General features: G+C 55.5%; 97 protein-coding genes, 1 tRNA gene and 1 pseudogene (1 of these 99 running past the window's edge). 38 read left to right on the forward strand and 61 right to left on the reverse strand.

Annotation, left to right across the window (positions count from 1 at the left end; all coding sequences use genetic code 11):
* Nucleotides 1-206: 206 nt before the first annotated feature.
* The 10 genes from cirA to yieE all read right to left on the reverse strand — a co-directional run bounded on the left by cirA (nt 207) and on the right by yieE (nt 11,020).
* Nucleotides 207-2,177 (reverse strand): catecholate siderophore receptor CirA, encoded by a 1,971-nt coding sequence (gene cirA, locus ACE38U_RS02865; RefSeq protein WP_375529138.1) that lies wholly within the window; start codon nt 2,175-2,177, stop codon nt 207-209.
* Between the two features lie 126 nt (nt 2,178-2,303).
* On the reverse strand, nt 2,304-3,092 hold the full coding sequence (locus ACE38U_RS02870; protein WP_375529139.1) for an ABC transporter ATP-binding protein: 789 nt from the start codon (nt 3,090-3,092) through the stop codon (nt 2,304-2,306).
* Complete coding sequence (locus ACE38U_RS02875) at nt 3,089-4,165, reverse strand: FecCD family ABC transporter permease (RefSeq protein ID WP_038481087.1); 1,077 nt, start codon at nt 4,163-4,165, stop codon at nt 3,089-3,091. The genes ACE38U_RS02870 and ACE38U_RS02875 overlap by 4 nt, the downstream gene beginning before the upstream one ends.
* A gap of 15 nt (nt 4,166-4,180) precedes the next feature.
* A complete protein-coding gene (locus ACE38U_RS02880) occupies nt 4,181-5,296 on the reverse strand; it encodes an ABC transporter substrate-binding protein (protein WP_052049080.1) in 1,116 nt (371 codons plus the stop codon).
* A 179-nt stretch (nt 5,297-5,475) separates the two neighbouring features.
* Nucleotides 5,476-6,945 carry an amino acid permease gene (locus ACE38U_RS02885; RefSeq protein ID WP_038481082.1) on the reverse strand — a complete coding sequence of 490 codons (1,470 nt, stop codon included), beginning with the start codon at nt 6,943-6,945 and terminating at the stop codon, nt 5,476-5,478.
* Between the two features lie 188 nt (nt 6,946-7,133).
* Nucleotides 7,134-7,871 carry an amino acid ABC transporter ATP-binding protein gene (locus ACE38U_RS02890; RefSeq protein ID WP_038481080.1) on the reverse strand — a complete coding sequence of 246 codons (738 nt, stop codon included), beginning with the start codon at nt 7,869-7,871 and terminating at the stop codon, nt 7,134-7,136.
* The gene (locus ACE38U_RS02895; RefSeq protein WP_154188058.1) at nt 7,852-8,508 is read right to left on the reverse strand and encodes an amino acid ABC transporter permease; all 657 of its coding nucleotides are present in this window, start codon (nt 8,506-8,508) and stop codon (nt 7,852-7,854) included. The genes ACE38U_RS02890 and ACE38U_RS02895 overlap by 20 nt, the downstream gene beginning before the upstream one ends.
* Nucleotides 8,505-9,173: an amino acid ABC transporter permease gene (locus ACE38U_RS02900; RefSeq protein WP_038481075.1), complete on the reverse strand. Its 669-nt coding sequence runs from the start codon at nt 9,171-9,173 to the stop codon at nt 8,505-8,507. Before ACE38U_RS02900 ends, ACE38U_RS02895 begins: the two co-directional genes overlap by 4 nt.
* A 10-nt stretch (nt 9,174-9,183) precedes the next feature.
* A complete protein-coding gene (locus tag ACE38U_RS02905; protein ID WP_176981087.1) occupies nt 9,184-9,969 on the reverse strand; it encodes a transporter substrate-binding domain-containing protein in 786 nt (261 codons plus the stop codon).
* A gap of 184 nt (nt 9,970-10,153) precedes the next feature.
* Nucleotides 10,154-11,020, reverse strand: a complete 867-nt coding sequence (gene yieE, locus ACE38U_RS02910) for a DNA-binding transcriptional regulator YeiE (protein ID WP_375529140.1) — start codon at nt 11,018-11,020, stop codon at nt 10,154-10,156.
* Between the two features lie 125 nt (nt 11,021-11,145).
* Between yieE and ACE38U_RS02915 the strand changes: the two genes are divergently transcribed.
* Both ACE38U_RS02915 and nfo read left to right on the forward strand, forming a co-directional pair.
* Nucleotides 11,146-12,195 carry a YeiH family putative sulfate export transporter gene (locus ACE38U_RS02915; RefSeq protein ID WP_375529141.1) on the forward strand — a complete coding sequence of 350 codons (1,050 nt, stop codon included), beginning with the start codon at nt 11,146-11,148 and terminating at the stop codon, nt 12,193-12,195.
* Nucleotides 12,196-12,281: 86 nt separating this feature from the next.
* Complete coding sequence (gene nfo / locus ACE38U_RS02920; protein ID WP_375529142.1) at nt 12,282-13,139, forward strand: deoxyribonuclease IV; 858 nt, start codon at nt 12,282-12,284, stop codon at nt 13,137-13,139.
* Nucleotides 13,140-13,181: 42 nt separating this feature from the next.
* Here the strand turns inward: nfo and nadS are convergent, their stop codons facing one another.
* The 5 genes from nadS to fruB form a co-directional block, all read right to left on the reverse strand.
* A complete protein-coding gene (nadS, locus tag ACE38U_RS02925) occupies nt 13,182-13,466 on the reverse strand; it encodes a NadS family protein (protein ID WP_038481063.1) in 285 nt (94 codons plus the stop codon).
* Nucleotides 13,453-13,800 (reverse strand): type II toxin-antitoxin system RelE/ParE family toxin, encoded by a 348-nt coding sequence (locus ACE38U_RS02930; protein WP_038481060.1) that lies wholly within the window; start codon nt 13,798-13,800, stop codon nt 13,453-13,455. Before ACE38U_RS02930 ends, nadS begins: the two co-directional genes overlap by 14 nt.
* A 277-nt stretch (nt 13,801-14,077) precedes the next feature.
* Nucleotides 14,078-15,766 (reverse strand): PTS fructose transporter subunit IIBC, encoded by a 1,689-nt coding sequence (gene fruA / locus ACE38U_RS02935; RefSeq protein WP_375529143.1) that lies wholly within the window; start codon nt 15,764-15,766, stop codon nt 14,078-14,080.
* Nucleotides 15,767-15,782: 16 nt separating this feature from the next.
* Complete coding sequence (gene fruK, locus ACE38U_RS02940) at nt 15,783-16,721, reverse strand: 1-phosphofructokinase (RefSeq protein ID WP_038481053.1); 939 nt, start codon at nt 16,719-16,721, stop codon at nt 15,783-15,785.
* Nucleotides 16,721-17,851, reverse strand: coding sequence for a fused PTS fructose transporter subunit IIA/HPr protein (gene fruB / locus ACE38U_RS02945; protein WP_375529144.1), 1,131 nt, complete (start codon nt 17,849-17,851; stop codon nt 16,721-16,723). The genes fruK and fruB overlap by 1 nt, the downstream gene beginning before the upstream one ends.
* 387 nt (nt 17,852-18,238) lie before the next feature.
* On the opposite strand from fruB, the gene setB reads away from it, so the two are divergent.
* Nucleotides 18,239-19,423, forward strand: a complete 1,185-nt coding sequence (gene setB / locus ACE38U_RS02950; protein ID WP_038481046.1) for a sugar efflux transporter SetB — start codon at nt 18,239-18,241, stop codon at nt 19,421-19,423.
* Here the strand turns inward: setB and ACE38U_RS02955 are convergent.
* The gene (locus ACE38U_RS02955; RefSeq protein ID WP_038481043.1) at nt 19,420-19,674 is read right to left on the reverse strand and encodes a YkgJ family cysteine cluster protein; all 255 of its coding nucleotides are present in this window, start codon (nt 19,672-19,674) and stop codon (nt 19,420-19,422) included. The two genes, setB and ACE38U_RS02955, sit on opposite strands and share 4 nt — an antisense overlap.
* Nucleotides 19,675-19,807: 133 nt before the next feature.
* On the opposite strand from ACE38U_RS02955, the gene ACE38U_RS02960 reads away from it, so the two are divergent.
* From ACE38U_RS02960 to yejF, 13 genes are all read left to right on the forward strand, one after another.
* Nucleotides 19,808-20,248: a DUF2946 domain-containing protein gene (locus tag ACE38U_RS02960; protein ID WP_038481040.1), complete on the forward strand. Its 441-nt coding sequence runs from the start codon at nt 19,808-19,810 to the stop codon at nt 20,246-20,248.
* Between the two features lie 107 nt (nt 20,249-20,355).
* On the forward strand, nt 20,356-22,425 hold the full coding sequence (locus ACE38U_RS02965; protein ID WP_375529145.1) for a TonB-dependent receptor domain-containing protein: 2,070 nt from the start codon (nt 20,356-20,358) through the stop codon (nt 22,423-22,425).
* Nucleotides 22,426-22,486: 61 nt separating this feature from the next.
* On the forward strand, nt 22,487-22,747 hold the full coding sequence (locus ACE38U_RS02970; protein WP_038481034.1) for a DUF2534 family protein: 261 nt from the start codon (nt 22,487-22,489) through the stop codon (nt 22,745-22,747).
* A gap of 163 nt (nt 22,748-22,910) precedes the next feature.
* Nucleotides 22,911-23,483, forward strand: coding sequence for an elongation factor P-like protein YeiP (yeiP, locus tag ACE38U_RS02975; RefSeq protein WP_008459912.1), 573 nt, complete (start codon nt 22,911-22,913; stop codon nt 23,481-23,483).
* Nucleotides 23,484-23,674: 191 nt separating this feature from the next.
* Nucleotides 23,675-25,141, forward strand: a complete 1,467-nt coding sequence (locus tag ACE38U_RS02980; protein ID WP_375529146.1) for a mannitol dehydrogenase family protein — start codon at nt 23,675-23,677, stop codon at nt 25,139-25,141.
* Nucleotides 25,142-25,290: 149 nt separating this feature from the next.
* Nucleotides 25,291-26,268: a CobW family GTP-binding protein gene (locus tag ACE38U_RS02985; protein ID WP_375529147.1), complete on the forward strand. Its 978-nt coding sequence runs from the start codon at nt 25,291-25,293 to the stop codon at nt 26,266-26,268.
* A 45-nt stretch (nt 26,269-26,313) separates the two neighbouring features.
* The gene (locus ACE38U_RS02990) at nt 26,314-27,018 is read left to right on the forward strand and encodes a phosphatase PAP2 family protein (protein WP_375529148.1); all 705 of its coding nucleotides are present in this window, start codon (nt 26,314-26,316) and stop codon (nt 27,016-27,018) included.
* A 420-nt stretch (nt 27,019-27,438) separates the two neighbouring features.
* Entirely contained in the window at nt 27,439-28,005 is a 567-nt protein-coding gene (mepS, locus tag ACE38U_RS02995; protein ID WP_038481023.1) for a bifunctional murein DD-endopeptidase/murein LD-carboxypeptidase, read from the forward strand.
* Between the two features lie 249 nt (nt 28,006-28,254).
* Nucleotides 28,255-29,835: a cyclic di-3',5'-guanosine monophosphate phosphodiesterase PdeN gene (gene pdeN / locus ACE38U_RS03000; protein ID WP_176981076.1), complete on the forward strand. Its 1,581-nt coding sequence runs from the start codon at nt 28,255-28,257 to the stop codon at nt 29,833-29,835.
* Nucleotides 29,836-29,967: 132 nt separating this feature from the next.
* Nucleotides 29,968-31,767: an extracellular solute-binding protein gene (locus tag ACE38U_RS03005; protein ID WP_144244106.1), complete on the forward strand. Its 1,800-nt coding sequence runs from the start codon at nt 29,968-29,970 to the stop codon at nt 31,765-31,767.
* A 1-nt stretch (nt 31,768) separates the two neighbouring features.
* A complete protein-coding gene (locus tag ACE38U_RS03010; RefSeq protein WP_038481016.1) occupies nt 31,769-32,866 on the forward strand; it encodes a microcin C ABC transporter permease YejB in 1,098 nt (365 codons plus the stop codon).
* Entirely contained in the window at nt 32,863-33,888 is a 1,026-nt protein-coding gene (locus ACE38U_RS03015) for a microcin C ABC transporter permease (protein WP_038481013.1), read from the forward strand. The genes ACE38U_RS03010 and ACE38U_RS03015 overlap by 4 nt, the downstream gene beginning before the upstream one ends.
* A gap of 2 nt (nt 33,889-33,890) precedes the next feature.
* Complete coding sequence (gene yejF / locus ACE38U_RS03020) at nt 33,891-35,480, forward strand: microcin C ABC transporter ATP-binding protein YejF (protein ID WP_038481010.1); 1,590 nt, start codon at nt 33,891-33,893, stop codon at nt 35,478-35,480.
* Nucleotides 35,481-35,482: 2 nt separating this feature from the next.
* Here yejF and ACE38U_RS03025 read toward each other — a convergent pair whose 3' ends face one another.
* The 3 genes from ACE38U_RS03025 to rsuA form a co-directional block, all read right to left on the reverse strand.
* Nucleotides 35,483-35,827: a YejG family protein gene (locus ACE38U_RS03025; RefSeq protein WP_038483335.1), complete on the reverse strand. Its 345-nt coding sequence runs from the start codon at nt 35,825-35,827 to the stop codon at nt 35,483-35,485.
* A 337-nt stretch (nt 35,828-36,164) separates the two neighbouring features.
* Nucleotides 36,165-37,361, reverse strand: coding sequence for a Bcr/CflA family multidrug efflux MFS transporter (locus tag ACE38U_RS03030; protein WP_038481007.1), 1,197 nt, complete (start codon nt 37,359-37,361; stop codon nt 36,165-36,167).
* Nucleotides 37,362-37,376: 15 nt separating this feature from the next.
* Entirely contained in the window at nt 37,377-38,078 is a 702-nt protein-coding gene (rsuA, locus tag ACE38U_RS03035) for a 16S rRNA pseudouridine(516) synthase RsuA (protein ID WP_038481004.1), read from the reverse strand.
* A gap of 198 nt (nt 38,079-38,276) precedes the next feature.
* Between rsuA and radD the strand changes: the two genes are divergently transcribed.
* The 3 genes from radD to ACE38U_RS03050 all read left to right on the forward strand — a co-directional run bounded on the left by radD (nt 38,277) and on the right by ACE38U_RS03050 (nt 40,999).
* Nucleotides 38,277-40,037, forward strand: coding sequence for a DNA repair helicase RadD (gene radD, locus ACE38U_RS03040; RefSeq protein ID WP_038481001.1), 1,761 nt, complete (start codon nt 38,277-38,279; stop codon nt 40,035-40,037).
* A 127-nt stretch (nt 40,038-40,164) separates the two neighbouring features.
* On the forward strand, nt 40,165-40,449 hold the full coding sequence (gene rplY / locus ACE38U_RS03045) for a 50S ribosomal protein L25 (protein WP_038480998.1): 285 nt from the start codon (nt 40,165-40,167) through the stop codon (nt 40,447-40,449).
* Between the two features lie 94 nt (nt 40,450-40,543).
* On the forward strand, nt 40,544-40,999 hold the full coding sequence (locus ACE38U_RS03050; RefSeq protein WP_052049027.1) for a DOPA 4,5-dioxygenase family protein: 456 nt from the start codon (nt 40,544-40,546) through the stop codon (nt 40,997-40,999).
* Nucleotides 41,000-41,057: 58 nt separating this feature from the next.
* Here the strand turns inward: ACE38U_RS03050 and yejK are convergent, their stop codons facing one another.
* Nucleotides 41,058-42,065, reverse strand: coding sequence for a nucleoid-associated protein YejK (gene yejK, locus ACE38U_RS03055; protein ID WP_038480995.1), 1,008 nt, complete (start codon nt 42,063-42,065; stop codon nt 41,058-41,060).
* Between the two features lie 136 nt (nt 42,066-42,201).
* Here yejK and ACE38U_RS03060 point away from each other — a divergent pair, with 136 nt between their 5' ends.
* The 4 genes from ACE38U_RS03060 (at nt 42,202) to ACE38U_RS03075 (ending at nt 45,524) form a co-directional block, all read left to right on the forward strand.
* Complete coding sequence (locus ACE38U_RS03060; RefSeq protein ID WP_016537389.1) at nt 42,202-42,429, forward strand: YejL family protein; 228 nt, start codon at nt 42,202-42,204, stop codon at nt 42,427-42,429.
* A 19-nt stretch (nt 42,430-42,448) separates the two neighbouring features.
* On the forward strand, nt 42,449-44,212 hold the full coding sequence (gene yejM / locus ACE38U_RS03065) for an LPS biosynthesis-modulating metalloenzyme YejM (protein WP_038480992.1): 1,764 nt from the start codon (nt 42,449-42,451) through the stop codon (nt 44,210-44,212).
* A 76-nt stretch (nt 44,213-44,288) separates the two neighbouring features.
* Nucleotides 44,289-44,365 (forward strand) — tRNA-Pro (locus tag ACE38U_RS03070).
* A gap of 157 nt (nt 44,366-44,522) precedes the next feature.
* Complete coding sequence (locus ACE38U_RS03075) at nt 44,523-45,524, forward strand: glycosyltransferase family 8 protein (RefSeq protein ID WP_052049026.1); 1,002 nt, start codon at nt 44,523-44,525, stop codon at nt 45,522-45,524.
* A 42-nt stretch (nt 45,525-45,566) separates the two neighbouring features.
* Here ACE38U_RS03075 and mgtE read toward each other — a convergent pair whose 3' ends face one another.
* The 6 genes from mgtE to ACE38U_RS03105 all read right to left on the reverse strand — a co-directional run bounded on the left by mgtE (nt 45,567) and on the right by ACE38U_RS03105 (nt 52,897).
* A complete protein-coding gene (gene mgtE, locus ACE38U_RS03080) occupies nt 45,567-46,994 on the reverse strand; it encodes a magnesium transporter (protein WP_038480989.1) in 1,428 nt (475 codons plus the stop codon).
* Nucleotides 46,995-47,107: 113 nt separating this feature from the next.
* Nucleotides 47,108-48,754 carry a multidrug ABC transporter permease/ATP-binding protein gene (locus tag ACE38U_RS03085; protein WP_038480986.1) on the reverse strand — a complete coding sequence of 549 codons (1,647 nt, stop codon included), beginning with the start codon at nt 48,752-48,754 and terminating at the stop codon, nt 47,108-47,110.
* A gap of 83 nt (nt 48,755-48,837) precedes the next feature.
* Nucleotides 48,838-49,479, reverse strand: coding sequence for a DNA oxidative demethylase AlkB (gene alkB / locus ACE38U_RS03090; protein WP_038480981.1), 642 nt, complete (start codon nt 49,477-49,479; stop codon nt 48,838-48,840).
* Nucleotides 49,479-50,552: a bifunctional DNA-binding transcriptional regulator/O6-methylguanine-DNA methyltransferase Ada gene (gene ada, locus ACE38U_RS03095; protein WP_375529149.1), complete on the reverse strand. Its 1,074-nt coding sequence runs from the start codon at nt 50,550-50,552 to the stop codon at nt 49,479-49,481. The genes alkB and ada overlap by 1 nt, the downstream gene beginning before the upstream one ends.
* A 73-nt stretch (nt 50,553-50,625) precedes the next feature.
* Entirely contained in the window at nt 50,626-51,672 is a 1,047-nt protein-coding gene (gene apbE / locus ACE38U_RS03100; RefSeq protein ID WP_375529150.1) for an FAD:protein FMN transferase ApbE, read from the reverse strand.
* Between the two features lie 130 nt (nt 51,673-51,802).
* Nucleotides 51,803-52,897, reverse strand: coding sequence for a porin OmpC (locus ACE38U_RS03105; RefSeq protein WP_038480972.1), 1,095 nt, complete (start codon nt 52,895-52,897; stop codon nt 51,803-51,805).
* 837 nt (nt 52,898-53,734) lie between these two features.
* Between ACE38U_RS03105 and rcsD the strand changes: the two genes are divergently transcribed.
* On the forward strand, nt 53,735-56,395 hold the full coding sequence (gene rcsD, locus ACE38U_RS03110; protein ID WP_038480969.1) for a phosphotransferase RcsD: 2,661 nt from the start codon (nt 53,735-53,737) through the stop codon (nt 56,393-56,395).
* Nucleotides 56,396-56,411: 16 nt separating this feature from the next.
* Nucleotides 56,412-57,062, forward strand: coding sequence for a response regulator transcription factor RcsB (gene rcsB, locus ACE38U_RS03115; RefSeq protein WP_038480967.1), 651 nt, complete (start codon nt 56,412-56,414; stop codon nt 57,060-57,062).
* 66 nt (nt 57,063-57,128) lie between these two features.
* Here the strand turns inward: rcsB and rcsC are convergent, their stop codons facing one another.
* Both rcsC and gyrA read right to left on the reverse strand, forming a co-directional pair.
* Nucleotides 57,129-59,981 carry a two-component system sensor histidine kinase RcsC gene (gene rcsC / locus ACE38U_RS03120; protein ID WP_176981064.1) on the reverse strand — a complete coding sequence of 951 codons (2,853 nt, stop codon included), beginning with the start codon at nt 59,979-59,981 and terminating at the stop codon, nt 57,129-57,131.
* Nucleotides 59,982-60,269: 288 nt separating this feature from the next.
* Nucleotides 60,270-62,906 carry a DNA topoisomerase (ATP-hydrolyzing) subunit A gene (gyrA, locus tag ACE38U_RS03125; protein WP_038480959.1) on the reverse strand — a complete coding sequence of 879 codons (2,637 nt, stop codon included), beginning with the start codon at nt 62,904-62,906 and terminating at the stop codon, nt 60,270-60,272.
* 160 nt (nt 62,907-63,066) lie between these two features.
* Here gyrA and ubiG point away from each other — a divergent pair, with 160 nt between their 5' ends.
* From ubiG to yfaE, 4 genes are all read left to right on the forward strand, one after another.
* Nucleotides 63,067-63,786: a bifunctional 2-polyprenyl-6-hydroxyphenol methylase/3-demethylubiquinol 3-O-methyltransferase UbiG gene (gene ubiG, locus ACE38U_RS03130; protein ID WP_375529151.1), complete on the forward strand. Its 720-nt coding sequence runs from the start codon at nt 63,067-63,069 to the stop codon at nt 63,784-63,786.
* Nucleotides 63,787-64,141: 355 nt separating this feature from the next.
* Nucleotides 64,142-66,427, forward strand: coding sequence for a class 1a ribonucleoside-diphosphate reductase subunit alpha (nrdA, locus tag ACE38U_RS03135; RefSeq protein WP_038480953.1), 2,286 nt, complete (start codon nt 64,142-64,144; stop codon nt 66,425-66,427).
* 103 nt (nt 66,428-66,530) lie between these two features.
* The gene (nrdB, locus tag ACE38U_RS03140; RefSeq protein ID WP_038480950.1) at nt 66,531-67,661 is read left to right on the forward strand and encodes a class Ia ribonucleoside-diphosphate reductase subunit beta; all 1,131 of its coding nucleotides are present in this window, start codon (nt 66,531-66,533) and stop codon (nt 67,659-67,661) included.
* A gap of 3 nt (nt 67,662-67,664) precedes the next feature.
* A complete protein-coding gene (gene yfaE, locus ACE38U_RS03145) occupies nt 67,665-67,919 on the forward strand; it encodes a class I ribonucleotide reductase maintenance protein YfaE (RefSeq protein WP_038480947.1) in 255 nt (84 codons plus the stop codon).
* Nucleotides 67,920-67,959: 40 nt separating this feature from the next.
* Here yfaE and glpQ read toward each other — a convergent pair whose 3' ends face one another.
* Together glpQ and glpT are read right to left on the reverse strand one after the other, a co-directional pair.
* Nucleotides 67,960-69,024 (reverse strand): glycerophosphodiester phosphodiesterase, encoded by a 1,065-nt coding sequence (glpQ, locus tag ACE38U_RS03150; protein WP_375529152.1) that lies wholly within the window; start codon nt 69,022-69,024, stop codon nt 67,960-67,962.
* A gap of 10 nt (nt 69,025-69,034) precedes the next feature.
* Complete coding sequence (gene glpT / locus ACE38U_RS03155; protein WP_038480941.1) at nt 69,035-70,387, reverse strand: glycerol-3-phosphate transporter; 1,353 nt, start codon at nt 70,385-70,387, stop codon at nt 69,035-69,037.
* A 262-nt stretch (nt 70,388-70,649) separates the two neighbouring features.
* On the opposite strand from glpT, the pseudogene glpA reads away from it, so the two are divergent.
* From glpA to glpC, 3 genes and pseudogenes are all read left to right on the forward strand, one after another.
* Nucleotides 70,650-72,264 (forward strand): annotated as a pseudogene (gene glpA / locus ACE38U_RS03160) (anaerobic glycerol-3-phosphate dehydrogenase subunit A); the annotation flags it as partial.
* Nucleotides 72,257-73,522 (forward strand): glycerol-3-phosphate dehydrogenase subunit GlpB, encoded by a 1,266-nt coding sequence (gene glpB / locus ACE38U_RS03165; protein WP_375529153.1) that lies wholly within the window; start codon nt 72,257-72,259, stop codon nt 73,520-73,522. The pseudogene glpA and the gene glpB, both read left to right, overlap by 8 nt.
* Nucleotides 73,509-74,711: an anaerobic glycerol-3-phosphate dehydrogenase subunit GlpC gene (glpC, locus tag ACE38U_RS03170; RefSeq protein ID WP_375529154.1), complete on the forward strand. Its 1,203-nt coding sequence runs from the start codon at nt 73,509-73,511 to the stop codon at nt 74,709-74,711. Before glpB ends, glpC begins: the two co-directional genes overlap by 14 nt.
* Before the next feature lie 3 nt (nt 74,712-74,714).
* Here glpC and ACE38U_RS03175 read toward each other — a convergent pair whose 3' ends face one another.
* A complete protein-coding gene (locus tag ACE38U_RS03175) occupies nt 74,715-75,911 on the reverse strand; it encodes a nicotinamide mononucleotide deamidase-related protein YfaY (RefSeq protein WP_375529155.1) in 1,197 nt (398 codons plus the stop codon).
* A 92-nt stretch (nt 75,912-76,003) separates the two neighbouring features.
* Nucleotides 76,004-76,546: a YfaZ family outer membrane protein gene (locus ACE38U_RS03180; RefSeq protein WP_176981059.1), complete on the reverse strand. Its 543-nt coding sequence runs from the start codon at nt 76,544-76,546 to the stop codon at nt 76,004-76,006.
* A gap of 264 nt (nt 76,547-76,810) precedes the next feature.
* Between ACE38U_RS03180 and katA the strand changes: the two genes are divergently transcribed.
* The gene (katA, locus tag ACE38U_RS03185) at nt 76,811-78,259 is read left to right on the forward strand and encodes a catalase KatA (RefSeq protein WP_375529156.1); all 1,449 of its coding nucleotides are present in this window, start codon (nt 76,811-76,813) and stop codon (nt 78,257-78,259) included.
* A gap of 13 nt (nt 78,260-78,272) precedes the next feature.
* On the opposite strand, the gene menE is transcribed toward katA, so the two are convergent.
* The 9 genes from menE to ACE38U_RS03230 all read right to left on the reverse strand — a co-directional run bounded on the left by menE (nt 78,273) and on the right by ACE38U_RS03230 (nt 87,102).
* Entirely contained in the window at nt 78,273-79,628 is a 1,356-nt protein-coding gene (gene menE, locus ACE38U_RS03190) for an o-succinylbenzoate--CoA ligase (protein ID WP_375529157.1), read from the reverse strand.
* Entirely contained in the window at nt 79,625-80,590 is a 966-nt protein-coding gene (menC, locus tag ACE38U_RS03195; protein WP_375529158.1) for an o-succinylbenzoate synthase, read from the reverse strand. Before menC ends, menE begins: the two co-directional genes overlap by 4 nt.
* Complete coding sequence (gene menB / locus ACE38U_RS03200) at nt 80,590-81,447, reverse strand: 1,4-dihydroxy-2-naphthoyl-CoA synthase (protein WP_038480914.1); 858 nt, start codon at nt 81,445-81,447, stop codon at nt 80,590-80,592. The genes menC and menB overlap by 1 nt, the downstream gene beginning before the upstream one ends.
* Nucleotides 81,448-81,456: 9 nt before the next feature.
* Nucleotides 81,457-82,230: a 2-succinyl-6-hydroxy-2,4-cyclohexadiene-1-carboxylate synthase gene (menH, locus tag ACE38U_RS03205; RefSeq protein ID WP_375529159.1), complete on the reverse strand. Its 774-nt coding sequence runs from the start codon at nt 82,228-82,230 to the stop codon at nt 81,457-81,459.
* Entirely contained in the window at nt 82,227-83,897 is a 1,671-nt protein-coding gene (gene menD / locus ACE38U_RS03210) for a 2-succinyl-5-enolpyruvyl-6-hydroxy-3-cyclohexene-1-carboxylic-acid synthase (protein ID WP_375529160.1), read from the reverse strand. Before menD ends, menH begins: the two co-directional genes overlap by 4 nt.
* 82 nt (nt 83,898-83,979) lie before the next feature.
* Complete coding sequence (gene menF / locus ACE38U_RS03215; protein ID WP_375529161.1) at nt 83,980-85,281, reverse strand: isochorismate synthase MenF; 1,302 nt, start codon at nt 85,279-85,281, stop codon at nt 83,980-83,982.
* A gap of 111 nt (nt 85,282-85,392) precedes the next feature.
* Nucleotides 85,393-85,689 carry a stress response protein ElaB gene (elaB, locus tag ACE38U_RS03220; protein WP_038480901.1) on the reverse strand — a complete coding sequence of 99 codons (297 nt, stop codon included), beginning with the start codon at nt 85,687-85,689 and terminating at the stop codon, nt 85,393-85,395.
* A 68-nt stretch (nt 85,690-85,757) separates the two neighbouring features.
* Complete coding sequence (locus ACE38U_RS03225; RefSeq protein ID WP_038480898.1) at nt 85,758-86,207, reverse strand: GNAT family N-acetyltransferase; 450 nt, start codon at nt 86,205-86,207, stop codon at nt 85,758-85,760.
* A 37-nt stretch (nt 86,208-86,244) separates the two neighbouring features.
* Nucleotides 86,245-87,102: an NmrA family NAD(P)-binding protein gene (locus tag ACE38U_RS03230; protein ID WP_375529162.1), complete on the reverse strand. Its 858-nt coding sequence runs from the start codon at nt 87,100-87,102 to the stop codon at nt 86,245-86,247.
* Between the two features lie 113 nt (nt 87,103-87,215).
* Here ACE38U_RS03230 and ACE38U_RS03235 point away from each other — a divergent pair, with 113 nt between their 5' ends.
* Nucleotides 87,216-88,118, forward strand: a complete 903-nt coding sequence (locus ACE38U_RS03235) for a LysR family transcriptional regulator (protein WP_038480892.1) — start codon at nt 87,216-87,218, stop codon at nt 88,116-88,118.
* A 55-nt stretch (nt 88,119-88,173) separates the two neighbouring features.
* Here the strand turns inward: ACE38U_RS03235 and nuoN are convergent, their stop codons facing one another.
* The 14 genes from nuoN to lrhA all read right to left on the reverse strand — a co-directional run bounded on the left by nuoN (nt 88,174) and on the right by lrhA (nt 104,823).
* Entirely contained in the window at nt 88,174-89,631 is a 1,458-nt protein-coding gene (nuoN, locus tag ACE38U_RS03240) for an NADH-quinone oxidoreductase subunit NuoN (protein ID WP_038480890.1), read from the reverse strand.
* Nucleotides 89,632-89,637: 6 nt separating this feature from the next.
* Nucleotides 89,638-91,167 (reverse strand): NADH-quinone oxidoreductase subunit M, encoded by a 1,530-nt coding sequence (nuoM, locus tag ACE38U_RS03245; RefSeq protein ID WP_038480887.1) that lies wholly within the window; start codon nt 91,165-91,167, stop codon nt 89,638-89,640.
* Nucleotides 91,168-91,287: 120 nt separating this feature from the next.
* Nucleotides 91,288-93,129, reverse strand: coding sequence for an NADH-quinone oxidoreductase subunit L (gene nuoL / locus ACE38U_RS03250; protein WP_375529163.1), 1,842 nt, complete (start codon nt 93,127-93,129; stop codon nt 91,288-91,290).
* Entirely contained in the window at nt 93,126-93,428 is a 303-nt protein-coding gene (nuoK, locus tag ACE38U_RS03255) for an NADH-quinone oxidoreductase subunit NuoK (RefSeq protein ID WP_008459783.1), read from the reverse strand. Before nuoK ends, nuoL begins: the two co-directional genes overlap by 4 nt.
* Entirely contained in the window at nt 93,425-93,982 is a 558-nt protein-coding gene (gene nuoJ, locus ACE38U_RS03260) for an NADH-quinone oxidoreductase subunit J (RefSeq protein WP_176981052.1), read from the reverse strand. The genes nuoK and nuoJ overlap by 4 nt, the downstream gene beginning before the upstream one ends.
* A 10-nt stretch (nt 93,983-93,992) precedes the next feature.
* On the reverse strand, nt 93,993-94,535 hold the full coding sequence (gene nuoI, locus ACE38U_RS03265) for an NADH-quinone oxidoreductase subunit NuoI (RefSeq protein ID WP_016537431.1): 543 nt from the start codon (nt 94,533-94,535) through the stop codon (nt 93,993-93,995).
* A gap of 14 nt (nt 94,536-94,549) precedes the next feature.
* Nucleotides 94,550-95,527 carry an NADH-quinone oxidoreductase subunit NuoH gene (gene nuoH, locus ACE38U_RS03270; protein ID WP_038480872.1) on the reverse strand — a complete coding sequence of 326 codons (978 nt, stop codon included), beginning with the start codon at nt 95,525-95,527 and terminating at the stop codon, nt 94,550-94,552.
* Nucleotides 95,524-98,247, reverse strand: a complete 2,724-nt coding sequence (gene nuoG / locus ACE38U_RS03275) for an NADH-quinone oxidoreductase subunit NuoG (RefSeq protein ID WP_176981051.1) — start codon at nt 98,245-98,247, stop codon at nt 95,524-95,526. The genes nuoH and nuoG overlap by 4 nt, the downstream gene beginning before the upstream one ends.
* 128 nt (nt 98,248-98,375) lie before the next feature.
* Nucleotides 98,376-99,722 (reverse strand): NADH-quinone oxidoreductase subunit NuoF, encoded by a 1,347-nt coding sequence (gene nuoF / locus ACE38U_RS03280; RefSeq protein WP_038480868.1) that lies wholly within the window; start codon nt 99,720-99,722, stop codon nt 98,376-98,378.
* Nucleotides 99,719-100,219, reverse strand: a complete 501-nt coding sequence (nuoE, locus tag ACE38U_RS03285) for an NADH-quinone oxidoreductase subunit NuoE (RefSeq protein WP_008459776.1) — start codon at nt 100,217-100,219, stop codon at nt 99,719-99,721. The genes nuoF and nuoE overlap by 4 nt, the downstream gene beginning before the upstream one ends.
* 2 nt (nt 100,220-100,221) lie before the next feature.
* Nucleotides 100,222-102,033, reverse strand: coding sequence for an NADH-quinone oxidoreductase subunit C/D (gene nuoC, locus ACE38U_RS03290; protein ID WP_144244065.1), 1,812 nt, complete (start codon nt 102,031-102,033; stop codon nt 100,222-100,224).
* A gap of 86 nt (nt 102,034-102,119) precedes the next feature.
* Nucleotides 102,120-102,794, reverse strand: a complete 675-nt coding sequence (gene nuoB / locus ACE38U_RS03295; protein ID WP_008459774.1) for an NADH-quinone oxidoreductase subunit NuoB — start codon at nt 102,792-102,794, stop codon at nt 102,120-102,122.
* Nucleotides 102,795-102,809: 15 nt separating this feature from the next.
* Nucleotides 102,810-103,256 (reverse strand): NADH-quinone oxidoreductase subunit NuoA, encoded by a 447-nt coding sequence (gene nuoA / locus ACE38U_RS03300; protein WP_038480861.1) that lies wholly within the window; start codon nt 103,254-103,256, stop codon nt 102,810-102,812.
* A gap of 631 nt (nt 103,257-103,887) precedes the next feature.
* Entirely contained in the window at nt 103,888-104,823 is a 936-nt protein-coding gene (lrhA, locus tag ACE38U_RS03305) for a transcriptional regulator LrhA (protein WP_375529164.1), read from the reverse strand.
* Between the two features lie 1,001 nt (nt 104,824-105,824).
* Here lrhA and alaA point away from each other — a divergent pair.
* Entirely contained in the window at nt 105,825-107,039 is a 1,215-nt protein-coding gene (gene alaA / locus ACE38U_RS03310) for an alanine transaminase AlaA (RefSeq protein ID WP_375529165.1), read from the forward strand.
* A gap of 76 nt (nt 107,040-107,115) precedes the next feature.
* Entirely contained in the window at nt 107,116-107,715 is a 600-nt protein-coding gene (yfbR, locus tag ACE38U_RS03315) for a 5'-deoxynucleotidase (RefSeq protein ID WP_038480852.1), read from the forward strand.
* Between the two features lie 82 nt (nt 107,716-107,797).
* Here yfbR and ACE38U_RS03320 read toward each other — a convergent pair whose 3' ends face one another.
* From ACE38U_RS03320 to ACE38U_RS03340, 5 genes are all read right to left on the reverse strand, one after another.
* A complete protein-coding gene (locus tag ACE38U_RS03320) occupies nt 107,798-109,630 on the reverse strand; it encodes an SLC13 family permease (protein ID WP_038480849.1) in 1,833 nt (610 codons plus the stop codon).
* A 92-nt stretch (nt 109,631-109,722) separates the two neighbouring features.
* On the reverse strand, nt 109,723-110,418 hold the full coding sequence (locus tag ACE38U_RS03325; RefSeq protein ID WP_281258555.1) for a sugar phosphatase: 696 nt from the start codon (nt 110,416-110,418) through the stop codon (nt 109,723-109,725).
* Nucleotides 110,396-110,890 carry a YfbU family protein gene (locus tag ACE38U_RS03330; protein WP_038480843.1) on the reverse strand — a complete coding sequence of 165 codons (495 nt, stop codon included), beginning with the start codon at nt 110,888-110,890 and terminating at the stop codon, nt 110,396-110,398. Before ACE38U_RS03330 ends, ACE38U_RS03325 begins: the two co-directional genes overlap by 23 nt.
* 95 nt (nt 110,891-110,985) lie before the next feature.
* On the reverse strand, nt 110,986-111,441 hold the full coding sequence (gene yfbV, locus ACE38U_RS03335; protein ID WP_038480841.1) for a terminus macrodomain insulation protein YfbV: 456 nt from the start codon (nt 111,439-111,441) through the stop codon (nt 110,986-110,988).
* 103 nt (nt 111,442-111,544) lie between these two features.
* Nucleotides 111,545-111,700: a hypothetical protein gene (locus ACE38U_RS03340; protein WP_176982329.1), complete on the reverse strand. Its 156-nt coding sequence runs from the start codon at nt 111,698-111,700 to the stop codon at nt 111,545-111,547.
* A gap of 78 nt (nt 111,701-111,778) precedes the next feature.
* Here ACE38U_RS03340 and ackA point away from each other — a divergent pair, with 78 nt between their 5' ends.
* The gene (gene ackA / locus ACE38U_RS03345) at nt 111,779-112,981 is read left to right on the forward strand and encodes an acetate kinase (RefSeq protein ID WP_375529166.1); all 1,203 of its coding nucleotides are present in this window, start codon (nt 111,779-111,781) and stop codon (nt 112,979-112,981) included.
* Between the two features lie 85 nt (nt 112,982-113,066).
* Nucleotides 113,067-115,208 carry a phosphate acetyltransferase gene (gene pta, locus ACE38U_RS03350; RefSeq protein WP_038483321.1) on the forward strand — a complete coding sequence of 714 codons (2,142 nt, stop codon included), beginning with the start codon at nt 113,067-113,069 and terminating at the stop codon, nt 115,206-115,208.
* 57 nt (nt 115,209-115,265) lie between these two features.
* On the opposite strand, the gene ACE38U_RS03355 is transcribed toward pta, so the two are convergent.
* Nucleotides 115,266-115,343: the end of a transketolase family protein gene (locus ACE38U_RS03355; protein ID WP_038480835.1), read on the reverse strand. Its footprint extends 876 nt past the window's final position; 78 of the gene's 954 nt are visible here — the last part of the coding sequence; its start codon lies beyond the right edge, outside the window — the gene reads right to left on this strand; it ends in the stop codon at nt 115,266-115,268.

Raw genomic sequence — 115,343 nt, forward strand, 5'->3', positions numbered from 1 at the left:
GGTGGGTTTACCGCTTCAGCGGCGATGAGCTCGCCGGGCGCCGGGGGTTGTGAGGGGGAATGGCGTAATTCCCCCTCACACGTTCACCGTGCTCTGAACGAGCAGGGAAAACAGATCTATGGGTGAACGGAATAACGACTGAACTAAGGACCTCTCCAGGAAGAATATGTATAAGACACACCTCTTAGAGAGACGGTACCTACCGCTTAGAAACTATAATCCAGCGCCATAAAGTAGCGACGGCCGTCTTCGTTGTAGCTGTAGACGTCACGATTTAGGTCTTTGTCGCCCAGGTTAAGCACCCCTGCACGCACCTTCACGTTCTTCGTCGCCTTCCAGGCTCCACCCGTGTTCCAGACAATGTAGCCGCCCGGCGTTTTGTCGGTGGCTGATACCGCACGCTGCTTGCCGGTGTAGTTCGCCGAAACATAGAACGACCAGTCTTCCAGCGGCGCCCAGTCAACGGTGCCGTTAGCGGTATGGAACGACTGCTGCTGCAGCGGTTTATTGCCGCCGTTGCTCAGGTCACGCCCGTCGTTGTAGGTGTAGTTCAGCGACAGCTTCCACTGGTCGTTAAACGGTATTTTCAGCTCGGTTTCCACACCGCGGATACGCGCTTTGTTCACGTTGTAGTAGCGGAAAATCGGGTTTCCGCTCTTATCAAAGCCAACAAAGTTTGAGTAAGACGGTGCCACGCTGCGGTTCGCGGTACGCTGGATATCAATCATATCCTCAACGTTGTTCTGGAAGGCGGTCACGCTGCCGCTCACGCCGTCCAGAATGCCTTCGTCCCCGGCGTAATACAGGCCCAGCTCAAAGCTTTCGCTCGTTTCCGGCTTCAGGTCAGGGCTGCCGACAATCTGGCAGGCGCCACGGCAGGATTTACTGGTCCAGTCCGGGCTAAGCTGCAGCAGAGAAGGCGCTTTGAAGGCCGTTGCCCAGCCGCCTTTAACGGTGACGGTATCGGTGGCGCTGTACACCAGATAAGCACGCGGGCTCCAGTGGTCGCCGTAGGTTTCATGGTCATCCATACGAATGCCGGTGGTCAGCGCCAGCGGCTCGAAGATGCGCCATTCGTCTTCAATAAACAGAGCGTACTGGCTGGCAGAAGTTTTAGAACTATTACCGCCGGTAATATTTACCGGGTCGCTCAGCTTGTCGTGACGCCACTCGCCGCCGAAGGTCAGGAACTGGTTGATGTCGCTGAGCGGCAGCACCAGCTTGCCGTCGACGCTGTTGTTGCGTGAGGTGATAGCCGCGCTATTGCCCGGGTTGAGGTTATCAATTTTGTCGCCGTAGAAACGCAGTTCGGTATTGCCGAAGTCCCAGCGTCCGTTATGGCCGAGGGAATAATCCTGACGTTCGATGCGGTTCTTATCCAGCGAGTCAGATTCCCTGTCCTGGCGGTCAAAGCCGTAGCCTACGGTGACATCCTGATTGTCGGCAGGCGTCCACGAAAACTCGGTGCTGGCATTGCGCGAAGTGAAGCCTTCAATCTGCGGCGTCAGGCCATTGGCGTTAGTTGTCGAAGCCTGCTGACCGTCTTTCTGGCGCTTGCCCAGGCTGCCGTAGACTTTTACGCCGAGCACATCGTCAATCAGCGGGCCGCTGGTGAAGAAATTGCCGTTGTAGGTATCGCCGCGGTCGCGGTGTTCCTGCACGGTTGAATCCACGGTGAAGGTCCCGTGCCAGGCTTTGCCTCCCTTGCGGGTAATGATGTTCACCACGCCGCCAAGGGCATCTGAGCCATAGAGCGAGGACATCGGCCCGCGCACTACTTCGATACGTTCAATCGCATCAGCCGGGATCCAGTTCAGGTCAAAATCGTTATGGCGGAATACCGCATTGCGGGAGTTGACTCGCTTGCCGTCCACCAGAATCAGGGTGTAGCTGCTGTCCAGGCCACGCAGGCTGACGCCACGGCGGTTATCGCCTTCGTTGGTCAGCTGTACGCCGGGCACGTTCTGCAGCACATCTTTCAGATTATTGACGGGCCTTTTTTGCAGCTCGTCCTGGGTGATAACGCTGATGCTGGCAGGCGCATCTTTGAGGTTTTGTTCGATGGCAGACGCGGTGACTACGAGGGTTTCTTCGCGATCGTCAGCGATGGCGGGAAAAGCCAGACCGAGCACGGATGCGCAGAGCCCTCCCCGGACAATGGGATTCAACCTTAACATTTCTTTCTCTCCATGAGGTGAATTACAAACGAAACAACCGTTTAGCGCTCACATTGCACTATGCGCCAGCGGCTACATTGGCCACCGGCTGCATACTGTGTTCCTTAGTATTCCTGAAATGCGTTGTTATACGGTGGGCGTTTCCACCAGGCCGTCGATAAGCACCTGGGCAACACCCTGTGAGCAGCGTTCAATGCGCCCCTTCACGCCGTAAACCTGGGCCAGGCTGCGCGGAGTAATCACTTCCTCCGGCTCGCCGCTGGCAACCAGTTTGCCGTCGCGCAGCATGAGAACATGCTCGCTATGGCGTAAAGCAATATTGATGTCGTGTACCACGACAACGGTGACGATATTGCGCTCGCGGGTTTCGCGGGCGACCAGGTCCATGACGTGGAACTGGTAATTCAAATCCAGCGCGCTCAGCGGCTCGTCGAGCAACAGCAGAGAGGGACGGCGAATCAAAGACTGCGCCAGGCCTACGAGCTGTTTTTGCCCCCCGGAAAGCTGATCCAGGTAGCTCAAAGCCAGATGCGAGATCCCCAGCTGTTTTAGCAGCAGCATGACCTGCGCTTCGCTTTCAGCGCTGTGGCGGCCACCGGACGCACGCTGCGCCACGATGATGGATTCCAGCACGTGCAGATGCACGCCCTGCGGCAGCGACTGCGGCAGGTAAACCACTTTTTCCGCGCGTTTAGCGAACGGCAAAGCCATCAGGTCTTCACCGTCGAGATACAGCTGCCCTTCCGCGCGGTTCAGGCCCGCTAACGAACGCAGTAAAGTCGATTTACCGCAGCCGTTTGGCCCCAGCAGCACGGTAATTTTGCCGCGTGGCAGCGTCGGCACGCTGAGGTTTTCGATAATTTTACGCTTCGGGTAACCGGCGTTGAATGCATCAATCTGTAAGCCCTGCATCACACGTTCCCCTTATGGCGAAGAATAATACTCAGGAAGAACGGCACGCCCACCAGCGAGGTGACGATCCCCACCGGAATGATGACGCCAGGGATAATGTTTTTAGAGGCAACCGACGCCAGTGACAGCACCAGCGCCCCGACCAGCACGCTGCCCGGCAGGTAAAAACGGTGATCTTCGCCAAACAGCATACGGGCGATGTGCGGCGCAACCAGGCCAATGAAGCCGATTGGGCCCACAAAGGCCACGGACAGCGCGGACAAAATACTGATGCGCAGCAAAGTGCCTAAACGCAGGCGCTTCACGTCGATACCAAAGCTGACGGCGCGATCTTCGCCTAAGCGCAGCGCGGTCAGCTTCCAGGAACTGAGCATAGAAATCGGCATGATGATGGCAAAGGCCAGCAGCAGCACGCCGAGCTTGTCCCAGGAGGCACGCGCCAGGCTGCCCATGGTCCAGAACACCAGCCCCTGCAGCGTGTCTTCGCTGGCGATAAACTGCAGCATCGACACCAGGGCATTAAAGGTGAACACCAGCGCGATACCAAACAGCACCACGCCGGAACTCGCCACGCGGGTCCAGCGGGTAATGGCGTCCAGCATCAGCGCGGCAAACAGCGCAAAGACAAAGGCGTTGGCGGAGATAAACCACTGATCCGGCACCCCTGGGATACCGATGCCGAGAATGATAGCCAGCGCGGCACCGAAGGCCGCCGCGGAGGAAACGCCGAGCGTAAACGGGCTGGCCAGCGGGTTATTGAGGATGGTTTGCATCTCCGCCCCCGCCAGGCCCAGCGCCATGCCGACCAGCAGCGCCATCAGCGCATACGGCAGACGAATGTCCCACACGATCACCCGCGTACCGGCGTTTGCGCTGGCCGGGTCAATCAGGGTCTGCCACAGCGTATCCAGCGGCAGCCCGGACGGGCCAAGGGTAAAGTCCAGCAGCAGCGAGGCTAAGATCGCAATGACCAACGCCCCCATCAGCAAATAGCGGTGACGTAGCACCTGCTGGTAGCGCCCCATAATAGTGGCAGGCTGCGCCTCGTTCGGCATCGGATCGGTGGTGGCACTCATCAAGTCTTACCTTCGTTACTTCTTCAGATCGGTCCAGTACGTTCCCGTTGGCTCTACCGCCAGGAACTGTTTATAAAGTTGTTGCATCGTCTGCTCCGGATTCACCTCGGCAAACTGCTGCGGATGGAACCAGGTCGCCATCGCCTGAATAGCCAGGATGTTATACGGCGAATTGTAGAAATTATGCCATACGCCATAGGCGCGCCCTTCTTTAACCGCCGTTAGCTGGTCAATGCCTTTACGCTCCAGCACGCTCTGCAGGCTGGCCTGGGCTTCAGCTTTGGTCGCCTGAGCGCCGAGCACCACGCCCGGCGAGGTCGCACCAGGGGCTTTGCCGCCGCTGGCAATATAGACCTGCGGGTCAGCGGCAAGCACTTTTTCCAGGTTCACCGTGCCCAACGCACCCGGCAGCAGGTCTTTAGCAATGTTGTTACCGCCCGCCAGGTCGATAAAATCGCCCATGTTGCCTTTCCCGGCGGACCCACAGCACTCTTCCATCGCCGCAGCACGCAGTTCGATAAACACCGAAGGTTTATCTTTTGCCGCCATCTTGCCGGTGACGTCGGTTATTTTTTTCAGATTTGCTTCATAAAAGGCGATGTAATCATCGGCCTGTTTCTCGCGATGCAACACTTTGCCCAGCAGACGCATGCTCGGCAAGGTATTTTTCAGCGGCGAGGTACGAAAATCGACGAAGACTACCGGCACGCCCGCTTTTTCAAGCTGGGAAACCAGCTCGCTGTGGCGGCCAGGGCCGTGACCAGACAGGCCAAAAATCGCCACATCCGGATGCAACGTCAGTACTTTTTCCGGGCTGACGCTGTCGGCCGTGGTGCTGCCAATCAGCGGGATATCGTCAATTTTCGGGAATTTCGCTTTATATTCCGCGTAAGTCTGGGTGTCCAGCTTACGGAAGTCGCCCTGCCAGCCCACGATGCGGTCTATCGGCTTTTGCCCTTCCAGCAGCGCCAGAGCATAAAACAGCCGCCCTTCCCCCAGCAAAATGCGGTCAACCTTCTGCGGGATGGTGACTTCACGCCCTACGATATCGGTCACCGTTGCGGCGACGGCGGAGTGCAAACCGGCGGCGGTTAATGCCAGAGCCAGACAGATATTCTTGAATTTAATCATATGCTTCACGCTAACGCTCCTTCGTTCCTTAAAGAATGGCGTTAACGATAAAGCAAATGATAATGGTTATCAATTTAATTGTTGAATACTATAGCCCGTTGGCATTATTGATTGCCAGCAGAATAGAAAAAGGGCGTGATAATCACGCCCTCTAAAGAGTAACTTATTGTTACTTTGACTTATTTCTCACGGAATTTCGGGAATTCCATTTCGCTGTAGCGCACAAAGCGGCTGCCTTTCGTTATCTTGTAGCCGAACCAGATAGCCAGGAACAGCGGAATACCGATATAGGTTGCCGCGACGCCGCCCCAGTCGATGGTGTCAGACAGGAACGCTTCGTAGTTCTGGCCCAGCGTGATGACAAGGCACAGCACAAAGGCGAAGATCGGCCCAATCGGGAAGAAGCCCGAACGGTACGGCAGGTCGTTAATGTCGTTGCCCTGCAGCACGTAACCGCGACGGAAGCGATAGTGGCTGATGGCAATCCCCAACCAGGCGATAAAGCCGGTCATCCCGGAGGTATTCAGCAGCCACAGGTAAACGGTCTGGTTGCCGAACATAGAGGTCAGGAAGCACAGCCCGGCGATAACGGTGGTAGCGTACAGCGCGTTACGCGGCACGCCGCCTTTAGACAGCTTCGCGAAAATACGCGGCGCCTTGCCGTCGCAGGCCAGGGTGTAAAGCATACGTGTGGAAGCGTACATCCCGGAGTTACCCGCCGACAGCACCGCCGTCAGGATAACGGCGTTCATGACCGCCGCCGCAGAGAGCAGGCCCGCGTGCTGGAACACCAGGGTGAACGGGCTGACGCTGATGTCTTTCACGTCGTTGCGCAGCAGGCTTGGGTCAGTATAAGGAATGATCAGGCTGACAATCAGGATCGCAAACACATAGAACAGCAGGATTCGCCAGAACACCTGACGCACGGCGCGAGGAATGTTTTTCTCCGGGTCCGCGGACTCACCGGCGGCAATCCCGATAAGCTCGGTGCCCTGGAAAGAAAAGCCTACGATCATCGCTACGCCGATCATTGCGGCAAAGCCCCCGGCAAACGGCGCGTCGCCGGTTGTCCAGTTGCTCCAGCCTACCGGCTGTGCCCCTTTGAAAATACCCACGATCATCATCACACCCACAATGATGAAGATGATGACGGTGGTCACTTTTATCAGCGAGAACCAGTATTCCGCTTCGCCAAAGCCTTTCACGGAGATCCAGTTCAGCAGGAACATGATGCCGAGGAACAGCGCACTCCAGATCCAGCCTGGGGTGTCCGGGAACCAGTAATTCATCACCAGCTGCGAGGCGACGAGGTCAACGGCGATGGTCACCGCCCAGTTGTACCAGTAGTTCCAGCCAAGCGCGAAGCCAAAGCCGTCTTCTACATATTTCTGACCGTAGGTTGCGAAGGAACCAGAGACCGGCATAAACGCCGCCAGTTCGCCCAGGCTGGTCATCAGGAAGTAAACCATCAGGCCAATCAGCATATAAGAGAGCAGCGCGCCGCCCGGCCCCGCCTGAGAAATTGTCGCCCCAGAGGCAACGAAAAGCCCCGTGCCGATGGAGCCGCCAATGGCGATCATCGTCAGGTGGCGCGCCTTTAATTCGCGGCGTAAGCCAGGCGCTTCTGTCGTTTTATCTTGTGAAACCATAGGAAATTGTTGCCTGTCCAAAAAATGAGGCAAGATTGTAACAAAACGTCTTTATTCAGATAGCAGAAATCCCGGGTTATAAGAGAGCTTCATGATCGCCCGGCAATTATTAGCAAGTCGCTAATCAGGCCGATAAGTTGAGGGGAATTAAAAACCGCCGGCGCATTCAGCCGACCGGCGGTCAAAGATTAACCGAGCCCGCGTACGGAGGAGATAAACTGCTGCAGTTCCTGAGTACGAGGATGAGCAAAAAACGACTTGCTCTCACCCTGCTCCCACACTTTCCCCTGGTGCATAAACACCACGCGGTCGCCCACCTCCCGGGCAAAGTTCATTTCATGAGTCACCAGAATCAGCGTCATGCCTTCTGCCGCCAGCTGCTCCAGAACTTTAAGCACTTCGCCCACCAGCTCCGGGTCGAGCGCCGAGGTAATTTCATCGCACAGCAGCACTTTGGGGTTCATCGCCAGCGCCCGCGCAATGGCCACGCGCTGCTGCTGGCCGCCGGAAAGGTTGGCCGGATAGTAATCCACGCGTTCGCCCAGGCCGACTTTGTTGAGCATTTCCAGCGCCAGCTCACGGCATTCGGCAGCGCTCTTATTCAGGACCCTGCGCGGCGCCAGCATCACGTTTTCCAGCGCGGTCATGTGCGGGAACAGGTTAAAGCTCTGGAACACCATCCCCACGGAACGGCTGATTTCACGCGCCTGAGATTCACGGTCGGTGATAGTCATCCCACCGAGCTTGATGCTGCCGTCCTGGTAACCTTCAAGCCCGTTCATGCAGCGCAGCAACGTACTTTTACCGGAGCCGCTGCGGCCGATGATCGACACCACTTCACCCATGTCGATATCAAGGCTGACGCCCTTCAGTACGTGGTTGTCGCCGTAATATTTTTGTACGTCATTAATGGTGATGAGCGGCATGGAATTTTTTCTCCAGATAGCGGCTGTAGCGCGACAGCGGATAGCAAAGTAAGAAATAGCCGAGCGCCACCAGGGCAAACACTTTAAACGGCTCAAACGTCACGTTATTCAGCATGGTGCCGGCTTTGGTCAGCTCGACAAAACCAATAATCGAGGCCAGCGCGGTGCCCTTAATCACCTGCACCGAAAACCCGACCGTCGGCGCAACGGCGATGCGCATTGCCTGCGGGGCTATTACCCGGAACAGCGTCTGCCCGAAGCTCAAACCGAGGCAACGACAGGCTTCCCATTGGCCTTTGGGCAACGCACGAATGCTGCCGTACCAGATATCCAGCAAAAATGCGCTGGTAAACAGCGTCAGGGCAAGCGTCGCCGCCGTCCAGGCGCTCACGTCGATCCCGAACAGCGCGATACCGAAGAAAGCGAGGAACAGCTGCATCAGCAGCGGCGTGCCCTGAAACAGCGCAACATAGGCGCTAATGAAGCGCTTTGGCCACGTCCAGCGGCTTATGCGCAGCAGCAACAACGGCAAGGTCACCAGCGTGCCGCAGAAAAAGGCAATCAGCGACAGCAGCACCGTCCAGCGGGCCGCCAGCAGCAGGTTGCGCACGATATCCCAGTCGGTAAACGTCATCATCCGACATCACTCCCCAACCATTTTCGCCCCGCCGCCAGCAGCAGCTGGCGCATAATTAACGACAGCACCAGATACATTAAGGTGGTCACCAGGTAGACCTCAAAGCTCAGGAAGGTGCGTGACTGAATAAGGCTGGCGGCAAACGTCAGATCTTCGCAGGAAACCTGCGACACCACGGAAGACCCCAGCATCACGATAATGCACTGGCTAACCAGCGACGGATAAATGCGCTTCAGCGACGGCGGCAACACCACGCGTAAAAACGTCTGGCTGCGGCTTAACCCCAGCACGCGAGCCGCTTCCCACTGCCCTTTCGGCGTCACCTGAATGCCCGCCCGGATAATTTCGGTGCTGTAAGCCCCAAGATTAATCAGCATCGCGATAAGTGCCGCTTCCCCGGCGTTGAGCTTTAGCCCCAGCGCCGGTAGCCCAAAGACAATAAAGAACAGCTGCACCACAAACGGCGTGTTGCGGATCAGCTCCACATAGCCGCCCCACACGAGGCTTAACAGCCCCGGTTTGCCGCTGCGAATGGCCGCCCCGGTAATGCCGATGGCAACGCCACCCACGGTCGCCATAACGGTGAGCCCCAGCGTCACCCACAGGCCGGCAAGTAGCGCCGGCCAGTAGGGCAGCAGACCGGCAAAATCAAGTTGCGTGGTCATTCCCGGCTCCTCAGGCGCCGAGGTTGGCAGGCAGCGGCGCCTGCATCCATTTCTGCGACAGGGCGTTCAGAGTGTTGTCCTTCAGCGCGTCACCAATCAGCTCATCTACCTTCGCTTTCAGGGCAGGCTCGTTCTTTTTCAGCCCGATGTAGCAAGGCGAGTCTTTGAGCATAAACTGGCTGACCGGGGCTTTGGTTGGGCTCTGGCGGGCAATTGCCGCCACGACCAGGTTGCCGGTGGCGATGTACTGCACCTGGCCGGAAAGGTAAGCAGAAATCGTGGTGTTGTTGTCTTCGTAGCGCTTCACGTCGGCGTCTTTCGGCGCGAGATCGGTTAATACCATGTCTTCTACTGCGCCACGGGTCACGCCGATGGTTTTCCCGCTGAGCGCTTTAGCATCGGCTACCGTGGCATCTTTCGGCCCAAATACGCCCAGGAAGAACGGGGCATAGGCGCGGCTAAAATCGATGACCTTTTCACGTTCGGCGTTTTTGCCGAGGCTGGAAATCACCAGGTCAACCTTGTCCGTTTGCAGGTACGGGACGCGGTTCGCGCTGGTCACCGGCACCAGCTGCAGTTTGACTTTCAGCCCCTTCGCCAGGTAGGCCGCCATATCGATGTCGTAACCCTGCGGCTTCAGGTCAGCATTCACCGAACCAAAAGGCGGGAAATCCTGCGGGACCGCCACGCGCAGCACGCCGCGCTTTTCAATATCCTGCAGCTGGTCGGCCATTACCGCCCCGGCCTGAGCCAGCAGAACCGTCGCGCCAACTAAAGAGAACAACCATTTTTTCATCGTCATGTGCAGCCTCATCGCCTGATTGAAACAAAAGATTCTTTGAATTCAATTCTGCAACTAATGTGCCAATGAAGAGGGATCGCGAAGATTGTGGCGGTATCACGGTGAAAGGAAGGTTAACAAGAGGATAGCTGCCTCGCAGCTACACCCCAATCAGGTGCAGCTGCAAGATTTTGGTGCATTATGCTTCGCAGTAGCGCAGGAAGCGAAGCAGCGCGTTGGAGATGTGCTTCTGGCGGTGGTGGATGCGGTACAGCGTGCGCACCAGGCGAGGGAGCGGGACGACAACCTCCACCAGCGAGCCGCTTTCCAGCTGCTCGGCAATGACGCGGCGGGACAGGCAACTGATGCCCAGGCCGTGGCGTACCGCATGTTTGATCGCCTCGGAATTGCCCAGCTCCATCCCCATCTGGAACTTCGGCAGGTGCGACAGCAATAAATAGTCGACAATCTCACGGGTGCCTGAGCCACGCTCACGCAGGATCCACGGCTGTTTTGCCAGGTTTTCAAGCGTGACCGGCTGATGTACCAGCGGGTTCCCCGGCGAAGCAAAGACCACCAGCTCATCTTCCAGCCAGGGTTCAGTGACCAGCTCCGCCATGTGGCACGGGCCTTCTATCAGGCCGATATCGACACGAAAATCCGCCACCGCGTTAATCACGTCCTGACTGTTGCCGACGCTAAGCTCGAGCGGCAGCTTCGGAAAGTCGCGCCGGTAGCGGGCAATCATCTCCGGCAGAATATAGTTGCCAATGGTGCTGCTGGCATAAACACGAATTGCGCCGTTATCTTCGCGAAACAGCTGTTCTATTTCACCCGCCTGCTCCAGCAGCCCCACCACACGCGGATAGAGCAGCCTGCCGTGCTCGTTGACGACCAGCCGCTTCCCGACCCTGTCGAAAAGCTGAACCCCAAGCTGCCCTTCCAGGTCGGCCAGGGCGGCGCTTACCGCCGACTGGGACAGAGACAGCATCTGGGATGCCTGGGTGGTCGAGCCGCTTTTAAGGACTTCAGCAAACACTTCAAGTTGCCGCAGCGTGATATGCATAAGAGGGCTTTCCTGTGGTGGCAGCGAGTTGCTTACCACTTATAAAGATTAATTATAAATATATAATCAATTTTATTTTTATGCCAGCGAGGCGTAGCCTTTTTGCCATGACAAAGGAGAAGGTTATGACTGCACTCACAGTACAAGCTCACCGCCACACGCTGTGGCACTTTTTACCGGGGCTGGCGCTTTCCGCCGCCATTACCGGACTGGCGTTATGGCTCGGCAATATCCCAGCTGTGGCCGGAGTTGGCCTTAGCGCCCTGACGCTTGCCATCCTTTGCGGCATGATTGTCGGCAACACCGTTTACCCAAAAATCTGGCAGCATTGCGACGGCGGCGTGCTGTTCGCCAAACAGCATCTGCTGCGCCTCGGCATTATTCTTTATGGCTTCCGCCTGACGTTTTCGCAAATTGCCGACGTCGGCGTAAGTGGCCTGCTGATTGACGTGCTGACGCTGTGCAGCACCTTCGCCCTCGCCTGCTGGCTCGGCCAAAAAGTCTTCGGGCTGGATAAACAAACCAGCTGGCTGATTGGCGCGGGCAGCAGCATTTGCGGTGCGGCGGCGGTGCTTGCCACCGAGCCCGTGGTCAAAGCCGAGGCCAGCAAAGTCACCGTGGCGGTGGCAACCGTGGTTATCTTCGGGACCCTGGCTATCTTTATCTACCCGATGATTTACCCGTTCGTCAGCCAGTGGTTTACGCCGGAAACCTTCGGGATCTACACCGGCTCGACGATGCATGAGGTCGCTCAGGTTGTAGCGGCAGGCCATGCGATTAGCCCTGAAACGGAAAACGCGGCGGTGATTGCCAAAATGCTGCGCGTGATGATGCTTGCGCCGTTCCTGATTTTCCTGGCCGCCCGCGTTAAGTCTTTGGCACCGGCTGGCAGCGCGCAGACGAGCAAAATCACTATCCCATGGTTTGCGATACTGTTTATCGTGGTGGCGATTTTCAACTCCTTCCACTTCTTACCGCAGGCCGTGGTTAATCTACTTGTCACGCTGGATACCGTCCTGCTGGCGGTGGCGATGGCCGCACTCGGCCTGACGACCCACGTCAGCGCGCTGAAAAAAGCCGGCGTGCGCCCGCTGCTGATGGCGCTGGTGCTGTTCATCTGGCTGATTGTCGGCGGTGCGGGCATTAACCTGGCGATTCACCACCTGATCGCATAATTCAATACGGAAAAAAGCCTCCTGACCCGCTATCATGACGGATTACAGATAGCGGGTTTTGCCCGTCAAGAAACAGGAGAAGACAGATGAAGTTTATTGGAGCGCACGTTAGCGCCTCGGGCGGCCTGGAAAATGCCGCCATCCGCGCCCACGAACTGGAAGCCACCGCTTTTGCCCTGTTCACCAAGAATCAACGCCAGTGGCGCGCCGCGCCGCTGACCAGCGAAATTATCGACAGCTTTAAAAGCGCCTGCGAAAAATATCACTACGGTCCGGGCCAAATTCTCCCTCACGACAGCTACCTGATTAACCTCGGCCATCCGGTTGAAGAGGCGCTGGAGAAATCCCGCGAGGCGTTTATCGACGAGATGGTTCGCTGCCAGGACCTGGGGCTGACGCTGCTGAATTTTCATCCGGGCAGCCACCTGAAGCAAATTCCGGAAGAGGAATGCCTGAAGCGTATCGCAGAGTCGATCAACATTGCGCTGGAAAAATCCGAGGGCGTGACCGCCGTTATTGAAAACACCGCAGGCCAGGGCAGCAACCTCGGTTTCCGCTTTGAACATCTCGCCGCCATCATTGACGGCGTGGATGATAAATCCCGCGTTGGCGTCTGCATTGATACCTGCCACGCTTTTGCCGCCGGTTACGATCTGCGTACCGAAGAAGACTGTGAAAATACCTTTAGCGAGTTCGAACGCATTGTCGGCTTTAAATACCTTCGCGGCATGCACCTTAACGATGCCAAAAGTGAATTTGGCAGCCGCGTTGACCGCCATAACAGCCTGGGCCTCGGCAACATCGGCCACACGCCGTTCAGCTGGATCATGCGCGATGCACGTTTCGACGGCATCCCGTTAATTCTGGAAACCACTAATCCGGATATCTGGGCGGAAGAAATCGCCTGGCTTAAGGCGCAGCAGCACGAAGAAGCTACGGCTTAGTTGTTGAGCGTATTGCACCTGGATCTTAGCTGGCAGCAACGCTCAGCGTGCTGCCAGCTCATAGTAAAATGCCGGGTTGGCCTGAATCGTCGCCAGCACTTTTGCTGCGAGGCCAGTGGGGTTCCGGCGCTTTAATTCCCAGCTTTTGATGGTGTCAACGCTGGTGCCTAACGCCTTTGCCATTTCACTTTGTGAAACATTCAGCTGCTCTCTGATCGCCCGGACATCCGCCACGTCATAGCGAACCACCATTGCAGGTGCCTTCGCGCCATTTTTAATCTCTACCGCCTCTTCAAGCGAGGATTTAAGGTCATTAAAAAAACTCATGCTCTATTTTACCTTTCAATAATGTCGTCAGTTTTCTGAGTTCAGTTTTTTCCGCGGCCGTCAGGTCTTCTTTTATATTCTTCGGCCAGGCCATAATCAGCCAAATCACCTCCGCCGTTGCCAAAAAATAAACAACCCTGGCACCTCCGCTTTTCCCCCGAACGCCGGTTGCCATCCTGATCTTCCGTAATCCCCCGGTTTTCTGTATCAGGTCACCTTTCTCCGGCGATCCAATTAATTCTTTTTGCAACGCGCTAAGTTCGTCATCCGTCGCGAGCTGTTTAATCTGGCGAGTGAATAACGTCGTCTCAATAAAAGTAATAGCGTGAGTCATCGTGCCCCCATCCTTGAGGGTACTAAGTACACCATCGAGTACATAGTACACCTATATTGTTTGCCTTGCCAAAATATTCGTTTTTAGCCGGCAGGAAACAAGGTTGAAATATCAGGATTGTGCAAAGGGCTTAGTAAAGGGCTGTAACGAGTTGGAGAGTTTTCAGTCATGTGGGAGAGATCCCGAAAGGCATTTAAGGGATTGCAGGGAATGAAAAATAAAGGCAGAAGAGAAACGTCTGCCTTCAACAGAAAGAAGGCAGACGTTGAATTGGAGATTAAGCCGCTTTCGCCGCCAGCTCCGTTTCAGGACGCTTGAGGAAGGCGTAGGACAGGCCAGCCACCAGCGTACCGGCAATAATCGCCAGCAGATAACCCAGCACCGGGGTAATCGCGCCAGGGATTAGCAGCACAAACAGGCCACCGTGCGGTGCCATCAGCTTCGCGCCAACCGCCATGGACAGCGCCCCCGTCAGCGCGCCGCCGATGATACAGCAAGGCAGAACGCGCATCGGGTCACGAGCGGCAAACGGAATCGCCCCTTCGGTAATGAAGCACAGCCCCAGTACCAGCGCCGCCTTGCCCCCTTCCTGCTGCGCCTTATCAAACTTACGGCGAGCAACCAGCGTGGCCAGGCCCAGCGCCAGAGGTGGCACCATACCTGCGGCCATAATCGCCGCCATTGGCGCATAGGTCTGAGTACTGAGCAGGCCAACCCCAAAAGCGTATGCCGCTTTGTTCACCGGGCCGCCCATGTCGGTACACATCATCCCGCCCAGAATAGCACCCAGCAGAACCGCGTTCGCGGTGCCCATGGTTTGCAGCCAGTGGGTCAGGCCCGCCAGGATTTTAGCCACCGGCGTCCCGATCAGGTAGATCATCGCCAGGCCAACAACCAGGCTTGAGAACAGCGGAATGATCAGAATCGGCTTCAGCGCTTCCATGCTTGGCGGCAGCTTCAGCTTAGAGCTAATCAACTTCGCGATATAGCCCGCCAGGAAACCGGCGATGATGCCGCCGATAAAGCCTGAGCCGGTGCTAACTGCCAGCATGCCGCCGATAAGACCCGGCGTCAGGCCCGGACGGTCGGCAATAGAAAAGGCTATGTAACCCGCCAGCACCGGTACCATCAGAGCGAACGCGGAACCGCCGCCAATCTGCATCAGCGCAGCGGCAAGCGTGCCGGGTTCCTTAAAGGCCTGGATCCCGAAGGCGAAGGAGAGTGCGATACAAAGACCGCCCGCCACCACCATCGGCAGCATGTAAGAAACGCCGGTCAGCAGGTGACGATACGCTCCGGCACTTTCTTTTTTGCCAGATTCCTGAGCAGAGCTTGCTTTACCTGCCGCTTCGTAAGGTTTGGCTTCAACCAGAGCTTTATCCAGCTCCTGGGCGGTTTTCTTCAGCGCCAGGCCGGTAGAGGTGCGGTACATCGGCTTGCCGGCAAATTTTGCAAGGTCGACTTCAATATCGGCCGCCACAATCACCAGGTCAGCCTCGGCGACTTCTTCAGGCGTAATCGCGTTACCTGCACCCACGGAGCCACGGGTTTCAACCTTCACCCACCAGCCGCGCTTTTTCGCTTCCGTTTCAATCGCTTCGGCTGCCATAAAGGTGTGCGCCACGCCGGTTGGGCAGGCGGTGACGGCAACAATACGCTTCGGCCCTTTTGCAGCTACAGGTGCGGCTGCTACCGGTGCCGTGTACGTCTGTGCCTTACCTTTTGCTTCACTCAGGAACAGCTCAGGATGCTGAACGGCTCTGTCGATATCGCCGAGGAACACCTTTTTGCCGTTCAGCGAGGTATCAGCCGGAATGGCGGTGCCGACAACAATCGCCAGTTCGGCGTCGTTCGGGTTATCAATGATGTCGAGATGCGCTTTTGGCGCGGCGGCACCGAGCAGCGTCTTCGCGAGATACGCGCGCGCCTGCCCCAGTCCCGGCTCAATAATTAACAGCGTTTTCATTGCCTGTCTCCTGCTGTCAGTGGAAAGGTTTCAGGTCGACACGAGCCATCATAGCGGCCAGCTGTGTACGATCGGTAATGCCTACGTTGCTCTGGCTGACGGCCAGGGCCGCAACGGCGGTAGCAAGGCGCAGCGTGTGTTCACTGGACTCACGCATCAGCAGGCCATAAATCAGGCCGCCGACCATCGAATCCCCTGCGCCAACGGTACTAACAACTTCACAAGTCGGTGGTTTGGCAATCCATTCACCCGAGGCGTTAACCCACAGCGCACCTTCAGCGCCGAGAGAAATCACCACATGCGCAATCCCCTGCTCACGCAAAGCATGCGCCGCCTCAATCACGTCTTTCAGTTCAGGCAGTTTGCGCCCGGCCCAAATCTCCAGCTCGCGGCGGTTAGGCTTCACCAGCCATGGCGCGGCTTTCAGGCCTGCAACTAATGCTTCACGACTGCTGTCGAAAATAATGCAAGGGCACTGGCTGCGCAGGCGGGTCATCCAGTCGGTGAACGCTTCCGGAGTAACGCCCGCAGGCAGGCTGCCGCTGACGCAGACCATGTCGAACTGGCCCAGCCAGCTCAGGGAGTCGGCAACGAAGCGCTCCCAGTCAGCACCGGTCACTTCAAAACCGGAGAAGTTAAGGTCGGTCACTTCGCCGTCTTTTTCGGTCAGCTTGACGTTAATGCGGGTGCGGCCCTGTACGACCTGGAAACGGTTCGCTATGCCCAGTTCGCTGAAGAGCTGCTGGAAACCATCCTGATTATCTTTGCCCAGGAAGCCGCCCACGGTGACGTCGATGCCAAGATCTTTCAGCACTTTGGCCACGTTAATGCCTTTGCCAGCGGCATGCAGGCCGGTAGTCCGAACCAGGTTGACTTCACCGCGCTCGATTTCCGGGCAGAAGCCCACTAAGTCATAGGCAGGGTTGAGGGTGATAGTCGCTACACGTCTGGTCATTACGCGCCCTCCCCAAGGCCTGCAGCGATGGCATCGCCAATCGCCTTCAGCGCCAGTTCAGCATCTTCACCCTGCGCGGTGAAGCGCAGGCGATGGCCTTTTTTCACACCCAGCGCCACAACTTTCATCAGGCTACGTCCATTTGCCGGCTTGCCGGTTCCATCAAGGTTTGTCACGGTAATTTCGCTATTGAATTGTTTTATGGTGTTGACCAGCGCAGTACCCGGCCGGGCGTGCAGGCCATGTTCATTTCGCACGGTGAACTCAGCGCTCAGCGCCTCTTCTGCCGGAGCATCGTCGCTGGTCAGCAGCGTCAGCAATGCCGGTGCATCCGCGCTTAACAGTTTGTCGGCACGGTTGCCAATCAGCATGTCGCTCAGGCGGTTCAGCACCTGCAGCGGCTGCTCGTCTGCAACGGCCACGGTCAGCAGCAAATTCACCGGGTTTCCGTTCGCTTCAAAGCCTGCGGCCGGGCGGCTAACCGCGACGGCGCTGGCCAGATTGCCTGCCGCGCTGTCGTTCAGCCAGATGCCCTGCCCGAGATACAGCGGGTTACCGGCAATAACGTTGCTGACGAAAGCCGCGTCGACCGCGCCCGCCTGCTTGAGGCGACCGGCGTTCAACGCCTGGAGGGTCATCAGGTCGCTGGCGTCGACGTTCAGCGCCAGCAGGCTGTTATCCAGCAGCAGCGCGGTAGTTTGTTTCTCGCCCATCAGCAGCGCGCGAAGTTCTTCCGCGCTGGCTGCGGACTTCAGCTGTTCAGCCACGTCGTCGTCGCTCAGCACGTGGGTCAGCTGACGCAGCAGCCCGAGGTGCTCGTCAGAGCTGGCGGCAATGCCGATCGCCACATAGGCGGTCTGGCCCTCGCCCCACTCCACGCCCTGCGGGAACTGGAAAACCTGAACGCCGGTTTTCAGCACCAGGCCACGCGTGTCGGTGGTGCCGTGCGGGATGGCAATCCCGTTGCCTAAATAGGTTGTCGTCTGCTGCTCACGCGCCAGCATGCCGTTGACATAGCCTTCGCCGACGTTGCCTGCCTGCACAAGGGCAGCGGCAACCTGGCGGATAGCCTCTTCTTTGCTCCCGGCTGACTCGCCCGGGTGAATATCCTGCACAGATAACTGGAACATAGATCTCCTCTCTCGCCGAATTGAAACGATTCAGCTTGGTTGAGAAAAAATGCGCCATCTCGAGCTGCGGGATGCAAAAAGATGACGCTGAAACGTTTCAAGGAGTGTTGCGCTAATGCTGCATTCCACGCAACATTTCTCGCATTTCTGTTTGCGAAATTTAGAGCTTCAGCACATTTTCAGTTTAGCAGACGGTAAGTTCAGCGCCTGGGCAGGCTATTTCCGGCCAGCATCAGCAAACTTCAGCTACTCCAGGCGTGCCCTGGCCGGGGTTCTACCGCTGTGGATGATTTGTGCTGGCGGTCTCGCAGAGCGGGCGGGTAAATCTGTTTATTTCAAGGTAACGGGCGTAAACTCCGCGCATTCTTTTTCCTGTCACCGATTAGCATGCAAAACGCTCCCGTTACCGCAGCCCGCAAGCCCCTGGATTTCACCTCAAGCGCCTTTTTGATTGTGGCATTTTTGACCGGCATCGCCGGCGCACTCCAAACGCCGACGCTAAGCCTGTTTTTGACCGATGAAGTCCACGTTCGCCCCGCGCTGGTCGGTTTTTTCTTCACCGGCAGCGCGGTGATAGGTATTTTGGTGAGCCAGTTTTTAGCCGGGCGCTCTGACCGTAAAGGTGACCGCAAAACGCTGATTTTTGCCTGCTGCCTGCTCGGCGCGCTGGGCTGCATTCTGTTCGCCTGGAATCGTAACTACTTCATTTTGCTGTTCGTCGGGGTGTTTCTCAGCAGCTTCGGCTCCACGGCCAACCCGCAGATGTTTGCGCTAGCCCGCGAGCATGCCGACCATACCGGGCGCGAAGCGGTGATGTTCAGCTCTATCCTGCGGGCGCAGGTTTCTCTTGCCTGGGTCATTGGACCGCCGATTGCCTACGCGCTGGCGATGGGATTTGGCTTCAAAGCGATGTACCTGAGCGCCGCATTTGCCTTTGTCATTTGCGGCGCGATGGTCTGGCTATTTTTGCCGTCGATGCGCAAAGAACCTGCGGTAAAAACGACGGTCACGCTGGAGTCGCCGCGCCGTAATCGCCGCGATGCCCTGCTGCTGTTTGCCGCCTGTACCATGATGTGGGGTTGCAACAGCCTGTACATCATTAATATGCCGCTCTATATCATCAATGAGTTACATCTGCCGGAGAAGCTCGCCGGGATAATGATGGGCACCGCCGCCGGGCTGGAAATTCCGACCATGTTGATAGCGGGCTACTACGCAAAACGCTTCGGTAAACGCTTCCTGATGCGCTTCGCCGTCGCGGCAGGGTTGCTGTTCTATATTGGGATGGTGGCGCTGACTAACGAATATATGCTGCTTGGGCTGCAGCTGTTAAACGCCATCTTTATCGGGATTCTGGCCGGGATCGGCATGATCTATTTTCAGGACCTCATGCCAGGGCAGGCAGGAGCGGCTACCACGCTGTATACCAACACCACCCGCGTGGGCTGGATTATTGCTGGCTCACTTGCCGGGGTTGTGGCGGAGATCTGGAACTACCACAGCGTTTTCTTCATCGCGCTGGGGATGATAGCCATCAGCGTTTATTGCATGGCACGGATCAAAGATATTTAAGGTGCCGTGGCGGCTTCAAGGTGAATCAGATACGCCATTGCCTGCTGGCGAGAGGTGCCGCACATCTCCCTTGCTGGCTGGAGGCCGCCGCAAACTTTAGGCCGTAAAGGCGAACCGAACAGTTTGCAACGCAGGCGCTCGTCCAGCTGAACGCAGGGCGTGTTGGCGGGCTTCCCCTCCGGCATACCGGGGATCGGCGTTGATATTGAAGGCGCGGTACAGCAGGCGCCGCAGTCAGGACGACACTCCATTTATTTTTCCGCCAGCGTCAGAGGGTGCGTGACAATAGCAGACCCGGTGCCTGCGTCAATCTAACAATTCATTTAACATCATTCCTCCTTCCAGGATACACTTGCGCCACAACGACTACGGATCGGTAACGTTTTGTCACGGCGCAATCACTTTCACCGAACAGCCTGCTGGCTGGCGCTGCTTGCCGTTGCCATGCTGTTTATTGCACCGGTTATTTCAAAATCGCTGATGCACCATTCAGCCTGCGAACACAGCAGCATGATGATGACAATGGACATGTCTGACATGGACCATCACATGCCCATGCCCGAGCCGTGCCCTCAAGCTTCAATGCCGCACAATATGCTGATGTCCGGCCCTGGGATGTCGCCCGGGGAAGAGATCGCCTGCGGATACTGCCAGCTGCTGATCCACCTGCCTTTTATTCAGTTCTGCCTCACGGTTTTACTGCTGTTGCTGCTGACTGGCGTGCGCCGAACGCCGGTGCTCGCCCTGTGCTGCGCCACGCTATCTCGCCCCTGGTCACCTCATCCGGCCCGTGCCCCGCCCTCTGCTGCCTTTTGCTTCGCATAACACTCTAATAATTAACTGCGTAACGCTGGCGGCAACGTTGAAGCGTTGTCTCATGCGCGCTCTTTTAATCAAGAGCGGCGACGTTACGCCTGAAGGACAGTAAGGCAATGATGAAAACGCATTTAAAGCCGCTGGTATCGCTGATACTGCTGGCTATCTCCTCTCCTGCGGCCATCGCGGCGGGAGCGCATGAAGCTATGGATATGCAGGACGACTCCGTGATGATAGTCACCTCTCCGGCGTCATCGCCGCTGGAGGTTGTGACGTCTCCAAAAACGCCGCGCCAGCCCGTTCCGGCAAGCGACGGGTCTGACTATCTGAAGACGATTCCAGGTTTCTCGCAAATCCGCAACGGCGGCACCAACGGCGACCCGGTATTTCGCGGTATGTTCGGCTCTCGCCTGCGTATTCTGACCAACAATGGTGAAATGCCGGGCGCCTGTCCGGCCAGAATGGACGCCCCTGGCTCTTATATTTCGCCGGAAAGCTTTGATCTGCTGACGCTGATTAAAGGGCCAGAGAGCGTACTTTGGGGGCCGGGTAACTCGGCGGGAACGGTGCGCTTCGACAGGGAACCGCCACGCTTTGAAAAAGCGGGCATTCAGGGCACGGCCAGCCTGCTTACCGCCTCTAATCAGCGCTGGGACAGCAACGCGGACGTTAGCCTCGGCAATGAGGAAGGTTATCTAAGGCTGATCGGCAATAAATCCCATTCAGGTGATTACGAAGACGGCAACGGTAACCGGGTGGCCTCGAAGTGGGATAAATGGAACACCGACGTGGCCCTGGGCTGGACGCCCGACAAGGACACGCTGCTTGAGCTGACCGCCGGGAAAGGCAACGGCGAAGCCCGCTATGCCGGTCGCAGCATGGACGGCTCGCAGTTCAGGCGAGACAGCCTCGGCGCGCGTTTTGAAGCATCGAACATTGGCGACGTGTTCAATAAGTTCGAAACCAACGTTTATTACAACTATGCCAACCACATCATGGATAACTACTCGCTACGATCGCCGGGGACAATGTCCGGCGGGATGTCTGGCGGGCACATGGCCTCATCGATGGGCATGGATATGGGCGGCGCAATGAACATGGGTTCGTCGATGAGCATGAATATGCCGATGGCGATGCAGCTCGATCGCCGCACGATTGGCGGACGTATGATGGGCACCTGGATCTGGTCAGATTACGAACTGCGTAGCGGCATCGACGGCCAGCAAAGCACCCACCGCAGCAAGCAGGATGCCGGCTGGAAGCAAGATGCTCGTTTCCAGGACGCTGGCGTCTTTAGCGAGCTAACCTGGAATGCTGACGCCAACGGTAAAGTTATCGGCGGCGCGCGCCTCGACCGCACGCGCGTCAATAACGATACGGGCGTGGGCGCCAGCGTGCGCAGCAAAACATTACCGGCAGGTTTTGTCCGCTATGAGCAAACGCTCAGCGACATCCCGGTCATGCTGTATGCCGGCGTTGGCTACACCGAACGCTTCCCGGATTACTGGGAGCTGTTTTCGCCCACCTACGGACCGGACGGATCTAAAAATGTCTTCGATAACCTGAAAACGGAAAAAACCACGCAGTTAGACATTGGCGCGCAGTACAGCGGCGAGCGCTTTAATAGCTGGGTTTCTGCGTATCTTGGCCGGGTGAATGATTTCATCCTGTTCCGCTATGACCCTGATAACGCGCGCGTGAGCCAGGCCGATAACGTTGACGCCACGATTATGGGCGGCGAAATGGGCATGAGCTATGCGCTGACCGAAGCATGGAAGGCGGACGCAAGCCTTGCCTACGCCTGGGGGCAAAACACCAGCGACCATCAGCCGCTGCCGCAAATTGCCCCGTTGGAAACACGCTTTGGCCTGACCTGGGAACAGGGAGACTGGAGCAGTACCGGCCTGCTGCGCGTGGTCAGCGGCCAGCAGCGGGTTGCGCTAAACGAAGGCAACGTGGTCGGGAAAGACTTTGATAAAAGCAGCGGCTTCGCGATTTTCTCCGCCAACGCGGCCTATCGCCTTAGCAAGGCCATCAAGCTCAGCGCCGGGGTCGATAACCTGTTCAACAAAACCTACAGCGAGCACCTGAACCTGGCGGGCAACAGCAGCTTTGGCTATTCGTCCAATACCCCGGTTAATGAACCAGGCCGGACGGTCTGGGGCAAAGTGAACGTCACGTTTTAATCATCCAGGCCCCGAACACCGGGGCCATTACTCTTATTAATTCACCAGCCAGGAGGCTGATATGCTTGCAAAACTTCGTACACCCGAAGGTAAAAAATTCCTTATCGCGGTCGTGATTGTCTTCACCATCGTGGTGTCACTGATTTCAAAGGTCACCTTTGAAGGCGTGGAGGAGCAGTACAACTGGCCGATGGAACAATGGACGCTGGACATGTTTATCATGCAGGGTGCATGGGTCGCCATCTACACGATTATGTTCACCATTCTGTGCTCGCTGCCGTTTGCTTTCTATTTCTTAGCGCCGAAGGATGGCCGCGGCTAAGCCTGCTCTGCCACTGCCGTGCCGACAAAGCAGCATGTTGTCGGCACGCCTGCCTTAAACCCCTTACTTTAATGCTTCTTTATCAAATCCACTTGCCTGAAACGCGCCTCACGAGTACTTTGACGCAATATTTTCGCATCTCAATTTTTGACAGGAAACACCGATGGCAAGAGCTAACGAAATCAAAAAAGGCATGGTTCTCAATTACAACGGCAAGCTGCTGATTGTTAAAGATATTGATATCCAGGCACCTAGCGCCCGCGGCGCAGCAACCCTGTACAAGATGCGTTTCTCCGACGTTCGTACCGGGCAGAAAGTGGAAGAGCGCTTCAAGGGTGACGATATCGTTGACACTATTACCCTGACCCGCCGTTTCGTTGATTTCTCCTATATCGACGGCAACGAATACGTGTTCATGGATAAAGAAGATTACACGCCGTATATCTTCACCAAAGACCAGATTGAAGAAGAGCTGCAGTTCATTCCTGAAGGCGGTATGCCGGATATGCAGGTTCTGACCTGGGACGGCCAGCTGCTGGCGCTGGAGCTGCCGCAAACCGTGGATCTGGAAATCATCGAAACCGCACCGGGCATCAAGGGCGCTTCCGCCAGCTCCCGCACCAAACCTGCCACCCTGTCCACCGGCCTGGTGATTCAGGTGCCGGAATACATGGTTGCCGGCGAGAAAATCCGCATTCATATCGCGGAAAAGCGCTCCATGGGCCGCGCTGACTGATGATTAATGACGCTCCTACGGGAGCGTTTTTTCTCTCTACCCACCAAAGTTATTATACCAATTAAACCTTTCCGCCTTATTATCAGACCTGAATCACACAAAAACGATTAAATTAATAGACCAATTTCATTTCCTGTCATACAGCTTTACACTGCAAAGGTTCCCATCTCCCTCACCCAGGATGCCAATCTATGGACACCATTGCCACCGCTTTACTTCCCGCTACCGTTCAACGGCCAAACTACGATCGTGGCGCTCTCAGGACGCGCATCGTGCATTTTGGTTTTGGCGCTTTCCATCGTGCGCACCAGGCCTTACTTACCGATCGGGTTCTTAACAAGCTGGGCGGCGACTGGGGGATCTGCGAGATCAGCCTGTTTAATGGCGATAGCCTGATGCGCGAGCTTCGTCAGCAGGATCACCTGTTTACGGTGCTGGAAAAAGGCGCGACGGGGAACGAGGCGTTGGTGATTGGCGCAGTAAAAGAGTGCCTGAACGCAAAACTGGACGGCATGGAGGCCATCATAGAGAAATTTTGCGAGCCGCAGGTCGCGATTGTCTCCCTGACCGTCACCGAAAAAGGCTACTGCATCGACCCCGCCAGCGGAAAGCTCGATACTACCAATGAGCGAATCATTCACGATCTTGCCTCGCCGCACGAACCACACTCGGTGCCGGGGATCCTCGTTGAGGCGCTGAGCCGCCGCCGCGAAAGGGGATTAAACCCGTTTACGGTTTTGTCCTGCGACAATATTCCCCATAACGGGCATTTGGTTCGCCAGGCCGTGCTGGGCATGGCCGCCCAACGAAGCGCGATGCTGGAAGAATGGATTGCCAAAGAGGTCACTTTCCCGAGCACTATGGTTGACCGCATTGTTCCGGCTGCTACGGAAGAGTCCCTGCAAGAGATCGAGAGCGTTCTGGGCGTAAAAGATCCCTGCGCCATTGCCGCAGAGCCTTTTATCCAATGGGTAATAGAAGATGACTTTGTTGCTGGCCGCCCCGAATGGGAAGCCGCGGGCGTGGAAATGGTTAAAGACGTCATGCCCTTTGAACAAATGAAGCTGCGTATGCTTAACGGCAGCCATTCGTTTCTGGCTTATCTCGGTTACCTTGCCGGCTACCAGCATATTAATGATTGCATGGCCGACGAATGCTTTGCCCGTGCCGCACGGCGCCTGATGCTGCAGGAGCAGGCCGTGACGCTGAACATTCGCGGCGTCGACCTGAATCAGTACGCCACAGATCTGCTGGTACGCTTTGCTAACCCGGCGCTCAGGCACCGCACCTGGCAAATCGCCATGGACGGTAGCCAGAAGCTGCCCCAGCGCTGGCTGGAAGGCGTACGCTGGCATCTGGAAAACGAGAGCAACTGGTCATGTCTGGCGCTCGGTATTGCCGGCTGGATGCGCTACGTCAGCGGCGTAGACGAGCAGGGTAAGGCTATTGACGTTCGCGATCCGCTGCTGGGGAAGATTCAGATGCTGGTCAGCGACAGCGGCGAGAGTGAGCGCGTAAGCGCCCTGCTCTGCCTGAATGAAATTTTTGGCGATGACCTGCCGAAAAACGCGAAATTTATCGATGAAGTTCAGCACGCCTGGCAACAGCTTACCCACCTGGGCGCGCGCGGCGCGGTCGAAAATCTGCACTTCAGTTAACAATCAATGCGCTTAACGTGGTTTACCTCCGGGTAAAACCGCGTTAAGCCTTCTCTTTTAACCGGGTTGTCGTCAGGATAGTCAGCGTAAATAATTAACAATGACTGAATGATTGACGTGGTTTATGCGCAATAACCCCCGGAGTTCCTGTGACAAAAACAAATTTAATTACCGGCTTCCTCGGCAGCGGTAAAACCACCACCATCCTGCACCTGCTGGCGAATAAGCCGGTTGATGAGAAGTGGGCGGTGCTGGTGAATGAGTTTGGCGAGGTCGGCATTGACGGCGCGCTGCTGGCGGACAGCGGAGCGCTGCTCAAAGAGATCCCCGGCGGCTGTATGTGTTGCGTTAACGGCCTGCCGATGCAGGTCGGTCTGAACACGCTGCTGCGCCAGGGCAAACCCGATCGCCTGCTGATTGAACCCACCGGCCTCGGCCACCCGAAGCAAATCCTGGACATGCTCAAGGCGGAGGTTTATCAGCCGTGGATTGACCTGCGGGCCACGCTTTGCCTGCTGGACGCCCGCCAGCTTCTGGATGAAAAAGCCCTGAATAATGACAACTTCCGCGACCAGCTCGCCGCGGCGGACGTCATTGTGGCCAATAAACAGGATCGCGCCACGCCGGAAAGCAAAGCTGCGTTAGAGCGCTGGTATCAGGCGAATGGGGACAGTCGAGAGCTGGTTCACGCAGAAAATGGCGCTATCAATATTGAACTGCTGGACAGGGCGCGGCTGAATCAGCGCGAGCTGCCGTCCAGCGCCGAGCATCAGCATGCAAAGGCGGTGACTCACGGCCTTGCCGCGCTTAGCCTGCCGGGGCATCAGCGCTGGCGGCGGAGCGTTAACAGCGGGCAGGGATATTACGCCTGTGGCTGGATTTTCGATGAGGAAACCGTCTTCGACACCATCGGCCTGCTCGAGTGGGCTCGTCTCGCTCCGGTTGAACGGGTAAAGGGCGTGCTGCGTATTCCTGAAGGGCTGGTGCGTATCAACCGTCAGGGCAACGACCTGCATATTGAGACACAATCCTCGCCGCCGCCGGACAGCCGCATCGAATTGATACACCCGGATAATCCCGACTGGAACGTTCTTCAATCCGGCCTGTTGAGCTTACGTTTAAGTTAATACGACTACCTTTCCGCCCCCGTAATGAGATTTAGAAGCTGCATCATGATTAATCGCCTCCCTCTTTTACTGTTACTGAACGCGCTGGGCCTTGCCCTGTTCTTTAGCTGGTATCTGCCCGTGAACCATGGATTTTGGTTCAACATTGACGCCACGCTGTTCCATTTCTTTAATAATGAACTTGTCAAAAGCCAGACATTTTTAACGCTGATTGCTATCACCAATAACCGCGCTTTCGACGGCATTTCGCTGCTCGCAATGGGCGCCCTGTTCTCCTGGTTCTGGCTGCGTGAAGACGGCGCTGGCCGCCGCCGCCTGGTGCTGATGGGCATCGTGATGCTGCTGTGCGCCGTGGTGATTAACCAGCTCGGCCACCTTATCCCGGTGGTTCACGCCAGCCCGACGCTGTTCTTCACCGATATCCATCGCGTCAGCGAGCTGCTGCACTTCCCGACGAAAGATGCCTCGAGCGACAGCTTCCCCGGCGATCATGGCCTGATGCTGCTTATCTTTACCGGTTTTATGCTGCGTTATTTCGGCGGGCGTGCATTTTTTATCGCAGCAGCTATCTTCTTTATCTTCTCTTCGCCAAGAATAATGATAGGCGCGCACTGGTTTACCGACGTCTACGTTGGCTCGCTTTCTATCGCCCTGGTGGGCCTGCCGTGGGTGCTTTTAACCCCAATCAGTGACCGGTTAATTTCCATACTGAATCGTACTTTGCCGGGTAAATATAAAGCTTCTCGCTGATGCCGAATAAGCAATGACGATGGCGAATAAGCAGGGTCCCCTACAGGTCCCTGCTTATTTTTTCAGCACCATGACGGCAAGATGAATATTTACTCACGCCAAATCCTCTTCAATTTGAATGACCTGACGATAAAACCAGCAGCATCGTCGATCATTTGTTCGAAATAACCTTTCGCGACGAAACATCACAATTTCTTATAAAAATAAGAATAAAAACGCTCGCATAGCCTGGTCTTATCGGGTAGTCTCGGGAAAGTTTTCGCTACGTCTCAGCTATTTGTGCTGTGAATAAAAGTGTGCGGTGTTCCACATTTTTGTGCATAAATAATTGTCTCGTTGCCTGTAGGTAATTAGTCTCGTCACGTTGGTATTTTTGTATAACGAATTATTCGTTAAGGACATCAAGGGAAAACAAACAACATGGTCAGATCTCAGCCTATTTTGAGATACATCCTGCGGGCTATCCCCGCGGTTGCGGTAGCAGTTATGCTCTCCGCCTGTAGTTCGACTAACACAGCAAATATGCATTCTGAGACGCATGCAGTCGGTGAAAAAGACAGTTTTTTACTGCAAGCTTCTCAGGATGAATTCGAAGAGATGGTTCGTAACGTAGACGTTAAGTCACGTCTTATGGACCAATACGCGAGCTGGAAAGGTGTACGCTACCGTCTTGGCGGCAGCAGCAGAGCGGGTATCGATTGTTCTGCATTCGTGCAGCGCACGTTCCAGGAACAGTTTGGCTTAACGCTGCCTCGTTCAACGTCCGAGCAGCAGGAATCCGGCAAATCCGTTTCGCGTAATAAATTACGTACCGGCGATTTAGTGCTGTTCCGCGCGGGCTCTACCGGGCGTCATGTCGGCATCTACATTGGTAATAACCAGTTTGTACATGCTTCCACCAGCAGCGGGGTTGTTATCTCCAGCATGGATGAACCTTACTGGAAGAAGCGTTACAACGAAGCACGCCGAGTGCTGAGCCGCAGCTAACGCCATAAAAGATATGTTTTGTTGAGGGTTATTCCCTTGGCTACTCAGCAAAACTACCAACGTTAAAAACGCTGCCGATGCAGCGTTTTTTTATGCCTGAAATTCAGCTGGTTACTCTTTCCTCAGCGAGAGAAACAGCAAATAGTCACCCGATGAAACAAATTAAACAATTTCCGGGTTATGGGTTATAGTCAGAAAAAATCATAAAACAAACGATGATTCGCTTGCCCCTGCGGGACTCATACATCCATGTCTTATAAGAACATTTTTTCGCGCTACTTTAGCACCCCAAAGCAGATAGTCACCTTCAGCCTGCTGATGGGACTGTTTGCCGCATTATTTGTGGGGGGGCTAACCAGCCTGGCGCTTCATTCCAAGCGTGAGTCCGCTTATAACCTTCTCGCTCGCGACATCAGCAACTACCTCGATACCTTTTTTAAAGAACTCCACGCTACCGCCGACGGCATTCAACCTTTAACCATGAACGAATGCGAAAGAGTCAGCGGCGAGCTGACTTCCCGCGCGGCTTTTAATCCCAACGTACGGGCCTTTTTGCTGGTGCGTAACAGCATCGCCTACTGCTCTTCCGCCACCGGCGACATGGAACTGTCGATGGATGCCCTGGAGCCCGAGCTGAACATCAATAAACCTATCGACCTGGCTATCATGAACGGCACGCCGATGATGCCGGGCAGGCCGGTGATTGCCGCCTGGTTTTTGAATCCGCTGGCTTCAGGACGCGGTGTCTTCACTACGCTAAACGTCAACCTCACGCCGTACCTGGTCTTCACCTCGAGGCAGCAGGACATCAGTTCGATGGCGCTGGTGGTGGGAAACAAAGCGCTAACATCCTATTCCCCGGACGTTATTAACGTCGATGAACTCCCTCCCTCCCCCACAAGAATTTCTATCCTCAGCGGTTACCCTATTAAACTCTACATTTACGGCACTCCGTGGCCAGTAGAGGATATTCAGCTCGCGATCCTTGCCGGGTTACTGTCCGGCCTGCTTGGCACCGCACTGTGCGGTTATTTCCTTACGGTGAAGGTGCGGGCCGGCAAAGAAATTCTTACCGGCATTAAGCGCGGACAGTTCTTTGTTGTTTACCAGCCCGTTGTCGACTCTGAGGCGCTGCAGATGCGTGGCATAGAAGTGCTGATGCGCTGGGAGCACCCGACGGCGGGCATGATCCCTCCGGATGCGTTCATCGGCTTTGCCGAAGCCCAGCAGCTTATCGTGCCGCTGACTCGCCATCTGTTTGAGCTGATAGCCAAAGATGCGCCAGTACTGCAAAAAGTCTTACCGGCCGGTGCCAAAATTGGCGTTAATCTTGCGCCCAGCCATCTACACTCGCCAACGTTCAAACAGGACATTCAGGCATTTGCCGCTTCCATGCCGCCGCACCATTTCCAGCTGGTTTTCGAGATAACCGAACGCGACATGCTGAAAGAAAAAGAGGCGATGGGGATTTTCGCCTGGCTGCATGAGCAAGGGTTTGAAATTGCGGTTGATGATTTCGGCACCGGCCACAGCGCGCTGATTTACCTGGAACGGTTTACCCTGGATTACCTGAAAATCGACCGCGGCTTCGTCAACTCCATCGGCATGGAGACGGTGACGGCCCCGGTGCTGGACGCCGTGCTGACGCTAGCCCAGCGGCTGAACATGAATACGGTCGCGGAAGGCGTGGAAACGCCGGAGCAGGCAAAATGGCTTATTGAGCGTGGCTGTAACTTCCTGCAGGGCTATTACTTCAGCCGCCCGCTGACCCTAAGCCAGCTCGCCAGCTGGAACCCGTCCCACACGCTTTATGACGAACTGAAAGACTGACAGACATTGCACAATCTTCGCCGGCTAACTTATGATTAACCATCATGGGCTTACCGGGCGCAGGAGCGCGACGCCTGCGGTCTGCCATCCACCAGGCAAGGAATGAAGATGACGAGAGCTGTACGTGCACTGATGCTGCTTTGCCTGAGCACGTTTTCCCTGATGCCGTGCGCCGCAGAGATAAACGAAAGTTATGCCTTTGCCGTGCTGGGCGAACCTAAATACGCCGTCAACTTCACTCAGTTCGATTACGTTAATCCAGCGGCCCCGAAAGGCGGTAATATTACGCTTTCGGCCATTGGTACCTTTGACAACTTCAACCGCTTCGCCATGCGAGGTAACCCCGGCATCCGCACCGATGCGCTGTACGACACGCTGTTTACTACCTCCGATGATGAACCCGGCAGTTATTACCCGCTGATTGCCGAGATGGCCCGCTATCCGTCCAACTTTGCCTGGGCTGAAATCTCAATCAATCCCCGCGCCCGTTACCAGGACGGCAACCCGATTACCGCGCAGGACGTCGCGTTCACCTTCAATAAATTCATGACCGAAGGCGTGCCGCAGTTCCGGCTGATATACAAAGGGGCGACGGTACGAGCGATTGCTCCGCTGACCGTGCGCATCGAGCTTGCCACGCCGAGCAAAGACAGAATGCTGGGCCTGTTCTCACTGCCAGTATTCCCGGAAAAGTTCTGGAAAGATCACAAACTAAGCGACCCACTTTCTTCCCCTCCGCCTTCCAGCGGACCGTACAAAATCACCGACTGGAAGATGGGGCAGTACATCACCTGGTCGCGAGTCCGTGACTATTGGGCGGCAAATTTGCCAGTGAACCGGGGGCGTTGGAACTTTAATACCATCCGCTACGACTATTATCTTGATGATGACGTTGCCTTCGAGGCCTTCAAGGCCGGAGCTTTTGATTTTCGCAGCGAAGTTTCTGCCAAAAACTGGGCCACGCGCTATACAGGTAAAAACTTCAGCAACCACTTCATCGTTAAAGATGAACAGAAAAACGAATCCGCCCAGGACACCCGCTGGCTGGCGTTTAACATCCAGCGTCCCATTTTTAGCGACCGTCGGGTAAGGGAAGCTATCAGCCTGGCGTTTGATTTTGAATGGATGAACAAAGCGCTGTTTTATGGCGCCTATAGTCGGGCCAACAGCTACTTCCAGAATACCGAATACGCCGCACGCGGCTATCCGGACGCCGACGAACTGATGCTGCTGGCGCCGATGAAAAAAGATCTCCCGCCGGAGGTCTTCACCTCAATCTACAACCCGCCTAAATCAGACGGCCGTGGGTTTGACCGGGATAACCTGCTTAAGGCGCTCAGCCTGCTTAAAGAAGCGGGTTGGGAGTTAAAAGACCAGAAGCTGGTGAATGTGAGCACCGGCAAGCCATTTGTTTTTGAACTGCTGGCCGGTACGGCAGGCAATACGCAGTGGATCCTCCCTTTCCAGCGCAACTTGCAGCGCCTGGGCATTACCATGAACATCCGCCAGGTGGATAACTCGCAGCTCTCAAGCCGCCTGCGCAGCCGTGATTACGACATGATGCCTCGGGTTTACAGCGCGATGCCTTACCCGAGCCCGGATTTACAAATCATCTGGGCATCGGAGTACATCAATTCGAGCTATAACGCACCCGGCGTGCAAAGCCCGGTTATCGACAAGCTTATCGAGATGATTATCGCCAGCCAGGGCGATAAGAAAAAACTGCTGCCGCTGGGCCGTGCCCTTGACCGCGTGCTGACCTGGAACAACTACATGCTGCCGATGTGGTATACGTCAGCCGACCGTTTAGCCTGGTGGAATAAATTCTCCCGCCCGGCCATCCGCCCAATGTATAACAACGGCTTTGATAACTGGTGGTATGACGTAAACAAAGCGGCGAAGCTGCCTGCCGACCGGCGCCAGGGGGACTAACGTGGGCGCTTATATTCTCCGACGTCTGCTGCTCATCATTCCCACCCTGTGGGCGATAATCACCATTAACTTTTTCATCGTGCAAATCGCGCCAGGCGGGCCGGTAGATCAGGCTATTGCGGCCATACAGATGGGCCACAGCAGCGGCATGCCGGGCGTGAGTAACGATGCAATGGGCGGCAGCCATGCCCGAACCGGCGTGGGTGATGTCACCAGCAGCCAGTACCGGGGTGGCCGTGGACTCGACCCTGAAGTCATCGCAGAGATTGTGCATCGCTATGGGTTCGACAAGCCGCTGCACGAGCGTTATTTCACTATGCTGGGCGACTATTTACGCTTTGACTTTGGTAATAGCCTGTTCCGTAGCTCTTCGGTGATCAAGCTGATTAAAGACAGCCTGCCCGTATCCATTTCCATCGGGCTGTGGAGCACGCTGATCATCTATCTGGTGTCAATTCCGCTTGGGATCCGCAAGGCGGTGAGCAACGGCAGCAGCTTTGATATCTGGAGCAGCATTTTTATCATCATCGGCTATGCCATCCCGGCGTTTTTGTTTGCCATCCTGCTGATTGTGCTGTTTGCCGGCGGGACTTATCTCGACTGGTTCCCTCTGCGAGGGCTGACGTCGGCCAATTTTGACGCCCTGCCCTGGTACAGCAAAATCACCGATTATCTGTGGCACATCGCGCTACCGGTGCTGGCAACGGTTATCGGCGGCTTCGCCACGCTGACCATGCTGACGAAAAATTCCTTCCTCGATGAGATTCGTAAACAGTACGTGGTGACCGCGCGGGCTAAGGGGCTGGATGAGAAGAAAATTCTGTATCGCCACGTCTTTCGTAACGCGATGCTGCTGGTGATCGCTGGTTTCCCGGCAACGTTTATCAGCATGTTTTTCACCGGATCGCTGCTTATTGAAGTGATGTTCTCTCTTAACGGGCTGGGCCTGCTTGGCTACGAGGCGACGATTTCACGCGACTATCCGGTGATTTTCGGCACGCTGTATATTTTTAGCTTGATTGGCCTGCTGACCAACATCGTCAGCGATGTCACCTATACGCTGGTCGATCCCCGCATTGATTTTGAGGGCCGAGGATGAGCCGACTAAGCCCGGTAAACCAGGCGCGCTGGACGCGTTTTCGCCAGAACCGCCGTGGTTACTGGTCGCTGTGGATCTTTGCCCTTATCTTTATTTTGAGCATGGGTTCAGAGCTGGTCGCCAACGATCGTCCGCTGCTGGTGCATTACGAAGGCAAACTCTGGTTCCCGTCGATAAAAAACTACAGCGAAAGCGATTTTGGCGGCCCGCTTGCCACCCCCGCCGACTACCAGGACCCCTGGTTAACCGCGCGCCTGAGCGACAAAGGCTGGATCCTCTGGGCGCCGATACGCTTTAGCAGCAACACCATTAACTACGCCAGCAACGTGCCGTTCCCTTCGCCACCCAGCGCGCAAAACTGGCTCGGCACCGATGCCAACGGCAGCGACGTGCTGGCGAGAATACTTTACGGAACCCGCATTTCCGTGCTCTTCGGCCTGATGCTGACCTTTTTCTCCAGCATTATTGGCGTTCTGGCAGGCGCGGTGCAGGGCTATTACGGCGGGCGCGTCGACCTGTGGGGGCAACGCTTGATAGAAGTCTGGTCGGGGATGCCGACGCTATTTTTGATAATCATGCTGTCGAGCGTGGTGCAGCCTAACTTTTGGTGGCTGCTGGGCATCACCGTATTATTTGGCTGGATGGGGCTGGTCGGCGTCGTGCGGGCAGAGTTTTTGCGCACCCGCAATTTCGACTATATTCGCGCTGCGCGGGCGATGGGCGTCGGCGACTGGTCAATCATGACCCGCCATATGTTACCTAACGCCATGGTCGCCACCCTGACCTTCCTGCCCTTTATTCTGTGCGCTTCGATAACGACCCTGACCTCACTCGACTTCCTCGGTTTTGGTCTGCCGCTTGGCTCACCTTCGCTTGGCGAACTGGTACTGCAGGGGAAAAACAACCTGCAGGCACCGTGGTTGGGCATTTCCGCCTTTCTATCTCTGGCGATCTTGCTCTCCCTGTTAATTTTTATTGGCGAAGCGGTCCGTGACGCCTTTGATCCTTCTAAGGCGCGCTGACCATGACGACTCCGCTACTCGCCATCAACCATCTTTCTATTGCTTTTCAGCAAGGTAAAACGCTGCATCAGGTGGTGGACTCGGTTTCTCTTCAGGTTGAAGCAGGCGAGACGCTGGCGCTGGTCGGCGAGTCCGGGTCGGGGAAGAGCGTGACGGCGCTCTCCGTGCTGCGGCTGCTGCCGTCACCGCCCGTGGTTTATCCTTCGGGAGAGATTTTGTTTCACGGTACGGACCTGCTAAACGCGCCAGAAAGAGCGCTGCGCGGCGTGCGCGGCAACAAAATTGCGATGATTTTTCAGGAACCGATGGTGTCATTAAACCCGCTGCACACTATCGAAAAACAGCTTTATGAAGTGCTCTCTTTGCACCGGGGAATGCGGCCGGAGGCGGCGCGGGCGGAGATTCTTACCTGTCTCGATCGCGTGGGTATCCGCACCCCTGCGGCCCGGCTGAATGACTACCCTCACCTGCTGTCCGGCGGGGAACGCCAGCGCGTGATGATTGCCATGGCGCTGCTGACGCGACCTGAATTGCTGATTGCCGATGAGCCGACAACCGCGCTGGACGTTTCCGTTCAGGCGCAGATCCTGCAGCTGCTGCAAGAGCTGAAGCAGGAGCTGAACATGGGGCTGCTGTTTATCACGCATAACCTGAGCATTGTGAAAAAGCTGGCTGATAACGTGGCGGTCATGCGTCACGGTCAGTGCGTTGAACAGCAGCCTGCCGCCCGGCTATTTAACAACCCTCAGCATCCCTATACCCGGCAACTGCTGAACGCAGAGCCTTCAGGGGAGCCGGTGCCGCTTCAAACGGGCGTTGCTCCTTTGCTCAAGGTTGAGGATCTGCAGGTCGCTTTCCCCATTCGTCGGGGGCTGTTGAAAAGAACGGTGGGCCACCATTATGGCCTTAAAAAGCTGAGCTTCGAGCTGCGGCCCGGCGAAAGCCTGGGCCTGGTTGGCGAATCAGGTTCGGGTAAAAGCACCACCGGGCTGGCGCTGCTGCGATTAATTCATTCCACCGGCGCTATCTGGTTTGACGGCCAGCCTCTGCATGAGCTTAAGCGCAAACAGCTGCTGCCGCTGCGCCACCGCGTTCAGGTGGTTTTCCAGGACCCTAATTCTTCGCTGAACCCACGCCTCGACGTGTTGCAAATCGTTGAGGAAGGCCTGCGGGTGCATCATCCATCGCTAAACCCCGCCGAACGTGAGGCTAAAGTGATTCAGGCTCTGGAGGAAGTTGGCCTGCAGGCGGATATGCTGCACCGCTACCCGGCTGAGTTTTCCGGCGGCCAGCGTCAGCGCATCGCTATTGCCAGGGCTTTAATTTTGCAGCCGCAGCTTATCGTGCTGGATGAGCCGACGTCCTCGCTGGACCGCTCGGTTCAGGCGCAAATTCTGGCGCTGTTAAAATCACTGCAGGTAAAGCACCGGCTGGCGTATATCTTCATCAGCCATGATTTACATGTGGTCAAAGCGCTTTGCCACCAGATGGTAGTGCTGCATCAGGGGGAAGTTGTCGAACAGGGAGACTGCAGGCAGATCTTTAGCGCCCCGCAAAGCGACTACACGCGTCAGCTTCTGGCACTCGCCTGAGATCAGAAAGGGTTATTGCTGGAAAAAGGTTCGGCAATGGCCACGCCAACGTTTTTCAGGCGGCAGGTTGCTGCCAGCTCATCCTGAAGATTCACAAACAGGCACGGCTCGCCTTCGCACTCGACCACCGAACTGTCGACTTCAATATCGCTTAATGCCTGGCTAAGCGTATCCATGATCGGCCACGCTTTTTCCCCATCCGGGCTCAGCAGCTTGAGGCCAATCAGGCAATCGTCGTCTTGTGGGCCGTTTTGCGGAATCGGTTCAACTTTGGAGCCTGCAAAACCCGTCAACCAGCGATAGCTCTGCGGCAGGCGGTGCACGATGGACAGTTGTATGGTGTTCAATTTCATTTCCCCGGAAGTTCCAATCGGCAATATATCTCAAACAGTTTGCATAAAGGTTAACACAATGTTGATAAATTGCGTTTAAACGAGTACGAAACTGACTTACATCCACTGTAGTAATTTCATTACTAACGCTTTATTTTTGTGCTACAGCACGCGTTTCGGCGCTATATGTATCGCTTTCTGAGATCTAACTCAACCTTTTTAACTACAAAGTTGTGACTTTTTACAGTTGAGCGTTTTACATATGCGAAACATATATCCTGTATCGACGGACGTAATGGCGGAGTTTTAGCGAAGAACACGGGCGTTTCTGAACCGAAACACCCGCGCGTTTTCAGGCCTTTTTGTGGCGGGCTTTGCTGGCGTAAAAGTAGAACACCACCGAGGCTGTCGCACAGATAGCAATGGACCAGATCATCGGCCAGGCGGTGTTAAAGGTTGCCACCGAGAGTAAAGCCCCGGTTAGCGCGCCAATGCCAAAGCGGAAGGTGCCGGCCAACGAAGACGCAGTCCCGGCCATGTGCGGGAACTCGTCCAGAATCACCGCCATGGCGTTGGAGGAGACCAGCGACACGCAGCTGATAAATATCGCCACGCCAAGCACCATCGCCCAGAAGCCGAAGTCCAGCTGGCTGCTCACCACCAGCCATACCGCCATCGCAAACTGGATGCAAAGCCCGGTCCGAAACATGTTGATCGCCCCAACCCTGCGCACAAAGCGGCTGTTGATCATAGTCATGATGAACAGGAACACCACGTTCAGCGCAAAGTAGTAGCCAAAATGCTGGGGCGAAACGTGGTTGAGTTCGATGTAAACGAACGGCCCCGCGCTAAGAAACGAGAACATACCGGCGAAGCTGAAGCCGCTGGCCAGCATATAGCTGAGCACGCGCTTATGGCGGAACAGCGTGGCGAAATTCCCGACCGTAGTGCGCAGATTAAATTTCTGCCGCATCTCAGGGGCCAACGTTTCGTGAATAAAGAAGAAAATCATCGCTGAGGCCAGCAGCGCGGCGGCGGCCAGAATCCAGAAGATAACATGCCAGCTAAACCACACCAGCACCGCTCCCCCGACCATAGGCGCGACTAGCGGCGCAATGGTGGTTATCAGCATCACGAAGGACATCATCCGGGAGAACTCTTCTTTCGGATAGATATCGCGCATCAGGGCATTGATGACCACGCTCGCCGCCGCGGCCGCGAGGCCATGCAGAAAACGCATCCAAATCAGCTGTTCGATGGTCTGTGAAAGCGCGCAGGCGATAGCCGCGAGGGCAAAGATCAGCGTACCACCCAGCACCACTGGCTTACGCCCCAGGCTATCGGCCATCGGCCCATAGAAGATCTGCCCGATTGCAAAGCCCAGAATATAGGTACTGAGGGTCATTTGCGCGCTGCCCGCCGGCACATTAAAGCCCTGGGCAATCATCGGCAACGCCGGCAGATACATATCGATGGACAGCGGCATCAGCATCGCCAGCAGGCCAAGGATTACGATAATACCGACAGAAGAGTTCTGTTTACGGCTCAAAAGTCACTCCGGAGATTAGGGCATGCCGACGCTGGCAATTTCCTGTTCGGTTAACGGGCGGTACTCACCGGGGGCCAGTTCAGGATCCAGTGCGATTTCACCAATACGCTCGCGGTGCAGGCCAACAACGCGGTTGCCGACCGCCGCGAACATGCGTTTGACCTGGTGGTAGCGACCTTCGCTGATGGTCAGGCGCACTTCCGTGGGGGTAATCACTTCCAGCACGGCAGGTTTGGTGAGATCTTTCTCATTATGCAGCTGAACGCCTTTCGCGAAGTGTTCCGCCGTGCCCTCTTCTACCGGCGATTCCAGCGTCACAAGATAGGTTTTTTCGCAATGATGGCGCGGAGAAGTAATGCGGTGCGACCACTGGCCGTCGTCCGTCATCAGCACCAGACCGGTGGTGTCGATATCAAGGCGACCCGCAGCATGCAGCTTGTGCGCCACCGGCACGTCCAGGAAGTAAAGCACCGTCGGATGATCCGGGTCATCGGTCGAGCAAACGTAGCCCTGCGGCTTATTAAGCATGAAATAGCGTGGGCCATTTTGCTGGGTCAGCGGGTTGCCATCAAACGCCACCTGGTGTTCCGGCAGCAGTTTAAAAGAGGCGTCACGCACCACTTCATCGTCAATGGTGACGCGGCTAGCGCGGATTTCGCGGCCAGAGATAGCACGGCTGACGCCGAGCTGCTGAGAGATAAATTTATCGAGTCGCATTAGTGTATTGCCTGTTTCATGAAGGTGCCGACAAGCGAGATTGCGGCCGGGACTGAAGCCCAAATTCAGGTGAAAATTGGTTTGCCTGATAATTAGTTTGCCAGTATAGCGACATCAAAAACTCTCTCAAGGTAAAACCGTGCTTTATGGCATAATCGTTGCAGTCATTTGATAAGAAGGTTGAAAAACCACCCTGCCATGTCTTTTACTCTACGCCCCTATCAGCAAGAAGCGGTGGACGCCACCCTCAGCTACTTCCGTAAACATTCTGAACCCGCCGTTATCGTGCTGCCTACCGGCGCGGGCAAAAGCCTGGTGATAGCGGAGCTGGCAAGAGTGGCGCGTGGGCGCGTGTTGGTGCTTGCTCACGTAAAAGAGCTGGTGGCGCAAAACCACGCGAAATACGTCGCCCTTGGGCTGGAAGCAGACATTTTTGCCGCCGGCCTGCAGCGCAAAGAGAGTCAGGGAAAAGTGGTGTTTGGCAGCGTGCAGTCCGTGGCCCGCAATCTTGAGCATTTTCACGGCGAGTTTTCCCTACTGATTGTCGATGAATGCCACCGTATCGGCGACAGCGACGAAAGTCAGTATCAGCAAATCCTCACGCATCTGCGCGGCAACAACCCCAGGCTACGGCTATTGGGGCTGACCGCGACGCCTTACCGTCTCGGCAAAGGCTGGATTTATCAATTTCACTATCACGGCATGGTTCGCGGCGATGAAAAAGCGCTGTTCCGCGACTGCATTTACGAGCTGCCGCTGCGCTATATGATTAAGCATGGCTACCTGACGCCGCCGGAAAGGCTGGATATGCCGGTGGTGCAATACGACTTTAGCCGCCTGCAGGCGCAGTCCAACGGGCTGTTCAGCGAAGCCGACCTGAACCGTGAGCTTAAGCAGCAAAAACGCATCACCCCCCACATCATCAGCCAGATAGTTGAGTTTGCCGCCGAGCGCCGTGGCGTGATGATTTTCGCCGCCACGGTAGAGCACGCCAAAGAGATTACCGCCCTGTTGCCCACCACCGACGCAGCCTTGATTACCGCCGATACGCCCGGCCCGGCGCGCGATACGCTTATCGAAGCTTTTAAAAATCAGCAGTTCCGCTTTCTGGTGAACGTGGCGGTACTGACCACCGGTTTTGATGCGCCGCACGTGGACCTGATAGCCATCCTGCGTCCTACCGAGTCAGTTAGCCTTTACCAACAAATCGTTGGTCGCGGCCTGCGCCTGTCGCCCGGTAAAAAAGACTGCCTGATCCTCGACTACGCCGGCAACCCGCATGACTTATTTACCCCGGAAGTGGGCCATGCCAAAGGAAAAAGCGACAACGTACCGGTGCAGGTCTTTTGCCCGTCCTGCGGTTTTGCCAATACGTTCTGGGGAAAAACCACCGCAGACGGTACGGTAACTGAACACTTTGGCCGCCGCTGCCAGGGCTGGTTTGAAGACGACGACGGCCTGCGAGAGCAGTGCGACTATCGGTTTCGCTTCAAAAACTGCCCCAACTGCAATGCGGAAAATGATATTGCCGCCCGCCGCTGCCATCAGTGCGATCACGTGCTGGTCGACCCGGACGATATGCTCAAAGCCGCCCTGAAGCTAAAGGATGCGCTGGTGCTACGCTGCAGCGGCATGACGCTACAGCACGGCGGCGACGCTCATGGAGACTGGCTGAAAATCACCTATTACGATGAAGACGGAGCAGACGTTAGCGAGCGCTTCCGTCTCCAGACACCCGCTCAACGTATGGCGTTTGAACAACTGTTTATCCGCCCACACTCACGCGCGCCCGGCGTGCCGTTACGTTGGATAAACGCCGCAGACGTTGTAGCCCAGCAGGCGCTGCTGCGCCATCCTGATTTCGTGGTTGCCCGCATGAAGGGGCAATTCTGGAACGTTCGAGAGAAGGTTTTCGACTACCAGGGACGCTTCCGCCGGGCCAATGAATTGCGCGGTTAAGCGGTACTTTTCATTGCCGACAGGGTCAGATATGGCTATAATGCCGCCCGCTTTTGCATCCGCAAAGCAGAAAACTTTACCTGCTGCTGGGTCGCCTGTAGCAGGCTTATTTAAAGAGAAACATTCAATGTTTACTATCAATGCAGTAGAACGTAAAGAGCAGGGCAAGGGTGCGAGCCGCCGCCTGCGTGCAGCAAACAAATTCCCAGCTATCGTTTATGGTGGCGCGGAAGCTCCTGTATCCATCGAACTGGATCACGACTCCGTAATGAACCAGCAGGCTAAACCTGGTTTCTACGAAGAAGTTCTGACCCTGTCTATCGACGGCAAAGAAGTAAAAGTGAAAGTTCAGGCTGTTCAGCGTCACCCGTTCAAGCCAAAACTGACTCACATCGACTTCGTTCGCGCTTAATCGCGAGTTAAGTTCGAAAAAAACCCCGCTTCGGCGGGGTTTTTTGTTATATAAGCATTCCCGACGCCACGCCTGGCACTGAGAGATAACTTCCATGGTTGAAAAAACCCCCGCAGGTGCATCGCTGACACCCGCCGTAGAAACGGATATCCAGGCTATCAGGACGATACAAAGCTACCACGCCCATATCTATTTCGAGACGCCTCAGCAGAGGGCGACCGCGGAAAGGATTCGGCAAGAAATTGCGCAGCGTTTTTCCGTGCTGCTCGGGCGCTGGCACGACGAGCCCGTTGGCCCTCACGCCCTGCCGATGTACCAGGTCGCTTTTATGCCCGATGAATTTGTGCGCCTGGCGCCGTGGCTGATGCTCAACCGCAGCGGACTAACCGTGCTGCTGCACCCTAATACCGGGCACCCCAAAGCCGACCATACCGCTCACGCAGTCTGGATGGGGGAAAAGCTGGAGATTCGAAATTTGCACCGCCTGCCCGAAAGCGAAGGTCCGGAGCCAGAATACATCCCAAATACTTGCCCTACGGTCGCATCGTAGGCTTAAGCAATGGGTACTTGATACGGCCCGCCGGTAATATGCGGGCCGTTTTGACGGGTTATTTCCCGGAAGTGCGGCGCTGGAGCTGGTCGCGCAGGTTCGGCGGCGTCCCTTTGATAGTCAGGGTATCCGTCGCCGGATCCCAGAAAATACGCTCGCCCAGCAGCATGGCATCGAAGCTAATCGTCAGCCCGCCGCCGCTACCGGCATATTTAGTCAGCTGACGCAGAGTTCCGCGATCGGCCGGGAAGCTCTCTTCCAGTTCGTAGCCCTTGTCGGCGGTAAACTGTTGGAAGTTCTTGTCGTCAACCGCCCACGGCAGCTCATCGGCCAATGAAGAGAGTTCAATCTCTTCTCCCGCCTGAAGCTGTTCGTTGCAGTAGGCATAAACCTGCTGCCGCGCGGCCTGGCGCTCGTTTTTGTCCAACTGGGCTTCATTGGTGAAGTCGTCCAGCGCCTGCAGCAGACCTTTGTTCTGCGCCTTTGCGTTCAGGCCTTCGCTGGCGCCCAGGAAGTCCATAAAGAAATCGGCCACTTTGCGCCCCACTCTGCCCTTCAGGAAGGTCAGATAGCGGGTAGACTCCGGGTTGGTTTCCCATTCAGTCAAATCAATACGCGCGACGATGTCCGCGTGGTTGATGTCCAGGTAGTGGGTCGCGCTAATATCCAGCTCTTCGTTAACGCGCATGCTGCTCAGATTGTTCAGCACCGCCACCAGCAAATATTCCACCGCCAGATAACGATAGTGGCAAAACAGCACAATGCCGCCGTCGGCAAACGGGTATTTTGCCAGTTCATCGCGAAGGCGACCGGTCGCCGCACGGGTAAAGGCAAGAAAATCCTCATCGCCTTTACGCTGTAAACGCAGCGCTTCGGCCAGCTCGCTCTCTTCGCTGAACAGGCCGTAAGCTTTATTTTTGGCGCTGTACACGCGGTGCAGCTCCGCCATCATATCTTCGACGGCACCGTCGGTTGCCAGCAGCGAATCGCGAAGCACGACGTCCAGCGTCTGCTCATCGCGCTTAATCAGTTGATGCAGGGCAATCTGGTTGATATCCAGACTCATGTTAAACTCTCCTTTAAGACCGGGCGGTATTCAACCACCGCCGCTACCGGGACGCAAGTCGTGATAAAAAAGCGGAAAAATCGTCCCTGCTACGGTAAGATAATGCCCTTTCCCGAATACGAATGATTTTTAATTTATGCCACAAACATCCCGCTACAGTGACGAACAAGTTGAAGCGATGCTGACCGAACTGGCCGGCGTGCTGGAAAAACACCACGCGCCTACCGATCTTTCCCTGATGGTTTTGGGAAATATGGTCACCAATCTGATAAACACCAGCGTGGCGTCCGCTCAGCGTCGTCCTTTGGCTCGCTCCTTTGCCGAGGCGCTTCAAGCTTCGGTGAGCGAAGATAAAGCCCACTAAGGAACTATCGTAACAAGTTATGGTGACTAACCGTCAGCGCTACCGCGAAAAAGTTTCCCAGATGGTCAGTTGGGGACACTGGTTCGCCCTGTTTAATATCCTGCTGGCCATGCTGCTGGGTAGCCGCTATCTGTTTATTGCCGACTGGCCAACGACGCTGACGGGGCGAGTTTATTCGTACCTTAGCGTCGTTGGGCACTTTAGTTTTTTGGTGTTTGCTGCCTATTTACTGCTGATTTTTCCGCTGACGTTTATCGTGATGTCGCAGCGCCTGCTGCGCTTTATCAGCGCTGCCTTAGCCACGGCGGGCATGACGCTATTGCTGATAGACAGCGAAGTTTTCACGCGCTTCCACCTTCACCTTAATCCCACCGTCTGGGATCTGGTGATTAACCCTGACCAGGGGGAGATGGCCCGCGACTGGCAGCTGATGTTCATCAGCGCACCGGTGATTTTGCTTATTGAGATGCTATTTGCGACGTGGAGCTGGCAGAAGCTGCGCAGCCTCGGCCGTCGCCGTAAATACGTGCGTCCTTTAGTGATTCTGTTCTTTATCTCTTTCTTTAGCAGCCACCTGATGTACATCTGGGCGGATGCTAACTTTTATCGCCCGATAACCATGCAGCGGGCGAATCTGCCGCTTTCTTACCCGATGACGGCACGCCGCTTCCTTGAAAAACACGGCCTGCTTGATGCGCAAGAGTACCAGCGTCGTCTGGTTGAGCAAGGCAGCCCGGAAGCGCTTTCGGTGCAGTATCCGCTGAGTAACCTGCAGTTCCGCGATATGGGTATCGGCAACAATGTTCTGCTGATTACCGTGGACGGCCTGAACGCAGACAGCGTGAGCAAAGATATGCCAGCGCTGAGCGAATTCGCCGCCGGCAATATCCGCTTTACCCAGCACATGAGCTCCGGGAATAGTACCGACAGCGGTATCTTCGGCCTGTTCTACGGCATTTCACCGGCTTATATGGACGGCGTGCTATCAAAACGTACCCCTGCCGCGCTGATTACCGGCTTAAACCAGCAGGGCTACCAGCTTGGCCTTTTTGCCTCCGACGGCTTTAACTCGGCAATGTACCGCCAGGCCCTGCTCTCCGACTTCTCGCTACGTCCGGCTAAAAACCAGGGCGACAGCCAGACGGCAACACAGTGGATTAACTGGCTCAATCAGTATGCCTCTGACGATAACCGCTGGTTCTCATGGGTGGCCTTTAACGGCACCAGCATTGACGACAACGGCAACCAGCAGGGCTTTGAGCGGCGCTATTCCCGCGCGGCCGGCAACGTAGATGAACAGATTAAACGCGTGCTGGATGCGCTTCAGGCGGCGGGTAAACTGCAAAATACCGTGGTGATCGTTACCGCAGGACACGGTGTCCCGCTTGGCGCACAGCGCGATGCTTTTGCCTGGTCACGGGCTCATATTCAGGTACCGCTGGTGATCCACTGGCCGGGTACGCCAGCACAGACCATCACCAAGCTCACCGATCATCAGGATGTCATGACAACGCTGATGCAGCGTCTGCTGCACGTTAAAACGCCGGCAAATGAATATTCACAGGGTGAAGATCTGTTTACCGCCACCCGTCGCAATAACTGGGTGATTGGGGCCGACAACGAAACCCTGGCCGTGACCACGCCGGAAATGACGCTGGTGCTTAGCAATAACGGCAACTACAGGATGTACGATCTGCAGGGCAAGAGAATCGAAGAGACCAAGCCTCAGCTTGATCTGCTGCTGCAGGTGCTGACCGACGAGAAGCGTTTCATCGCCAACTAATTGTTTATTTATAAGACAGTTAGCCGTAACCGTCCTTGCAATCAACGCGAAAAAATGTAGTATTATTCTTCTGCGTCGGCACGTAGCGCAGCCTGGTAGCGCACCGTCATGGGGTGTCGGGGGTCGGAGGTTCAAATCCTCTCGTGCCGACCAAAATTTTAAAACCAGCCCTCAGTGGCTGGTTTTTTTGTACCTGAAATCTTCCATCTGCCGTGCAAATAAAGTACAGCCACTTCCGTCAGGGGCGGATTTTTGACATATTACGCCATTAGGGAAAAGCCCTACAGGCAAAGAAATAGGCTAATTCGAAATGGAACATGTTGTTAAGTATATTGTGAGTAATGAGTATCTCTCCCTGGCTGAAGGTGAAGAGGCACATGATGTTGTCTATAGCATCGACAAGAATTTTTTATTAGGTGCCGCCGTTTCTGCCGTATCAGTGCTCATTAATAGCAGTAAGAAATTCAACTTCCATTTTTTCACTGATTTTATCAGCAACGATCATCTCGAAAAATTTAACGCGCTGGCGCAAAAATTCCAGACAAATATTTATATTTATCTGATCGACAAAACATCCTTCTCAGATTTCCCCGTACGGGCCAAATGGACCGTCGCGACCTACTATCGCTTTATTGCGTTTAACTCTCTGTCATCGACTAAGAAAACCGTTCTTTATCTTGATGCCGACGTGATGTGCAAAGCTAGTCCTGACGCTCTCCTGGATCTCAAATTAGGGGAAAAGTATGCCGCCGTGGTCCCGGATCTGGGGTTAGTACAGCAGACGTGCGAGGAGCGACTGGGTTTGCCGGGAATAGAAGGTAATTATTTTAATGCCGGGGTGATTTACCTGAATCTCGAACAGTGGAAGCTGAACAATTTTACCGAAAAAGCGCTGGCGATGATTGGGGATAAAACGACGGAATACAGCTTCCTCGATCAGGACGTGCTGAATATTCTTTTCCATAAAAACAGCCTGTTGCTGCCGGGAAAATATAATCAGATTTATGACGCCGCCCATCACTTTGGTCTCAAAACGTCACATCTGCATAGCGAAACTATTACCGATGAGACGGTCTTTATCCACTACACCAGCAGCTCAAAACCCTGGTTACAATGGATGCGTTACCCGTCGTCGGTCTATTTTGATATTGCCTACGAGCAATCGCCCTGGAAAGGCTTGCCGCTGCAGGATGCCCATACAACCACCCTGTTAAAACTGCGTTCTAAGCACGAATACCGCCAGAAGAAATACCTCTCCAGTCTTATTTCACAAATTAGGTATATCGTGAAAAAATCCGGACTGAAGAAATAAAAACCGCTACGCCCTGAACGCCATTCAGGGCGTTATATCGGATTACAGCAGGAACAACGTTGCCAGGCCGAGGAAGATAAAGAATCCGCCGGTGTCGGTTATCGCCGTGATCATTACGCTTGAGCCGACGGCGGGATCTTTGCCCAGTTTGGTCATCGTCATCGGAATCACCACGCCCATCAGCGCCGCAACCAAAAGATTCAGGATCATCGCCAGCGTCATGACGCCGCCCATCGCTGCGTCGTTATACAACAGCCAGGTAATCGTTCCCATCACGCCGCCCCAGACCAGGCCGTTGATCAACGCCACGCCAAGCTCGCGCAACATCAGGAATGAGATATTGCCGGCCTGAATATGCTGTAGCGCTAACGCGCGCACGATCATGGTAATAGTCTGGTTACCGGTGTTGCCGCCGATCCCGGCCACAATCGGCATCAGAGACGCCAGGGCCACCAGTTGAGAAATGGTATGTTCAAAGAGCCCGATCACACGCGAAGCCACAAACGCAGTACAAAGGTTAATGGCAAGCCACGCCCATCGGGTGCGAACGGCTTTGCTCACCGGCGCAAAGACGTCCTCTTCCGTGCTCAGGCCACCCATGCGGCGCAAATCGCTGTCGGTTTCCTCGTACACCACGTCAACAATCTCATCGACCGTTAAGCGGCCCATCAGCTTGCCGGCGCTATCGATAACCGCGGCGCTGATTAAGTCGTCACGCTCAAAGGTACGTGCGGCTTTTTCATCGTGATCTTCCGGAGCAAAACAGGTGGGATTGTCGTCCATCACTTTAAACACCGGCGTTTGCGGCGCATGCAGCAAAATCGCGGTGAGGTCCAGCTCCCCCAACAGCGTTTTGTCCCGGCTGGTGACAAACAGTTTATCGGTGTTCTGCGGGACTTTACCGCGAAGTCGAAGATAGCGCTGCACCACGGCAAGCGTGACGTCAGGACGCACGGTGATCACTTCAAAGTCCATGATCGCACCGACGCTGTGCTTGTCATAATGCAGGATCTGGCGAACCTGGGTGCGCTCATTCTGCGGCATCGTCGCCAGCAGGCGCCCGACCAGATCGCGAGGAAGGTATTGCGCCAGATAGATCTGATCGTCAATATCCAGCGGGCGTAGCGCGTTAAGCAACGCTTTATCGCTCATATCCTCAATCAGATCGTCCCAGACGGTTTCTGCCGCTTCGACCAGTACGCTACCGCGCCGCTCTTCGGTAATCAGGCTCCACAGCGCTAAACGCTCTTCCGTGGGCAATGCTTCCAGGACATCGGCGAGATCCGGCGCGGGCAGCCGCCCTACCAGCGTCACTATCTCGGCGATATCCTGTTCAGCACTTTGCGTTTCAGCGAGCGGCTCTTTGGCCAGAATGCCGCTGGCAACGGCCTTATTCGTCAGCAAGATTTGCAGGATGCGCGCCCGATCCTGGTCGCGCTCTTTGGTGCTGTACTTCTGAATGGCTGTCATAAATAAACTGTTCCCTTGAAACGACGAGTTAGTTTATAGCGCGGGAAGATGAAGAAAACAAAAAACCAGCCTTAATAGACTGGTTTTTTTTACTTTGTTTAGAAAACGCTGACCTAATGGCCCGTTCTTGCTACGGCATCGCGTGACGCCTGCTCCCGCTCATGGCCGGTAAGTTCGCTAAGCTTACCCTGGCGCATTTCCAGCAGGCGGTCGGCATGGATGAAGTAATTATCGTCATGGCTGATGGCAAACACCGTTTTCCCCATTTGCTGCATCAGCGGCAGCAGCACCTGGTAGAACTCCCGGCGGAAATGAGGATCCTGGTCTGCGGCCCATTCGTCCAGCAGAATAATATCGCGTTCCTCCGCCAGCGCCAGCAGCAGCGCCACGCGCTTGCGCTGACCTTTCGACAGCTTGAGGTTAAGAATGGTGCCGTTTTCCAGCTCCAGCTTGCTGCTCATCTTCAGCCGCTCAAGCCAGCTGGCCACCAGCTCAGGGTTAGCCTGCTTACCCTGTGGTCCAAGAAGCCTGTCGAACAGCCAGACGTCGGTAAAGACTGCCGAGAATAGCTTGCGGTAGTCGTCCTGCGTTTCGGCCTCAACTCTTTTTCCATCAAGGTAAATAGCCCCGCTCACCGGCTGATAAAGTCCGGTAAGCAGCATCGCAAGGGTAGATTTTCCGCTGCCGTTGCCGCCAATCAGGAACAGCAGCTCTCCGCGCTTAATGGTGAGATTAAGCGGGCCTACGCCGAAGCTATTGTCACCGTACTGGAATACCACATCGCGCATTTCAAGCTGTTGCCAGTTCCCAGCTTCTTTCGAACGGGGGAACCGGGCATCGTAAGGCGCGAGCTGGAACTTGTTCAGCTTGTTAAAGGCAACCTGGGCGCTTAATAGCGTCGGTAAGGCTCCCACGGCAGAAAGGAGTGGCGTGCGCAGGAATAACAACGTTAAAGAGAAAGTGGCTGCTACGTTGGTATCGGACCAGCCCAGGCTGTTAGCCATATAAAACACCAGGCCAATTGCGCCCAGCATCATAATATTTGACCAGTTTACAGCGCTCAGGTGGTAGGTATCCGCCCGGATAATGTTGTTTCGATAATCGGCAGCATGAGGCGTGTAGGTATCCTGGTAAATCCGTTCCGCTCGCTCGCGGTTCAACGCCAGCTCTTTGCGCCCTTCGATGACGGTTTGGTAGTCGTTATAGAGCTTATCTTCGATCTCCCGAAGCTGGGCCATATGTTTGTATACCCGCGCCACCAGCAAATAGCCACCGACAATGGTTATCACCAGCCACACGGTGGTGACGCCCAGCATTTTCGGCGAGAGCCAGGCCAGATAGGCCGCAGAGCCGATAGCCAGAATAATGCCCTGCACCAGCTCCGGCAGGCGCACAAAAGCGATGGTGATGTTGCGAATATCGCTGGTTAACCCCGCCAACAGCGCCGCGCTGCCAAGCTGTTCGACCCGCTCAACGTCGGTATCCATCAGGCGCTTAATAAACTCGCTACGCAGGCGAAAAACAAAATGGTGACCGAGGGTAGTTAATGCCAGCTGGGAGCCCAGCGTCACGGCCATCAGCAATAAAAGCAGGCCCAAAAATTCCGGCAACACCGCGAGGGTGATATCTGGCGTTTCAATCAGCCGCTGATTAATAAAGGCAATCAGGCCGATGCCCAGCGCGGCGCTTGCCAGGCTTAACGCCATGACCATCATAAAAGGCCAGCGATACTGGCGATAAACCACACGAAGTAGCTCCATTATTCCCTACCTGCAAAATAAAACAGCGAGCAGTTTAAACGGCTCGCCGTCCACAGCAAGAATAATTCTTATTTTTATTTGCCTTACGACGCGCGGCGAAAGGTCAGGTTATAGCGGAACTGGTCGGTAAGGGGATGAAAGCCGGGTTTGAGAGGCAGAATGCCGTGATAGAAAAGCCGTGATGCGCCTCCCCACACCACCACGTCGCCATGCTCAAGCATGACGCGCTGCAGCGGATCGCTACGCTGTAGCCCGCCAAACTGAAAAACGGCAGGTAAACCCAGGGAGACAGAAACAATCGGCTGACGCAGATTCGGTTCGTCTTTATCCTGATGAAGAGAGAGCTTTGTTCCGGGCGCATAGCGGTTGATCAGGCAGGCATCAGGGTCAAAATCCGCGTATCCCGCAGCATGCGAAGCTCGCGCGCAGACGTCCTGAAACAGAGAGGGAAGCTGAGGCCAGAACTGGCCGGTCAGCGAGTCCTTCGGTGAATAGAGATAGCCGTGCTGGTTTGTGCTCCAGCCCAGCTCGCCGCAGTTGGTCATCGCCACCGACATGGTATGTCCACCGGGCGTGACCATATGGCGAAAAGGCGCCTGCTGCGATACCTGATGAACGGCCGCCATCAGCGCGGCGGCATCCTCCCGGGCAAAGCGGCGCAGAATAATTGCGCCTTCTGCGAGCGGTTCTTCCCAGGGAGCCTCATCGGCGAACAAATCCAGCATTATTCCTCCAGGCTTTGCTTCTCGTTTTCCAGAAGCCGACGTTTGCGCTCCACGCCCCAGCGGTAGCCGGACAAACCACCATCGCTGCGGATCACTCGATGGCAGGGAATGGCGACCGCAAGCGTGTTGGCCGCGCATGCACCGGCCACGGCACGAACGGCGGCGGGCTTACCTATACGTGCTGCCAGCTCGCTGTAGCTCACGGTAGCTCCGGGCGGAACGGCTCTTAATGCCTGCCATACCAACTGCTGAAATGCTGTGCCGCGAATGTCGAGAGGTAAGATAAATTCAGTTCCTGGCGACTCAATAAAACTAATCACCTGCGCAACGCGTGACTCAAACGCTTCATCACCCGGCATGAGCTGTGAACGGGGAAACTCGGTTTCGAGTTCACTTATCAGCGCTTCGGCATGTTCACCCAACAAAATCGCACAAATGCCCCGCTCGCTTTCAGCCACCAGAAACTCTCCCAATTGGCAGGTGCCGACCACAAACTGCACGTGCGTACGGGCCCCGCCCTTTCGGTATTGGCTCGCCGTCATGCCCAGCGCGGCATCAGCCTGATGGTAGAATGCGCTGCCGGACTGAAACCCGGCATAAAAAATGGCCTTTGTTACCTCTGTTCCCTGTGCGAGCGCGTCACGCAGCCGACGAGCACGATGCGCTTTTTGCCATTCGTTCGGCGTTAAGCCGGTGACGCTTTTGAACAGTCGATGAAAGTGAAAGCTGCTCATGGCAACCTGTCCTGCCAGCTCATCAAGCGTGAGAGGTGAATCGCTGGCTTCAATAATGCGGCAGGCTTGTTCGATGCGCGCAACTCGCTGCAGCTCAGGGGCAAGCTTGTCCGGCTGGCAGCGTTTGCAGGCTCGGAAACCGGCCTTCAGCGCCGCTTCGGGCGAAGTGTAGAACCCCGTATTTTCACGCAGCGGACGGCGGGCGCTGCAGGATGGCCGGCAGAAGATCCCGGTCGTTTTGACGGCAAAGACAAACTGCCCGTCAGCCCGGGCATCACGCTGCTCAACCGCCTGCCAGCGTTGCTGCTCTGTAATATAACCGTTGTTCTGTTTCATCATCACGACCTCATGCTTATCTTAACGATACCATCATGGCAGCCAGGGCCGGATGAAAAACTCGGGTTCTTGCTTTTTAATTTTTCTCGTCGAGGAGGAAGGTTTTGAACTGCGGCGACATCCAGCTGCGGAAGCCATCTCCTTCTTTGCTGATGAGATAAACCGCCAGCCCTTCTCGCTGCGCGACCTGCTTCGCTTTTTCTTCCCCCAGTACCATCAGGCCGGTATCCCAACCATCAGCCTCCATAGCCGTGGTGGCAATAACGGTCGCGGAAACGAGTTTGTGCTCGATTGGTCGCCCGGTCTGAGGGTTAATAATGTGCGAGATACGTTTGCCATCCAGTTCGTAATAGTTACGGTAGCTGCCTGAAGTACTGATCCCATGGCCGTTAATATCGACCATTGCCTGAACGGCATTTTCCCGATCGGTCGGCTTCTGAATGGCCACGCGCCAGGGCTTGCCGTCCGGATTTGTCCCGCGAGTGGCCACCGCCCCGCCGACGGACACGAGATAGCGGCTAATGCCATTTTGCTCCATCAGGCGTGCAAGATGATCGGCGGCGTAACCTTCCCCGATAGTCGACAGATCGACATACAGCCCCGGCAGATCCTTTTGCAACCACTGCTGCCCGGCCGCATTTACCACCTTAAGATGCTGCAGGCCTGTTAGCGCTTTCGCGGCGTCGATTTGCGCCTGGTTTGGGGTGTGCAGAGGCTGTTTATCCGGTCCAAATCCCCACAAGTTGACCAGAGGCCCAACCGTAATGTCCATCGCCCCGTCGGTTTTGGCGCCAATCCGCAGCGCCATGGTGACGATATCGCTCATCGCCTCGCTTACCGGATACGGTTCAGTACTGGTCGATTGGTTAAAAAGGGAAAGTGCCGAATCCTTTTTCCAGGTCGACATCAATTTGTCATCGCCATCCAGCTGAGCCTGAATTTTTTTCTGCAGCGTCGTCTTCTGCGCGGCGTCCACGTCGGCCAGGCTAACACGCCAGTAAGTCCCCATGGTTTTACCCTCCAGCACCACCGACTTTGCGGCGCTGTTTTGGGCGTTATCGCACCCTGCCAGGGCTATAAGGGCTACGGCAAAGCAGCCGCGACGAATAAGGCGTAAATCCATGGTGTCACTCTCCTGTTTCGGGAGGCTAAGAGTACAGCAAAAGGTGCAAAGAGATGAGGCAAGCGGCGAGCCATTGAGGTTTAAGACAGAAAAAAGGCGCCTTGCGGCGCCTTTGTCATTTTGACTGAGATTAGAACTGGTAAACCAGGCCTACACCCACAACGTCATCGGTACCGATGCCGGCAGCCTGAGTGAAGTCATTTTTGTCCAGCAGGTTGATTTTGTAGTCAACGTAGGTGGACATGTTTTTGTTGAAGTAGTAAGTCGCGCCAACATCAACATATTTCAGCAGATCCTGGTCGCCGTAGCCTTCCAGGTTCTTACCTTTAGACTGCAGGTAAGCCACGGATGGACGCAGACCGAAGTCGAACTGGTACTGAGCAACAACTTCGAAGTTCTGTGCTTTGTTAGCAAAGCCCAGGCTACCAGCGCGAGTTGCGTTGTAGGTCTGGGTGTACTGAGATGCCAGATAGATGTTGTTAGCGTCGTATTTCAGACCGCCGGTGTAGGTAGTGGCGTCATCACCGTGACCCAGTACACCAGCGGCGTTCTGATCGGTAGTACGTTTAGAGCTAGAAATTGCTGAACCCAGGCTGAAACCTTCACCCAGATCGTAGGTCAGGGAGCCGCCGAAGCCGTCACCATTCTGACGCAGGAGGCCACGACCGTTGTTGGTAGAACCTTCACCGCTAGCGCTGCCGTTTTTACCCTGATACTGCAGAGCAAAGTTCAGGCCATCAACCAGACCGAAGAAGTCGGTGTTACGGTAGGTTGCAACGCCGTTTGCACGAGACTGCATGAAGTTATCAGCACCGTAGGTATCGCCACCGAATTCTGGCAGAACGTCAGTCCAGGAAGTAACGTCGTAAACAACGCCGTAGTTACGACCATAGTCAAAAGAACCCGCCTGACCGAACTTCAGACCAGCAAACGCCAGACGAGTCCAGGCCTGATCGCTTGAGTTTTCAGTGTTGTTCGCCTGAACGTTGTATTCCCACTGGCCGTAACCGGTCAGTTGGTCGTTGATCTGAGTTTCGCCTTTGAAGCCGAAGCGAACGTAAGTCTGGTCGCCGTCAGCGCTTTTATCATTGGAGAAATAGTGCAGACCATCAACTTTACCGTACAGGTCTAATTTATTGCCGTCTTTGTTATAAATTTCGGCTGCATTTGCAGCGCCTGCTACCAGCAGAGCCGGTACCAGAAGGGATAGTGCTTTAACTTTCATCTTATTAACCCTCTGTTATATGCCTTATTTTATTTACCACTGCTTACTGATTAACCCTCTAATCAGTCGGCAAATTCATTGTCCAAAACAAAGGCTGAATAATCCAACGAGAATATGATACGAAAACTATATAGATGTTTCATTTATCAATATAGATGTATCCAAATGTAAATCAGAGGGAACTTTTTTTAGCACGAATAGCTAAAAATATAAGCATGAATAATCAAAAAATAATAACAATGCATTAAAAACAATAAGTTAGACCAAAAATAAAAAAGTAGCACTGAATGATAATTTTTTTCTTACTTTCAGCGATAAAATCACTCTCGCTATCATCATTAACTTTATTTATTACCGTCATTCGAATCTGAATGTCCGTTTACCCCTATTAGTGCCGGATGCTCGCATCCGGTTTTTTTTTGCCCTTCTTTACACAACTTTAATATTCTCCTGCTACCGATGCAATTTGTAACGTCTGTTAATTAATCAATCTGCTTTTTTTCTCCATATTTCATGCACAACCCAGATGATTCTTAAAAACAGCCTTTTATTGCCTCTCTGCGTTCGCCACAAATAGCTGTACAAATCTTCCCCAACTGTACAAATCTCTCTCAGTAACTTAACGTAAATTCTTATTTAAGGAATTATCCTAATAATCAGTCACCTGAAAAACGCCTGAGAACCCCCTATACTGCGTCAGATTGCTGACTGTATCGCCATATAAAGGTATTCTTAGCGTCTGCCGGCGCGAAGACGCTAAGGCTAAACGGCCCACGCAATCAGTTGGGCTATCTATCATCCAGGATTGGCGAGGCTTCGCCGGGTTACCTACATACAATGAGCCAGTCTGAAAATACGTCGCTAAATAAGTTCTCACTGTTCCCCGGCAACATTACGCGCTTCTTTTTGCTGCTGACCATCGTACTGCTCGTCTCCATGGGCGTGCTGGTGCAAAGCGCCGTTAATGCCTGGCTGAAGGACAAAAGCTATCAGATTGTCGACATCACGCATGCCCTGCATAAGCGGGTAGAAACCTATCGCTATGCGACGTGGCAAATCTACGACAATATTGCCACCGCGCCTGCGGCCTCTGGGGAAAACCTGCAGGAAACCCGCCTGCGCCAGGACGTGTATTACCTCGACAAGCCACGCAGCAAAACCGAAGCGCTGATCTTTGGCTCCCATGACAGCTCTACGCTGGAAATGACGCAGCGGATATCCGGCTACCTGGACACGCTTTGGGGCGCGGAGAACAGCCCCTGGTCGATGTACTACCTGAACGGCCAGGACAACAGCATGATCCTGGTCTCTACCCTGCCGCTAAAAGATCTCTCCTCCGGCTTTAAAGACTCTGGCGTTGGTACCATCGTGGACTCACGCCGGGCAGAGATGCTGCAGCAGGCCAATGCCCTGGACGAGCGCGAAAGTTTCTCTTCGCTGCGCAAGCTAAACTGGCAAAACGGCCATTACTTCACGCTTCGAACCACCTTTAATCAGCCTGGGCATCTGGCCACCGTGGTCGCATTTGATTTGCCTATTAACGATCTTATTCCACCGACAATGTCGCTGGACAGCTTCCAGCTCGAGCCAGATGAGCGCCAGCGGGCCGCCGCTACGGCAACGGATAAAGACGATCCGGACAGCGTGAGCATTAATTTTAATAGCGCCCGGATTGAAATCACCGCACCGGTGGCCACAACTCAGCTCCAACTGGTGTGGAAGGTACCGTTTGGTACGCTGATGATGGATACGCTGCAAAACATTCTTCTGCCGTTGCTGCTGAACATTGCGCTGCTCGGGTTAGCCGTTTTTGGCTTCGCGACCTTCCGCCAGCAGCCCCAGCGCCAGACCGAAAGCAATCCGGGTAACGGTGAGCTACAAATCCTGCGGGCGCTAAACGAAGAGATCGTGGCCATCCTGCCGCTTGGCCTGCTGGTCCACGACCTCGATGCCAATCGCACGGTAATAAGCAACAAAATTGCCGACCACCTGCTGCCCCATCTGAACTTGCAAAACATCATTTCGATGGCGGATCAGCACCAGGGCGTTATTCAGGCCACGGTAAATAATGAGCTGTATGAGATTCGTCAGTTTCGCAGCCAGATAGCGCCGCGCACGCAGATTTTTGTTATCCGCGATCAGGATCGTGAAATTCTGGTAAACAAGAAGCTCAAGCAGGCCCAGCGCCTGTATGAGAAAAACCAGCAGGGCCGCGCCGCCTTTATGCAGCACATTGGCGAGGCGCTACAGCTGCCGGTTAAGCAGTTGGCCGAACATGCGGCAGAAATTAACGACGATAAACACCTGCAGCTCTCGAACGATGCACAGACTATTGTGCGCCTGGTCGATGAAATTCAGTTGTTGAATATGCTGGAAGCAGACAGCTGGAAAACCCAGGCCAGCGAGTTTTCCATCCAGTCGCTTGTCGATGAAGTGGCGCTGTCGATGCTGCCGATTATCAAGCGTAAAGGGCTACAGCTGCTCATCAACAACAACCTGCCGGCCGATGAAAAACGCCACGGCGACAAAGACGTGCTGCGAAAAATTCTGGAACTCCTGCTGCATTACTCGGTGACGACCACGCAGATTGGCAAAATTACGCTTGAAATCAGCGAAGAGGAAGCCGGGCCGGATCGCCTGCTGTTCCGTGTGCTTGATACCGGCAACGGGATCGGCAACGGAGAAGTGGATAATCTGCATTTCCCGTTCCTTAACGAGACAAGTGAAGACCGCTACGGCCAGGCCAATGGTCTCGCGTTTTATCTCTGCGATCGCCTTGCGCGCAAGCTCGGTGGCCACCTGAACATCAAAACGCGCCCGGACATCGGCACGCGCTATAATTTACACATCAGAATGGCCGCTGAGCCCCAGGCGGAGATGCAGGAAGAAAAACTGCTGGATGATGTCGTGGCAATGCTGGATATCACCTCCAATGAGGTGCGTACCATTGTGACCAGAATGCTGGAAAACTGGGGCGCAAACTGTATTTCCCCGGACGAAAGACTGGCGAGTCAAGACTTTGATATCTTCCTCACTGATAATCCGTCTAATCTTACTGCTTCGGGCTTGCTTTTAAGCGATGATGAAAACGGGATGCGGAAAATCGCCCCAGGCCAGTTCCGGGTCAACTTTAATATCAGCAATGCGATGCAGGATGCCGTTCTGCAGCTGATTGAAAACCAACTGGCGGAGGAAGATACGCCGGACTCGCCTCTGGGCGGCGATGAAAACGCTCAGCTGCACGCCAGCGGTTATTACGCGCTGTTTGTCGACACGGTACCGGAAGATGTTACCAGGCTGTATACTGAATCTGCAGCGGGCGACTTTGCCGCTCTGGCTCAGACAGCGCACCGCCTGAAGGGCGTGTTTGCGATGCTGAATCTGGTGCCCGGCAAACAGTTATGTGAAACGTTGGAGCACCACATTCGTGAAAGTGACGCTCCAGACATACAAAAATATATCAGCGACATTGATGCTTATGTCAAAAGTCTGCTGTAGCAAGGTAGCCTATTAGATGAACAATATGAACGTAATTATTGCTGACGACCATCCGATTGTTCTGTTCGGCATTCGTAAGTCTCTGGAGCAGATCGAATGGGTGAATGTTGTCGGTGAATTCGAAGACTCCACGGCGCTTATTAACAACTTACCAAAGCTTGAAGCCAATGTTTTAATCACCGATCTTTCCATGCCGGGCGACAAATACGGCGACGGCATTACGCTGATTAAATACATCAAGCGTCACTTCCCGGATCTGTCGATCATTGTGCTGACCATGAACAACAACCCGGCTATCCTTAGCGCGGTGTTGGATCTGGACATCGAAGGGATCGTCCTCAAACAAGGCGCCCCAACCGATCTGCCTAAAGCGCTCGCCGCCCTGCAGAAAGGTAAAAAATTCACGCCGGAGAGCGTCTCTCGCCTGCTGGAAAAAATCAGCGCCGGCGGCTATGGCGACAAGCGTCTTTCTCCGAAAGAGAGTGAAGTCCTCCGCCTGTTCGCAGAAGGTTTCCTGGTGACCGAAATTGCCCGCAAGCTGAACCGCAGCATCAAAACAATCAGCAGCCAGAAGAAATCAGCGATGATGAAGCTGGGTGTGGAAAACGATATTGCGCTGCTGAACTACCTTTCTTCCGTGAGCCTGACGCCAGCGGACAAAGAGTAATTAGCGCATCTGCATGAAAAAAAGCCCCGCATTTAACCGCGGGGCTTTTTTTATGGTACCGAATTATCAGGCATTACGGGTACTGCGAACGCGAGCGGTATAAACCGCCAGCGTCTGTTTAATAACGTCGAGCGTCACCGGTTTAGACAGGCAGCTGTCCATGCCGGACTCCAGACACCGCTGTTTCTCTTCCGCCAGCGCATTGGCCGTCACGCCGATGACCGGCAGCGTCAGCCCCAGCTGACGAATGCGCTGGGTCAGGCGATAGCCGTCCATGTTCGGCATGTTGACGTCGCTCAGCACAATATCAATATGGTTTTTGCTGAGCACGTTAAGCGCGTCGATGCCGTCGTTCGCCGTCTTGCACTGGTAACCGAGCGATCCAAGCTGATCCGCCAGCAGGCGACGGTTAATCGGATGATCGTCAACCACCAGAATCATCATATCGTCGTTCTGCTCGCTGATTTCGCTCGCCGCCGTCAGCGCAGGAGAGCTGCCCGGCACGTCTACGGTAATACTGTAAATCCGCCCCAACAGAGGTAGAAGCTCGTGAGGCGCGGCTACGCTGTGGACCCAACGGCCAGGCTCAAATTCAACGGGAATTCCGATATGGCGACGGCAGAAGACAATTGCCGCCCGTCCGCCCCACGGAGCAGAAAGATTGTCATCGGTGATCAGAATATCGTCGCTGCCCGGCGTTTCGCCCGACCAGAAGTGAGCCTGTAGCCCATTTTTCACCAGCAGAGATTCCAGATAGCTGCTGAGATAATCATTGCGAACCGCCAGCCAGCAGCGCTTATCCGCCAACCCTTCGACGTTATTCTTCGGCGCAAACTGCGCCTGATACAGCGGGATGCGAACCGTAAACTGGCTCCCCATTCCCGCTTCGGTATCCACGGAGATATCACCGTCCATCATGCTGATAAGCTTTTCGCAAATCGCCAGTCCCAGCCCGGTTCCCTGGAAATTGCGCTGCACGCCGGTACCGACCTGGAAGAACGGATCGAACAGCCTGGTGACTTCTTTGGTCGGGATCCCCACCCCGGTATCGCGAACCCGGAAGCTCAGGTAGTCTCCGTTAACGGAAACATGCAGGATGATACAGCCAATATCGGTGAACTTAATCGCGTTGCTAAGCAGGTTAGAAATCACCTGCTGCAGCCGCATCGGGTCACCCTGCAGGGTTAGCGGTACGTCGTCGTCGATAAAGCAGTAAAGCCCAAGCTGCTTACGAACCACGAGCGGCAGATAGTTGGCGGTAATGTGGCTCATCACCTCGCGCGGTGAAAACTCGCGAGGCTCAATTTTCAGCTGCTCGGACTCAATTTTTGAGAAGTCGAGAATGTCGCTGATGATTTTAAGCAGCAGGCTGGAGGAGTTATTCATTGCCGTGACCAGCCTGTCGACGCCCTTCGGCAGCTCTTTCGTTTGCAGCAGATCGAGGTTACCGATAATGCCGTACAGCGGCGTACGCAGTTCGTGGCTGACGGTGGCAAGGAACATGGACTTCGACTGGCTGGCCTGCTCGGACGCCTGAGCCATCTCCTGCAGCGATTCTTCCATCTTCACGCGGGCGCTCACGTCAACCAGCACGCAAATCGCCACGTTCTCATTGCGGTAGCGCGAATGCACAAAGCTAATCTGCAGATTGGTATGATTGCTGGTCACCACATCGACAAAATTAACCTGCTGACCGCAGATAATCTGCGTCAGCCGCTGCCTGTCCTCGTGGGTCAGCATATTGAGGTAATTGTGCGCCAGTTCGTTACTCAGAATATTGGTACCGTCCTGCGTTCGCAGGATACAGATACCCACCGGCGCAGACGCGACAATTTTCCGGTTGAACTGCTCGTGCTCCTCCAGCCGCTGGGCATCGCTTTCGGCAGGGATAAAAATCCTGCGTTCATACATGCGTGCCAGGGTAAACAGCACAATCCCGACCAGCACGTTGAGTAACACGGCATTGAGGATCAGCATCCTGATGCTTTCCAGCACCAGGTCAACGGGAACGGAATAGATAACGCTCAGCGACGACGGCGGCAGATTCTTCTTCAATACCAGCGCTTTAAAGCCCGAGGTGTAGCCAAACCAGGAGCGGTCCTGAATCCAGCGGCTTTCAGGTTCAATACGAGATTCCGGGCCGGTCAGAGAAATTAATGGATGACCGTTTTCATCCAGAATGGTCACCCCGATGGGCAGCGTGCCCGGCGTCAGGAAGTTCTCCATGCGTACCGTTTGCTCAATGCCCAGCAGCGCCTGCAGGCGGGTCGCCAGATAAACCGGCGTCAGGGTATAAAAATAACCAATACCGGCGCGCGGCCCCTGCCCAATCCAGTAGATGCTATTGGCTCGTTCATCCTGCGGCGCGGTGCGGTATTTCATAATGCGCTCGTGCAGCGTTTTCAGCGCGCTCTCCCGCTCCAGCGGCATATCACGCAGCCCAAAGTCCGCCATACACAAATTATCGCCGCCAATCAGAAATACCCGGTTGAGATCGTAGGCCGCTGAGAAGTTATCGCGCCAGTAGCGCAGGAACCATGAAAGAGACTGCAGCGAACTTCGCCACGTCGCGCTGACCGCCGAGCAGTCCGAGTCCGGGAACAGCGGCATAAACGTTGGCGCATCGGTTTTATCGGCGCTTTGTTCGAGCGGCGGCAGGACGCCATTTGGCGCGGTAAGGCGGTTCTCAGCAATGTACTTCAGCTCTTTCACCACGTCCGAGGTACGCTGGATATAGCGCTGGGCCTGGTCAAAGCTGATGTTAAATTCCTGACGAATCTCCGACTCTTTATCGTGCAGCGCGTTAACGATGTAAAACACGGAAAACAGCGCGATCAGCAGCCAGAGCAGCAGCGCTAACGCCCTGAACAGGTAACGCGAAATTTTAAGGGTGCTTCGAAAAGAGACGAGATATTTCAAATTAAGCCTGGCGGTACGCGAGAGAGTAAATAGAGATGCGCTTAAGGTAGCCGCAAAACCCCTGGCCCGCAACGGCAAACAAAAAAGGCCGCAAAAGCGGCCTTCCAGATACAGAACTGTGCTTAGACAAGCATCGTTCTTCCAGAGAGCAGTTGCAAATAAACCAGGGAAATCAATTCATTGATTTTCTTCAGATAACCACAGTAAAGGAATAACCACGCTTATTCCTTTACTGTCAGAACGTTAAAAGGCCGCAAATGCGGCCCTTTATTTACAGACTATTCCGGATTATTCGTCCGCGTCGTCCGCGGCATCATCTTCAGTATCCGCTTCCGGAGCGATTTCATCGTCCCCTTCCGCGACGCTGCCGTCGATGCTGTCCAGATCTTCGTCGTCCACAGGCTCAGCTACGCGCTGCAGACCCACAACGTTTTCGTCTTCCGCGGTACGGATGAGGATGACGCCCTGGGTGTTACGCCCAACCACGCTGACTTCAGACACGCGAGTACGCACCAGCGTACCGGCATCGGTGATCATCATGATCTGGTCGGTATCTTCCACCTGCACCGCGCCAACAACGCTGCCGTTGCGCTCGGTTACTTTGATGGAGATAACGCCCTGCGTTGCACGAGACTTGGTTGGGTATTCTGCCGCAGCGGTACGTTTACCGTAGCCGTTTTGAGTCACGGTCAGAATCGCGCCTTCACCGCGTGGAATGATCAAGGAAACGACTTTATCGTCACCGGCAAGCTTGATACCGCGAACGCCCGTTGCGGTACGGCCCATGGTACGAACGGCGTCTTCTTTGAAGCGCACCACTTTACCCGCCGCCGAGAACAGCATGGCTTCATCGCTGCCGTTGGTTAAATCAACGCCAATCAGCTCGTCACCCTCATTGAGGTTAACGGCGATGATGCCCGCAGAACGTGGACGGCTGAAGTCGGTCAGCGCGGTTTTCTTCACGGTGCCGCTTGCGGTCGCCATGAACACGTTGATGCCTTCTGCGTACTCGCGCACCGGCAGGATCGCGGTGATGCGCTCGTCCTGCTCAAGCGGCAGCAGGTTCACAATTGGGCGACCACGTGCGCCACGGCTCGCTTCCGGCAGCTGATAAACCTTCATCCAGTACAGGCGACCACGGCTGGAGAACAGCAGGATCGTGTCATGGGTGTTGGCCACCAGCAGGCGGTCAATAAAGTCTTCTTCTTTAATACGTGCGGCTGACTTGCCTTTGCCACCACGGCGCTGCGCTTCATAATCGGTCAGCGGCTGATACTTCACATAGCCCTGGTGAGACAGGGTGACCACCACGTCTTCCTGGTTGATCAGGTCTTCAATGTTGATATCCGCGGTGTTAGCCGTGATCTCGGTGCGGCGGTTGTCGCCGAACTGATCGCGCATCGCTTCCAGCTCTTCACGGATAACTTCCATCAGGCGCTCTGCGCTGCCCAGGATATGCAGCAGTTCGGCTATCTGCTCCAGCAGCTCTTTATACTCGTCGAGCAGTTTTTCGTGCTCGAGGCCGGTCAGTTTCTGCAGACGCAGATCCAGAATCGCCTGAGCCTGCTGCTCGGTGAGGAAGTACTGGCCGTCGCGGATACCAAACTCGGGCTCCAGCCACTCAGGACGCGCGGCGTCGTCACCGGCACGTTCCAGCATCGCGGCAACGTTACCCAGATCCCACGAACGAGCAATCAGGCCAGCTTTTGCCTCTGCGGCATTTGGCGAGTGACGAATCAGCTCAATGATCGGGTCGATGTTCGCCAGGGCGATCGCCAGACCTTCGAGGATATGGGCACGATCGCGCGCTTTACGCAGTTCGAAAATGGTACGACGGGTAACCACTTCGCGACGGTGACGCACAAAAGCAGAAAGAATATCTTTCAGGTTCATTATCTTCGGCTGACCATGGTGCAGTGCCACCATGTTGATACCGAAGGAAACCTGCAGCTGGGTCTGGGAGTAAAGGTTATTGAGCACCACTTCACCAACGGCGTCGCGCTTAATCTCAATAACAATACGCATACCGTCTTTGTCAGACTCATCGCGCAGGGCGCTAATGCCTTCTACACGTTTGTCTTTCACCAGCTCGGCGATTTTCTCGATCAGGCGAGCTTTGTTCACCTGATAAGGAATTTCATGAACGATGATAGTTTCGCGGCCGGTTTTCGCATCCGCTTCTACTTCGGCGCGGGCACGAATATAAATTTTACCGCGACCGGTACGGTAGGCTTCTTCAATACCGCGGCGGCCGTTAATGATAGCGGCAGTCGGGAAGTCCGGGCCAGGGATGTGCTCCATCAGGCCTTCAACGCTGATGTTCTCGTCTTCGATATACGCGAGGCAGCCGTTGATGACTTCGGTAATGTTGTGTGGCGGAATGTTGGTCGCCATCCCAACTGCGATACCGGATGAACCGTTTACCAGCAGGTTAGGAATTTTGGTTGGCATGACGTCCGGAATTTTTTCGGTGCCGTCGTAGTTATCGACGAAATCAACCGTATCTTTTTCCAGGTCTGCCATCAGTTCGTGGGCGATTTTCGACATACGGATTTCCGTATAACGCATCGCCGCGGCGGAGTCGCCGTCTACGGAACCGAAGTTACCCTGGCCGTCGACCAGCATGTAACGCAGGGAAAATGGCTGTGCCATACGGACGATGGTGTCGTAAACCGCGGTATCACCATGGGGGTGATATTTACCGATTACGTCACCAACAACACGGGCGGATTTTTTGTATGCTTTGTTCCAGTCATTGCCCAATACGTTCATCGCGTATAGTACGCGACGGTGTACCGGCTTAAGTCCATCTCGGACATCTGGCAGTGCGCGGCCGACAATAACCGACATCGCATAATCCAGATACGAGCTCTTAAGCTCTTCCTCAATGTTGACCGGCGTAATTTCTCTGGCAAGGTCGCTCATGTAACCGCTATCCCTCTACTGTTTTCCCGGATTCAAAGGTCGCAAATTATAACACATCCGGCCCTGTGTGGGGAAACCTGAACGCAATTGTCGGCGCTTTATTCACGCCGTTAGCCTGATATACTGCCTGCCTTAACATCTGCAAGGAGTCACCGCTGTAATGAATGCTGAAAACCAACCGGTTACGCAGAACGTCGACCACGAGGAAATCGCCAAATTTGAAGCTGTCGCTTCCCGCTGGTGGGATCTGGAAGGTGAATTTAAGCCGCTGCATCGCATCAACCCGCTGCGTTTAGGCTATATCAACCAGCGCGCCGGTGGGCTGTTCGGCAAAACCGTTCTCGACGTTGGCTGCGGCGGCGGCATTCTTGCGGAGAGCATGGCGCGTGAAGGCGCTAACGTCACCGGCCTGGACATGGGCTTTGAACCGCTGCAGGTTGCCCGCCTGCACGCGCTGGAAAGCGGCGTTAAGGTCAATTACGTCCAGGAGACGGTCGAAGAACACGCGACTAAACACGCCGGGCACTATGACGTTGTGACCTGCATGGAAATGCTGGAGCACGTCCCTGACCCGCAGTCGGTGGTCCACGCCTGTGCTCGCCTGGTTAAACCCGGCGGCCACGTTTTCTTCTCTACCATCAACCGCAACGGCAAAGCCTGGCTGATGGCCGTCGTCGGCGCTGAGTATGTGATGCGCATGGTGCCGAAAGGCACGCACGATGTTAAAAAGTTCATCAAGCCCGCCGAGCTGTTACGCTGGGTGGATGAAACCCCTCTCCGCGAGCGCCACATGACCGGCTTACATTTCAACCCCGTCACCAATGTGTTCAAGCTCGGCCCAGGGGTAGATGTTAATTATATGCTGCATACTGAAGCATAAATCGGCATATCGTATAAGGATTGATTATCGATAATTGCGCCAGAATCGTTGCGCAATTATCGATGAAGTTTAAGAAATCAGCACCCGATCAAAATTTTCATTTTTTTTGCATCCCATTGACAATTCCCTCAAGCCTTACGTGACGTGGACTTACGAAAAAAGCGCCCTGGGGAACCTCATTTTATTGATGAAATCAATACTTGTACTGAACGGATTCCTTACTAGAATACTCACCATCTAGTGACCATTTTGTCACCCACCCCCTATATATAGTATTTATCCACAGAGTTAGTCACAGGCTGGCGAATGTGCATAAATCAGGGGAAAACTCATCTCACGGACAGGTAAAACTCACATGAATCAGAGTCTGCTGGTTACAAAACGCGATGGCAGCAAAGAGCGCATCAATCTGGATAAAATTCATCGAGTACTCGACTGGGCCGCTGAAGGGCTGAACAACGTCTCCGTTTCTCAGGTTGAGCTGCGTTCCCATATCCAGTTTTATGACGGCATTAAGACCTCTGACATTCATGAAACCATCATCAAGGCTGCCGCCGACCTGATTTCCCGTGACGCACCGGATTACCAGTACCTTGCCGCACGCCTGGCAATTTTCCACCTGCGTAAAAAAGCCTATGGCCAGTTTGAGCCACCGAAGCTTTACGATCAGGTTGTGAAAATGGTTGAGCTGGGCAAATACGATCGTCACCTGCTGGAAGACTACACGGAAGAAGAGTTCGAGCAGATGAACGATTTCATCGATCACTGGCGTGATATGAACTTCTCCTACGCGGCCGTTAAACAGCTCGAAGGTAAATACCTCGTGCAGAACCGCGTCTCTGGCGAAATCTACGAGAGCGCGCAGTTCCTGTATATTCTGGTCGCCGCCTGCCTGTTCTCCGGCTACCCGCGTGAAACCCGCCTCAGCTACGTTAAGCGTTTCTATGACGCGGTTTCCACCTTCAAAATTTCTCTGCCTACGCCAATCATGTCCGGCGTGCGCACCCCTACTCGCCAGTTCAGCTCCTGCGTCCTGATCGAGTGCGGCGACAGCCTGGATTCAATCAACGCCACCTCCAGCGCTATCGTGAAGTATGTTTCTCAGCGCGCAGGCATCGGCATCAACGCCGGCCGTATTCGTGCGCTGGGCAGCCCGATTCGCGGCGGGGAAGCGTTCCACACCGGCTGTATCCCGTTCTACAAACACTTCCAGACCGCGGTGAAGTCCTGCTCTCAGGGCGGCGTGCGCGGCGGGGCTGCCACCCTGTTCTACCCAATGTGGCACCTGGAAGTTGAAAGCCTGCTGGTGCTGAAAAACAACCGTGGCGTAGAAGGCAACCGCGTGCGTCACATGGACTACGGCGTACAGATCAACAAGCTGATGTACACCCGCCTGCTGAAGGGCGAAGAGATCACTCTGTTCAGCCCGTCTGACGTGCCGGGGCTGTATGATGCTTTCTTCGCTGACCAGGATGCGTTCGAGCGCCTCTACACCAAGTACGAGAAAGACGACAGCATCCGCAAACAGCGCGTGAAAGCGGTCGAGCTGTTCTCTCTGATGATGCAGGAACGCGCCTCTACCGGCCGTATCTACATCCAGAACGTTGACCACTGCAACACCCACAGCCCGTTCGATCCGGCGATTGCACCGGTGCGCCAGTCCAACCTGTGTCTGGAAATCGCCCTGCCGACCAAACCGCTGGACGACGTGAACGATGAAAACGGCGAAATTGCACTGTGTACGCTGTCCGCGTTCAACCTTGGCGTGATCGAAAGCCTGGCAGACCTGGAAGAGATGGCCGTGCTGGCGGTACGCGCCCTCGACGCCCTGCTCGACTATCAGGATTACCCAATTCTGGCGGCGAAACGCGGCGCAATGGGTCGTCGTACGCTGGGTATCGGGGTGATTAACTTTGCCTACTATCTGGCGAAGCACGGCGTGCGTTACTCTGACGGCAGCGCAAACAACCTGACGCACAAGACCTTCGAAGCGATTCAGTACTACCTGCTGAAAGCCTCAAACGAGCTGGCGAAAGAGCAAGGCGCCTGCCCGTGGTTCAACGAAACCACCTATGCGAAAGGCATTCTGCCGATCGATACCTATAAGAAAGACCTGGATGCTATCAGCAACGAGCCGCTGCATCTGGACTGGGAAGGCCTGCGTGAGTCCATCAAAACTCACGGCCTGCGCAACTCCACGCTTTCTGCCCTGATGCCGTCTGAGACCTCCTCGCAGATCTCTAACGCCACCAACGGCATTGAGCCGCCGCGCGGCCACATCAGCATTAAAGCGTCGAAAGACGGGATCCTGCGCCAGGTCGTGCCGGATTATGAAGCGCTGAAAAACAACTACGAGCTGCTGTGGGAAATGCCGAGCAACGACGGTTATCTGCAGCTGGTTGGCCTGATGCAGAAGTTTATCGACCAGTCGATCTCTGCCAACACCAACTACGATCCAACGCGCTTCCCGTCGGGCAAAGTGCCGATGCAGCAGTTGCTGAAGGATCTGCTCACCGCCTATAAATTCGGCGTGAAAACCCTGTACTATCAAAACACCCGCGACGGCGCGGAAGATACTCAGGATGACCTGGCTCCTTCCATCCAGGACGATGGCTGCGAAAGCGGTGCATGTAAAATCTGATTTTCGTTTTTCCCTCACCTCTGTTTCTCCCGGCACCGGGCCAGTTCCCTCTCCCTTTGGGAGAGGGTCAGGGTGAGGGGAAAAAATTATGGAATACAAATAAATGGCTTACACTACTTTTTCACAGACGAAAAACGATCAGCTCGCCGAGCCTATGTTCTTTGGCCAGTCGGTTAACGTGGCGCGCTACGATCAGCAGAAATACGACATCTTCGAAAAGCTGATTGAAAAGCAGCTCTCCTTCTTCTGGCGTCCGGAAGAAGTGGACGTCTCCCGCGACCGTATCGACTTCCAGGCGCTGCCGGAGCATGAGAAACACATCTTCATCAGCAACCTGAAGTACCAGACGCTGCTGGACTCCATCCAGGGCCGCAGCCCGAACGTTGCGCTGCTGCCGCTGATTTCTATTCCTGAACTGGAAACCTGGGTCGAAACCTGGGCGTTTAGCGAGACCATTCACTCTCGCTCCTACACCCACATCATCCGCAACATCGTGAACGATCCGGCGATTGTCTTCGACGATATCGTGACCAACCAGGAAATCCTCAAGCGCGCCAAAGACATCTCTGGCTACTACGACGACCTGATTGAGATGACCAGCTACTGGCATCTGCTGGGCGAAGGCACGCACAACGTGAACGGCAAAACCGTTACCGTGAACCTGCGCGCGCTGAAACGACAGCTGTACCTCTGCCTGATGAGCGTTAACGCCCTGGAAGCGATTCGCTTCTACGTAAGCTTCGCCTGCTCCTTCGCCTTCGCCGAGCGCGAACTGATGGAGGGTAACGCCAAAATCATCAAGCTGATCGCCCGCGATGAAGCCCTGCACCTGACCGGCACTCAGCATATGCTGAACCTGCTGCGCAGCGGAGAAGACGATCCCGAAATGGCGGAAATCGCCGTTGAATGTCGTCAGGAATGCTACGACCTGTTCGTGCTGGCCGCCCAGCAGGAAAAAGAGTGGGCCGAATACCTGTTCCGCGACGGCTCGATGATTGGGATGAACAAAGACATCCTCTGCCAGTATGTGGAGTACATCACCAACATCCGCATGCAGGCCGTGGGCCTCGACCTGCCGTTCCAGACCCGTTCTAACCCGATTCCGTGGATCAACGCGTGGCTGGTGTCCGATAACGTGCAGGTTGCCCCGCAGGAAGTTGAAGTCAGCTCCTATCTGGTGGGCCAGATTGACTCGGAAGTCGATACCGACGATCTGAGCAACTTCCAGCTGTAAGCAATGAGCCGTATCACGCTCAGCATTACCGGCGCGCAGCTGATGAGCGAAGAGGAACACCCTTCGCTACTGGCGGCGCTGGAGTCACACAAAGTCTGCGTAGAGTATCAGTGCCGGGAAGGCTATTGCGGCTCATGCCGCACCCGGCTGCTGGCGGGTGAAGTGCAGTGGCTGACCGAGCCCCTGGCGTTCATCCAGCCCGGTGAAATTCTCCCCTGCTGCTGCAAGGCCCGGGGCGATATAGAAATCGAGATGTAGTTGTTAAAAAGGCCGCGAATGCGGCCTTTTTCATTAACGATTACGGCTTATTAAGAAACCGCACAGCTTTGTCCGGGAAGTCGGTAAACAGCCCGTCCACGCCGGCTTTGTTGTACAGCACGTCATACAGCTGATTCACGTCGCTGACGTAGTCCGGCAGCGCGTCCGCCCTCACCGTATAAGGATGCACCGTCAGTTTGCTGGCGTGCGCTTCGGTCACCATATCGGTGAGCTTCACTTTGCCTTTGGTTGACGCCTTCTCCACCAGCATGTGGTAGTCCGGGCCGATACCGTCGGCATACTGAGCAATCTGCTTCATCGCGCCAGGCTTAAACATCCAGTCGTAGCTGTAGTTCACCCACTTGCCGTCCGGCTGTTTTTCCTGAGTCTCATTCCAGTCGGTATAGGCGATAAGCTGCACCAGATTAAGGTTCATGCCCATTTTCGGCTCAAGCTCGTTTTTAATGCGCTTAAGCTCTGCGGCGTCAAAGCACTGGAGATAAACCTTATCCTGCTTGCCGGTGTAGCCGTATCGCTTGAGCACCTCAAGGGTTTTCGCCGCGATATCCTTCCCTGCCTGATGGTGGAACCACGGCGCTTTTATCTCAGGATAAATGCCGATGTTCTTGCCAGTGGAATGGTTCAGCCCCTGAACAAACTCGATTTCTTCTTCAAAGGTGTGCACCCGGAAGTCGGATTTGCCCATCGGGAAGCGCCCCGGATAGGTCTGCACCTGCTTGCCGTCAACGATATCAAAACCTTCGGTGAACTTGAGGGACTTGATTTCCGCCAGCGTAAAGTCGATGGCATAGTAGCGGCCATCTTTACGCGCACGGTCCGGGAAGCGCTTCGCGACGTCGGTCACCCTGTCCAGATAGTGGTCATGAAGCACCACCAGCCTGTCGTCTTTGGTCATCACCAGATCTTGCTCAAGGTAGTCCGCGCCCTGAGCGTAGGCCATCGCTTTTGCCGGCAACGTATGCTCAGGCAGATAGCCGCTGGCACCCCGGTGGGCAATCACTATTTTGTCCGTGGTCTGGGCGAATACGCTGCTGGTCGCCACCAGCACCACGCCCGCCAGTAAGGATTTTGCCATCAGTTTCATTCTGCTCCCCTTAGCCGTTCTTCAACAATTTTTCATCGCGATGCTTACGCTCGCCAATCATCACCACAATCAGCAGCAGCACGGCCAAAACGCTGCCGCCAATCATCACGATAAAGCCGCCGTCCCAGCCGAAGAAGTCCACGGTATAGCCAACAATGGCGCTGGCCGCGACCGAGCCGCCCAGGTAACCAAACAGCCCGGTAAAGCCCGCCGCCGTGCCTGCGGCTTTCTTCGGGGCAAGCTCCAGCGCATGCAGGCCAATCAGCATCACAGGGCCATAAATCAGGAAGCCGATAACGATCATACAGGCCATGTCCACGCCCGGATTGCCCGGCGGGTTGAGCCAGTAAACCACGGTGGCAATTGTCACCAGCACCATGAAGAACACGCCGGTTGCGCCACGGTTACCTTTAAATACCTTGTCCGACATCCAGCCGCAAAGCAGCGTGCCGGGAATACCCGCGTACTCATAAAGGAAGTAGGCCCACGAGGATTTATCCAGCGCGAAGTGCTTCACTTCTTTCAGGTAAGTTGGCGACCAGTCCAGAATGCCGTAGCGCAGCAGATAGACAAACACGTTGGCAATGGCGATGTACCACAGCAGGCGGTTCGGGAAGACATACTTCATGAAGATCTGCTTCGCCGTCAGCTCTTCTTCCGCTTTCTCACTGTAATCGTCCGGGTAGTCGTTTTTGTACTCTTCAATCGGCGGCAGGCCACAGGATTGCGGCGTATCACGCATCAAACCGAAAGCAATAATCGCCACAACGATCGCCGCAAAAGCAGGCATATACAACGCCGCATGCCAGTCGTTAAACCACGCCATCCCCAACAGGAACAGCAGTGGAGGAAGACCACCGCCCACGTTATGGGCGCAGTTCCAGACGGAAACAATGCTCCCACGCTCCTTCTGCGACCACCAGTGCACCATGGTGCGCCCACACGGCGGCCACCCCATGCCCTGGAACCAGCCACAGGCGAACAGCAGCACAAACATCACGGCGATGCTGGACGTTGCCCACGGCACAAAGCCCATAAATAGCATGACGGCGGCGGCGAGAATCAACCCGGCAGGCAGGAAAACGCGCGGATTCGAACGGTCAGAGACCGATCCCATGATGAATTTCGAAAATCCGTAGGCAATCGAAATCCCGGAAAGTGCAAAACCGAGATCGCCGCGGGAGAAGCCCTGCTCCACCAGATACGGCATCGCAAGGGTGAAGTTTTTCCTTACCAGATAGTAAGCCGCATAACCGAAGAAGATACCCATGAAAATTTGCCAGCGCAGGCGGCGATAGGTCGGATCTATCTGCTCCTCTGACAAACGCGTCTTATGCGCGGCGGGTTTGAAGATACTTAACATACGAGCCTCCGTGGCGTTGGTGTTCAGCGGGAGCAAGCGGCTCCCGCCAAATGTTCTTTTGCGAGCGCATGTTAGTTATCTATGCGCGTATTTACTGTGAAACATCGCACACAATGTTACATTTTTATTACAAAAAGGCGAAAAGGTGCATTTCATCATGAATAACTTTCGTTTATTGCTCGAATTTGCTCGCAATCAAACATTTCGTACTTTATTTATGGCTGAATAACGGTAAATAAAGAAGGGATAAAAGGAGCGCCATGTGAGCAGAGAAACGGACGTGATTATTATCGGCGGAGGAGCAACCGGCGCCGGGATCGCGCGCGACTGCGCCCGACGCGGGCTGAAAGTGCTGCTGCTCGAGCGGCATGACATCGCTACAGGCGCGACGGGCCGCAATCATGGCCTGCTCCACAGCGGCGCTCGCTATGCGGTCACCGACGGTGAATCCGCAAAAGAGTGTATCGAAGAAAACCGCATTCTGCGGCGCATCGCCCGCCACTGCATCGAACCTACGAACGGCCTGTTTATCACCCTTCCGGAAGACGATCTCGCGTTTCAAAGCGGATTTATCACCGCCTGTCGCCAGGCCGGTATCGATGCACAAGCGCTTGATCCCAAAGAAGCGCTGCGGCTGGAGCCGTCCGCAAACCCAACGTTAATCGGTGCCGTTCGCGTGCCGGACGGGACGGTCGATCCTTTCCGCCTGACCGCAGCCAATATGCTCGATGCGAAGGAACACGGGGCTGAAGTTCTGACAGGCTGCGAAATCACCGGCCTGATTCGCGAAGGCTCCCGGGTTTGCGGCGTGCGCGTATTCAATCATCTCACCAAGCAAGCAGGAGAATTTCGCGCGCCTATGGTGGTTAATGCTGCGGGTATCTGGGGGCAACGCATCGCGGAATACGCCGATCTCAACGTAAAAATGTTCCCGGCTAAAGGCGCGCTGCTGATCCTCGGCCACAGAATCAATAACATGGTCATCAACCGCTGCCGTAAACCGGCAGACGCCGATATCCTTGTCCCCGGCGACACCATCTCGCTTATTGGCACCACCTCCACGCACATTGACTACGACCAGATTGACAATATGTCCGTCACGCCGGATGAGGTAGATATCCTGATCCGCGAAGGTGAAAAACTGGCTCCGGTACTGGGCCGAACCCGCATTCTTCGGGCCTACGCTGGCGTCAGGCCTCTGGTCGCCAGCGACAACGATCCGACGGGGCGCAGCGTCAGCCGTGGGATTGTGCTGTTGGATCACGCAAAACGCGACGGCATGGACGGCTTTATCACCATTACCGGCGGCAAACTCATGACCTACCGCCTGATGGCGGAATGGGCAACGGACCTGGTTTGCGAGCGGCTTGGGAACAATATCCCCTGCTCCACAGCTTCGACGCCGCTGCCGGGCTCCGAACAAACGGCAGAACAAACGCTGGGCAAAGTTATCTCCTTACCGCCTACGATTCGCGGGTCGGCCGTCTGGCGGCACGGCGACCGCGCTACCCGCCTGCTGAATAACAGCCGGCTTAGCAACAGCCTGGTTTGCGAATGCGAAGCCGTCACCTCCGGTGAGGTTCGCTATGCCATCGACGCCCTCGGCGTAAAAAGCCTGGGTGATTTACGCCGCAGAACGCGTGTGGGCATGGGCACCTGCCAGGGCGAACTTTGCGCCTGCCGTGCCGCGGGCCTGCTGCAGCGCTTCCAGCTCACCACACCGGCACAATCCCTGGAACAGCTTTCCCACTTCCTCAACGAACGCTGGAAAGGCGTCCGCCCGATAGCCTGGGGAAATGCGTTGCGCGAAAGCGAATTTACCACCTGGGTTTACCAGGGATTGTGCGGCCTGGATAACGGAGAACAGGGATGAAATTCGACACTATCATCATCGGCAGCGGCCTGGCCGGACTGACCGCAGGCATAAAGCTGGCGGAAAACGGGCAACGCTGCGCTATCGTCAGCCGCGGCCAAAGCGCCCTGCACTTCTCTTCCGGCTCGCTGGATTTGCTCTCGGCGCTGCCGGACGGCAGCCCGGTTCAGGAGCCTGAGGCCGCGCTGGAAAGCCTGGCTGAACAGGCACCCCAACATCCCTACAGCCTGATGGGTAAAGAAAGTGTGTTGGCTTTTGCCGCAGAAAGCGAACAACTGCTGGCAAGGGCTGGCATCCCCATGACGGGCCATTATCGCCAAAACCACCTGAGAATCACCCCGCTGGGTAAGCAGAGGGCGAGCTGGCTAAGCCCGCCGGAGGTGCCTCAGGCTCCACTGCCCTGGCAAAAAGTCACGGTGATCAATATCGCAGGCTTTCTGGACTTTCAGGCAGAGCTGGTGGCCGGTTCGCTTTCGTCCTCGGGCTGTGCCGCACACGTCGCCGAACTCACCTTACCCGTGCTTGACGTATTACGTAATAACCCAAGCGAGTTTCGCGCCGTAAACATCGCCCGGGTGCTGGATCTGCCGGAAAATCACCGGGCATTGGTGGATGAACTCAGGCTGCTATTGGGCAGCGGTGAAGCGATGATCCTGCCCGCCTGTCTCGGTCTGGACGAGAGTACGGTTTCAGCCCTGCAGCAGGCGCTAAACGTGCCGGTAAAACTGCTCCCAACCCTGCCGCCCTCTGTACCTGGAATGAGGCTCCACGATGCGCTTCGCCGCCGCTTTCAATCCCTCGGCGGGCTTATCATGCCGGGAGACACCGTCATCGGCGCTCAGTTAGAACGAGGCTGCATCAACGCCCTGTTCACCAAAAATCACCGTGAAGTTCCGCTACGTACCCGTCATGTCATTCTGGCCAGCGGAAGCTTTTTCAGCGGCGGGCTGGAAGCTGACAGGCAGCGAGTTTTTGAGCCTATCTTCGGGCTGGACGTGGAGGTGCCGGGGGATCGCGCCTCCTGGAGTGAGACCGATTTCTTTACGCCTCAGCCCTGGCTGCAGTTTGGGCTAAAAGTGAATACCCGGCTTCAGCCGAGCCATGACGGTGAACACACGCGAAATCTTTATGCCATTGGCTCTGTGCTGGGCGGTTTTAACCCCATCCAGCAAGGATGCGGGGCCGGTGTTTCTATGCTCACGGCGCTCTGTGTTGCCGAACAAATCCTTGCTGCCGCGGAGGCTTGCCATGAACCTGCTTGATGAAACCAGCTTTGAAAGCTGTATTAAATGCACGGTCTGCACCACAGCCTGCCCGGTTAGCCGCGTACGCCCGGAATATCCGGGGCCAAAACAGGCCGGGCCCGACGGCGAAAGGCTGAGACTAAAAGATCCCTCGCTGTATGACGACGCGCTGAAGTACTGCACCAACTGCAAACGCTGCGAAGTCTCCTGCCCGTCCGAGGTCAAAATTGGCGACATCATCCAGCGGGCGCGTGCCAGATACGGTGAGCATAAACCTTCCCTGCGCGACGCGATTCTCAGCCATACCGATTTAATGGGCACGCTCTCCACGCCTTTTGCCCCGCTGGTCAATGCCACCACAGGCATGAAGCCCGTACGTAAGCTGCTGGATAAAGCGCTCAACATTGATTCCCACCGCGAACTGCCCAAATACTCCTTCGGCACCTTCCGCCAGTGGTATCGACGCCAGGCGGCGCGCCAGGCCACCTTCCCGCAGCAGGTCGCTTTCTTCCACGGCTGCTTCGTGAACTACAACCATCCCCAGCTCGGCAAAGATATGGTTAAAGTGCTTAACGCCCTGGGCATCGGCGTTCAGTTACTGAAAAGAGAGAAGTGCTGCGGCGTACCGCTCATCGCCAACGGCTTTATTGAAAAGGCAAAAAAACAGGCGGCGGTAAATGCCAGTTCGCTTGAAGAAGCGGTTATTCAGCGCGGGCTACCGGTCGTGGCGACTTCTTCGACCTGCACCTTCACCCTGCGCGATGAATACCCGCACATTCTCGGCGTGGATACCACGCCGATCCGCGATCACATTGAGCTGGCAACGCGCTATATCTGGAAACTTCTGGAAGAGGATGGCAGAACATTGGCGCTAAAAAATACGCCGCTTCGCATCGCTTACCATACGCCGTGTCATATGGAAAAAATGGGCTGGACGCTCTACTCCGTTGAGCTGCTGCGCCGAATTCCCGGCGTGGAGCTGGTGATGCTGGACTCCCAATGCTGCGGCATCGCCGGCACCTATGGGTTTAAAAAAGAAAACTATCCGACCTCCCAGCGTATCGGCGCGCCGCTGTTCCAGCAGATAGAAGAGAGCGGCGTTGACCTGGTAGTCACCGACTGTGAAACCTGTAAATGGCAGATAGAGATGTCCACCAGCAAACGCTGCGAGCACCCGATTACGCTGCTGGCACGGGCGCTCGCCTGATGCTTAGAGGCTGGCTGATTCCACAACCTTAATCCAGCCGTGCTCGGTTTCCAGCGGCTGGCCGTTGAGCCAGCGACGCAGCACGTTAAGCGCCATCATGGCGCACACTTCCTGACGAATGGCCAGCGCATGGCGGCTGGTACCAAACTTCACGCCAAGGCCAAAGGTGCCGTCCGGCGTGGAGAGCGCAAAATTGATCTGCCTCTCTTCCTCACCGGCAATAACCAGAGCCACGCCGCTTTGCTGGCTCTGGCGCAGATCTGCGCTGGCCTTCAGCGCTTCCGCCAGCGTGCCAGCCTCCTGCGGTAAAACACGGCTAGCTTTCAGCGCAGCCTGTGCCCGTATCAGCTGCAGCGCCAGCAGGCCGCCGGTAAACTGTTCGCTCACGGCGATAGTCAGTGAACGCTCGGCGAGGCGGCGGGCTATTTGCGCCGGAAGCCCTTCGGTTCCTTCAAAAATCAGGCTGTCGCCGGCGACACGGCGCACCTCTGGCCATACCGCTTCCATCGCCTCACGCTGGCTGGCCGGGCCGGTGAGCTTAAGCTCGATAATCGGCATAGACGAGCGATACCCCATCACCACATTCTCCGGCAACGTCAGCGGATCAAGACATTGCGCCAGCTCGCTTTCGGAGCGCCCAAAGGTGGTTAAACGCAGGCATATTGGAGGTTCAGGGAGCGTAAAACGCGTGCGCAGCCGGGGCATAATTTCTTTATCTACCATCGCCTTAAATTCTGACGGCACGCCGGGCGTGAAGAACATCAGGCAGCGGTTTAAGGTCATTGCAAAACCGCAGGCAGTGCCCACGGGGTTGTCGATCATTTCGCTGTTGGCCGGAATTTGTGCCTGCTTGCGGTTGCTCGGGGCCATCACTCGCCCACGATCGGCGAAAAACTGCTCCATCCAGGCTAGCCATTCGGCATGCTCAACCAGCTCAACGCCCGCAGCGGTAGCCGCCGCCAGCGCGCTTAAATCATCGCTTGTGGGCCCCAGACCGCCGTTAACAATCAGTACGTCGGCCTGGTGGCTGCGCTCTTGCAGTATGGCAATCAGGTCAGGAAGGCTGTCGCCCACCGTATTACGGCGCGACATCGGTAAACCCTGGTGAAAGAAATAATCGGCAAGCCAGGCTGCATTGGTATCGGTAATTTGCCCGTACAGCACTTCGTCACCGGTCGACAGCATTTCTACTTTTAACATCTTCTACTCCGCAGCAAGGGAACGCCCCACTATAGCGCAGACGCCAGGGAACGACAGGCACAAAAAACGCGGCTCAAAGCCGCGTTGGGGGATCAGAAGCTGGCGCTGACGCCCACATACGGGCCGTCGGCAACGGTATCGGTCCGGTCACCGTCTTTGCCGCCAAGGCTGATGTAACGGTAGCCCACCTGAGCCGAGAACGGACGCATAAAGTTCCAGCTTGCGCCTGCGCTTGCTTCTTTATAGTCCTTCACGCCGCTGGACAGCGAATCTGGCGAGTAGTAGTAATCGCCAAACACCGCAATATCAGGCGTAATTGGCCATTTCAGGCCGCCGCCGGCCGCAACCGCATAACCTTCTTTGCGATCTTTTGGATGCAGGTAAACGCCACGCCCCCCCACGGTTGCCATCATCGGCCCCAGAGGAATATTAAAGCCGAGGCCAAGACCCACGGCATCGCCGTTGTCGTCGTTGTGCGCGTAGTTACCGGTTACCGCAATGCCGCTGCTTTCGGTGCCAAAACCCACGCCGAGATTAGTGTATTCCTTGCCGACTTCAGCACTCACGCCAATCGCGCTGGCACCTGCAGAAACCAGCAGCAAACCCGCGCCGCCGGCTAAAAGTAATTTATTCATTCCTTGGTTCCTGAAAAAGAAAAAGGGCTGCCCTTGAAAACGCCATTGGATGGCGTGGCGCATTATCTTATTAACGCGTTAGAAAATGCCAATATTTCCTTGAGTGTAAGGAAATGAAAAGACACCATTTCCGGGGACAAGATCAATGAACCACGACGGCGGAAAGTGCAACAGTGTTCCGGCAATGAATGTAGTCACATTATAAATATGGTCTATATTTAACATTTTCTGTAACCACTTGACCCAGGTCTTAGGGAGGCATTGATGAGCAAGAAAGGATTAACCACCGCCGCAGGCGCACCCGTTGCCGATAACAACAACGTCGCTACCGCAGGCCCGCGTGGCCCTATGCTGCTTCAGGACGTCTGGTTTCTTGAAAAGTTAGCGCATTTCGACCGGGAGGTTATTCCCGAGCGCCGTATGCACGCCAAAGGTTCTGGCGCTTTCGGCCATTTTACCGTTACTCACGACATCACCCGCTACACCCGAGCAAAACTCTTTTCGGAAGTCGGCAAAAAAACAGAAATGTTTATGCGTTTCTCCACCGTTGCCGGTGAACGTGGCGCCGCCGACGCCGAGCGCGATATCCGCGGTTTTTCCATGAAATTCTATACAGAGGAAGGCAACTGGGACCTGGTGGGTAACAACACGCCGGTATTCTACCTCCGCGATCCGCTCAAGTTCCCGGACCTGAACCACGTCGTAAAACGCGACCCGCGCACCAACCTGCGTAACCCGACCTATAAATGGGATTTCTTCTCGCATCTGCCGGAATCGCTTCACCAACTGACCATTGATTTCAGCGATCGCGGCCTGCCGAGTTCCTATCGCCATATCCACGGCTTTGGCAGTCATACCTTTAGTTTTATCAATAAAGACAACGAGCGTTTCTGGGTGAAATTCCACTTTAAAACCCAACAGGGCATTGAGAACCTGATGGACGAAGAAGCGGGAAAAATCATCGCTGAAGACCGCGAAAGCTCGCAGCGCGATCTGTACGAATCCATTGAGGCCGGTGACTTCCCACGCTGGAAGCTGTTCATTCAGATTATGCCGGAAGCCGAAGCGTCAAAAACACCGTACAACCCGTTTGATCTGACCAAGGTCTGGCCGCACGGTGACTACCCTCTGATGGAGGTCGGGTATATCGAACTGAATCGCAACCCTGAAAATTACTTCTCGGATGTCGAACAGGCGGCAATGTCTCCGGCAAACGTGGTACCCGGCATTGGCTTCTCCCCGGATAAAATGCTGCAGGGCCGCCTGTTCTCCTACGGAGATGCGCACCGCTATCGCCTTGGCGTGAACCATCATCAGATCCCGGTGAATGCGCCAAAATGCCCGTTCCATAACTATCACCGCGACGGCGCAATGCGCGTGGACGGCAACAGCGGCAACGGCGCAACCTACGAGCCAAACAGCTTCAACGTTTTCCAGGAGCAGCCAGATTTCAGCGAGCCGCCGCTAAGCCTTGAAGGCGCGGCCGACCACTGGAACCATCGCGAAGATACCGACTATTTCAGTCAGCCACGGGCGCTGTACAACCTGCTGAGCGATGAGGAGCATCAGCGCATGTTTGCGCGTATCGCCGGAGAGATGAAAAACGTGCCGGAAAGTATTCAGGCGCGACAGATTTGCCTGTTCAGCCAGGTTCATCCTGAATACGGCGCGGGAGTGGCTAACGCACTCAAAGCGCTTAAGAACGACAGGTAAAATATTGCAGGGGTTATGCCCCTGCAGCCCACTCTATCAGCCTGCGGCGGGAGATTTTAATCCCGCCCTGTTTTAGCGCCTGCGGCAGCGTTAACCAACGCACTGGCCGCTGAAAACGGGGCAACTTGCCGTCAAGCCAGGCGGCAATCTCGTTAAAATCACATCCCGCATTAGTCTCGACAACGGCAACCGGCCGCTGTCCAAACTCAGCGTCATCCACGGGCACCACAAACACCTGCTGTACCGCAGGATGTGTCGCAATGACCCGCTCCACCTCTTCCGGCTGAATACCTTCCCCGCCGCTGAAGAACTGGTTGTCAAGGCGTCCGATTATCGTCAGGCGTCCCGCCTGCAAAACGCCCCGGTCACGGGTAGCAAACCAGCCGTATTCATTCTCCAGCGGAACAAGCTGCCCGTCCCACCAGTAGCCGCTGGCCAGGCTATCCGCACGGATCCACACTTCTTCATCGACGATTTTCACCTCCCGCCCCGGCAGAGGTTCGCCAACGTCAGGCTGCCCGTCGGCGCGTTTCGCACAGACCGTCGAAGCCAGCTCGGTTAAGCCATAGCCACACCAGCAGCGCACGCCGCGCGCTTCCGCCTGCCGCGTCAGTTCAACGGGGATGGCAGCCCCGCCAAGCAGCACTTCACGCAGTGCCAACGGCTGCTGTTGTTCCAGCAGCCGCCACAGCTGAGTCGGCACCAGCGAGGCATGGCTGCACTCCCGCAAGGCTTCGCTTATCGACTGCGCAGAAGAAACCTTCAGCTGGCCACCGGCATGTAGCCAGCGCCAGAGTATCCCCTGGCCGGAAACGTGGAACAGCGGTAACGACAAGAGCCAGCTATCTTCGGCGCCGTAATCCATCATCGACAGCACACCCGCCGCGCTGGCGAGGTGAGCGGATAACGTATGCACAGCGGCCTTGGGTAACCCGGTTGAACCGGAAGTGAGCGTCATTGAGGCCAGGCGTGACGGCAGCCAGCTTTCGCACCAGGGCGCGGCATCCACCAGCCGCAGCGGCGTTAAGCCAGGCAGCGGACAAACGTCGGTTAAGGTGATGCCGTAGCCCAGCGTCATCGACGGCAGGAGCTGCGCCAGCAGGCTATCAGGCAGCTGTGGGTTAAGCGGCAAAACGCGTGCGCCGCACTGCAATAGCGCCAGCCAGGCAAGCAGCGTTTGCGGGCCGTTTTTCGCTTTCAGCGCAACGCCATCGCCTTCTTTTACACCCTGCAGGTGGAAGCCCCCCGCCAGCGCGTCCACGCGCTGACACAGGGTTGGCCAGGTTAAGCGTTCATCATCGAGGCGGAGCGCGACGTTTGCGCCCCGGACGTTTGCCCAGTGACGCCACGGCCAGTCGGTAAAGCTCATCGAATACGCTCAAGCTGACTGGCGCTTATGCAGGGCAGCGGGCTTCCCGGCCAGCTGCGCTCAAGCTGTGTCTGCATCAGCGACAAAGTATCCAGCCCCGGCAGGGTTCCCGGCGTCAGCCAGGCGGCGATTCGAGCCAACTGGGTCAGCCCCAGGCTCGACTCAATGGAGGAGCTGATCACCGCTTTTAACCCTAATTTGTGCGCGGAGGTGATCTGCTCACGCACTTTATCCAGGCTTCCGGTTAGCGTTGGTTTGATAATCACTGCCGAAACGCCCGGCTCTGCGGCGAAAACGAAATCACTCTCTCGCAGGCTCTCGTCCCAGGCAATTGCAATCCCCGTTTCCCGACTGAACTCGCGAGACTGCTCGCGGGTTTTGCACGGTTCTTCGATAAAATCGATGCGCGAACGGTAATCAGGATTAACGTATTTAGCGAACTGCTGTGCCTTAAGCGGCGTCCAGCTGCGGTTGGCATCAAGACGCAAATGCAGTTCAGGCACGGCCTCAAGCAGCAGATTAACCACCATGCCGTCCCGCACGGCTTCGTACAGGCCGACTTTGACCTTGGCCACTTTTTCGCCAGGCATCGCCGCCAGCGCAAGAATCAACTCGTCAGGATCGCCTGTACACAGCGGAGCCGCGCGGTAGTCCGCAGGCTGCGGCAGCGTGCCGCTAGCTTCAGCCAGCGCGCAGCTCAGGCCGAACGCGACGGACGGCAGCTCGGGCAGCGGAGTCGACTCATCGGCTACCCATTGTTCAAGCCAGCGCTCAGCCTGCGCCTGAGCTTCCGCGAGGTTTTCACCGCTAAAGCCAGGTAGAGGAGATATTTCCCCCCATCCGGTGCTCTCGCCCGGCGTCAGCCGCACCAGCAGGCCCTCTCTGAATTTGAGGCGCTGGTCACGTAGCACAACGCCTGCCTCCATAGGGATTTGAAAGCGCCACAGCGCCGCGCGGCGCATTACGGATTCCGTTTAAATTTGCTGAAGTCCGGCTGACGTTTCTGGTTAAACGCGTTGCGGCCTTCCTGACCTTCCTCGGTCATATAGAACAGCATGGTGGCGTTCCCCGCCAGCTCCTGCAGCCCGGCCTGGCCGTCACAGTCGGCATTCAGCGCCGCTTTCAGGCAGCGCAGCGCCATCGGGCTGTTTTGCAGCATTTCGCGGCACCAGCGCACGGTTTCTTTTTCCAGGTCAGCAATCGGCACAACGGTATTCACCAGCCCCATATCGAGCGCTTCTTTTGCATCGTACTGGCGGCACAGGAACCAAATTTCGCGAGCCTTTTTCTGACCAACGATACGTGCCATGTAGGAAGCCCCCCAGCCGCCGTCGAAAGAGCCTACTTTCGGGCCAGTCTGGCCAAAGACGGCGTTTTCAGCAGCGATAGTCAGGTCACACATCATGTGCAGCACATGGCCGCCTCCGATGGAAAAGCCGGCCACCATCGCCACAACAGGTTTAGGGCAGGTGCGGATTTGACGCTGGAAGTCGAGCACGTTCAGGTGATGAACGCCGCTTGTGTCCTGATAGCCGCCGTAGTCGCCGCGCACTTTCTGGTCGCCGCCCGCACAGAAGGCTTTTTCACCTTCGCCGGTCAGAATAATGGTGCCGATATTGTCGTCATAGCGAGCGTCGGCCAGGGCGTTGATCATCTCTTTGACGGTCAGCGGACGAAATGCATTACGCACTTCCGGGCGGTTAATGGTGATTTTGGCGATACCGTCGCTGGATTTATGGTAGCGAATATCGGTATAGCCTTCAGAGCAATCCAGCCATTCAACCGGGGCGTAAAGCATTTGTTCATCAGGATAAATCATGAGAGATCCTTACAGGTCATAGTGACGAAAGAGGGTCAGGAGCGCGGAACTAAACGCAGCGGGAGCTTCCCGATGTGCGTTATGCCCGGCGCCAGAAATCAGTGCCAGAGAGCAGCGAAGCTCTGCGGCAACGGCGCGAAACTTTTCGTCTCGCTCGCCGCATAAATAATGAAAAGGAACGGCTAGCCGGCTCAGCGGCTCACGTAAATCAGGCTGGGAGGCAAGCGAAGTCGCCCCAAGCATTCGGGCCAACGCCTGCGGATTGTTTTGCACACGCAGGGCAACTAATTCAGCGCGCTGCTCGCGGCTTAACGAACGGAAGACCGGCTGCTGGTACCAGTCGTTAAGCACGGCCTGAAAGTTTTCATGCATCAACCGCTGTGCCCAATGGGCATCGCTCAGCGCCCTCGCCTCGCGTTCTGCTTCGCCGTTTAAACCGGGATGGCCACCTTCAACAACCAGCCCACGCAGGCCCTTCGACTCTGGCCGACTGGCGTGATACATGGCGATTCGCCCGCCAAGTGAATAGCCGACGAGCCAATAGCTGTCGATGCCGTGATGTTTGAGGGTATTTCGTAACGCGCTATCGACCCCGGCAAAGTTCTGGACGCGGACGTCGGCCGAACCGCCGTGGCCGGGCAGATCTATCCTGAGCTGTGACCAGTCGGGAAAATGCGGCTCAAACTCCTGCCATTCCTGATGACTGCCAAGAAAACCGTGCAGCCAGACGATCCACGGCAGAGTTGAACGGTGGCCCAAATGCGACACGGCATGAAGGATCATGCCTGGCTAACCTGGGCCAGCAGGTGCTGGAGCGTTTGGGCCCCGGCGGTTTCCGGCACGGTGATTTCAATCACCGTTGCACCAGGGCGCAGCCAGGCCCGGCGAACGGCCTCTTCCAGCGCCTGCCAGTTTTCTGGGTTCTGATAACCCAGCCCAAACATGGCGGCGGCATGGGAGAAATTCACGTTTTGCGGCATACAATAAAAACGTTCGCGCTCTTCGGCAGGCGTTGGCAGAAGCGAGAAGATCTGGCCGCCGTTGTTGTTGACCACCAGCAGCACAAACGGCGCCGATGCGTGGCGCAACAATGCCAGCGCGTTAAGGTCATAAAGGGCAGAAATATCGCCGACTATTGCGAGCGTGGAGCGCGCCGTAGCACGCTGAACGCCTGCCGCAGTAGAAAGCAGGCCGTCAATACCGCTCGCGCCCCGGTTGCTGTAAACCGGGTAGCCCACCGGGAGCTGCGCGAAGGCGTCAACCAAGCGAACAATTAAACTGTTGCCCACAAACAGCTGGCCGCCTTCCGGCAGCAGCTGCGGCAGGCGCTGGGCAACCTGTGCCTCGCCAAATTCACCCGTGCCTTGCTCAACTTTTTCCAGCGTTTGCCAGGCAAGAGACGTTAGCTCTTCGGCCCAGGGAAGCCGTTTTTCAGCCGCATGTTTTTCCAGCCACGCTTCAACGTTGGCAACCAGACGGCGGCCACGATGGCTGGCAGGGTCAAGGCGTCCTGGCTGCTCATCGACCAGCCAGTACTCTTCCGGCCGACAGGCTGCCTGCCACTGAAGCACGCGTTTCCCGGTCAGGCTGCCGCCAAACTGAATGACTATTTGCGCCTGCTCCAGGCAGGCAACGGCCTGGCTATTGCTTAGCCACAGATCCGCACACGGCAGCGGCTGGCCGGTTTGCGAAAGCACATCACCGATAAGCGGCCAGCCGAGCATTTGTGCCCAGGCCGCAACCTGTTCGCCTTCGCTGGCTGAAAGCCGCCCGGCAACCACTACGCCCCGTTTTTGCCGCCAGAAGAACCAGTCTCTTTGCTTTAGCACGACATTTTCGTGGGCTTCACGCAGCCAGGGAGCGTTGCCTTCCCACCAGCTTTCCAGCCGGTTTTGCCAGTCAAGGCCGGTATCATCAGGCGCGCCGTAAAGCGGTTCGGCAAACGGGCAGTTGATGTGCAGTGCGCCACCGCTGAGCTGGCCGACGGCGCTGTCGACCGCAGACACCAGCCAGCTGGCGGGAATATCGGGAGTCGGGCGAGGCAGGTTAAGCGCAGCGGAAGGATGGGAGCTGAACAGCCCCGGCTGGCGAATCGCCTGGTTTGCGCCGCAGTCGATAAGCTCCGGCGGGCGGTCGGCCGTCAGTAAAATCAGTTTTTCGCCGGTCAGTCCGGCTTCTATCACGGCGGGATAAAGGTTGGCGACGGCGGTGCCGGAAGTGACGATGATCGCCACCGGCTCGCCGCTGGCTTTTGCCAGCCCGAGCGCCAGATGGCCAAGGCCGCGTTCATCAAAATGGGTGTGGCAAATGAAACTGCGGTTATCCGCCGCGCTGAGGGTCAGCGGCGTGGAGCGGGAGCCGGGCGCGATACACACGTGCCGTACCCCATGTCGGGTCAACGCTTCGAGTATGACACCCGCCCAGCGGCGGTTAAATGAGCTTATCGACATAATATTGTCCGCAGTCAATTTCGACTATTGATTATAAATACTATGGAAAGAGTTAAATTGATTTGCGTCGTGAATAGATTATTCAGTTGCCGCCGCCAACCAGCAGCGTCTTCAATCCAGCCGCTTTGTTTTCAATTTCCAGCCATTCTTCTGCGGCCACAGAGCCGGCGACGATGCCTGCCCCGGCATAAAGACGAACGCCGGTGTGGCTTACTTTCGCCGAGCGCAGCGCTACGCAGAACTCCGTTTGATGGCGGGACAGGTAGCCTGCCGAGCCTGCATACCATTCACGCTCAAAAGGCTCGTTCGCGGCAATAAATGCGCGGGCAAGTTCGCGCGGCAGGCCTGCCACCGCCGCGGTTGGCTGTAGCTGATGGAGGCAAAGCGCATCGTCCTGACGCTTGAGCTGCGTCCAGACGCAGCGGCGAAGATGCTGAACCTTGCGCAGCCGCATTACCTGCGGGGGCAGCACGTCCAGCGCGCCAACCGCATCCCGTAGCCGCTGGCAGATGTCTTCTACCACCAGCATATTTTCACGCTGGTTTTTGTCATCTTTTAGCAGCCAATGGCCTAGCTTCGCGGCCTGAGCGTCGTCGGCGTGGTTAGCCACCGTGCCCGCCAGCGCCTCGGTACGCAGCGCATCGTCGATTCTTCGCCACAGGCGCTCCGGGCTGGAGCCCAGAAACGCGTTTTTCGCATCGAACGCCATCAGAAAATGGTAGCAGTTCAGGTTCACCCTGCGGCTTGCGGCCATAAACCCTGCGGCAGAAACCGGAGAAGAAAACGCCAGGTCGGTAGCCCGAGCCAGCACGACTTTATCCAGTTCATCCTGGCTAATAGCGCTCACAACCTGGTCTACCAGGCGGTGCCATTCAGGCTGTTCCGGGAGATGGGTTTCCCCCAGGCATTTGAGGTTTAGCTGCGGGAGGAGTTTCGCCGGCAGAAGCTGTTCAATAAACGCCGCGGCGGCTAAAGCGTCCTGCTTCAGAGAGGTTTCGCTGTAGAGATGCAGCCAAAGATATGCCTCCCCGCCTACGCGTCGCCATTCCACACGCGAGAGAAACAGGAAACCGTGAGCCGGGTCGAAAGCATTTAGCCCCCAGACGCGCAGAAAAGGCTGTTCCGGGTGAGACTGTAAAAATGTCTGAGCTTCTTCCAGGGCAGAAAAACTCAGCAACGCGCCCAGCGCGGCAACCTCTTCGTTACCGCTGCGCTGCTGCCAGTAAAATTGAGGATAGAGCGATTGGGCAGTTAGCCAGGCGAGAGGATCGGAGGCGTCACTCAGCGTGACCGGCACGCACAGGCGCTGAAGGCCCGGCGCATCCGCAAATTCTCCTGCTAATTCCTGCTGCATTTGCTGCAGTGCTACGGCTACTGAATTCACGTTTACCTCACGCTCCGTAAAAACCCCTGATTATACGTGGTCGTTACAGCAAAAAAAAATCCTACCCAGGGGGTAAGATTCTTTATTTGCCGTTTGCAGGCGAAATCAACTTTATCGGCGGAGTAAAAGCCCAATCACCAGCCCTACCGCAGCGCCGATGCCAATGCCCTGCCAGGGTTTTTCGTGCACGTAATCATCAGCACGGTAAACCGCCTTTTTGGCGCGGTAATAGTAGTTGTCCGAAGCGTTGCTGATGCGTTCTTTCACGTCGTTCAGCGCCTGTTCCGCTTTCGCCTTTAGCTCAATGTATTTTTGGTCAGCCGGATCGCCGGAGGAACGAAGGACCTCTTCAAGCGTGTCGCTTAACAGCGCCAGGTCATCATCGAGACGAGATTCATACGGTTGCATACCTTTTCTCCGTGTTAAAAAAATTTCTCGTCCGCTAACTATAGACAACCTGAACGGGTTTCGCCTGGCTATCGATTAGCCATGCCAACGTGCGGGATGCCATCTTCGTCATACACTTCGGTGACCGGATGGAAACCAAACTGGGCATAAAACGCCTGCAAATGCGCCTGAGCACCCAGATAAATAGCCCTGTCAGGCCACTGACGCTGGCAGGCAGCAAGCGCCTGGGTCATGAGGTGCTGGCCAAGCTTTTCACCGCGGACGGATGCATCCACAATGACGCGGCCAATCACCACCGGCTCCAGTTCGTTGTCGCTTTTAAGAATGCGGGCATAGGCAATTAACTTGCCATCCCGCCAGCCGAGAATATGGCGGTTCTCTCCCACCAGATCCTCACCATCAACATCAAGATAAGCGCAGCGCTGCTCAACAATAAAGACTTCACAGCGCAGGGCCAGAAGGGCATAAAGATCGGTGGCGCTCAGCTCAGAATGGTGTAAATCCTGCCAGTTAAGCATTGAAAAACTCCTTTTGATTCAGGCGCCACCTGATGGGTTATTGATGACGCTCAAGCAACTGTTTTAGCACAGTTTCCAGAGGTGTGGCAGCTTTCACCGTTTCCCCGGCGAAATCGATCCAGCCTTCGTTGAAGCCGTCCAGCATTTGCATGCGCGGGAGCGGGTTTCTCATGCCCTGGGCCAGGAAATCCGCCGCCCAGTTTTCACGAGGCACCGCTTTCACCGTCACCGAACGCCCCAGAACCTGAGAGAACGCTTCGGCTGCCAGCTGTGGGCTGTAACGCTGCGGCCCTTCCAGCTCCACAATGCGGGTTCCTGGTTCTGGCTGAGTCAACAGTTCAGCAGCAAGCGCGGCGATATCCGTTGTCGCAATCATCGGGATAGCCCGCTCCAGCGGCTGCAGGTGGCTGTAGATAATCCCGGTATCTTTGGCGCTTTCCACATCCCAGAGAAAGTTCTCCATAAACCAGCCCGCGCGAAGGAACACGACGGAATCACAAACATCCGTGAGCTCTTTTTCCATCAATCCTAATGCGTTCAGCAGGTTTGGCTGAGTGGCCTGCGCTCCGATGGTTGAAAGGCAGACCACGTGTTGCGGACATGCCGCCTGCAGAGCCTGCTTTATTGCATTAATATTGGCGCGCGGCTCGGCAAAATCCCCCGACGGATCGAACACCGGCGGCAGCAGGATAAAGACCGCCTCGACCCCGGAAAACGCTTTTGCCAGCGCTTCACCCTCGTGCATTTCTGCCAGCGCAATGTCAGCACCCTGCTGCGCCCAGGGCTGCCCTTTAGCTTCTGTGCGAACCACAGCACGAATTTCATGCCCCTGAGCAAGCAAAGCTTTGCCCAGTGAACCACCAACCTGTCCGGTAATACCCGTAATTGCGAACATACTGTTTCTCCAGTTTCAAATCCCACCACAGGGTGTGGACGGCATTATGCGGATCCGGCTATGTTGTAACGATGGCACCATAGACAATTCACTGATGACTGCGGAGCACTAATATGATTTTCAACGATCGGGCATTTGACGGCCTGTCCGTGTTTACCGCCGTGGTAGAAAGCGGCACTTTTGCCGCCGCTGCCGAAGTGATCAATATGTCGCCGCCGGGGGTCAGCCGGGCGATTGCCAGGCTTGAGAAGCGCCTCGGCATCCGACTTTTTGACCGCACCACACGCGCGGTGTCATTGACGACAGAAGGCAAAGAGTTTTACCGCCAGGTCCTGCCGCTGCTGGCCGCGCTGGAGGACGTGACCAGTACCGCATCGCTCTCAACGAAGGCTATTACCGGCAGGCTCAGGGTGAATATCGATCCGTTCTTTTCCAGCCTGATTTTGGGGCCTCAACTGGAAACGTTTATGTCCCGCTACCCGGATCTCGAACTCGATCTGGTGACCAGAGATCGGCTGGGAGATATGATTGGCGACGGTTTCGATCTCGCGATCCGCTTTGGCGTACCGCGCAACAGCACGCTGATAGCGCGTAAGCTGCTGGAAACACGCATCATGACGGTTGCCGCTCCTGCTTACCTGGAGCGCTATGGCCGCCCCGAGACGCCGCAGGCATTGCTGTCGCACACCTGCATTCATTTCCGCGATCCGGAAACCGGCAGGCCGTTTGAGTGGGAGTTTCACCGCAAGGGAGAGGTAATTAAAGTACCGGTGAACGGGCGCCTGACGCTAAACGACGCCCGGACTCTGCATGAAGCCTGCCTCAGCGGCCATGCGATCGCCCAGATGATGACGTTCGGCTCCGACGAGTTGGTGAAAAAGGGACAACTGGTAGATTTATTTCCCGACTGGCCGGACGAGCGCTTCCCGCTTTATGCTTATTACCCTTCACGTATCAACCCCGCCGCACGAACCCGTTGTTTTCTGGATTTTATCCTCGAGCTGGCCAAAGGCTGAGCCCATAAAAAAACCGCCAGCAAGTGGCGGTTTTTGAACGGTTTTGTAAACCCGATTACATCAGCGGCTGCGCTAACTGCACCAGGCTAATAAGCGGCTGCGGATAAACACCCAGCAGCAGCACCAGCAGGGCAGAAATCAGCACCACCACGCCGCCCGCGGTCAACGCCCAGTTAGATGGGGTATCACGGTTAAGCTGCTGAGGTGCGCTCAGGTACAGGCTCACGGTCACGCGCAGATAGTAGTAAAGGCCGATGGCGCTGCCCAGTACCACTGCACCGGTCAGCCACCACAGGTGGGCCTGAACGCCGACTGCGATGATGTAGAACTTACCGATGAAGCCCAGGGTCATTGGAATACCCGCCAGGGAAAGCATCATCACGGTCATTACCGCAGAAAGCACCGGCTTGTGCCAGAACAGACCACGATAGGAGAACAGTGAGTCGGCATCCGGGCCACGGTACGGGCTGGACATCAGGCTAACCACGCCGAACGCCCCCAGGCTGCTGAACAGGTAAGCGGCCAGATAAACCCCTACCGCTTCCATCGACATATTGCCGGTTTGCAGCGCAATCAGCGCCACCAGCAGGTAACCGAGGTGTGCGATGGAAGAGTAGCCCAGCAGGCGCTTGATGTTGGACTGGTTCAGCGCCATCAGGTTACCGAAGAGGATGGAAGCGAAGGCGATAATACCCAGTACCACACGAACCGCTTCGCTGTTGCCCACCGGCGCGTAGAGGAACAGACGCATCACCACGCCAAAAATGGCGATTTTGCTGGCTGTCGCCAGGAAGGTGGAGACCGGGGCAGGAGCGCCCTGGTAAACGTCTGGGGTCCACAGGTGGAACGGCACCAGAGACAGCTTGAAGCCAAGACCGACAATCATCAGGCCCAGACCCGCCAGCAGCAGAGGTTCGTGCAGCATGTTGTCCGCCAGGCTCTTACCGAGGCTAACAAACGACAGGCTACCGGACTCGGCGTAAACCAGCGCCATACCGAACAGCAGGAAGGACGATGCCGCCGCTGACAGAATGGTGTACTTGATGCTTGCTTCCAAAGAACGCTTCTGGCGGAAGGCATAGCCGACCAGGCCGAACAGCGGCAGAGAGATCAGCTCAATGCCGAGGAACAGCGCCGCGAGGTGGTTCGCGTTAGCCAGCAGGATGCCGCCGAGGGCAGCAATCAGTACCAGCAGGTAGAACTCTTCGCGGTTGTCGGTGTAGCCTTGAAGCCACGGGTAAGCAAAGGTACAGGTCGCCAGGCTCGCCAGCAGCACCAGCCCGGTGTAGAGCATGGCGTAGCCGTCAACGCGCATCAGCGGGGTGACGTCCATCGCCCCTGCCTGACCGACAAACCACAGTGAAATCAGCGCGGCGTTAAGGCCGATAACCGACAGCGTAGCATTCAGAAAATGGTCGCGTCGCCACGCAATGGAGAGCATCACAACCACCACCGTCAATCCGACGATCAACAGCGGTAGCAGCGCGATCAAATGTTGAGGAGTTATTGTCATGGCGAATTACGGCCTTGTAGTAGAAAGTGAACTGGTAAACCACTGCTGAATATTGCTCATCGCAGAATGCGAAGTATCCAGAATCGGCTGCGGGAAGAAGCCCAGCAGGACTAACAGCACCACCAGCAACAGAATGATAAAGAACTCGCGCATGGACATGCCAGGCAGCTGTTTATCGCTGATTTCGCTCTTAGCTTTACCGAAGTAAGCGCGGTGCAACATCGCCAGGGAGTAAACGGAGGCGAAGACCAGACCGAAGGTTGAAATCACGGTAATGACCGGCACAACGTGGAAGCTGCCGAACAGAATCATGAATTCACCAACGAAGTTACCGGTCCCCGGCATCCCGAGGGTGGCAACAGCGAAGAACATCGACAGGCCCGGCAGCCATTTAATTTTGTTCCACAGACCGCCCATCATACGCATATCACGGGTGTGCAGACGCTCATAAAGCTGACCGCAGATGATGAACATACCCGCAGCAGACAGACCGTGGGCAATCATCTGAATCACCGCGCCCTGGTAAGCCAACTGGTTGCCGGTGTAGATAGCAATCAGCACGAAGCCCATGTGGGAAACGGAGGTATAAGCAATCAGGCGTTTAATGTCGGTCTGAGCAAAGGCCATCCACGCGCCGTAGAAGATGCCGATGACGCCCAGCCACATGGCGATTGGCGCGAACTCTGCGGACGCTTCAGGGAACAGCGGCAGAGAGAAGCGCAGCAGGCCGTAGGCTGCGGTTTTCAGCAAGATCCCCGCCAGGTCAACGGAACCTGCCGTTGGTGCCTGAGAGTGTGCATCCGGCAGCCAGCCGTGAAGCGGAACCACCGGCATTTTCACCGCGAAGGCGATAAAGAAGCCCAGCATCAGCAGCCATTGTACGCCGTGGGACATCGGTGTTTTCAGCAGCAGCTCGTAGTTGAAGGTCCACACGCCGGTCGCGTTGTAGTGCACAAACACCAGGCCAAGGATAGCTATCAGCATCACCAGGCCGCTCGCCTGGGTATAGATGAAGAACTTGGTTGCGGCGGTAATACGCGTCTTCCCGTCGGAGGCTTTGTGGCCCCACAGTGCAATCAGGAAGTACATCGGCACCAGCATCATTTCCCAGAAGAAGAAGAACAGGAACATGTCGATGGCAAGGAACACGCCGATAACGCCACCGAGGATCCACATCAGGTTGAGGTGGAAGAAGCCCTGATATTTTTCGATTTCATTCCAGGAACAAAGTACCGCCAGCACGCCGAGCAGGCCGGTCAGCACTACCATCAGCAGCGACAGACCGTCGAGCGCCAGGTGAATTTCAATGCCAAAACGTGGGATCCACGGCAGAACAAATTCTGACTGCCACTGCGGCAAACCCGCCGCCTGCGTCAGTGAGTAGCCACCCTGCAACCACAATTGCAGAGAGAGTGCCAGTGTCAGCCCCATGGTAATCAGCGCTATCCAGCGAGGCACTTTCACGCCGAAGCGTTCGGTCTGCCAGCAGAAGAAGCCGCCGATAAAGGGGATTAGTATTAGCCAGGGTAATAGCATGGCGTTTGAGTCCCTAAGTCAAAATAATTCTTAAACATCGCTCACTTCCCAGCGCCAGAGGAGGAATAAACCTCGCTCCGACCCTCTCTCATCAGAGAGAGGGGGATGGAAGAAATCCTGTTAACGCAGAACCAGCAGCAGGCCGAGTACCACAACGGCCCCGATGCTCATTGACGCAACATACCAGCGCAGGTAACCATTCTCGCTCACCAGCAGGCCGCGGCTAGCAAAGCGGGAAAGAATGGCTGGAATGTTCATCAGCGCATTCAGCGGGTCACGACGCAGCAGCCACGCAATGCCGAGGAACGGCTTGACGAAAATCATGTCGTACAGCCAGTCGAAGCCCCAGGCATTGAACCACCAGGTACCGAAGAAACGCCCCGGTGCGCTGTTCGCAAGCGACGTCACCAGAGTACGTTTGCCCAGCCACAGGAAGGCGGCAATCAGGATACCGGCAATGGCGACGACGCCGGAGATGATCTCCAGGGTCAGCACGCTGCCGTGCGCAAGTTCAGTGGTTTCCGGCAGGACGCCGCGCAGCGGTGGCACAATCATGGCGCCAACGAAGGTGGACAGTACCAGCAGAACAACCAGCGGCAGGTGGTGGGTAATCCCCTTCCCTGCGTGAGCGTGAATTTTTTCTTCGCCGTGGAACGTGATGAAAATCATGCGGAAGGTGTACAGCGAGGTCATGAACGCCCCGACCAGGCCCGCAACCATCAGGTTGATGTGGCCGTTCGCCATTGCACCGGCAAGAATCTCATCTTTACTGAAGAAGCCTGCGGTAATCAGCGGCAGAGCGGACAGCGCCGCGCCCCCGACCAGGAAGCAGACATACACCAGCGGAATGGACTTACGCAGGCCACCCATCTTGAAGATGTTTTGCTCGTGGTGGCACGCCAGAATCACCGAGCCGGATGACAGGAACAGCAGCGCTTTAAAGAACGCGTGGGTCATCAGGTGGAAGATTGCCGCATCCCAGGCCTGCACGCCCAGCGCCAGGAACATGTAGCCAATCTGGCTCATGGTGGAGTAAGCGAGTACGCGTTTGATGTCGGTCTGTACCAGCGCAGCAAAGCCTGCCAGCACCAGCGTAACGGCACCAACGATACCCACCAGATGCAGTATTTCCGGGGTCATCAGGAACAGGCCGTGGGTACGGGCAATCAGATAGACGCCCGCGGTTACCATGGTCGCCGCGTGAATCAGCGCAGAAACAGGGGTTGGACCCGCCATCGCATCCGCCAGCCATGTTTGCAGCGGAAGCTGTGCAGATTTACCGACCGCACCGCCCAGCAGCATCAGGGTTGCCCAGGTCAGCATCTGGTTACCAGCAGCAAAGTGCTGCGGCGCCAGCTCAACCATTTCGCGGAAGTTCAGCGTACCCAGCTCGTTGTAGAGAATGAACAGGCCAAAGGCCAGGAACACGTCCCCCACGCGGGTAACCACGAAAGCTTTCATAGCCGCCGCGTTGTTCTTCGGATCGGTGTAGTAGAAACCGATCAGCAGGTAAGAACAGAGGCCCACGCCTTCCCAGCCGAGATACATCAGCAGCAGGTTATCGGCGAGAACCAGAACCACCATGCTGGCGATGAACAGGTTGGTGTAGGCGAAGAAGCGGGAATAACCCTCTTCGCCGCGCATGTACCAGGAAGCGAACATGTGGATCAGGAAGCCGACGCCAGTAACCACGGAAAGCATGGTCAGGGACAGGCCGTCCAGCACCAGGTTGAAGCCGATGTTAAAGTCACCGACCGCCATCCAGGTCCACAGCGGCTGAGTAAACGCCTGCTGCCCGTTGTTAAAGAAATCAACCCCGGCAATAGCGGTGACAACCGCCGCCAGACCTACTGAGCCCATCCCGATGGTTGCGGACAGGTTTTCTGACCAGCGGCCGCGGGAGAATGCCAACAGTAAAAAGCCAATCAATGGCAGAACAATGGTTAACCAGAGAAGGTTCATCCACGCATCTCACTTACTGAATCGATATTCAGATTCTGGCGACGACGATGGAGCTGCAGTAACAGCGCGAGGCCAATACTGGCTTCGGCAGCAGCTAAGCTAATCGCGAGTATATACATCACCTGACCGTCAGCCTGGCCCCAGTAGCTGCCGGCAACCACGAAGGCCAGCGCGGCGGCGTTAATCATCACTTCCAGGCTGATCAGCATGAACAGCAGGTTGCGGCGGATGACCAGACCGGTCAGTCCCAGCACGAACAAAATGGCGGCGAGGATCAGTCCATGTTGCAGCGGGATCATACGTTCTCCTCCGTTTTTCTTCTCACGGCCATATCAGCAGGGCGATTGCTCAGCACCTCGCCGACACGGTCTTCACGACCCAGGTGGAACGCAACGACCAGGCCCGCCAGCAGCAGCATGGAGGCCAGCTCCACCGCCAGAACATAAGGCCCGAACAGCGCGATACCGACCTGCTTCGCATCGATGGAAGTACCATCAATACCCTGGTCGTTAACGGTGCGGATTGCGTAAATCAGAACCACCAACAGGATTGCAGACAGGATACCAGGCCCGATCCACAGCTGCGGCTTCAGCCATTCGCGCTCCTGCTGCTGAACCGCGTTACCGAGGTTAAGCATCATCACCACGAAGACGAACAGCACCATGATAGCCCCGGCGTAGACGATTATCTCCAGCGCACCGGCGAAGTAAGCCCCCAGGGAGAAAAACACCCCTGAGATCGCCAGCAGCGAGATGATCAGGTACAGCAGCGCATGCACCGGATTGGTGTGAGTAATCGTCCGAAGGGTCGTCAGGACGGCCACAATGGCGCAGATATAAAAAGCGAATTCCATTCCTGACTCCTTAAGGTAACAGGCCTTTGACGTCGATAGGCTTGGCTTCGTTTTCCGCTTCGCCCTTATCTTTGCCGTCGATTGCCATACCTGCCATCCGGTAGAAGTTATATTCCGGGTATTTGCCCGGACCGGAAATCAGCAGATCCTCTTTCTCGTACACCAGATCCTGGCGCTTGTACTCACCCAGCTCGAAGTCCGGGGTAAGCTGAATCGCGGTGGTCGGGCAGGCTTCTTCACACAGGCCGCAGAAGATGCAGCGAGAGAAGTTGATACGGAAGAACTCCGGATACCAACGACCGTCTTGCATCTCGGCTTTCTGCAGGGAAATACAGCCTACCGGGCAGGCTACCGCACACAGGTTACAGGCTACGCAGCGCTCTTCACCGTCCGGGTCGCGCGTCAGCACGATACGGCCACGGTAGCGCGGCGGCAGATACACTGGTTCTTCCGGATACATGCGGGTTTCGCGCTTGGCGAAAGCGTGCATGCCGATCATCCAGATACTGCGTACCTGGGTGCCGAAACCAACCACTAACTCTTTCAATGTCATGGTTTTTTCACCCCTTATGGTGCCTGGTAAAGAATGACCGCGGCGGTCACCAGCAAGTTGATAAGCGTCAGCGGGAGGCAAACTTTCCAGCCGAAGGACATCACCTGGTCATAACGCGGACGAGGCAGTGCGGCGCGAATCAAAATGAACATCATCATGAAGAACGCGGTTTTCAGCGCGAACCAGATGAACGGCGGTAACCACGGGCCATGCCAGCCACCAAAGAACAGCGTCACGATCAGCGCAGACACGGTGACGATGCCGATGTATTCCCCGACGAAGAACAGACCGAACTTCATACCGGAATATTCGATGTGATAACCATCGGCCAGTTCCTGCTCGGCTTCCGGTTGGTCAAACGGGTGACGGTGGCAAACCGCAACGCCGGCAATCGCGAAGGTCACGAAGCCGAAGAACTGCGGGATAACGTTCCACAGATTGGCCTGGTTGTTGACGATGTCGGCCATATTAAAGGAACCGGCCTGCGCCACCACGCCCATCAGGGAAAGCCCCAGGAACACTTCATAGCTCAGGGTCTGCGCGGAAGCACGCATCGCACCAAGCAGGGAGTATTTGTTGTTACTGGACCAGCCGGCGAACAGCACGGCGTAAACCGCCAGGCCCGCCAGCATCAGGAAGAACAGGATCCCGATGTTCAGATCCGCAACCACCCAGCTTGGGCTGACCGGCACAATGGCAAAGGCCAGCAGCAGCGAGGTGAACGCGATCATTGGCGCAAGAGTAAATATCACGCGGTCAGAGAACTTAGGGATCCAGTCCTCTTTAAAGAACATCTTGATCATGTCCGCAACCAGCTGGAGTGAACCACCCCAGCCTACGCGGTTCGGTCCATAGCGGTTCTGGAACAGACCGAGCAGACGGCGTTCGCCGAAGCTCATGAATGCCCCACAGGTCACCACGACCAGCAGAATGACAACCGCTTTGAGGATGCTCAGCAGAATGTCGATAACTTCCGGTGTCAGCCAGCTCATTGCGCAGCCTCCTGCAGATTTTCAAGACGAGCACCGGCAAGCACTGGCGCAATCCCCGGCATCCCCATCGGCAGACCTACCTGCCCTGCAACCAAACCTTCGGACAGCTGCAGCGGCAGACTCAGCGTCTGGCCTTCGTAGCTGAAGGAGATCAGGCTCCCGGCGTTAACGCCAAGCTTCGCGGCATCGGCCGGGTTCAGCTTGATGTATGGCTCAACCATACGCTTCTGGAACACCGGAGAACGCTGGGACATCTCGTCGCTACCAAACAGGTGGTAGTACGGTGCGATGCGCCATTTGCCCTCTTCCGCGTGGAAGGTATCCGGCACGGAAGTGAAGTAATCCAGACCCGTTTCAGAGGCTTCAATCAGGCGTACGCCCGGATCGCCGTGACGCAGATGGCCGCCCACTTCAGCCTGGAATTTGTTCCATGCCTGCGGGGAGTTCCAGCCTGGAGCCCAGGCAAACGGAATCTGCTGACGGTCGGCCAGCGGGCTGTTGTTCCCTTCCATAGAGAAGGCGAACATCGTGTCTTTATCCTGTGGCTGACGCGGTTCATGCACGCTGATGTTGGCGCGCATGGCGGTACGTCCGCTCGAACGGATAGGAGAACGAGACAGCTTCTGGCCTTTGATACGGAAGGAAGCATCAGGCGCGGCTTCTTTGATACCGGCCATCTGAGGCAATGCCTTCACGCAGGCGTCGATCACGTGGTCTAGCTGCGTCCAGTCAACGTCGCGGCTCTGCACGGTGCTGTGCAGCGAGTGCAGCCAGCGCCAGCTTTCGAACATCGTTACGCTGGTGTCGTAGTAAGCCGGGTCATAAACCTGGAAGAAGCGCTGGGCGCGACCTTCGTTGTTAATGACCGTACCGTCGCTTTCCGCGAAGCTCGCCGCGGACAGGACCAGATGGGCTTTGTCCATGATGTCCGTACGCTGATGGTCGATAACCATCACCAGAGGAGCTTTGCTCAGCGCAGCATCTACGCGGGCGGCTGAAGCATGGCGATGCAGATCGTTTTCCAGCACCACTACCGCATCGGCAGCACCGCTTTCCAGCTCGCTCAGGGCTTCTTCCAGAGAACCGCCGCCAATCATGCCGAGGCCAACGCTGTTAACCGCACGGGCAATCATGGTTACGCCGACATCCGCACCGCGGCCTTTCAGCGCTTTAGCCACGTTGGCCGCAGCCTGAATTACCGCTTCGCTACCGGCGTTAGTCCCGGAAACAATCAGCGGCTTCTTCGCGCCGGCCAGGGCTTGAACGATGACGTCGACTTTATTCTTCAGGTCGCGGTCCAGCTCAACGGCCGGAGAGTTGCTGTCCAGCGCATTGGCAATCGCAAAACCAAGACGAGCCTGATCTTCAACCGGCGCGCGGTAAGTCCATGCGGCGATATCATCCAGGCGGGTGCTGTCCACGTTGGTGACAAACAGCGGGTGCTTAGCGTTCTGACCGATGTTCAGGATTGCGGCTATCTGCCAGTCAGCAACTTTCTGTGCCGCCGCCATTTCACGCGCCTTCCCTTTTACCGCCTGGCGAATGGCCAGTGCAGCACGAGCGCCGGTCTGGGTAACATCTTCGCCCAGAATCAGCACCGCATCATAAGATTCGATTTCACGCAGAGCAGGAGTATGAACGCCGCTTTCACGCAGCACTTTCAGCATCAGCTGCAGGCGAGCCTGCTCACCGGCCGCAATGCCCGTGTAGAAGTTGTCGGCCCCAACCAGCTCACGCAGAGCGAAGTTGCTTTCCACGCTCGCACGCGGAGAACCGATGCCGATCACTTTCTTCGACTGACGCAGGATATCCGCAGCGCCCTGCATCGCCTGCTCGGCGTTCAGGGTAATGAGGTCATCGCCACGGCGCTGAATAGGGTGACGCGGACGGTCCTTCAGGTTGACGTAACCGTAACCGAAGCGGCCGCGGTCACACAGGAAGTAGTGGTTCACGGTGCCGTTGTAGCGGTTTTCGATACGACGCAGCTCACCGTAACGTTCACCCGGGCTGGTGTTACAGCCCAGCGAGCACTGCTGACAGATGCTCGGTGCGAACTGCATATCCCATTTACGGTTGTAGCGCTCGGAGTGCGTTTTGTCGGTGAATACACCGGTCGGGCAAATTTCTACCAGGTTACCGGAGAACTCGCTTTCCAGCGTGCCGTCTTCCGGGCGACCGAAGTAGACGTTGTCGTGCGCGCCGTAAACGCCCAGATCTTTACCGTCAGCGTAGTCTTTGTAGTAACGCACGCAGCGGTAACAGGCGATACAGCGGTTCATTTCGTGAGAGATGAACGGACCGAGATCCTGGTTGCGGTGAGTACGCTTGGTAAAGCGATAGCGACGGAAGCTATGACCGGTCATGACGGTCATATCCTGCAGGTGGCAGTTACCGCCCTCTTCACAGACCGGACAGTCGTGCGGGTGGTTAGTCATCAACCACTCCACAACGCTTTCACGGAACTGTTTCGCTTCGCCATCATCAATAGAGATGAAGGTCCCGTCGGAGGCCGGTGTCATACAGGACATCACCAGGCGCCCACGGGTGTCTTCCGCGTTCTGATATTGCTTCACCGCACACTGGCGGCAAGCACCGACGCTGCCCAGCGCCGGATGCCAGCAAAAATAAGGAATATCAAGACCGAGGGAGAGACAAGCTTCTAGCAAGTTGTCTGCCCCATTGACCTCGTATTCTTTGCCGTCTACATGAATCGTAGCCATAGTCAGCATGCTTCCAGTTGGCCTGAATAACTTCAGGCGTTAATCAAAAATTCTTGTGCAATGCACCCTCACCCGATTTCGCTTTCTCCCTCGCCCCTTAGGGGAGAGGGCCGGGGTGGGGGGCGATATCACCAGCGCGTTTTTAACAGGTTCGGCTGAATGCCATTAATGGCACGCAGATTCCCGTAATCCTGTTTGGCAATGCCTGCTTCGAATTCGTCGCGGAAATATTTAATCGCACTCTGCAATGGCTCTACGGCACCCGGCGCGTGGGCACAGAAGGTTTTACCCGGTCCCAGGTGGCGGCACAGCTGCTCGAGGGTTTCGATATCCCCCGGCTGCCCTTCGCCACGCTCCAGCGCGCGCAGAATTTTTACGCTCCACGGCAGACCATCGCGGCACGGTGTACACCAGCCGCAGGATTCACGGGCAAAGAACTCTTCCAGGTTACGCACCAGCGGCACCATACCGATTTCATGGTCAACCGCCATTGCCAGCGCCGTACCGAGACGGCTGCCTGCTTTACCAATACTTTCAAACTCCATCGGCAGATCGAGGTGCGCTTCCGTCAGGAAGTCTGTCCCCGCGCCACCCGGCTGCCAGGCTTTAAACTTCAGGCCATCACGCATGCCGCCGGCGTATTCTTCCAGGATCTCGCGGGCGGTTGTCCCGAAAGGTAATTCCCAGACGCCAGGGTTTTTAACGCGGCCGGAGAAGCCCATCAGCTTGGTACCGGCATCTTTACTCATGCCGCCACCAATGCCCTGGTACCACTCAACGCCGTTAGCCAGAATCGCAGGCACGTTACACAGGGTTTCGACGTTGTTTACACAGGTCGGTTTACCCCATACGCCGCTTGATGCCGGGAACGGTGGCTTAGAACGAGGGTTCGCACGGCGACCTTCGAGGGAGTTAATCAGCGCAGTTTCTTCACCGCAGATATAACGCCCTGCCCCGGTGTGCACGATAAGCTCGAAGTCGAACCCGGAACCCAGAATATTTTTGCCAAGCAGGCCCGCTTCGGTGGCTTCAGCGATTGCGCGGCGCAAATGAACGGCCGCTTCAATGTACTCACCGCGCAGGAAGATGTAGCCACGGTAAGCCTTAAGCGCAAAGGCGGAGATCAGCATGCCTTCCACCAGCAGGTGCGGCAGTTGCTCCATCAGCAGGCGGTCTTTATAGGTGCCCGGCTCCATTTCATCGGCGTTACACAGCAGGTAACGGATGTTCATGGACTCGTCTTTTGGCATCAGGCTCCACTTCAAACCGGTGGAAAAACCCGCGCCGCCGCGCCCTTTCAGGCCGGCGTCTTTTACCGCATTAACGATTTCATCCGGTGCCATGGCGGTCAGCGCCTTACGCGCGCCTTCATAGCCGTTTTTGCTGCGGTATTCGTCGAGCCAGACAGGCTGTTTGTCATCACGCAGACGCCAGGTCAGCGGATGCGTTTCGGCAGTACGAATAATCGTCTTCATTTATACTGCTCCAGCAAGTCAGGGATGGCTTCCGGCGTCAGATGGCTGTGAGTGTCCTCATCAATCATCATGGTCGGCCCCTTGTCGCAGTTGCCCAGACAGCAGGTTGGCAGCAGGGTGAAGCGACCGTCAAACGTGGTCTGGCCCGGTTTGATGTTCAGTTTGGCTTCAATCGCCGACTGAATACCCTGGTAGCCGGTGATATGGCACACCACGCTGTCGCAGTAGCGAATCACGTGACGGCCGACCGGCTGGCGGAAGATTTGGCTATAGAATGTCGCCACGCCTTCTACGTCGCTTGCCGGAATACCCAGCACGTCAGCGATAGCGTAAATAGCACCATCCGGCACCCAGCCGCGCTGTTTCTGAACGATTTTCAGCGCTTCGATAGAGGCCGCACGGGCATCTTCGTAATGGTGTTTTTCGTGCTCAATCGCCTCACGCTCTGCCGCACTCAGCTCAAAAGCCTCAGCCTGGTTTTGTTGGTTATCGTGCATAGTTAGCGATCCACATCAGACATTACAAAATCGATACTACCCAGATAGACAATCAGGTCTGAAACCAGGCTGCCTCGGATCGCCGCCGGAATTTGCTGCAGGTGCGCAAAGCTCGGGGTACGAATACGGGTACGGTAGCTCATGGTGCTAGCGTCACTGGTCAGGTAGTAACTGTTAATCCCTTTCGTTGCCTCAATCATCTGGAAGGATTCGTTGGCTGGCATAACCGGGCCCCACGAAACCTGCAGGAAGTGAGTGATCAGGGTTTCGATATGCTGCAGCGTGCGCTCTTTCGGCGGCGGCGTGGTCAGCGGGTGATCCGCTTTGAACGGGCCGGCTGGCATATTTTTCAGGCACTGCTCAAGAATGCGCAGGCTCTGGCGAAGCTCTTCAACTTTCAGCATGACGCGGGTATAGCAGTCGCTGATGCCACCGCCGACCGGCACTTCGAAGTCGAAGTTCTGGTAGCCAGAGTAAGGACGAGCCTTACGCACGTCGAAGTCGATACCGGTGGCACGCAGGCCAGCACCGGTGGTGCCCCACTCCAGCGCTTCTTTCGCGGTATAGGCAGCAACGCCCTGAGAACGGCCCTTCAGAATGGTGTTGCGCAGCGCGGCTTTCTCATAGGAATCCAGGCGCTTCGGCATCCACTCGAGGAACTCTTTCAGCAGACGCTCCCAGCCCTTCGGCAGGTCGTGTGCAACGCCGCCGATACGGAACCAGGCCGGGTGCATACGGAAACCGGTAATCGCTTCCACCAGATCGTAGATTTTCTGACGATCGGTAAAGGCGAAGAACACCGGGGTCATGGCGCCGACGTCCTGAATAAAGGTAGAGATGTACAGCAGGTGGCTGTTGATGCGGAAAAGCTCGGAGAGCATAACGCGGATAACTTCAACGCGTTCCGGCACCACAATGCCGGCCAGCTTTTCTACCGCCAGCACGTAAGGCATTTCGTTGACGCAGCCGCCGAGGTATTCGATACGGTCGGTATACGGAATGTAGCTGTGCCAGGACTGACGCTCACCCATTTTCTCTGCGCCACGGTGGTGGTAGCCGATATCCGGCACGCAGTCGACGATCTCTTCGCCGTCCAGCTGCAGGATGATACGGAAAGCACCGTGTGCGGAGGGGTGGTTTGGCCCCAGGTTCAGGAACATGAAGTCTTCATGCTCGCTGCTGCGCTTCATGCCCCACTCTTCAGGCTTGAAGGTCAGCGCTTCCATTTCCAGATCTTCTTTCTGTTTAGTCAGGATAAACGGATCGAATTCGGTGGCGCGCGCCGGGTAGTCTTTACGCAGCGGGTGGCCTTCCCAGGTCGGCGGCATCATGATGCGCGTCAGGTGCGGGTGGCCGTTGAAGGTGATGCCAAACATCTCCCATGTTTCACGCTCGTACCAGTTGGCGTTCGGGAAGATTTTCGTCAGCGTCGGCAGGTTCAGATCGTTTTCAGATAACGCCACCTTGAGCATGATGTCGCGATTGCGTTCAATGGACATCAGGTGGTAGAAAACGGAAAAATCCGCAGCCGGTAAACCGTTGCGGTGTGTGCGTAGACGCTCATCCATGCCATGCAGGTCGAACAGCATAACGTAGGGTTTTGGTGATTTCTTAAGGAAATCGACCACTTCCAGTAACTGTTCGCGCTTAACCCAGACTACGGGTACCCCGGTGCGGGTTGGCTGAACGGTGAAGGCATCCGGCCCAAAACGGTTACGCAATTCGCCAATGACCGGATCATCCAGGTGATCCCTTGTCTGCCAGGCTGGCATAGCGGCGTCTTGCGCGGTTAAATCGGTCATAGTTCTCACCATTGCAAATGGTTCTGTGGTGACTGCGTTCAGTGCCTTTGCTTTTATAGTATTGATATACAAAGACGCTCACTGACCGCAGGCGCTAATTAAATCTCGTCTGGCGTCCGCAGGTTAGTGACGGCAATACGTTCGCCGCGCTTACGCTCGCGCTCGGACTGCATGTTGGCGCGGTAAACACCCTGATCGCCAACAACCCACGATAGCGGGCGACGCTCTTTACCGATCGATTCCTGCAACAGCATCAGCGCCTGCATGTACGCTTCCGGGCGCGGTGGACAGCCAGGAATGTAAACATCAACCGGGATAAATTTGTCGACGCCCTGAACAACAGAATAGATGTCGTACATGCCGCCAGAGTTCGCGCAGGCACCCATGGAAATAACCCATTTAGGTTCGAGCATCTGATCGTAAAGGCGCTGGATTACCGGAGCCATTTTGGTGAAGCAGGTACCGGCCACCACCATCAGGTCAGCCTGACGAGGAGAAGCACGTAAAACTTCTGCACCGAAACGCGCCACGTCATGCACAGCGGTAAACGACGTCACCATCTCTACGTAGCAGCAGGAAAGGCCAAAGTTGTATGGCCAGATTGAGTTTTTACGACCCCAGTTCACCACATCGTGCATGGCATGCTCAAGCTTGCCCATGTAAACGCTGCGGTTAATCTCTTGTTCGAGGGGATCGGTTACGATCTCCTGCTTTTGCAGGGGATAACGGTCATTCTCACCGTTGGGGTCTATGCGGGTGAGCGTATAGTCCATCTTATTGCCTCGCTGTTACTGCGTATGACGGTTAGTGAGACTGTCGGTTTCCGGGTTCATTTTCTCACGACGCGAACGCGCAGGAGTCCAATCCAGCGCACCGATGCGCACCAGATAAACCAGACCAGCCAGTAACACTAAAATGAAAATTGCGGCCTCGACGAAGCCAATCCAGCCGCTTTCACGGATAGAAGTTGACCACGCGTAGAGATACAAGGCTTCCACGTCAAAGATAACGAAGAACATGGCGACCAGGTAAAACTTGGCGGAGAGACGAAGACGTGCCGTACCAACGGAGTCGATACCCGACTCGAAGGGGGTGTTTTTGTGCCGTGCCTTAGCTCTTCCGCCAAGGAACCAGCCCCCGACAAGCATCAGACAGCACAGGCCAACGGCGACAATAAGAAAGACAGCGAACGCCCAGTGATGAGCGATAACTTCAGTGGATGTTGACATACTCATTGCTTACTCATCAAAAGTGGCGCCAAAGTCTCTGCTCTTGTTGGCAGATGAACGCCACATCGATTCATGGGGAGGAACAATCAACCGTACAATAACTACCGGAAATAATGCTTAGGCAGCCAATTGATGGGGTTTTTTACTCCTTTCTATAACCTTTTGTCAACTTTAACAAAAGTATCCACACATTAATTTACACCGACAGCAATTCATTAACATTTAATGCGTTAAAACTCATCAGCACTCGCGTAAAGACCAGATTTTGATGAGGGTGAATCGTGTCCGTTCCGTGTGAAAAAATAAACAGCCCCTATATTTTGGCAGGAAATCTCAACTATTCCTCCCCCCAAGAGGGAGTATTTTCTTGATCTGAGACACGCTTTTGTTAATCCACTTCAAAAAGAAGCAACATTGTTATGCGTTTTTTAACATTACCTGGCCTTTGCGCGAAGTTTTTGTACATAAAATACGCAAAATCCAGAAATTCACTAATTCATTGAATTTATTGGATAATATAAATGGTCGTGTGCTATAGCGAAAATCAGGCATAAAAAATGGGCCATTGGCGCAAAAAAAACCACCAATGACCCATTTTCTACATTTAATATTTTGTTACTAACTAAACGACCTGGGGCTACTCAAAATCCCCTTCTACCAGCAGCGTATCGTCACCTTCACTTCCCACTGCCGCAAACCGGTATGGATTCGTTGGCGTCGCAAGCGCACTGAAAATAGCCTGCGCCAGCTCATTGCCGCTTTCCGGGTTTTTACACAGCAGATATTGGGTTTCAGGTAGCACCGGCAGCCCTTCTGAAGCCCCCAGAACGCGAAGCTCAGGACTCATCATTTCCACAGGCCTTGCCGTAACGCCCAGCCCGGCTTTCACTGCCGCACGTACCGCTGCCAGCGTGGAAGCAACATAGGAAATGCGCCACGGCGTCTGGCTGGCATCAAGATGCTCTATCATCATATCGCGGTACGGGCTCGGATCGTCCAACATCACCAGAGGCAAAGATTCCCCACTCTGGAAAACGTAATCGGCTGCACAGTACCAAAGCGTTGGCGAGGTTCGCAGCACAACCGCGTCGAAGTTAGAAGGGTTGGACGTCGTCACCACCAGATCGACCTCATGCTGATTAAGCATTTCGATCATGAACGGATTGCGCTTTACCCTCACGTCCAGCGCCAGCTTCGGATACACCGAGCTGATGCGGTTTAACAGGAACGGCAAAATGGTATCCGCCGTTTCATCGGACGCGCCGAGCGTTAACGACCCCTGCAGGTTGTTAAACATCAGCGAAGAGCAGGCTTCATCATTGAAGCGAAGGATTTTACGCGCGTAACCCAGCAGTTGAATACCGTGCTCGGTTAGCAGTTTATTACGGCCATGTCGTGCAAAAAGCTCTTTCCCGACTAATTGCTCAAGGCGCTGCATTTGTTGGCTTACAGCGGATTGAGTGCGGCACACCGCAGCCGCCGCGGCGGCAAAGGTATTGAGATCGGCGACCGCAACGAATGTCCTCAGCAGATCGAGGTCGAGGTTCAGTATCGGACGATTTGCGTTAATCATAATTTATTCACTAATAGGTTGCTCTTTCGAGTCTGCCCTGGTTGTATTGCTATGATTTATCAAAGAGATAAAGCAATTCCTTTTACCGAATGTCTCCGGTAGTCCTGGCCGCCATACGTTAGCGGCGCTTCTGTTTGTTATTTTTTTATTCCCGGACATGCTCAATTATCTGAAACATGACCCAATGGGATATTATTCAGGTCAGGATAAGATACAAATCACCGACTCATCGTACCAGTTCAGTATTTTAAAACTGGGTAATAATTGTAAATCAGGTTCAAGAAACGACTTTTAATAAGCTTTTATATGATTATTTAACGGGTTGAAACACGACGGGAGGCATAAACCGGCCTGACCACACAACCAGTTGAATAATAATAGTAATATTTAACAACGCCGGCAAAGACACAGGACTGACGTGCCTCATCGGCATCAAAAACCTACCATTTTTCGTAGTCTATCTTACATTAAAACACTATGTTTTATAACACTTATTGCTGATTATCTGATCTCATTCTCTTTTTGTGGTTCCCCGCTTGTTGATTATTCACAACGTTTTTTGAAGTCACCCACAAGCTATAATAAAAGACCCTTAATAATTGCCCAGGTATTTATCTATTACACCAGCCAGCCTTTTGATATACATCTCTTTAACTAACCTGTCATTAATCTCTTAATGTTTCAGCCATGAATATTAATTTTTCCTTATGTTTGTCGACAACCGACTTACGCCAGCAGCACCTCTCACTCAGGAAAGCGCCAGAGGCAGTGAATAGCATCATTCACAAAGAACAAGGCAGTTAATAATGCTAACAAAAATCAAATTATAAGTTATTTTGTTTTTCTATTTTTATAAAATGCCATATCGCTTATACATTGTGCTGTAAAGATAAATTGCATTTCTTCTGGCTCCAACCTTCAAATCTCGCTGCAGCAGGAGTACATTGTGACGGTGCGCTTCCACGGCAGGACGCGAAATTAACAACAAAGGTCGAAGCTTCATGTCCCCCATCGAAAAATCCAGCAAACTTGATAATGTCTGTTATGACATCCGTGGCCCGGTTCTCAAAGAGGCAAAACGCCTTGAAGAAGAAGGCAATAAAGTGCTTAAGCTCAACATAGGGAACCCCGCGCCGTTTGGTTTTGAAGCGCCGGATGAAATCCTTGTTGATGTGATCCGCAATCTTCCTACCGCTCAGGGATATTGCGACTCCAAAGGGCTGTTTTCCGCCCGTAAAGCCATTATGCAGCACTATCAGGCGCGTGGGATGCGGGATGTCACCACGGAAGATATCTATATTGGTAACGGCGTTTCTGAACTGATCGTTCAGTCCATGCAGGCGCTGCTCAACAGCGGCGATGAAATGCTGGTTCCGGCACCGGACTATCCTCTCTGGACCGCCGCCGTCTCACTCTCTAGCGGCAAAGCGGTGCACTACCTTTGCGATGAAGAGTCCGACTGGTTCCCGGACCTCGATGATATCCGCTCAAAAATCACGTCCCGCACGCGCGGCATCGTGATTATCAACCCGAACAACCCTACCGGGGCCGTTTACTCTAAAGAGCTGCTTTTAGAGATTGTTGAGATTGCCCGTCAACACAATCTCATCATCTTTGCCGATGAGATTTACGACAAAATTCTTTATGACGACGCCGAGCATCATTCCATTGCCGCGCTGGCCCCGGATCTGCTGACGATTACCTTTAACGGCCTGTCAAAGACCTACCGCGTTGCCGGTTTCCGTCAGGGCTGGATGGTGCTTAACGGGCCGAAAAAACACGCTAAAGGCTATATTGAAGGTCTGGAAATGCTGGCCTCCATGCGCCTGTGCGCCAACGTTCCTGCCCAACATGCGATTCAAACCGCGCTGGGAGGCTACCAGAGCATCAGCGAATTTATCGTGCCCGGCGGCCGCCTGTACGAACAGCGCAACCGCGCCTGGGAGTTGATCAACGAGATCCCCGGCGTCTCCTGCGTTAAGCCTCGCGGCGCGCTGTATATGTTCCCGAAAATTGACGCGAAGCGCTTCAATATTCATGACGACCAGAAGATGGTGCTGGACTTCCTGCTGCAGGAAAAAGTTCTGCTGGTTCAGGGTACAGCCTTTAACTGGCCGTGGCCGGATCACGTGCGTATTGTTACGCTGCCGCGCGTTGACGACTTAGAAATGTCGATTGCCAAACTTGGGCGTTTCCTCGGCCATTACCACCAGTAAGCCCGTCGGGGGACATTTGCAATGTCCCCCTTCTCCCCTCACAATGACGCCACCGAGTTGTAACCGCGAGAACGTCATGAGCCAGAGCCATTTCTTTGCCCACCTCTCCCGCCTGAAACTGATCAACCGCTGGCCGCTGATGCGCAACGTCCGCACCGAAAATGTGTCCGAACACAGCCTGCAGGTCGCCATGGTTGCCCACGCGCTCGCCGCCATCAAGAATCGCAAGTTTAACGGCAACGTTAACGCGGAGAGAATCGCGCTTCTGGCGATGTACCACGACGCCAGCGAAGTGCTGACCGGGGATTTGCCCACGCCGGTAAAATATTTCAATTCGCAAATCGCGCATGAATACAAAGCCATTGAAAAGATTGCCCAGCAGAAGCTGATTGACATGGTGCCGGAAGAGCTGCGCGACATCTGGGCTCCGCTGATAGATGAGCACAGCTACAGCGAAGAAGAGAAAGCGCTGGTGAAACAGGCAGATGCGTTATGCGCTTACCTGAAATGTCTGGAAGAGCTGTCGGCAGGCAATAACGAGTTCCTGCTGGCGAAAAGCCGTCTGGAAAAAACGCTGGCCGACCGCCACAGCCCGGAAATGGACTACTTCATGCAGGTCTTTGTGCCAAGTTTCCAGCTTTCGCTGGATGAGATAAGCCAGGATTCACCGCTTTAAACACTTCCCCTCTGCCGAAGCGAAATCAGGATAATGTTTTCCCCTTCTCCCTTACAGGGAGAAGGCCGTGTGAGAGTAAGTATCAGAACGGAAACAGCATCGGCACCATCACTACGCTCACGATCATCACAATGACGGTAAAAGGCACGCCGAGTTTCACGAAGTCGCTAAATTTATAGTTCCCTGGCCCCAGCACCAGCGTGTTCACAGGCGATGATACGGGCGTCATAAACGCCGCAGAGGCAGCCATCGCCACAATCATCGCGAACGGATAAGGTGAAACGCCCATCGATTTAGCGGCAGCCAGGGCGATAGGTGCCATCAGTACCGCCGTCGCGGTATTGGAGATAAACAGCCCGATGGTTGCACACATCACAAACAGGCAAACCAGCATGATGTAAGGCCCATATCCGCCACCGAACTCCATCAGCCCATGAACGATTAAATCCACCCCTCCGGTTTTCTGCAACGCCAGCGCAAAAGGCATCATCCCGACAATCAGAATAATGCTCGGCCAGTGAATCGCCTTATAGGCGCTTTCCATATCAATACAACGGAACTTGCCCATCAGCATGCAGGCGATAATCGCGGCAATAGGGTTGGGTATCTCGTCGGTCAGCATGAGCGCGACCATTAGCGCCAGGCAGAAAATTGCGTGCGGCGCCTGGCTGTGTGCCGGAGAAGCATCCCGCTCTTCCACCGGCAGATTGAGCACCAGGAAATCACGATTTTGCTGTGAAAGCTGGTTAATCAGCTTCCAGTCGCCGACGACCAGAATAATATCCCCCAGTTGAATGGGCTCATCCACCAGCAGCCCTTCCATTGCCTTACCGTCTCGCCGCAGGCCAACAACGTTGAGACCGTAGCGGGTTCGGAAGGCGATTTCTCGCAAAGTCTGCCCGGTCAGTTCCGATTCGGGTAAAAGCGATACTTCAGCCATGCCCACATCCAACGCCTGATCCGAGAAATACTCGCCGCGCAGCACCATCGGCTCCAGCATTTGTTCGCTGCAAAACTCACGTAAATCAACGTCCGAGGCGGACATATCGATCAGTAGAACGTCACGCGCGCGGAACTCGGTCACGCCGGTCACATTAACGATAACGCGGCGGAACTTGCGCCACCGTTCAAGGCCGATAACGTTAGCCCCGTAGCGCTCACGCAGCTTCAAATCATCCAGCCGGTGGCCGACCATCGGCGAACCGGGGCGAATAGCCAGCCGTCGCGCCCGCCCGGTCAGGCGATATTCTTTAATCAAGTCGCGGAAAGAACGGCGCTTCCAGCTCTCTTTTCCCGCCTCATCGCCCTGCCCTTTAAGCGCAAAACGCACCACCAGCATATAAAGGATGCCAAGCACCAATACCGCCAGGCCAATCGGCGTCACGCTAAAGAACTGGAAGCCTTCCAGCCCTTCGCGCAGCAGCTCACTATTGATAACAAGATTAGGCGGCGTGGCGACGATGGTCATCATGCCGCTGATAAGCCCGGCGAAACTAAGCGGCATCATCAATCTGGAGGGGGAAATTTTCATGCGCATTGAAACGCTGATAACCACCGGAATAAAAATGGCCACCACGCCGGTAGAACTCATAAAGGCACCCAATCCGGCTACCGTCACCATCAGCAGGATCAGCATTTTGGTTTCGCTGCTGCCCGCCACGTCCACCAGCCAGCTGCCCATTTTGGTTGCGACGCCGGTACGCACCAGCCCGTCACCAATAATGAACAGCGCGGCAATCAGGATAACGTTGGGATCGCTGAACCCTGAAAAGGCCTCGCTAAGGCTTAACGTCCCGCTGAGGACAAAAGCGACAATAACCAACAGAGCCACCGCGTCCATACGCATCTTTCCGGTAGCGAACAGCAGGACAGCAACCCCCAGCAACGACAACACCCAAATGAGTTCCGAATTCAAAACGAGTCCCTGAATGGCTGATTATTGGTGAATTGAATGTAGATGAGAATGCCATAAAAAAAACCCCGCAAATGCGGGGTTAAATCATGGGATTAGTGTTTTCTTAACACTTCGACCGTGCCGTCCGGCGATTTCTGGACCAGCAGCTCGGTAAGGGAGGTGAGGACATAATCCACGTGTTCAAGCCGTGGCGTATCCGCCGGGGCGTTAACCGCAATCACGTGGCAGCCAGCAGCAAGTCCGGAAAGCACGCCGGCGGGCGCATCTTCAACGACTACGCACTCTTCCGGCTCGAGCCCAAGCAGCTGAGCACCGAGCAAATAGGCGTCAGGTTCAGGTTTCCCGCGCGCCACTCGCTCGGCCGTCACAAAGACTTCCGGCTCGGGCAGGCCACCCGCCAGGCGACGAGCGGACGCTACCGGCACAGAACCTGAAGTGACGATAGCCCATGGAATACCGGCTTCGTTAAGGTGAGCCAAAAGCTCCGCAGCTCCAGGCAAGGCAACGATACCGTCGGTATCTTCAGACTCCAGCTTCTCGAGGCGCAGGAACTCCTGCTGAATTTCTTCCTCGGAGGCACCGGCCATAAAATGGCGCAGTGAGGTAATCGCCTGCTTGCCGTGGATGAAGCCCAAGACTTCTTCCGGGGAAATATTAAAACGCTTTGCCCAGTTTACCCACGCGCGCTCGACGGCAGGAAGGGAGTCAACCAGCGTACCATCCAAATCAAACAAGAAACCTTTACACTTCACTACGCGTCTCTCCTCAGGCGTTAATAATCTGCGCAATCTCGTTGGCGCTTAAGTGATACTGACGCGGGCAGGCATGCCACACCTTCAGCATTCGTTGGTATTTGTCCCACATTGGGGTTTGGGCGTTAAAGCCGTGGGTGCCGGCATCGAAATGGGTATAGCGGCCTTCAATGTTCACCATAAAGCGAACATAGCCCAGGAAACGGGCTTCGGTGGCGGCATCAAAGCCCATAAAGGTGACGCGACGTTCGTCGATGTCCTGGCTGTCTTTCAGGTTGGTCCAGGAAACGTGCAGCGCGTGATACATCTCCATGATGTCGATAACGATGCGGCAGGTTTCTTCCTTCAGCTCGCCAAACTCGCGATCCAGCTCGCGCATTTGCAGGCCATAGCCGCGTTCGATGATGGTTTGCAGGCGACGATAGCGCTCGGCGTTATCCGGGTCCATCATCGTCATCATCTTATACTGGTTGGATAAAATCAGACGTTGCGCGTTAGTCATTTCCATTTCCTGACTCCTTTGGTACATGGAAAAATCCAGGTTATGACGAAGATAACCTGTAAGAAAGTATGCCTTCCTTTATATGCGCAACCGTAGGGTAATTACAAATCATCCAGGAAAGTTTTATCCAGCTGTTTGAACGCGCGCTTGAGCACGTCCGCCAGCGCCTGGTAGTCCGGCTTGCCTTCAACCGGGGCCAGCGCCTGACCTGCTTCCTGCAGTTTCATACGAACTTCATAAAACCATTGTAAGGTCGAAGGCGGTAACGGCGTGACCGAGCGCTTGCCGAGCCACCACAGTCCTTGCATTGGCAGGCTACAGGCAAAAAGTGCCGTGGCCACCGCGGGGCCAAGCTGGCCGCCCAGCGCGATTTGCCAGGTCAGCGTAAACACCGCCAGCGGCGGCATAAAACGTATGGCGTACCGAGTGGCACGAATCACACGATTTTCGATAAATACCGGTGACAGGCGCTTATCCAGCGGCCAGGTCTTCGAGTAGTGCTGCCCACGTCCGAACAGGCTAAACCAGCTAACATGGCTATTCTGGGGTGTCGACATGGCTCATACCTCAACTCTACATATAAAAAATAAAATAATTTTGCAACTCAGCAACTCTCAATGACATCGTTCAAAAAATTTTGTCTTTACGAGCCTCTATCTGCTACCCTGTGCCGGCCTTGATGGCCGTAGTGGGGAAACCACATGCTGTCAAACATTCTTTTACATCGCCGTGACCTGCAGCTTCGGGAATATGGCGTAAACTCTGAGTAATTTTATTCGCCATGCCGAAAAACGCTTCTGGCATGACGTTAATCATAAATGTCCGCGTCATCATGCGCTACGCTGATAGACTAACTGACGTTTTTTTAGCCACGTATCAAAAATAGGTACTTCCATGTCGAGTAAGCTAGTACTGGTTCTGAACTGCGGTAGCTCATCACTTAAATTCGCAATTATCGATGCCGTAAACGGTGAAGAGTACCTTTCTGGTTTAGCAGAGTGTTTCCATCTTCCTGAAGCCCGCATCAAATGGAAGCTGGACGGCGCTAAACAAGAAGCGGCTCTGGGTGCAGGTGCCGCTCACAGCGAAGCTCTTAACTTCATCGTTAATAAGATTCTGGCAGAAAAACCAGAATTGTCCGCTCAGCTGACCGCAATTGGTCACCGTATCGTACACGGCGGTGAAAAATACACCAGCTCCGTTGTTATCGATGATTCCGTGATTCAGGGTATCAAAGATTCTGCCTCTTTTGCACCGCTGCATAACCCTGCACACCTGATCGGTATCGCTGAAGCCCTGAAATCCTTCCCTAACCTGGCTGATAAAAACGTTGCCGTGTTCGACACCGCGTTCCATCAGACCATGCCGGAAGAATCTTTCCTCTACGCTCTGCCGTACAAACTGTACAAAGAGCACGGCGTTCGTCGCTACGGCGCACACGGCACCAGCCACTTCTACGTGACTCAGGAAGCCGCAAAAATGTTGAACAAGCCGGTTGATGAACTGAACATCATCACCTGCCACCTGGGCAACGGCGGTTCCGTTTCTGCAATCCGTAACGGTAAATGCGTTGATACCTCCATGGGTCTGACCCCGCTGGAAGGTCTGGTCATGGGTACCCGCTCCGGCGACATCGACCCGGCTATTATCTTCCACCTGCACGATGCCCTGGGCATGAGCGTGGAAGACATCAACAAAATGCTGACCAAAGAGTCCGGCCTGCTGGGTCTGACCGAAGTCACCAGCGACTGCCGCTACGTTGAAGACAACTACACAACGAAAGAAGACGCTAAACGTGCAATGGACGTTTACTGCCACCGTCTGGCGAAATACATCGGCTCCTACACCGCGCTGATGGAAGGTCGTCTGGACGCCGTTGTCTTCACCGGTGGTATCGGTGAAAACGCCGCCATGGTACGTGAACTGTCCCTGGGCAAACTGGGCGTACTGGGCTTCGAAGTTGATCACGAGCGCAACCTGGCTGCACGTTTCGGCAAGTCTGGCTTCATCAACAAGGAAGGCACCCGCCCGGCGGTGGTTATCACCACCAACGAAGAGCTGGTCATCGCTCAGGATGCATCCCGCCTGACCGCCTGATTCCCTCACCGCCAGCCTTAGCTGGCGGTGTTGTTTTCTGAGTCGAGTGAGCATCCCTGCTCGCGAAAACGAAAGAGGTTATACCGTGTCCCGTACTATTATGCTGATCCCTACCGGAACCAGCGTCGGCCTTACCAGCGTAAGCCTTGGCGTTATCCGTGCTATGGAACAAAAAGGCGTTCGTCTGAGCGTCTTCAAACCTATCGCCCAGCCGCGTACCGGTGGCGATAGCCCGGACCAGACCACCAGCATCATCCGCGCTAACTCCACCATCCCGGCCGCCGAGCCGCTGAACATGGGCCACGTAGAGTCCCTGCTGTCCAGCAATCAGCAGGACGTGCTGATGGAAGAGATCATCGCCAACTACCACGCCAGCAGCAAAGATGCTGAAGTCGTTCTGGTTGAAGGCCTGGTGCCGACCCGCAAACACCAGTTTGCTCAGGCGCTGAACTATGAAATCGCCAAAACCCTGAATGCGGAAATCGTCTTCGTAATGTCTCTGGGCAATGACTCTCCGGAGCAGCTGAAAGAGCGTATCGAACTGACCAGCAGCAGCTTCGGCGGCAGCAAAAACACCAACATCACCGGCGTTATCATTAACAAACTGAACGCCCCGGTTGATGAGCAGGGTCGTACCCGTCCGGACCTGTCCGAGATCTTCGACGACTCCAGCAAAGCGAGCATCGCTAACATCGATCCTAAGCAGCTGTTTGCCGACAGCCCGCTGCCGGTTCTGGGCTGCGTGCCGTGGAGCTTCGAACTGATTGCTACCCGCGCTATCGACATGGCTCGCCACCTGAACGCGACCGTCATTAACGAAGGTGACATCAATACTCGCCGCGTGAAGTCCGTGACTTTCTGTGCGCGCAGCATTCCGCACATGCTGGAACACTTCCGCCCTGGTTCTCTGCTGGTCACCTCCGCAGATCGCCCGGACGTGCTGGTTGCCGCCTGCCTGGCTGCAATGAACGGCGTTGAAATTGGCGCCATCCTGCTGACCGGCGGTTACGAAATGGACCCACGCATCAGCAAGCTGTGCGAGCGTGCTTTCGCTACCGGCCTGCCGCTGTTCATGGTTGACACCAACACCTGGCAGACCTCTCTGAGCCTGCAGAGCTTCAACCTGGAAGTCCCAACCGACGACCATCAGCGTATCGAAAAAGTGCAGGAATATGTGGCCAGCCACATTGATGCGAACTGGATCGAATCCCTGACCGCGACCTCCGAGCGCAGCCGTCGTCTGTCTCCTCCAGCGTTCCGCTACCAGCTGACCGAACTGGCTCGTAAAGCCGGTAAACGCGTTGTGCTGCCGGAAGGCGACGAGCCGCGTACCGTTAAAGCAGCGGCTATCTGTGCTGAACGTGGTATCGCGACCTGTGTGCTGCTGGGTAACCCGGATGAAATCACCCGTGTTGCTGCTGCGCAGGGCGTTGAGCTGGGCGCAGGCATCGAAATCGTTGACCCGGAAGTGGTTCGCGAAAGCTACGTTGCCCGCCTGGTTGAGCTGCGTAAGAGCAAGGGCATGACCGAAGCCGTTGCCCGCGAACAGCTGGAAGACAACGTTGTGCTGGGCACCCTGATGCTCGAGCAGGACGAAGTTGACGGCCTGGTTTCCGGGGCTGTTCACACCACCGCGAACACCATTCGTCCGCCGTTGCAGCTGATCAAAACTGCCCCAGGCAGTTCTCTGGTGTCTTCCGTGTTCTTCATGCTGCTGCCTGAACAGGTTTACGTTTACGGCGACTGTGCGATTAACCCGGATCCAACCGCAGAACAGCTGGCAGAAATCGCGATTCAGTCCGCTGACTCCGCTGCCGCTTTCGGTATCGACCCACGCGTTGCCATGCTCTCCTACTCCACCGGTAACTCCGGCGCAGGTAGCGACGTTGAGAAAGTGCGTGAAGCTACCCGTATCGCTCAGGAAAAACGCCCCGATCTGGTCATCGACGGCCCACTGCAGTATGACGCTGCGGTAATGGCTGACGTGGCTAAGTCTAAGGCACCAAACTCTCCTGTTGCGGGCCGTGCAACCGTGTTCATCTTCCCTGACCTGAACACCGGTAACACCACCTATAAAGCGGTACAGCGTTCTGCAGACCTGATCTCCATCGGGCCAATGCTGCAGGGTATGCGCAAGCCGGTTAACGACCTGTCCCGTGGCGCGCTGGTTGACGATATCGTCTACACCATCGCTCTGACCGCGATTCAGTCCGCTCAGCAAGAGTAAGCCAGCTGAGACGTAAAAAGGCAGCCACCTGGCTGCCTTTTTTATTGCTTTAACCCGCTACAGTAGCTCTTTAGCCGCCTTCACAATATCGGCCGCCGTCAGGCCATATTCCTGCTGCAGGAAGTCCTGAGTGCC

This window comes from Cedecea selenatireducens, assembly GCF_042138895.1.
Lineage (GTDB): Bacteria > Pseudomonadota > Gammaproteobacteria > Enterobacterales > Enterobacteriaceae > Cedecea > Cedecea selenatireducens.

Bases quoted from the DNA above. Each gene is read 5' to 3' on its own strand.
- cirA (WP_375529138.1), bottom strand. From the start codon at position 2,177: ATGTTAAGGTTGAATCCCATTGTCCGGGGAGGGCTCTGCGCATCCGTG.
- ACE38U_RS02875 (WP_038481087.1), bottom strand. From the start codon at position 4,165: ATGAGTGCCACCACCGATCCGATGCCGAACGAGGCGCAGCCTGCCACT.
- ACE38U_RS02880 (WP_052049080.1), bottom strand. From the start codon at position 5,296: ATGATTAAATTCAAGAATATCTGTCTGGCTCTGGCATTAACCGCCGCC.
- ACE38U_RS02885 (WP_038481082.1), bottom strand. From the start codon at position 6,945: ATGGTTTCACAAGATAAAACGACAGAAGCGCCTGGCTTACGCCGCGAA.
- ACE38U_RS02890 (WP_038481080.1), bottom strand. From the start codon at position 7,871: ATGCCGCTCATCACCATTAATGACGTACAAAAATATTACGGCGACAAC.
- ACE38U_RS02895 (WP_154188058.1), bottom strand. From the start codon at position 8,508: ATGATGACGTTTACCGACTGGGATATCGTGCGCAACCTGCTGCTGGCG.
- ACE38U_RS02900 (WP_038481075.1), bottom strand. From the start codon at position 9,173: ATGACCACGCAACTTGATTTTGCCGGTCTGCTGCCCTACTGGCCGGCG.
- ACE38U_RS02905 (WP_176981087.1), bottom strand. From the start codon at position 9,969: ATGAAAAAATGGTTGTTCTCTTTAGTTGGCGCGACGGTTCTGCTGGCT.
- yieE (WP_375529140.1), bottom strand. From the start codon at position 11,020: ATGCATATCACGCTGCGGCAACTTGAAGTGTTTGCTGAAGTCCTTAAA.
- ACE38U_RS02915 (WP_375529141.1), top strand. From the start codon at position 11,146: ATGACTGCACTCACAGTACAAGCTCACCGCCACACGCTGTGGCACTTT.
- nfo (WP_375529142.1), top strand. From the start codon at position 12,282: ATGAAGTTTATTGGAGCGCACGTTAGCGCCTCGGGCGGCCTGGAAAAT.
- nadS (WP_038481063.1), bottom strand. From the start codon at position 13,466: ATGAGTTTTTTTAATGACCTTAAATCCTCGCTTGAAGAGGCGGTAGAG.
- ACE38U_RS02930 (WP_038481060.1), bottom strand. From the start codon at position 13,800: ATGACTCACGCTATTACTTTTATTGAGACGACGTTATTCACTCGCCAG.
- fruA (WP_375529143.1), bottom strand. From the start codon at position 15,766: ATGAAAACGCTGTTAATTATTGAGCCGGGACTGGGGCAGGCGCGCGCG.
- fruK (WP_038481053.1), bottom strand. From the start codon at position 16,721: ATGACCAGACGTGTAGCGACTATCACCCTCAACCCTGCCTATGACTTA.
- fruB (WP_375529144.1), bottom strand. From the start codon at position 17,851: ATGTTCCAGTTATCTGTGCAGGATATTCACCCGGGCGAGTCAGCCGGG.
- setB (WP_038481046.1), top strand. From the start codon at position 18,239: ATGCAAAACGCTCCCGTTACCGCAGCCCGCAAGCCCCTGGATTTCACC.
- ACE38U_RS02955 (WP_038481043.1), bottom strand. From the start codon at position 19,674: ATGGAGTGTCGTCCTGACTGCGGCGCCTGCTGTACCGCGCCTTCAATA.
- ACE38U_RS02965 (WP_375529145.1), top strand. From the start codon at position 20,356: ATGATGAAAACGCATTTAAAGCCGCTGGTATCGCTGATACTGCTGGCT.
- ACE38U_RS02970 (WP_038481034.1), top strand. From the start codon at position 22,487: ATGCTTGCAAAACTTCGTACACCCGAAGGTAAAAAATTCCTTATCGCG.
- yeiP (WP_008459912.1), top strand. From the start codon at position 22,911: ATGGCAAGAGCTAACGAAATCAAAAAAGGCATGGTTCTCAATTACAAC.
- ACE38U_RS02980 (WP_375529146.1), top strand. From the start codon at position 23,675: ATGGACACCATTGCCACCGCTTTACTTCCCGCTACCGTTCAACGGCCA.
- ACE38U_RS02990 (WP_375529148.1), top strand. From the start codon at position 26,314: ATGATTAATCGCCTCCCTCTTTTACTGTTACTGAACGCGCTGGGCCTT.
- mepS (WP_038481023.1), top strand. From the start codon at position 27,439: ATGGTCAGATCTCAGCCTATTTTGAGATACATCCTGCGGGCTATCCCC.
- pdeN (WP_176981076.1), top strand. From the start codon at position 28,255: ATGTCTTATAAGAACATTTTTTCGCGCTACTTTAGCACCCCAAAGCAG.
- ACE38U_RS03005 (WP_144244106.1), top strand. From the start codon at position 29,968: ATGCTGCTTTGCCTGAGCACGTTTTCCCTGATGCCGTGCGCCGCAGAG.
- ACE38U_RS03015 (WP_038481013.1), top strand. From the start codon at position 32,863: ATGAGCCGACTAAGCCCGGTAAACCAGGCGCGCTGGACGCGTTTTCGC.
- yejF (WP_038481010.1), top strand. From the start codon at position 33,891: ATGACGACTCCGCTACTCGCCATCAACCATCTTTCTATTGCTTTTCAG.
- rsuA (WP_038481004.1), bottom strand. From the start codon at position 38,078: ATGCGACTCGATAAATTTATCTCTCAGCAGCTCGGCGTCAGCCGTGCT.
- radD (WP_038481001.1), top strand. From the start codon at position 38,277: ATGTCTTTTACTCTACGCCCCTATCAGCAAGAAGCGGTGGACGCCACC.
- rplY (WP_038480998.1), top strand. From the start codon at position 40,165: ATGTTTACTATCAATGCAGTAGAACGTAAAGAGCAGGGCAAGGGTGCG.
- ACE38U_RS03050 (WP_052049027.1), top strand. From the start codon at position 40,544: ATGGTTGAAAAAACCCCCGCAGGTGCATCGCTGACACCCGCCGTAGAA.
- yejK (WP_038480995.1), bottom strand. From the start codon at position 42,065: ATGAGTCTGGATATCAACCAGATTGCCCTGCATCAACTGATTAAGCGC.
- ACE38U_RS03060 (WP_016537389.1), top strand. From the start codon at position 42,202: ATGCCACAAACATCCCGCTACAGTGACGAACAAGTTGAAGCGATGCTG.
- yejM (WP_038480992.1), top strand. From the start codon at position 42,449: ATGGTGACTAACCGTCAGCGCTACCGCGAAAAAGTTTCCCAGATGGTC.
- ACE38U_RS03075 (WP_052049026.1), top strand. From the start codon at position 44,523: ATGGAACATGTTGTTAAGTATATTGTGAGTAATGAGTATCTCTCCCTG.
- mgtE (WP_038480989.1), bottom strand. From the start codon at position 46,994: ATGACAGCCATTCAGAAGTACAGCACCAAAGAGCGCGACCAGGATCGG.
- ACE38U_RS03085 (WP_038480986.1), bottom strand. From the start codon at position 48,754: ATGGAGCTACTTCGTGTGGTTTATCGCCAGTATCGCTGGCCTTTTATG.
- alkB (WP_038480981.1), bottom strand. From the start codon at position 49,479: ATGCTGGATTTGTTCGCCGATGAGGCTCCCTGGGAAGAACCGCTCGCA.
- ada (WP_375529149.1), bottom strand. From the start codon at position 50,552: ATGATGAAACAGAACAACGGTTATATTACAGAGCAGCAACGCTGGCAG.
- apbE (WP_375529150.1), bottom strand. From the start codon at position 51,672: ATGGATTTACGCCTTATTCGTCGCGGCTGCTTTGCCGTAGCCCTTATA.
- ACE38U_RS03105 (WP_038480972.1), bottom strand. From the start codon at position 52,897: ATGAAAGTTAAAGCACTATCCCTTCTGGTACCGGCTCTGCTGGTAGCA.
- rcsD (WP_038480969.1), top strand. From the start codon at position 53,735: ATGAGCCAGTCTGAAAATACGTCGCTAAATAAGTTCTCACTGTTCCCC.
- rcsB (WP_038480967.1), top strand. From the start codon at position 56,412: ATGAACAATATGAACGTAATTATTGCTGACGACCATCCGATTGTTCTG.
- gyrA (WP_038480959.1), bottom strand. From the start codon at position 62,906: ATGAGCGACCTTGCCAGAGAAATTACGCCGGTCAACATTGAGGAAGAG.
- ubiG (WP_375529151.1), top strand. From the start codon at position 63,067: ATGAATGCTGAAAACCAACCGGTTACGCAGAACGTCGACCACGAGGAA.
- nrdA (WP_038480953.1), top strand. From the start codon at position 64,142: ATGAATCAGAGTCTGCTGGTTACAAAACGCGATGGCAGCAAAGAGCGC.
- nrdB (WP_038480950.1), top strand. From the start codon at position 66,531: ATGGCTTACACTACTTTTTCACAGACGAAAAACGATCAGCTCGCCGAG.
- yfaE (WP_038480947.1), top strand. From the start codon at position 67,665: ATGAGCCGTATCACGCTCAGCATTACCGGCGCGCAGCTGATGAGCGAA.
- glpQ (WP_375529152.1), bottom strand. From the start codon at position 69,024: ATGAAACTGATGGCAAAATCCTTACTGGCGGGCGTGGTGCTGGTGGCG.
- glpT (WP_038480941.1), bottom strand. From the start codon at position 70,387: ATGTTAAGTATCTTCAAACCCGCCGCGCATAAGACGCGTTTGTCAGAG.
- glpB (WP_375529153.1), top strand. From the start codon at position 72,257: ATGAAATTCGACACTATCATCATCGGCAGCGGCCTGGCCGGACTGACC.
- glpC (WP_375529154.1), top strand. From the start codon at position 73,509: ATGAACCTGCTTGATGAAACCAGCTTTGAAAGCTGTATTAAATGCACG.
- ACE38U_RS03175 (WP_375529155.1), bottom strand. From the start codon at position 75,911: ATGTTAAAAGTAGAAATGCTGTCGACCGGTGACGAAGTGCTGTACGGG.
- ACE38U_RS03180 (WP_176981059.1), bottom strand. From the start codon at position 76,546: ATGAATAAATTACTTTTAGCCGGCGGCGCGGGTTTGCTGCTGGTTTCT.
- katA (WP_375529156.1), top strand. From the start codon at position 76,811: ATGAGCAAGAAAGGATTAACCACCGCCGCAGGCGCACCCGTTGCCGAT.
- menE (WP_375529157.1), bottom strand. From the start codon at position 79,628: ATGAGCTTTACCGACTGGCCGTGGCGTCACTGGGCAAACGTCCGGGGC.
- menC (WP_375529158.1), bottom strand. From the start codon at position 80,590: ATGCGCCGCGCGGCGCTGTGGCGCTTTCAAATCCCTATGGAGGCAGGC.
- menB (WP_038480914.1), bottom strand. From the start codon at position 81,447: ATGATTTATCCTGATGAACAAATGCTTTACGCCCCGGTTGAATGGCTG.
- menH (WP_375529159.1), bottom strand. From the start codon at position 82,230: ATGATCCTTCATGCCGTGTCGCATTTGGGCCACCGTTCAACTCTGCCG.
- menD (WP_375529160.1), bottom strand. From the start codon at position 83,897: ATGTCGATAAGCTCATTTAACCGCCGCTGGGCGGGTGTCATACTCGAA.
- elaB (WP_038480901.1), bottom strand. From the start codon at position 85,689: ATGCAACCGTATGAATCTCGTCTCGATGATGACCTGGCGCTGTTAAGC.
- ACE38U_RS03225 (WP_038480898.1), bottom strand. From the start codon at position 86,207: ATGCTTAACTGGCAGGATTTACACCATTCTGAGCTGAGCGCCACCGAT.
- ACE38U_RS03230 (WP_375529162.1), bottom strand. From the start codon at position 87,102: ATGTTCGCAATTACGGGTATTACCGGACAGGTTGGTGGTTCACTGGGC.
- ACE38U_RS03235 (WP_038480892.1), top strand. From the start codon at position 87,216: ATGATTTTCAACGATCGGGCATTTGACGGCCTGTCCGTGTTTACCGCC.
- nuoN (WP_038480890.1), bottom strand. From the start codon at position 89,631: ATGACAATAACTCCTCAACATTTGATCGCGCTGCTACCGCTGTTGATC.
- nuoM (WP_038480887.1), bottom strand. From the start codon at position 91,167: ATGCTATTACCCTGGCTAATACTAATCCCCTTTATCGGCGGCTTCTTC.
- nuoL (WP_375529163.1), bottom strand. From the start codon at position 93,129: ATGAACCTTCTCTGGTTAACCATTGTTCTGCCATTGATTGGCTTTTTA.
- nuoK (WP_008459783.1), bottom strand. From the start codon at position 93,428: ATGATCCCGCTGCAACATGGACTGATCCTCGCCGCCATTTTGTTCGTG.
- nuoJ (WP_176981052.1), bottom strand. From the start codon at position 93,982: ATGGAATTCGCTTTTTATATCTGCGCCATTGTGGCCGTCCTGACGACC.
- nuoI (WP_016537431.1), bottom strand. From the start codon at position 94,535: ATGACATTGAAAGAGTTAGTGGTTGGTTTCGGCACCCAGGTACGCAGT.
- nuoH (WP_038480872.1), bottom strand. From the start codon at position 95,527: ATGAGCTGGCTGACACCGGAAGTTATCGACATTCTGCTGAGCATCCTC.
- nuoG (WP_176981051.1), bottom strand. From the start codon at position 98,247: ATGGCTACGATTCATGTAGACGGCAAAGAATACGAGGTCAATGGGGCA.
- nuoF (WP_038480868.1), bottom strand. From the start codon at position 99,722: ATGAAGACGATTATTCGTACTGCCGAAACGCATCCGCTGACCTGGCGT.
- nuoE (WP_008459776.1), bottom strand. From the start codon at position 100,219: ATGCACGATAACCAACAAAACCAGGCTGAGGCTTTTGAGCTGAGTGCG.
- nuoC (WP_144244065.1), bottom strand. From the start codon at position 102,033: ATGGTGAGAACTATGACCGATTTAACCGCGCAAGACGCCGCTATGCCA.
- nuoB (WP_008459774.1), bottom strand. From the start codon at position 102,794: ATGGACTATACGCTCACCCGCATAGACCCCAACGGTGAGAATGACCGT.
- nuoA (WP_038480861.1), bottom strand. From the start codon at position 103,256: ATGAGTATGTCAACATCCACTGAAGTTATCGCTCATCACTGGGCGTTC.
- lrhA (WP_375529164.1), bottom strand. From the start codon at position 104,823: ATGATTAACGCAAATCGTCCGATACTGAACCTCGACCTCGATCTGCTG.
- alaA (WP_375529165.1), top strand. From the start codon at position 105,825: ATGTCCCCCATCGAAAAATCCAGCAAACTTGATAATGTCTGTTATGAC.
- yfbR (WP_038480852.1), top strand. From the start codon at position 107,116: ATGAGCCAGAGCCATTTCTTTGCCCACCTCTCCCGCCTGAAACTGATC.
- ACE38U_RS03330 (WP_038480843.1), bottom strand. From the start codon at position 110,890: ATGGAAATGACTAACGCGCAACGTCTGATTTTATCCAACCAGTATAAG.
- yfbV (WP_038480841.1), bottom strand. From the start codon at position 111,441: ATGTCGACACCCCAGAATAGCCATGTTAGCTGGTTTAGCCTGTTCGGA.
- ACE38U_RS03340 (WP_176982329.1), bottom strand. From the start codon at position 111,700: ATGATTAACGTCATGCCAGAAGCGTTTTTCGGCATGGCGAATAAAATT.
- ackA (WP_375529166.1), top strand. From the start codon at position 111,779: ATGTCGAGTAAGCTAGTACTGGTTCTGAACTGCGGTAGCTCATCACTT.